Source organism: Lacticaseibacillus daqingensis (genome assembly GCF_003946115.1).
GTDB classification, from domain to species: Bacteria; Bacillota; Bacilli; order Lactobacillales; family Lactobacillaceae; genus Lacticaseibacillus; species Lacticaseibacillus daqingensis.
Map to the genome: position 1 here is coordinate 173,014 of NZ_RHOH01000001.1, position 115,343 is coordinate 288,356.

88 protein-coding genes, 2 pseudogenes and 1 other annotated feature (1 of these 91 running past the window's edge) are annotated in these 115,343 nt (G+C 58.2%); of the genes and pseudogenes, 52 read left to right on the forward strand and 38 right to left on the reverse strand.

Annotated features, from left to right (window positions below; genetic code table 11):
* The 13 genes from EKM88_RS00715 to EKM88_RS00775 all read right to left on the reverse strand — a co-directional run.
* Positions 1 to 689, reverse strand: the 5' portion of a protein-coding gene (locus EKM88_RS00715) for an acetyl-CoA carboxylase biotin carboxylase subunit (protein ID WP_125702262.1). The gene continues 676 nt to the left of window position 1, outside the view; 689 of the gene's 1,365 nt are visible here — the first part of the coding sequence; it begins with the start codon at positions 687 to 689; its stop codon lies off the left edge, out of view.
* Positions 690 to 719: 30 nt separating this feature from the next.
* The gene (fabZ, locus tag EKM88_RS00720) at positions 720 to 1,142 is read right to left on the reverse strand and encodes a 3-hydroxyacyl-ACP dehydratase FabZ (protein WP_125702263.1); all 423 of its coding nucleotides are present in this window, start codon (positions 1,140 to 1,142) and stop codon (positions 720 to 722) included.
* A gap of 18 nt (positions 1,143 to 1,160) precedes the next feature.
* Entirely contained in the window at positions 1,161 to 1,634 is a 474-nt protein-coding gene (accB, locus tag EKM88_RS00725) for an acetyl-CoA carboxylase biotin carboxyl carrier protein (RefSeq protein WP_125702264.1), read from the reverse strand.
* On the reverse strand, positions 1,627 to 2,859 hold the full coding sequence (fabF, locus tag EKM88_RS13380) for a beta-ketoacyl-ACP synthase II (RefSeq protein WP_125702265.1): 1,233 nt from the start codon (positions 2,857 to 2,859) through the stop codon (positions 1,627 to 1,629). Before fabF ends, accB begins: the two co-directional genes overlap by 8 nt.
* A gap of 9 nt (positions 2,860 to 2,868) precedes the next feature.
* Positions 2,869 to 3,600: a 3-oxoacyl-[acyl-carrier-protein] reductase gene (fabG, locus tag EKM88_RS13385; protein ID WP_125702266.1), complete on the reverse strand. Its 732-nt coding sequence runs from the start codon at positions 3,598 to 3,600 to the stop codon at positions 2,869 to 2,871.
* Between the two features lie 4 nt (positions 3,601 to 3,604).
* Positions 3,605 to 4,486, reverse strand: coding sequence for an ACP S-malonyltransferase (locus tag EKM88_RS00740; protein WP_125702267.1), 882 nt, complete (start codon positions 4,484 to 4,486; stop codon positions 3,605 to 3,607).
* Positions 4,486 to 5,463 carry a nitronate monooxygenase gene (locus EKM88_RS00745; protein WP_125702268.1) on the reverse strand — a complete coding sequence of 326 codons (978 nt, stop codon included), beginning with the start codon at positions 5,461 to 5,463 and terminating at the stop codon, positions 4,486 to 4,488. Before EKM88_RS00745 ends, EKM88_RS00740 begins: the two co-directional genes overlap by 1 nt.
* Positions 5,464 to 5,478: 15 nt before the next feature.
* Positions 5,479 to 5,712, reverse strand: a complete 234-nt coding sequence (locus EKM88_RS00750) for an acyl carrier protein (protein ID WP_125702269.1) — start codon at positions 5,710 to 5,712, stop codon at positions 5,479 to 5,481.
* A 43-nt stretch (positions 5,713 to 5,755) separates the two neighbouring features.
* A complete protein-coding gene (locus tag EKM88_RS00755) occupies positions 5,756 to 6,709 on the reverse strand; it encodes a beta-ketoacyl-ACP synthase 3 (protein ID WP_125702270.1) in 954 nt (317 codons plus the stop codon).
* Positions 6,710 to 6,730: 21 nt separating this feature from the next.
* Positions 6,731 to 7,177 carry a MarR family winged helix-turn-helix transcriptional regulator gene (locus tag EKM88_RS00760; protein ID WP_125702271.1) on the reverse strand — a complete coding sequence of 149 codons (447 nt, stop codon included), beginning with the start codon at positions 7,175 to 7,177 and terminating at the stop codon, positions 6,731 to 6,733.
* 47 nt (positions 7,178 to 7,224) lie between these two features.
* Positions 7,225 to 7,665 carry a 3-hydroxyacyl-ACP dehydratase FabZ gene (fabZ, locus tag EKM88_RS00765; protein ID WP_125702272.1) on the reverse strand — a complete coding sequence of 147 codons (441 nt, stop codon included), beginning with the start codon at positions 7,663 to 7,665 and terminating at the stop codon, positions 7,225 to 7,227.
* Positions 7,666 to 8,071: 406 nt separating this feature from the next.
* Complete coding sequence (locus EKM88_RS00770) at positions 8,072 to 8,938, reverse strand: NmrA family NAD(P)-binding protein (protein WP_125702273.1); 867 nt, start codon at positions 8,936 to 8,938, stop codon at positions 8,072 to 8,074.
* Positions 8,931 to 9,347 (reverse strand): MarR family winged helix-turn-helix transcriptional regulator, encoded by a 417-nt coding sequence (locus tag EKM88_RS00775; protein WP_125702274.1) that lies wholly within the window; start codon positions 9,345 to 9,347, stop codon positions 8,931 to 8,933. Before EKM88_RS00775 ends, EKM88_RS00770 begins: the two co-directional genes overlap by 8 nt.
* A gap of 169 nt (positions 9,348 to 9,516) precedes the next feature.
* On the opposite strand from EKM88_RS00775, the gene EKM88_RS00780 reads away from it, so the two are divergent.
* Positions 9,517 to 10,149 (forward strand): hypothetical protein, encoded by a 633-nt coding sequence (locus EKM88_RS00780; protein WP_125702275.1) that lies wholly within the window; start codon positions 9,517 to 9,519, stop codon positions 10,147 to 10,149.
* 173 nt (positions 10,150 to 10,322) lie between these two features.
* On the opposite strand, the gene galU is transcribed toward EKM88_RS00780, so the two are convergent.
* Both galU and EKM88_RS00790 read right to left on the reverse strand, forming a co-directional pair.
* Positions 10,323 to 11,231 (reverse strand): UTP--glucose-1-phosphate uridylyltransferase GalU, encoded by a 909-nt coding sequence (galU, locus tag EKM88_RS00785; protein ID WP_125702276.1) that lies wholly within the window; start codon positions 11,229 to 11,231, stop codon positions 10,323 to 10,325.
* A gap of 157 nt (positions 11,232 to 11,388) precedes the next feature.
* Positions 11,389 to 11,937: a helix-turn-helix domain-containing protein gene (locus EKM88_RS00790; RefSeq protein ID WP_125702277.1), complete on the reverse strand. Its 549-nt coding sequence runs from the start codon at positions 11,935 to 11,937 to the stop codon at positions 11,389 to 11,391.
* A gap of 216 nt (positions 11,938 to 12,153) precedes the next feature.
* On the opposite strand from EKM88_RS00790, the gene EKM88_RS00795 reads away from it, so the two are divergent.
* The 22 genes and pseudogenes from EKM88_RS00795 (at position 12,154) to EKM88_RS00900 (ending at position 33,344) form a co-directional block, all read left to right on the forward strand.
* The gene (locus EKM88_RS00795; RefSeq protein ID WP_125702278.1) at positions 12,154 to 13,008 is read left to right on the forward strand and encodes a hypothetical protein; all 855 of its coding nucleotides are present in this window, start codon (positions 12,154 to 12,156) and stop codon (positions 13,006 to 13,008) included.
* Between the two features lie 59 nt (positions 13,009 to 13,067).
* Positions 13,068 to 13,277 carry a DUF1659 domain-containing protein gene (locus tag EKM88_RS00800; protein WP_125702279.1) on the forward strand — a complete coding sequence of 70 codons (210 nt, stop codon included), beginning with the start codon at positions 13,068 to 13,070 and terminating at the stop codon, positions 13,275 to 13,277.
* A gap of 31 nt (positions 13,278 to 13,308) precedes the next feature.
* Positions 13,309 to 13,542 (forward strand): DUF2922 domain-containing protein, encoded by a 234-nt coding sequence (locus EKM88_RS00805; RefSeq protein WP_125702280.1) that lies wholly within the window; start codon positions 13,309 to 13,311, stop codon positions 13,540 to 13,542.
* Positions 13,543 to 13,594: 52 nt separating this feature from the next.
* Positions 13,595 to 14,131 carry a hypothetical protein gene (locus EKM88_RS00810; RefSeq protein ID WP_125702281.1) on the forward strand — a complete coding sequence of 179 codons (537 nt, stop codon included), beginning with the start codon at positions 13,595 to 13,597 and terminating at the stop codon, positions 14,129 to 14,131.
* Complete coding sequence (locus EKM88_RS00815; protein WP_125702282.1) at positions 14,128 to 14,316, forward strand: hypothetical protein; 189 nt, start codon at positions 14,128 to 14,130, stop codon at positions 14,314 to 14,316. The genes EKM88_RS00810 and EKM88_RS00815 overlap by 4 nt, the downstream gene beginning before the upstream one ends.
* Before the next feature lie 24 nt (positions 14,317 to 14,340).
* The gene (lepB, locus tag EKM88_RS00820; RefSeq protein ID WP_125702283.1) at positions 14,341 to 15,027 is read left to right on the forward strand and encodes a signal peptidase I; all 687 of its coding nucleotides are present in this window, start codon (positions 14,341 to 14,343) and stop codon (positions 15,025 to 15,027) included.
* 97 nt (positions 15,028 to 15,124) lie between these two features.
* Positions 15,125 to 15,365 (forward strand) — a binding site (T-box leader).
* A 79-nt stretch (positions 15,366 to 15,444) separates the two neighbouring features.
* Positions 15,445 to 16,566, forward strand: coding sequence for a trans-sulfuration enzyme family protein (locus tag EKM88_RS00825; RefSeq protein WP_404819949.1), 1,122 nt, complete (start codon positions 15,445 to 15,447; stop codon positions 16,564 to 16,566).
* Between the two features lie 2 nt (positions 16,567 to 16,568).
* Complete coding sequence (locus EKM88_RS00830; protein WP_125702285.1) at positions 16,569 to 17,711, forward strand: trans-sulfuration enzyme family protein; 1,143 nt, start codon at positions 16,569 to 16,571, stop codon at positions 17,709 to 17,711.
* A 393-nt stretch (positions 17,712 to 18,104) separates the two neighbouring features.
* A complete protein-coding gene (locus EKM88_RS00835; RefSeq protein ID WP_125702286.1) occupies positions 18,105 to 19,052 on the forward strand; it encodes a DUF7916 family protein in 948 nt (315 codons plus the stop codon).
* On the forward strand, positions 19,045 to 20,346 hold the full coding sequence (locus EKM88_RS00840; RefSeq protein ID WP_125702287.1) for a PTS sugar transporter subunit IIC: 1,302 nt from the start codon (positions 19,045 to 19,047) through the stop codon (positions 20,344 to 20,346). Before EKM88_RS00835 ends, EKM88_RS00840 begins: the two co-directional genes overlap by 8 nt.
* A gap of 13 nt (positions 20,347 to 20,359) precedes the next feature.
* Positions 20,360 to 20,962, forward strand: a complete 603-nt coding sequence (locus EKM88_RS00845; RefSeq protein ID WP_125702288.1) for a YitT family protein — start codon at positions 20,360 to 20,362, stop codon at positions 20,960 to 20,962.
* Positions 20,963 to 21,106: 144 nt separating this feature from the next.
* A complete protein-coding gene (locus EKM88_RS00850; protein ID WP_125702289.1) occupies positions 21,107 to 21,844 on the forward strand; it encodes a GntR family transcriptional regulator in 738 nt (245 codons plus the stop codon).
* Positions 21,845 to 21,863: 19 nt separating this feature from the next.
* The gene (locus EKM88_RS00855; protein WP_125702290.1) at positions 21,864 to 22,721 is read left to right on the forward strand and encodes an MBL fold metallo-hydrolase; all 858 of its coding nucleotides are present in this window, start codon (positions 21,864 to 21,866) and stop codon (positions 22,719 to 22,721) included.
* A 229-nt stretch (positions 22,722 to 22,950) separates the two neighbouring features.
* Positions 22,951 to 23,556, forward strand: coding sequence for a DUF975 family protein (locus EKM88_RS00860; protein WP_125702291.1), 606 nt, complete (start codon positions 22,951 to 22,953; stop codon positions 23,554 to 23,556).
* Positions 23,557 to 23,717: 161 nt separating this feature from the next.
* A complete protein-coding gene (locus tag EKM88_RS00865) occupies positions 23,718 to 24,632 on the forward strand; it encodes an ABC transporter ATP-binding protein (RefSeq protein ID WP_125702292.1) in 915 nt (304 codons plus the stop codon).
* A gap of 2 nt (positions 24,633 to 24,634) precedes the next feature.
* Positions 24,635 to 25,405: an ABC transporter permease gene (locus tag EKM88_RS00870; protein WP_125702293.1), complete on the forward strand. Its 771-nt coding sequence runs from the start codon at positions 24,635 to 24,637 to the stop codon at positions 25,403 to 25,405.
* A 48-nt stretch (positions 25,406 to 25,453) separates the two neighbouring features.
* A pseudogene (locus EKM88_RS00875) lies at positions 25,454 to 25,744 on the forward strand (heavy metal-binding domain-containing protein).
* 627 nt (positions 25,745 to 26,371) lie between these two features.
* Positions 26,372 to 26,713 carry a helix-turn-helix domain-containing protein gene (locus EKM88_RS00880; protein WP_164511946.1) on the forward strand — a complete coding sequence of 114 codons (342 nt, stop codon included), beginning with the start codon at positions 26,372 to 26,374 and terminating at the stop codon, positions 26,711 to 26,713.
* A gap of 155 nt (positions 26,714 to 26,868) precedes the next feature.
* Positions 26,869 to 28,701, forward strand: a complete 1,833-nt coding sequence (locus EKM88_RS00885; RefSeq protein WP_125702295.1) for a hypothetical protein — start codon at positions 26,869 to 26,871, stop codon at positions 28,699 to 28,701.
* Between the two features lie 245 nt (positions 28,702 to 28,946).
* Positions 28,947 to 29,795 (forward strand): PRD domain-containing protein, encoded by an 849-nt coding sequence (locus tag EKM88_RS00890; protein ID WP_125702296.1) that lies wholly within the window; start codon positions 28,947 to 28,949, stop codon positions 29,793 to 29,795.
* Positions 29,796 to 29,896: 101 nt separating this feature from the next.
* On the forward strand, positions 29,897 to 31,885 hold the full coding sequence (locus tag EKM88_RS00895; protein WP_125702297.1) for a beta-glucoside-specific PTS transporter subunit IIABC: 1,989 nt from the start codon (positions 29,897 to 29,899) through the stop codon (positions 31,883 to 31,885).
* 10 nt (positions 31,886 to 31,895) lie between these two features.
* The gene (locus EKM88_RS00900) at positions 31,896 to 33,344 is read left to right on the forward strand and encodes a glycoside hydrolase family 1 protein (RefSeq protein ID WP_125702298.1); all 1,449 of its coding nucleotides are present in this window, start codon (positions 31,896 to 31,898) and stop codon (positions 33,342 to 33,344) included.
* A 210-nt stretch (positions 33,345 to 33,554) separates the two neighbouring features.
* Here the strand turns inward: EKM88_RS00900 and EKM88_RS00905 are convergent, their stop codons facing one another.
* Genes EKM88_RS00905 through EKM88_RS00920 form a run of 4 tightly spaced genes read right to left on the reverse strand, consistent with a single transcriptional unit; the run spans position 33,555 to position 36,738 of the window.
* Positions 33,555 to 34,580, reverse strand: coding sequence for a fructose-specific PTS transporter subunit EIIC (locus EKM88_RS00905; RefSeq protein ID WP_125702299.1), 1,026 nt, complete (start codon positions 34,578 to 34,580; stop codon positions 33,555 to 33,557).
* A complete protein-coding gene (locus EKM88_RS00910; RefSeq protein WP_125702300.1) occupies positions 34,573 to 34,893 on the reverse strand; it encodes a PTS fructose transporter subunit IIB in 321 nt (106 codons plus the stop codon). Before EKM88_RS00910 ends, EKM88_RS00905 begins: the two co-directional genes overlap by 8 nt.
* A 1-nt stretch (position 34,894) precedes the next feature.
* Positions 34,895 to 35,338, reverse strand: a complete 444-nt coding sequence (locus EKM88_RS00915) for a PTS sugar transporter subunit IIA (RefSeq protein ID WP_125702301.1) — start codon at positions 35,336 to 35,338, stop codon at positions 34,895 to 34,897.
* Positions 35,335 to 36,738 carry a glycoside hydrolase family 1 protein gene (locus tag EKM88_RS00920; RefSeq protein ID WP_125702302.1) on the reverse strand — a complete coding sequence of 468 codons (1,404 nt, stop codon included), beginning with the start codon at positions 36,736 to 36,738 and terminating at the stop codon, positions 35,335 to 35,337. The genes EKM88_RS00915 and EKM88_RS00920 overlap by 4 nt, the downstream gene beginning before the upstream one ends.
* A 134-nt stretch (positions 36,739 to 36,872) precedes the next feature.
* Here EKM88_RS00920 and EKM88_RS00925 point away from each other — a divergent pair, with 134 nt between their 5' ends.
* On the forward strand, positions 36,873 to 37,580 hold the full coding sequence (locus EKM88_RS00925) for a helix-turn-helix domain-containing protein (protein ID WP_225418415.1): 708 nt from the start codon (positions 36,873 to 36,875) through the stop codon (positions 37,578 to 37,580).
* A gap of 172 nt (positions 37,581 to 37,752) precedes the next feature.
* Here EKM88_RS00925 and EKM88_RS00930 read toward each other — a convergent pair whose 3' ends face one another.
* The 6 genes and pseudogenes from EKM88_RS00930 to EKM88_RS00950 form a co-directional block, all read right to left on the reverse strand.
* Positions 37,753 to 38,157: a hypothetical protein gene (locus tag EKM88_RS00930; RefSeq protein ID WP_225418421.1), complete on the reverse strand. Its 405-nt coding sequence runs from the start codon at positions 38,155 to 38,157 to the stop codon at positions 37,753 to 37,755.
* A gap of 24 nt (positions 38,158 to 38,181) precedes the next feature.
* Positions 38,182 to 38,358 (reverse strand): annotated as a pseudogene (locus tag EKM88_RS13425) (helix-turn-helix transcriptional regulator); the annotation flags it as partial.
* 188 nt (positions 38,359 to 38,546) lie between these two features.
* Positions 38,547 to 39,293: a transporter substrate-binding domain-containing protein gene (locus EKM88_RS00935; RefSeq protein WP_125702305.1), complete on the reverse strand. Its 747-nt coding sequence runs from the start codon at positions 39,291 to 39,293 to the stop codon at positions 38,547 to 38,549.
* 11 nt (positions 39,294 to 39,304) lie between these two features.
* A complete protein-coding gene (locus EKM88_RS00940) occupies positions 39,305 to 40,045 on the reverse strand; it encodes an amino acid ABC transporter ATP-binding protein (protein WP_125702306.1) in 741 nt (246 codons plus the stop codon).
* Complete coding sequence (locus tag EKM88_RS00945; RefSeq protein WP_125702307.1) at positions 40,038 to 40,727, reverse strand: amino acid ABC transporter permease; 690 nt, start codon at positions 40,725 to 40,727, stop codon at positions 40,038 to 40,040. Before EKM88_RS00945 ends, EKM88_RS00940 begins: the two co-directional genes overlap by 8 nt.
* Positions 40,708 to 41,367 carry an amino acid ABC transporter permease gene (locus EKM88_RS00950; protein WP_125702308.1) on the reverse strand — a complete coding sequence of 220 codons (660 nt, stop codon included), beginning with the start codon at positions 41,365 to 41,367 and terminating at the stop codon, positions 40,708 to 40,710. The genes EKM88_RS00945 and EKM88_RS00950 overlap by 20 nt, the downstream gene beginning before the upstream one ends.
* A gap of 1,856 nt (positions 41,368 to 43,223) precedes the next feature.
* Here EKM88_RS00950 and EKM88_RS00955 point away from each other — a divergent pair.
* The 3 genes from EKM88_RS00955 (at position 43,224) to EKM88_RS00965 (ending at position 51,462) form a co-directional block, all read left to right on the forward strand.
* Positions 43,224 to 44,681, forward strand: a complete 1,458-nt coding sequence (locus EKM88_RS00955; RefSeq protein ID WP_125702309.1) for an amino acid ABC transporter substrate-binding protein/permease — start codon at positions 43,224 to 43,226, stop codon at positions 44,679 to 44,681.
* Between the two features lie 2 nt (positions 44,682 to 44,683).
* Entirely contained in the window at positions 44,684 to 45,424 is a 741-nt protein-coding gene (locus EKM88_RS00960; protein ID WP_125702310.1) for an amino acid ABC transporter ATP-binding protein, read from the forward strand.
* Positions 45,425 to 46,080: 656 nt separating this feature from the next.
* Positions 46,081 to 51,462 carry a TIM-barrel domain-containing protein gene (locus EKM88_RS00965; protein ID WP_125702311.1) on the forward strand — a complete coding sequence of 1,794 codons (5,382 nt, stop codon included), beginning with the start codon at positions 46,081 to 46,083 and terminating at the stop codon, positions 51,460 to 51,462.
* A 101-nt stretch (positions 51,463 to 51,563) separates the two neighbouring features.
* On the opposite strand, the gene EKM88_RS00970 is transcribed toward EKM88_RS00965, so the two are convergent.
* On the reverse strand, positions 51,564 to 52,100 hold the full coding sequence (locus tag EKM88_RS00970; protein WP_125702312.1) for a TetR/AcrR family transcriptional regulator: 537 nt from the start codon (positions 52,098 to 52,100) through the stop codon (positions 51,564 to 51,566).
* A 399-nt stretch (positions 52,101 to 52,499) separates the two neighbouring features.
* On the opposite strand from EKM88_RS00970, the gene EKM88_RS00975 reads away from it, so the two are divergent.
* The 12 genes from EKM88_RS00975 (at position 52,500) to EKM88_RS01030 (ending at position 85,477) form a co-directional block, all read left to right on the forward strand.
* Positions 52,500 to 58,163, forward strand: coding sequence for a Cna B-type domain-containing protein (locus EKM88_RS00975; RefSeq protein ID WP_125702313.1), 5,664 nt, complete (start codon positions 52,500 to 52,502; stop codon positions 58,161 to 58,163).
* A 606-nt stretch (positions 58,164 to 58,769) separates the two neighbouring features.
* Positions 58,770 to 63,485, forward strand: coding sequence for a mucin-binding protein (locus tag EKM88_RS00980; RefSeq protein ID WP_164511947.1), 4,716 nt, complete (start codon positions 58,770 to 58,772; stop codon positions 63,483 to 63,485).
* A 1,375-nt stretch (positions 63,486 to 64,860) separates the two neighbouring features.
* Entirely contained in the window at positions 64,861 to 67,677 is a 2,817-nt protein-coding gene (locus tag EKM88_RS00985; protein ID WP_125702315.1) for a SpaA isopeptide-forming pilin-related protein, read from the forward strand.
* Positions 67,670 to 69,160, forward strand: a complete 1,491-nt coding sequence (locus tag EKM88_RS00990) for a SpaH/EbpB family LPXTG-anchored major pilin (RefSeq protein ID WP_125702316.1) — start codon at positions 67,670 to 67,672, stop codon at positions 69,158 to 69,160. Before EKM88_RS00985 ends, EKM88_RS00990 begins: the two co-directional genes overlap by 8 nt.
* Positions 69,161 to 69,183: 23 nt before the next feature.
* Complete coding sequence (locus tag EKM88_RS00995; protein ID WP_164511948.1) at positions 69,184 to 70,314, forward strand: pilin N-terminal domain-containing protein; 1,131 nt, start codon at positions 69,184 to 69,186, stop codon at positions 70,312 to 70,314.
* Positions 70,315 to 70,377: 63 nt separating this feature from the next.
* Entirely contained in the window at positions 70,378 to 71,457 is a 1,080-nt protein-coding gene (locus tag EKM88_RS01000; protein ID WP_125702318.1) for a class C sortase, read from the forward strand.
* 321 nt (positions 71,458 to 71,778) lie between these two features.
* A complete protein-coding gene (locus EKM88_RS01005; protein ID WP_125702319.1) occupies positions 71,779 to 72,717 on the forward strand; it encodes a hypothetical protein in 939 nt (312 codons plus the stop codon).
* 469 nt (positions 72,718 to 73,186) lie between these two features.
* Positions 73,187 to 75,205 (forward strand): AAA family ATPase, encoded by a 2,019-nt coding sequence (locus EKM88_RS01010; RefSeq protein WP_125702320.1) that lies wholly within the window; start codon positions 73,187 to 73,189, stop codon positions 75,203 to 75,205.
* A gap of 682 nt (positions 75,206 to 75,887) precedes the next feature.
* A complete protein-coding gene (locus EKM88_RS01015; RefSeq protein WP_125702321.1) occupies positions 75,888 to 76,271 on the forward strand; it encodes a KxYKxGKxW signal peptide domain-containing protein in 384 nt (127 codons plus the stop codon).
* Between the two features lie 38 nt (positions 76,272 to 76,309).
* On the forward strand, positions 76,310 to 80,224 hold the full coding sequence (locus EKM88_RS01020) for a mucin-binding protein (RefSeq protein WP_125702322.1): 3,915 nt from the start codon (positions 76,310 to 76,312) through the stop codon (positions 80,222 to 80,224).
* Positions 80,225 to 80,469: 245 nt separating this feature from the next.
* A complete protein-coding gene (locus tag EKM88_RS01025) occupies positions 80,470 to 80,982 on the forward strand; it encodes a KxYKxGKxW signal peptide domain-containing protein (RefSeq protein ID WP_164511949.1) in 513 nt (170 codons plus the stop codon).
* Positions 80,912 to 85,477: a S8 family serine peptidase gene (locus EKM88_RS01030; RefSeq protein WP_125702324.1), complete on the forward strand. Its 4,566-nt coding sequence runs from the start codon at positions 80,912 to 80,914 to the stop codon at positions 85,475 to 85,477. Before EKM88_RS01025 ends, EKM88_RS01030 begins: the two co-directional genes overlap by 71 nt.
* Positions 85,478 to 86,004: 527 nt before the next feature.
* Here the strand turns inward: EKM88_RS01030 and EKM88_RS13650 are convergent.
* Positions 86,005 to 86,109: a putative holin-like toxin gene (locus tag EKM88_RS13650; protein ID WP_225418398.1), complete on the reverse strand. Its 105-nt coding sequence runs from the start codon at positions 86,107 to 86,109 to the stop codon at positions 86,005 to 86,007.
* Between the two features lie 821 nt (positions 86,110 to 86,930).
* Between EKM88_RS13650 and EKM88_RS01035 the strand changes: the two genes are divergently transcribed.
* The 3 genes from EKM88_RS01035 (at position 86,931) to EKM88_RS01045 (ending at position 93,395) form a co-directional block, all read left to right on the forward strand.
* Positions 86,931 to 90,083: a BspA family leucine-rich repeat surface protein gene (locus EKM88_RS01035; RefSeq protein ID WP_125702325.1), complete on the forward strand. Its 3,153-nt coding sequence runs from the start codon at positions 86,931 to 86,933 to the stop codon at positions 90,081 to 90,083.
* Between the two features lie 482 nt (positions 90,084 to 90,565).
* Positions 90,566 to 92,221 (forward strand): EndoS/ChiA family endoglycosidase, encoded by a 1,656-nt coding sequence (locus EKM88_RS01040; protein WP_125702326.1) that lies wholly within the window; start codon positions 90,566 to 90,568, stop codon positions 92,219 to 92,221.
* Between the two features lie 178 nt (positions 92,222 to 92,399).
* The gene (locus EKM88_RS01045; RefSeq protein ID WP_164511950.1) at positions 92,400 to 93,395 is read left to right on the forward strand and encodes an LPXTG cell wall anchor domain-containing protein; all 996 of its coding nucleotides are present in this window, start codon (positions 92,400 to 92,402) and stop codon (positions 93,393 to 93,395) included.
* 82 nt (positions 93,396 to 93,477) lie between these two features.
* Here EKM88_RS01045 and EKM88_RS01050 read toward each other — a convergent pair whose 3' ends face one another.
* The 4 genes from EKM88_RS01050 to EKM88_RS01065 form a co-directional block, all read right to left on the reverse strand.
* On the reverse strand, positions 93,478 to 94,821 hold the full coding sequence (locus EKM88_RS01050; RefSeq protein ID WP_125702328.1) for a threonine/serine exporter family protein: 1,344 nt from the start codon (positions 94,819 to 94,821) through the stop codon (positions 93,478 to 93,480).
* Between the two features lie 210 nt (positions 94,822 to 95,031).
* Positions 95,032 to 95,826, reverse strand: a complete 795-nt coding sequence (locus tag EKM88_RS01055; protein ID WP_125702329.1) for a carbohydrate deacetylase — start codon at positions 95,824 to 95,826, stop codon at positions 95,032 to 95,034.
* Positions 95,826 to 97,100 carry a PTS sugar transporter subunit IIC gene (locus tag EKM88_RS01060; RefSeq protein WP_125702330.1) on the reverse strand — a complete coding sequence of 425 codons (1,275 nt, stop codon included), beginning with the start codon at positions 97,098 to 97,100 and terminating at the stop codon, positions 95,826 to 95,828. The genes EKM88_RS01055 and EKM88_RS01060 overlap by 1 nt, the downstream gene beginning before the upstream one ends.
* Positions 97,101 to 97,112: 12 nt before the next feature.
* Complete coding sequence (locus EKM88_RS01065) at positions 97,113 to 98,813, reverse strand: alpha,alpha-phosphotrehalase (RefSeq protein ID WP_125702331.1); 1,701 nt, start codon at positions 98,811 to 98,813, stop codon at positions 97,113 to 97,115.
* 107 nt (positions 98,814 to 98,920) lie between these two features.
* On the opposite strand from EKM88_RS01065, the gene treR reads away from it, so the two are divergent.
* Positions 98,921 to 99,634 (forward strand): trehalose operon repressor, encoded by a 714-nt coding sequence (gene treR, locus EKM88_RS01070; protein ID WP_125702332.1) that lies wholly within the window; start codon positions 98,921 to 98,923, stop codon positions 99,632 to 99,634.
* A gap of 429 nt (positions 99,635 to 100,063) precedes the next feature.
* Here the strand turns inward: treR and EKM88_RS01075 are convergent, their stop codons facing one another.
* Together EKM88_RS01075 and EKM88_RS01080 are read right to left on the reverse strand one after the other, a co-directional pair.
* A complete protein-coding gene (locus EKM88_RS01075; RefSeq protein WP_125702333.1) occupies positions 100,064 to 100,591 on the reverse strand; it encodes a GNAT family N-acetyltransferase in 528 nt (175 codons plus the stop codon).
* Positions 100,592 to 100,608: 17 nt separating this feature from the next.
* Positions 100,609 to 101,247 carry a carbonic anhydrase family protein gene (locus EKM88_RS01080; RefSeq protein ID WP_125702334.1) on the reverse strand — a complete coding sequence of 213 codons (639 nt, stop codon included), beginning with the start codon at positions 101,245 to 101,247 and terminating at the stop codon, positions 100,609 to 100,611.
* Positions 101,248 to 101,396: 149 nt separating this feature from the next.
* On the opposite strand from EKM88_RS01080, the gene EKM88_RS01085 reads away from it, so the two are divergent.
* Genes EKM88_RS01085 through EKM88_RS01100 form a run of 4 tightly spaced genes read left to right on the forward strand, consistent with a single transcriptional unit; the run spans position 101,397 to position 104,259 of the window.
* Complete coding sequence (locus EKM88_RS01085) at positions 101,397 to 101,765, forward strand: GntR family transcriptional regulator (protein ID WP_125702335.1); 369 nt, start codon at positions 101,397 to 101,399, stop codon at positions 101,763 to 101,765.
* Positions 101,762 to 102,631 carry an ATP-binding cassette domain-containing protein gene (locus EKM88_RS01090; RefSeq protein ID WP_125702336.1) on the forward strand — a complete coding sequence of 290 codons (870 nt, stop codon included), beginning with the start codon at positions 101,762 to 101,764 and terminating at the stop codon, positions 102,629 to 102,631. Before EKM88_RS01085 ends, EKM88_RS01090 begins: the two co-directional genes overlap by 4 nt.
* On the forward strand, positions 102,621 to 103,337 hold the full coding sequence (locus EKM88_RS01095; RefSeq protein WP_125702337.1) for a hypothetical protein: 717 nt from the start codon (positions 102,621 to 102,623) through the stop codon (positions 103,335 to 103,337). The genes EKM88_RS01090 and EKM88_RS01095 overlap by 11 nt, the downstream gene beginning before the upstream one ends.
* A 19-nt stretch (positions 103,338 to 103,356) precedes the next feature.
* Positions 103,357 to 104,259 (forward strand): hypothetical protein, encoded by a 903-nt coding sequence (locus tag EKM88_RS01100; RefSeq protein WP_164511951.1) that lies wholly within the window; start codon positions 103,357 to 103,359, stop codon positions 104,257 to 104,259.
* 74 nt (positions 104,260 to 104,333) lie between these two features.
* Here the strand turns inward: EKM88_RS01100 and EKM88_RS13185 are convergent, their stop codons facing one another.
* A complete protein-coding gene (locus EKM88_RS13185; RefSeq protein WP_164511952.1) occupies positions 104,334 to 104,480 on the reverse strand; it encodes a hypothetical protein in 147 nt (48 codons plus the stop codon).
* 38 nt (positions 104,481 to 104,518) lie between these two features.
* Positions 104,519 to 104,674 carry a hypothetical protein gene (locus tag EKM88_RS13190; RefSeq protein ID WP_164511953.1) on the reverse strand — a complete coding sequence of 52 codons (156 nt, stop codon included), beginning with the start codon at positions 104,672 to 104,674 and terminating at the stop codon, positions 104,519 to 104,521.
* A 161-nt stretch (positions 104,675 to 104,835) separates the two neighbouring features.
* Here EKM88_RS13190 and EKM88_RS01105 point away from each other — a divergent pair, with 161 nt between their 5' ends.
* The 3 genes from EKM88_RS01105 to EKM88_RS01115 all read left to right on the forward strand — a co-directional run bounded on the left by EKM88_RS01105 (position 104,836) and on the right by EKM88_RS01115 (position 109,299).
* Positions 104,836 to 105,039, forward strand: a complete 204-nt coding sequence (locus EKM88_RS01105) for a hypothetical protein (protein ID WP_125702339.1) — start codon at positions 104,836 to 104,838, stop codon at positions 105,037 to 105,039.
* Between the two features lie 130 nt (positions 105,040 to 105,169).
* Complete coding sequence (locus EKM88_RS01110) at positions 105,170 to 106,177, forward strand: DUF4767 domain-containing protein (protein ID WP_125702340.1); 1,008 nt, start codon at positions 105,170 to 105,172, stop codon at positions 106,175 to 106,177.
* 869 nt (positions 106,178 to 107,046) lie between these two features.
* A complete protein-coding gene (locus EKM88_RS01115; RefSeq protein WP_164511954.1) occupies positions 107,047 to 109,299 on the forward strand; it encodes a lectin-like domain-containing protein in 2,253 nt (750 codons plus the stop codon).
* 128 nt (positions 109,300 to 109,427) lie between these two features.
* Here the strand turns inward: EKM88_RS01115 and EKM88_RS01120 are convergent, their stop codons facing one another.
* Positions 109,428 to 110,549, reverse strand: coding sequence for an NAD(P)-dependent alcohol dehydrogenase (locus EKM88_RS01120; protein WP_125702342.1), 1,122 nt, complete (start codon positions 110,547 to 110,549; stop codon positions 109,428 to 109,430).
* A gap of 411 nt (positions 110,550 to 110,960) precedes the next feature.
* Here EKM88_RS01120 and EKM88_RS01125 point away from each other — a divergent pair, with 411 nt between their 5' ends.
* Complete coding sequence (locus tag EKM88_RS01125; RefSeq protein WP_125702343.1) at positions 110,961 to 111,677, forward strand: WxL domain-containing protein; 717 nt, start codon at positions 110,961 to 110,963, stop codon at positions 111,675 to 111,677.
* Positions 111,678 to 111,763: 86 nt separating this feature from the next.
* Positions 111,764 to 112,762 (forward strand): DUF916 and DUF3324 domain-containing protein, encoded by a 999-nt coding sequence (locus EKM88_RS01130; protein WP_125702344.1) that lies wholly within the window; start codon positions 111,764 to 111,766, stop codon positions 112,760 to 112,762.
* A gap of 79 nt (positions 112,763 to 112,841) precedes the next feature.
* On the opposite strand, the gene EKM88_RS01135 is transcribed toward EKM88_RS01130, so the two are convergent.
* Together EKM88_RS01135 and EKM88_RS01140 are read right to left on the reverse strand one after the other, a co-directional pair.
* Positions 112,842 to 114,308 (reverse strand): PH domain-containing protein, encoded by a 1,467-nt coding sequence (locus EKM88_RS01135; RefSeq protein ID WP_125702345.1) that lies wholly within the window; start codon positions 114,306 to 114,308, stop codon positions 112,842 to 112,844.
* On the reverse strand, positions 114,295 to 114,762 hold the full coding sequence (locus EKM88_RS01140; RefSeq protein ID WP_125702346.1) for a PH domain-containing protein: 468 nt from the start codon (positions 114,760 to 114,762) through the stop codon (positions 114,295 to 114,297). The genes EKM88_RS01135 and EKM88_RS01140 overlap by 14 nt, the downstream gene beginning before the upstream one ends.
* Positions 114,763 to 115,343 lie beyond the last annotated feature (581 nt).

Consider the following 115,343-nt stretch of genomic DNA (forward strand, 5'->3'; position numbering starts at 1 on the left):
AGGGAGCAGTCGCGCTCGGGAAACGTCCACACGTGACCGGCGCCGTCCGCCAGCACCTGCACCTCGATGTGCTGCGCCGGGGTGATGATTTTCTCCAGGTACATGGCGGTGTCGTCAAAAGCGGCCGCGGCTTCGGCCTGGGCCTGCGCGAACACTTGCGTTAAGGCGGCTTCGGTCGCAACGCGGCGAATGCCTTTGCCGCCGCCGCCGGCCGCCGCCTTCAGCATCACCGGGTAGCCGAGCTTGGCCGCCGCGGTAGTGGCAGCGGCCACGTCGGTCACCACGCCGGAGCCGGGGATCACCGGCACGCCCAGCGCGGCTACGGCCGTTCGGGCCGCCGCCTTGTCGCCCATCGCGCGGATCGTCGCCGGCTGGGGGCCGATGAAGGTCACGTGCGCGGCCGCGCAGAGCTCGGCGAAGTCGGCGTTTTCGGCAAGAAAGCCGAAGCCCGGATGGATCGCCTCGGCGCCGGTGAGGACCGCCGCCGAGATAATGTTTTTCATATTCAGATAGGAGTCGCTGACCTTGGCGGGGCCGATGCAGATCGCTTCATCGGCCAGCCGCACGTGCAAGGCGTGCCGGTCGGCCACGGCGTACACGGCGACGGAGGCGATGCCCAGCTCACGCAGGACCTGAACCAGCCGCACCGCGATTTCGCCGCGGTTGGCGATCAGTACTTTCTTAAACATGGCACACACTTCCTTGCTTTGGGGGTCGCGTCACTGAATGGCGAAGGTCAGCGTGGCGCTGCAGGCTAGGTCATCCCCGACGTAGGCCTTGGCGTCGCCGCTGCCGGCATTGGCCAGGCGCTTGGTCAGCGCGACCTCCAGCCGCAGCGTGTCGCCGGGGCGCACCATTTTGCGAAACTTCGCCTTGCTGATGCCGCCCAGGTAGACGGTCTTGCCCTTGAATTCGGGCAGCGTCAACAGCGCAATGGCCCCTGCTTGGGCCAGCGCCTCAAGCTCAAACACGCCAGGGAAGGTCGGGTTGCCCGGGAAATGCCCCTGGAAAATCGCCTCGTTCATCGACACGTTTTTGATCGCCACCACGCGTTCGCCGGGCGTCAGGGCGAGCACCCGATCCACCATCAGCATCGGGTAGCGGTGCGGTAAAATCGTCATAATTTCTTCTGCTTCTAACATATTGTGTCCTCCTTGTGGCTAAGCGTCAGCATCCGGGGTGAGCGAAAACAGCGCCTGGTCGTACTCCACCAGACTTTCGTCCTGAACCAGCACGGCGCTGATCGTGCCCGCGGTTTCCGCCTTGATCTCGTTCATCATCTTCATGGATTCGATGATGCAGACCACGTCGCCAGCCGCAACCGGCTGGCCGACCTGGACGAACGGTTTGGCCCCGGGCTTGGGCGCCAGGTAGACGATGCCCACCAGTGGCGCTTTGAGCGTGGGGCCGGCTGGTTCGGCCGGCGCCGTGGGCGGTACCGCGGGGGCCGGGACTGTGCCGGAGGCTGGGGGCGTGCCAGGGGCCGCAGGGGCGGGCGCTGGCGTAGCCGCAGTGGGCGCCGGCAGGCCACCCTTGCGCAGCACGAGTTGGTCCGGGCCTTGCGTGAGTTGCAGTTCGCTCAGGTCGCTGGCGGCCAGCTTAGCCATCAGGCGCTCGATCAATCCCTCATCCAAGGGCGTCGCCTCCTCGCAGCGCCAGCACGGCGTTATGCCCGCCAAAGCCAAACGAGTTGCTCAAGGCGGCGGTGGTCGTCGTGGCCACATGCGTGGCATCGACGAGGTCGATCGTGCAGGTCGGATCCTGCGTATCCTGCGTCCAGTTTTGCGGTAAGCGGTGGGCGTTCAGGGCCCCAAGTGTGAGGATGGCCTCAACGCTGCCGGCCGCGCCCAGCAGGTGCCCGACCAGCGCCTTGGTGGAGCTGACGCGCACGCCATGCGGGCCGAAAACCTGGTCGATCGCGCGGCTTTCCATCGCGTCGTTAGCGGCTGTGGCCGTGCCGTGCGCGTTGACGTAGCCGATCGCCGCCGGGGTCAACCCGGCATCTGCGATCGCGAGCTGCATGGCGCGCGCCGCTTCGGCCCCGCTGGGGTCTGGCGCGGTCATGTGATACGCGTCACTGGTGCTGCCGTAGCCGGCGATTTCCCCTAAAATAGTGGCGCCACGGCGCACCGCGTGGTCGTAGTCTTCTAGCACCAGCGTCCCAGCGCCTTCGCCCATCACAAACCCACTGCGGTGGCTGCCGAAGGGGAGGCTGGCCTGCGCCGGGTCACTGGCAGGGCTCAGCGCGGTCAGCGCGGCGAACCCGGCGATGCCGATTTCGTTCACTGAGGCCTCCGCGCCGCCGGTGATGACGACATCGGCCAGCCCGGCGCGAATGTGCTGCATGGCCTGGCCGATGGCACTGGTACCCGAAGCACAGGCGGTGACCACGGCGTAGCTGGCCCCGTGCGCGCCGAACTGCTGGGCGATGAGGCCCGGCGCCATGTTGATGATGGCCATCGGCACGAACATCGGGGAGACCCGCTTGGGGCCCTTGTCGTGCATTTTGATCACCTGCTCCTGCGTGGTGGTCAGCCCACCGATGCCGGAGCCGTAGATCACCGCGAGGCGCTCTGGCGCAACATGTCCCACCACATCGGCTTGGGCCATGGCCTCGATCGCAGACGTCAGGGCCAACTGCGTGTAGCGGTCCATTCGCTTGGTTTGCTTGCGATCCAGCCGCATGGTCGGGTCAAAGTCTTTCACCTCGCCAGCGACATGGATGCCGGTGGCGCTGGCATCGAACAACGTGATCGGGGCGATGCCCAGCGTGCCCGCCTGCATCGCGGCCAAGGTGCTGGCCACATCGTGCTCGATGGCGTTAATGGTACCCATTCCAGTCACAACTACTCGTTTCATAGGAACCTCCTAGCTCGTTAAGCCGCCGTCAACCGTCAGCACTTGCCCGGTGACATAGGCATTTTCAATCAAAAAGCGCACCGCACTGGCGACTTCTTCAGGCTGACCAAATCGCTTCAGCGGAATGGCCTGCGTCAGATCGGCCTGCACGCTGGCGCTGAGGCCGGCAGTCATCTGCGTGGCGATCATGCCAGGCGCTACCGCGTTCACGCGCACGCCGCGCATCGCGCCTTCCTTGGCCAGGCTCTTGGTCAGCCCGATGACCCCGGCCTTGCTGGCGGCATAGTTGGCCTGGCCGATGTTGCCGGTCAACCCCACCACGCTGCTCAGGTTGACGATGACGCCTTGCTTGGCTTTCATCATCGCCTTGAACGCCGGCTGGGTGACGTTGAAGGTGCCGTTCAGGTTCACGGCGATGACGTCATTGAACTGCGCGGGCGTCATGCGCATGGCCAGGCCATCTTTCGTGATCCCCGCGTTGTTGACCAAAATATCCAAGCGGCCAAAGTGCGCCAGGGTGGCCTGAACCAAGGTGGCCGCAGCGTCGGCATCATCGATGCGCGCCGGCAGCGCCAGGACCTCGTGCCCCAGCGCCTGCAGCTCGGTGACCAACGCCGCCGGCACGGCCGTGGTGCCGTTCAGCACCACATGCGCGCCGGCCTGCGCCAGGTCGCGGGCGATGGCGGCGCCGATCCCGCGCGTACTGCCGGTGACCAGCGCCACTTTATCTGTGAGTAACATGTTTTCAAACCTCCTTGACTGCGCCGGCGAGCTGGGTGGTGGCCGCCGGCACGCTTTGACGCACCAGCTTGGTGAGCACCGGCGTTTCGGCAACCTCAACGAAGCGGGTGACGCCAGGCGCCACCTGGGTCACGGCCCGGGCAAAATCCGTCGGGGTGGCCATCTGCGCGACCAGCGTGGCCGCCACCGTGCTTGGGGCGAACGGCGCAAACGTGGTGGTGCTCAGCGTTTGCAGCCGGGCCGCCCGCACGGGGGTCAGCGCAAACGCGGCTTGCAGCGCCGGGGCGGCCGGGGCCATCAGCGGGGTGTGAAACGCCCCGGCCACGGGCAGGCGCATGGCCCGCTGACCGTGCGCCGCCAAAATGGCCTGCGCCTGGGCCAGCCCCGCCTCACGCCCGCCGAGGATCACCTGCTTGGGGCTGTTGCGGTTGGCCAGCCACACCTCGGGCACGGCCAGCACAGCGGCCAAGACCGCCGGGTCCGGGGCCCGCAGTGCCAGCATACCGCCGGGGTTTTGCGCGGCGGCGGCCCGCATCGCGGTCCCGCGAGCGGCCACCAGCTTCAGTCCCGCCGATAGAGTCAGCATCCCCGCGGCGATCAGCGCGCTGTACTCGCCGAGGCTCAGCCCCATCACCACATCCGCGGGTTGAGGTGTGGGGGTGGTCATCCGGAACAAGGCGACTTGGTAGGCCACCAGCGCCGGCTGAAGCCAATCGGGGTGGTCGACCAGCGGCGCCGCGCCAAAGAGGTAATCAGGCAGGGAGAAGGGTAGCACGGCATCCGCGGCGGCGATAGTTTCTTTGAATATCAAACTATTAGTGTTAAAAGCGCGCCCCATGCCCGCGCGCTCACTGCCTTGGCCGGGAAATAAATAGGCGGTGGCCATCAACTCACCACCTTGGTCGGGTGGAGGTTGGCGGCCAGCGGACTGCCTGCCAAGAGCTTGGCGGCACCGGCTGCGACCTCGGCCAAAATTTCTGCGGCGGGCTGCTCCTTGGTGACCATGCCGGCGACTTCGCCGGCCATGAACGACCCGCGTTCGCGGTCGCCGTCTTGCACCCCGCGCCGCAGACTCCCGTTACCCAGCTCCTCGATGGCGGTGAAGTCGTCCGTGCCAGATAGGGCGATCTGCTTTTCCAGGGTGACAAAATTGCGGCTCATCGGCGTTTTCAGCACGCGCGCGGCGTGCCCGACGTACTGACCGGTCACCAGCGTGCCGACATCCTTGGCCGCGAGCACCGCGGCCTTGTAGTTCGGGTGGATGTGCGTCTCAGTGGCCACCAAAAAGCGCGTGCCCATCTGAACGCCCACGGCGCCAAGCGCCAGGGCCGCGGCCATGCCGCGCCCATCGGCGATCCCGCCGGCCGCGATCACCGGCACGTCCACCGCATCCACCACCTGCGGCACCAAGGCCATGGTCGTCAGGCTGCCGATGTGGCCGCCGCTTTCCATGCCTTCTGCCACCACGCCATCGACGCCGGCGCGCACCATGCGCTTGGCGAGGCCAACCGAAGGCACGACCGGTAACACCTTGGTGCCGGCGGCCTGCAGCTGAGGCAAATACTTGGCCGGGTCGCCGGCACCGGTCGTCACGACCGCCACGTGTTCTTCAGCGACCATCGCGACGATTTCATCCACGTACGGCGACAGCAACATAATGTTGACCCCGAACGGCCGCGTAGTGCGGGCTTTGACCGCGCGAATCTGCGCGCGCACGTAATCTGCTGGGGCATGGCCGGCGCCGATGATGCCCAGCCCGCCGGCTTCGGACACCGCCAGGGCCAAATGGGCATCCGCCACCCAGGCCATTCCGCCTTGGAAAATCGGGTAGCGGGTGCCCAGTGCTTCGAATAATGGGCTCATTGCGCCACTTCCTTCCTACGCGGTTTTGCCGATGTAATCGACGAGGTCCGCCACCGTGTTGATCGGGTCATCGGCTTCAATGGTCACGTCAAACTCGTCTTCGATTTCGTTGATGATCTCAAACACGTCGAGGCTGTCTGCGGCCAGGTCGTTCTTCAGGTCCGTGGTCAGTTGCACGGCTGCTGGTTCCTTGTCCAGCTGGTCTGCGATGATGGCTTGTACTTTGGTGAAAATAGCGTCGTTTGTCATAAAGAATTGCTCCTTTTGAATGGTTGGGTGAAAAAAGCGTCAGTTAGGGTTGCGTCAGCAGCATCGTGCCGACGTTCAGGCCGCCCCCGAAGCCGCCCAGCACCAGGTGGTGCCACGTGGGCAGCGCGCCGGTTTGGGCGAGCTCGTGCAGCAGGATCGGGATGCTGGCGGCGCTGGTGTTCGCCACGGTGGCGATATTGCTCGGGAACCGCTCGGCCGGTACCGCCAGCCGCTTGGCCAGGCTCGAGAGGATCCGGGCGTTGGCCTGATGCATCACGAACTGGTCGATGGCTTGCGGGGCCAGCCCGGCACCATCGAGCAGCGCCTGCACCTCGCTAGCCACGGTTTGGGTGGCGAAGTGGAACACCGCCCGGCCGTCCATGGCAAACATTGGGGCCGGGGTGGGGCCGGTGGCGAACGGGCTGTGGTTGGCGGCGCCGCCAGCGGTCAGCCGCGCCCAATCTTCGCCAAAGCTCCGCAGGCGACTGACCGGCGCGGGGCCGGCGGCGGTCACCAGGACCCCACCGGCCCCATCGCCGAACAGCACCGCGGTGCGGCGGTCATGCCAGTCCACCAGTCGGGACAGCACCTCACTGCCGATGACGAGGCCCTGGGTGGCGCCGCGCGCCAGCAGGCCCGCGGCCGTGTCCAAGGCGTAGACGAACCCGGCACACGCCGCGCTCACATCGAACGCCGCGGCGTTCGTGGCGCCCAGCGCCCCTTGGACCTGGTTGGCGACTGACGGGGTCTGGTAATCCGGACTCATGGTCGCCACGATGATAAAGTCCAAGGCCTGGGGGTCGCAGCCCGCCTGGGTCACCAGCCGCTGGGCCACCGCCAGCGCGAGGTCGGCGTTGGTTTCGCGGGTGACCACGTGGCGGGTGGCGATGCCGGTACGGGTGCGGATCCACTCGTCCGAGGTGTCAAAAAACGGGGTGAGTGCCGCATTGGGCACCGTTTTAGGCGGCAAAAATGCCGCAGTTTGGCTAATTCTCACGAGGACTCACTTTCTGTTGGGTCAGCGCTGGGTCGCCAGGAAGCTCAGGAGGTTGTCCAAGGCGCTTTCGATCAGCCCGACTTCATGGTCATTGAAGCCGGTCACGAATGACGCCACCATCTTCTGGTGGTAGGCGGCATGGGCGCGGTACATTAGCCGGCCCTTCCGCGTCAAGGCCAGGTTGACCACCCGGCCATCGCCTTGTTCATGGCGTCGCTCGACGTAGCCCTTGCGCACCAGGTTTTTCACCGCCACGGTCAGCGTGCCGGCCGTCACATGCAAGCGCCGGGCCACCGTCGCGGACGACGGCTCAGCGTGCAGGCCGATCGCGTCGATCGTGTGCATCTCCTTGATGCTCAGGTCCTTGAAGCGACTCTTCTTGAGCTCCGCCTCTTCCAGCCACAGAATGTCCTTGTAGACGGCCTCCAATTTACCGTTGATGCGTTTCTCTGCTTCCTGCGATGTCATACTGATCCTCCGAATGATTTGATATTCAAAGTATCAGGCCAAAACCGTCACGCGTCAACCCCCTGCACGATGAAGTGTAATTCCGCTTCGGCGACCAACTCACCGTTGACCGTGGCGGTCGTGTGCACGGCGCCGGTGTTGCGGCGCACTTTGGTCAGGGTGACCTGCAGCTTCAGCACACTGCCGCACGGCACTGGCCGCGGGAAACGCGCATCTTGCACGCTGGCCAGGTACGCGGTGCGGTGGGCGAACTGCGGGGATTTGAGGATCAAGATCGACGCGGTTTGCGCCAGCGTTTCGATGATCAAGCTCGGCGGCATGATCAGCTCGGCCGGCAGGTACCCGACCAAGTGGTCCTCCGCAATGCTCACATACTTCTCCGCCTCGATGGCGACATCCGGCGTCAGGGCCGTCACTTGATCGATGTAAAAAAGCGGGAAGCGGTTCGGGATCGTTTCACGAATCGCCACCGTATCCATAACGGTCATGGGCTTTCCTCCTTTGCGTCACCGACCAGCCATTGCCGGTCGGGCCAATCAACTGATTGGATGTTCAAAGGATACGTGCATCTGGTTTGATTGTCAAATTACAATTTCTGAAGGGCTTAAAATACCGCGCTTTTTATGCCGGGGTGACAGCGCGCGATGACGTGCCAGCAAGGCTTTTGACGGTGGGGTTGGCGATCGATACGGCTCACCGTTACGAGATGGTGGAATGGCGCCGGTGGCCAATAAAATAACTGGCGATGCCTGCAAAGTCGGTGCCGATCGCGCACCCGCGCCCGAGCAGCGGCGACGCAAACGGCGAAACCCAGCGCAGGCAGAGGCCTGGGGCTAAGTTTCGCCGGTTGCGTGAAGCAGCTGGTCAGTTAAGCGTGGGTGCGCGCCGGCACCCCTAGTGCGGCGCGTTGAAGAACGGCACCACGCTGGTCTGGACAAACTCGGCAAAGCTGTGGGGCGGGCGGTGCAGCAGGCGTGGCAGGGTATCCGTGGTCGTTTTGGCGTTGCCCAGCCGGGTGATGACGTAAAGCATCACCATCACGTTGACAAAGTCCTTGGGCAGTCCACGCTTGCGCATCGTCTGCCGGAAACGCCAGAGCCCCGGCTTGGAGTAGGTGATCGGGGTGCCGAGCCCCGCGGTCATGAGGGTGGCGACTTGCGCGTAGGACAGCGCCTCTGCGCCGGTCAGCGTCAGCGCCTGGCCCAAGTACTGCGGCTCTTTTAGGACGACCTGCGCGGCCGCGGCGATGTCATCGCAGTCGATGAAGCTGGTTTTGGCGTTGCCTGCGGGAATGAACAGGTCGTGGCGTTCCCGCAGGTCGGTGCCGTGCGAGGTGATCAGGTTTTGCATAAAGAAGCTGGGGCGCAAAAAGGTGTGCGGTAACGCCAGGTCCAGGATCATCTGCTCGATTTTTCGGTGCGGGACCATCGGATTTTTCTCGACCCCTTGCAGCGACACAAAGACCACCTGCTGAAGCGCGTGCGCCTGCACCGCCGTCAGAAACGGCAGCATGTCGTGCACGGGGTCGGCTAGCTGGGGCGGGCGCACGAAGAACAGTTTGTCCACGCCGGCCAGAGCCGCGTCAAACGTGGTGGGGTCCAGGAAATTAAATGGCACGGTGGCGACGCCGAGTGCCTGCATCGCTTCGGGAACGTGCGCGTGCACCCCGGCGACCACGTCAACCACGCGGTCTGCTTGCAGCCGCTGAACCAGCGGCCAGCCGATGTTGCCGGTGCTGCCAAGAACGAGAACCTTAGTCATTGCGGTGGCCTTCTTCCAGTTGGGTGAGGAGTGTTAGGAGCGTCTGCTGTTGCGCGGCAGTCAGCGGGGCGAGGTAGGCGGCGCTGGTTTGATCGGCCAGCTGAGCGCACTGCGCAAACGTGGCGGTGCCGGCTGCCGTCATTGTCAGCAGGCGTGCGCGCCGGTCACCGGCGACCGGCGTCTCAACGAGCAGGTCTTTGGCCACCAGCCGGCCCACGATGCCAGACACCGTGGGCCGGTCCATGTCTAACGCGGTGGCCAGCTCAGCCGCCGTGGCCGCGCCGGCGCGCGATAACGCAGCCAGTAGTGCCCACTGGCTGACGGTGATGTGACTGACGCCCAGCGCGCGCTGCTGGGCGGCTTTGAGGCGCTTGGCTTGGTTGAGTAGTAAGTAACCGAGGTCGGGCATGGCAAACTCCTTTGCATAGATAGTTAGTACGCTAACTATAACGTTTGAGTAAGATTTGTCAACCACGCGGAAAACGGCTTCTGGTCCGCTTTCAGCTCGCTATGTCACCCGAAAGTTGCCAAAAAGCGCCCATGGCCGGATAATAGCGCCCCTAAGGAGGTGTTTGATTATGGGCAAGCAGATTTTCGTTGAAGGCCAGATCCTCGAACCGCAAACGCTGGCGTTCGTGAACTTCGCCGGGCATTCACGCATCATGCGCGCCACCGTGATCCGCCCCAGCCGGGTGGCCGTGACCGGTGGCGCAAAGCTACGCACGCCCCAGCTGGTGCTCCTACCGGCATGGGTGCAAGGCAAATGGCAAGTCGGCGAGCGCTGGCGCTTTGCCGGCCGACTGGCGCAAAACGTGGCGGTGGCCACACCTGAAACCGCGGGGGACATTGCGGCGAACACGCGTGAGCGGCGTGAAACGCTGGCGCACTACGCCAATGAGTGGATCAACACGCATCAGGAGCGCCACGCGATGAAGCTGATGGCACCGAGCACCGCGCGCTTCGTGGCCGGCCACACCACGGCCCAAACGTGGTACACCCGGCTGAAACTGCTGACGGGGGAAGAATCGCCTTTGGTCATCCCAGCTCACTATCTCAGCGACGGCCTGATCATCTTGGCCCGGGTGCGCAATTTTACGACCGAGCCGGGCACGCTGTTGACCGTGGTGACGCACGCGACCAAGCTCAGCCCCGAATCGCTCATGGGGGAGACGGCCGACCCGGCGCACTTTCAGTTGGGCGAGGGGCGGTGACGGGATCGCCGCGAACGGTTAATCGCGGCGATCAGACGTGACGGCATTTAGCGTGCAGCGCTGCAGTTTGACGGCCTCGATCTGCGAGACTAAGAGCCGACTGATATTAATCGCTCTGTTAAATAAAAACGTCTCGCACCGTTCAGTCGGTTGCGAGACGTTTTTGCGTGGCGCTATTTACTTGCTTTGCCCTTGGCGTCTTCGGCCTTCAGCTTGGCCGCCAGGTTCAGGATGTAAGGCCGCAGCTCATCCTTGACTTCAGGGTGGGTGAGACCGTACTCGATGGTGGTTTGGACGAAGCCGAACTTGTTGCCGACGTCGTAGCGGTCACCGGTGAATTCGTGGGCGAACACGCGCTGGGTGCGGTTCAGCGTGTCGATGGCATCGGTCAGCTGGATCTCGTTGCCCTTGCCTGGCTTTTGCTCATCGAGGATGTCGAAGATCTCCGGGGTCAGCAGGTAGCGACCGATGATGGCGAGGTCGGACGGGGCGTCTTCCACGGCCGGCTTTTCGACGAACTTGCGCACGTTGTAGAGGCCCTTGCGCACTTCGCTTTCGGGATCGATCACGCCGTACGCAGAGACTTCCTGGTGCGGCACCTTCTTGACGGCGAGGATCGACGCGTGAGTCGCTTCGTACTCGTTGATCAGCTGCTGGGTCAGCGGCACCTTGTCCTGCATGAGGTCGTCGCCGAGCATCACCACAAAGGGCTCGCCGGCGATGAAGGACTTGGCCAGCCGTACGGCATCACCGAGGCCGTTGGGGTAAGGCTGGCGCACGTAGAACAGGTTAACGCCGATGTCGGTGGTGTCGTGCACCATTTTGAGCAGCGCGGTTTTGCCCTTGGCTTCGAGGTTCTGTTCGAGCTCCGGCGCGGAGTCAAAATGGTCCTCGATGGAGCGCTTCTGCTTGCCCTCGACGATCAGGATGTCCTCGATGCCACTGGCCTTGGCTTCCTCAACGATGAACTGAATGGTCGGCTTGTCGACGATCGGCAGCATTTCCTTGGCCAGCGCCTTGGTGGCCGGCAGGAACCGGGTGCCGAGGCCGGCAGCGGGAATCACGGCTTTTCTAACTTTCATGGTGTGCCTCCAGAGTCAATTTGATACCTTCACCATACCGTATTGGCGGCCAAAAAGGTAGCGCTGGCCCTGAATTCTCACGCACGCGCCGGCATTCTTAAGCTTTCTTGAGCATTCCGTTAGGTGCGGGCGCGGCTGGGGGCGTACGCTTGGCCCATCACCCGAGCAAGGCGGTGTAGCGTTCGGCCAAGTGCTGGCGAATCCGACCCACCGACCGCGGGGTCAGGTGCAGGGTGCGGGCGATGGCGCGGTCGTTGGCGCCACTGGCCCGCAAGGCGAGCACGCGCCGTTCGCGTGGGGTGGCGGTTGCCCACAGGGTGGTGAGGGCGATGGTTCGGTTGAGCTGGTCGATGCGGGTGTTGTCGGCGAGGGCCGCAGCGGCGACCGTCTGCGCGCGTAGGGTCTGGTCCAGGTCGCGACGGTAGGTGGCGAGCCCCTGCTCATGGGTGCGCGCCCGGCTGCGTTTTTGCATCAGGCGCAGGTAGATGAAGAAGCCGGCGAGCCGGTTGAACTTGATCAGGGCCGCGTGGGTGCGCGGTGGGGCATCGTAGGTGACGTAGTACTCGGCGTAGATGATGTGGGCGTCTTGCAGGTAGTCGGGGTAATCGGGATCGGATCGGCGCAGGCCTACCCGGGCGAGGGCCGTGTGCAGCACCCCACGGTGTTTGAGGCTGAGCGCGAATCCGGCTGCGAGGGTCGCAGTCATGGTCATCATGTCCTTTGGCGCCGGTGGGCCCACCGGCTGGGGTTTTCGCTTCTCGAGAACCGATGGTCACAGTGTAAGGGGTGAGCGCCTCACCGTAAAACGCCCCTTCATGGGGAGGCACCGGCGTGGGGCCGGGCTGGGCGGATCGGCGTAACGGATTGACGGGTATGCGGGTGCCGCGGGACACGGCAGGCGCCCGGGGGAGGGGGCAAAGGCATGAGTGAGCAAATTTGGCCAACGCAGGTGCAGGTGGTGCACGCGCGGCGGCAGCCAGGGGATGGCACCGCGTTGCTGGCGCGGGTGGATGAGCTGCCGGAGACAACGCTTGAGGCGCTGGGGGCGGACTTGGTGTGCGCCGTACCGATCGCGCACGCCGTGTACGGGTCGCTGGTGTTGGATGGCCGCGGCCGCGCGTTTGTGCTCAAGATCCGCCCGCATACGCTGTGGCGCCGCTTGAATCAGGTGCCGCCAACGGTTGCCGCTTATCTGGCGACCGTGGCCACGCAGGTGTATGAGACGCAGTTTCGCGCGCGCCCCTGGCGGCGCCAGCCCCCGATGATCGCGCACCTGTCGCAGTACTATTTTTCCCTGGGCGGCACGGGCCAGCGCCACAGTCCGGCCATCATTGCCGGCCACGCGCTCCTGACGTGTGATGCGCTGGCGCCGGGGCGGTTCCGCTTCGTGGTGGGCCGCGGCGCGCACCGGTGGACGCTAGACTTGGCGTTTGGCACAATGGCGCCGGCGTACTTCCGCCCGCTGAAGGACTACTACCGGGCGGTGATGGCCACCGCGTTCGCCACGCTGGCCCCGGTGTATAGCCAGTTCCTGTACGACAGCCAGCCGGTGCGCAGCACGTTTGGGGTGACCAAAAACCAGCGTGCGCTGGGTACCGTGGCGCCGGCGCCAGACTTTGCGGGGGTGTTGCAGCTGGCCGTGGCCGCCCACGGGTTGGAGCTGGTGCGGCTCGTGTTTGACCTGACGACCGTGCAGGTGGAAGAGCGCGTGCTGACGGCCCGCTTGGCCCAAGCGCTGAGCACCACGCAGGGATTGGACGCGTTGGGGCCGTTGTGAGTCACTTTTGCCGCCAAGTGGTGCTTCTTATAGTATCCCGAGGCAAAGGAGGTGAGCACATGAAGGCAACGGTGAGTCAGGCGGTCACGTACCGCTATGCGGATGCAACGGACAGCAGCAAGACGTTCACGCGGCGATTGACCAACGTTTTGCCCAATGCGGATGACACAGCGGTCGTTGCGCTGGGCGAGGCACTGGCCAAGGTGACCCAAAACAGCGTGTTGCAGTCGGCGGTGCTGTCGATCACAGCGACGGTCGAAAAGGGTTAGCCTAGGCGCTTAGGGAAAGGAGGTGAGCACGATGGACACAACGGCAACGGAATTGCGGCTGAGTTTTCGCGGCAACGATGGGGTCCAGCGCACCATTCGGCTGGGTCAGTACGACAGCGATCTCAACGCCGATGAGGTGGAGGCGCTGATGAACGCCGTGATCGGCGCGCAGATCATCGGGACCGGGGACGTCTTGTACTACGCCGCGGCGGTGGCAGCCACCAAGGTCGCCACGACCACCACGGTGTTGCGCAGTTATAACTAACGCTTGCGTCGAGGCCAACGCCTCGGCGTACATACTCAGGGGGGTGAGGCAGATGCGCTTGGCCATGTTAGGATTCGCGTTCGTCAGTGTAAATCTGGAATTCTTGTTCGTCTGGTTGTACCTGCTGGCGCGCTACACCCCGTGGCGCGTGGCGCTGGGCCAGGCCGGCGTGACGGTGGGGCTGGTGCTGATCGCATGGGCCGCCAGCCTTGGCCTGCAGCTGGCGGTGCCCACGTGGCTGGTCGGTGGGGCCGGCCTGGTGCCGCTCGTCTGGGCGCTACACGCACCCACGCCGCCTGCGGTGATGCTCACGGTCGTGGTGTTGACGGCGCGGTGCCAGCTGGCCCTGTACCTGCCCGTGCTGGTGGGCGCGACCTGGCAGACGGTGGCGCTGGGGGTGGGCCTGATCCTCGGCCTCACCCCGCTGCTCAGCTTTGGACTGGCCAGCGTGGCGCGCCACCCCGCCTGGGCGGACACCATTGCAACCCGGGCCAAAACCAGCACCACGACCTGTTACGTGGCGGCCGGCGTGTTTGTGGCGCTGGACACGGGCCTGGTGGAGGTTTTGCTGAAGGGGGTGCGCGCATGAAACGCTGGCGGCGGCAAGGGTGGTTGCTTGTGATGCTCGTTGTACAGTTCGGCCTGCTGGTGTGGCCGCGCGGCGCCCTGGTAGACGCAGGGCCCGCCGTGGCCGTTGCTGTGGGGCCAGGGTCAGGCCATAAGTTTTCGCCAAGCCAAGGGGTGGGGCCGACGAAGCCAGGAGGATTGTGGTAAGCTAGGCTTCCTAGGGGGTGCGCCATGTCTCATCGTCGTCAAATCTGGATTAGTGTGACCACCACGCTGTTGCTCCTCGTGATGGGCTTCAACGTGTTCTTCCAAATCGACCACACCCAGGGCCGCTCAATGGCGCCATCGCTTGCGGACGGGCAGTGGCTGGTGGTCGCGCGCCCGCGCACACTCCGCTGGTTCAATCAGCCTTACCGCTACCGCGACATTGTGATCGTTGCTAACGCGGCCGAGAATCTGAATGTGCCCAAGGATCGGTTGCTGGTCAAGCGGCTGGTGGGCAAACCGGGGGACCTGATCGGCGTCAGCCAAACCACGGTTTACCGCAACGCCAAGCCGATCAGTGAGCCCTACGTGACCTACGCCATGGACAACAGCCAGTACGATTACGGCGGCGTGGCCGGTGGGGGCGTGATGTTTCGCAACGCGAGCTACGTCACCTCAACGCTTTTGAAAAAAAATCAGTACTTCATCCTGGGCGATAACCGCCCAGTTTCCGCCGATTCGCGCTGGTTCGGGCCCATCAAGGCCAGCCAGCTGCGCGGCAAAGTCGTTGCCCGCCTGGGCCTCAACGACACCATCGGCTGGCAGCACCTGCTGGGTCAGGCCCTGCGCTTCGTCCCGCTGACGCTCGTCCTGCTGTGGGTCGCCGGGGTCTACTGGCCGGATTGGCAGCAGTGGCGGCAGCGACGAAAGTAGTTTCACGTGAAACAGCAGACGGCCAACACCGTATAATGAGATATTAATGAAAAAATCATTGACTAACTCTCATCGAAACACTAGTATGGGTCTAATCATTCAGACAGTGACAAGATGAGTACCCGCAGGTGAGCGTCCAGAGAGCCGGTGGCAGGTGTGAGCCGGCCGTGAAGCAGCAGGGAAAATGGTCTTCGAGTCTTGTTCGTGCAAGCGATCGTGAGTGCGAACCGGAAACGCCCGTTAACGCGTCCTTGTTTCGCGCCATGCGCCGAACAAGTAGTGACGATTGGTGACAACCGTCAAAAATCCGGGTGGTACCGCGCACACGCGCCCCGTGGTCTAGATGACTGCGGGGCTTTTTGGGTTCTGCGGGGGGCTGCAACCGGACTATCGCCGATCTTTGAAAGGAGCTTTATGATGACAAAACTCGTCACGCAACTGATTCAGGGCACCAACGGCACTGATGATCGCAATACCGGTGCGGTGGTGCCACCGTTATATTTTGCCACCGCGTTTCGCCACCCCGGCCTGGGTGCGTCCACCGGCTACGATTACGCGCGGCTCGAAACGCCAACGCGCGCGTTGCTCGAAAAGCAACTCAATTTGCTGGAGGGCGGGGCCGCGGCGTTGGCCGTCAGCTCGGGGATGGCAGCGATTGACCTTGTGTTCAGCACCTTTACCCAGACCGGGGATCACTTTATCGCCAGCGATGACCTGTATGGCGGCTCCTTTCGCTACTTCGACCGGCGTCAGGCGCAGTATCACGTGAACTACGACACGTGGGATGGCCGTGACATTGCGCAGCTCATTCAAGCCCTGCGGCCTGAAACCAAGCTGATCTGGCTGGAGTCGCCGTCGAACCCAACGATGAAGCTGATCGACCTTGAAGCCGTTGCGACCGCCGTGCATGCGGTACGGCCGAACATTCTCGTGGCCGTGGATAACACTTTTTTGACCCCGATCTACCAGCGGCCGCTCACCCTTGGCGCGGATCTGGTCGTGCATTCGGCTACGAAATACCTCGGCGGGCACAACGACATCCTTGCGGGGGCCGTTGTGGCGCGCACCGCCGCGCTGGCCGAAGCGCTTCAGGCCCAGCTGACCACGACCGGCCAGACCCTCGATCCTTTTTCCGCTTGGCTTTTGCTGCGGTCGCTGAAAACGCTTAAGGTGCGCATGGCGGCGCACACCGAAAACGCACAGTTCTTGGTGGCGCACTTGCCACACCTGACGGCCATCACCAAACTTTTATACGCTGGGGTCGGTGGGATGATCAGCTTTTACCTGGCGCCTGAGGTTGCGGTCGACGCCTTTTTGCGCGGCCTGAAGGTCTGTTCGTTTGCGGAAAGTCTCGGGAGCGTGGAGACCCTGGTGACCGTGCCGGATGTTCAGACCCACCACGACATGCCTGAGGCCCAACGCCGCGCGTTGGGGATCACGCCGCAGCTGATCCGTGTTTCGGTCGGGTTGGAAGACGCAGAAGACTTGCTGGCCGACCTGACGCAGGCCATCGCCGGTGCCCAGCCCAAGGAGGATTAGCCATGCACGATTGGACCAAAATCATCAAGGCCACCACGGTCAAAGACCCCGCCAGCGGGGCCGTCAACACGCCGATCCATCTGAGTTCCACCTTTTATCAGGCGGATTTTGACCACTTTGGCGAATTCGACTACGCGCGCAGCGGCAACCCGACGCGCCAAGTCGGCGAACAGGCCATCGCAACGCTTGAAGGGGGCCGCTCCGGCTTTCTGTACAGTACGGGAATGGCAGCCATCACGGGCGTCCTGACTATTTTCAGCCAAGGCGACCACCTGCTGGTTTCCAAGTTCGTCTACGGAGGGACCTTTCGCTTGCTGACCCAGGTGCTCAACCGCTTTGGGATCACGCACACGTTCGTTGACCCCACTGACCTGACCGCGCTTGAAGCGGCCATTCAGCCGAACACCCGGGGCCTGTACCTTGAGACGCCCTCTAACCCCGTGCTGGCGGTGACCGACCTCGCTGCCTGCGCCGCCATTGCCAAAGCGCACGGGTTGGTGACCATTGTCGACAACACCTTCATGTCGCCGATCTTGCAAAAACCGCTGGCATTAGGCGCTGACATCGTGGTGCATTCGGCGACCAAGTTTCTTTCCGGCCACTCGGATATCCTCGCCGGGGCCGCCGTCACCGATGCCCCCGCCTTGGCGGAACGGCTCTATTTTATCCAGAATGCCTGTGGCGCGACCCTAGGCGTGACGGATACTTTCTTACTGCTGCGCGGTATTAAGACCCTCGGCGTACGCATGGCGCAGTCTAGCCACGCGGCGCAACGCATCGCCACGTGGTTGGCCCACCAGCCTCAGGTCTCGCGCGTCTGTTACCCCGGGCTCGCCAGCCATCCCGGGTATGCGATTCAGCAGCGGCAAGCGGTCAACGGCGGGGCGGTGTTGAGTTTTGACGTCGGTTCCGCAGCCCACGCCCGCGTTTTGGCCGAGCACCTGCGCATCCCCGAGTTTTCCGTCAGCCTCGGAGGCGCCGAGTCCATCCTGTCGTACCCGCCTAAAATGAGTCACGCTGAAATGACTCCGGCCGAACAAGTCGCCTGTGGCATCACGCCGGGGCTGCTGCGCTTTTCCGTTGGCCTGGAGGACCCGGATGACCTCATCGATGACCTACGCCAAGGGTTGGCGCGGCTGGATTAGTTTCACAGGGTGGTAGTTTCACGTGAAACAAAGTAATTGAAAAGATTTCAAGTATCGGGAATCAGCGCTGAAACTCCTCGAATTATGAGGAATTGCAGCGCTTTTTTGCACGATTCAGGTTCACGGCACTGATCGATTTCGGTATGCGCAGACCGTGAGATCTGGATGGTTGGCTTTATGCGGTGCGATAAACACAAGACACGATTCTCGGCCAATTCGTCAAGCGATGAGTTAAATCGCTCGTTGCGCATACCTGCGTTTGTGCGCGATTTAAGACAAAAATCAAAAATTTAGGTTGACCCGCGCTTGTGATAGCGCTATCATTCACATTGGTTACAACCAATATTGGTTGTAACCAATGTCGCTAGGCCAATACTGGTAGGAGGTATTTGAATGAAGAGATTGTTGGATATGGCAGGGAAGGATTTTTTAAACTTAACTGCTAACGAATTAAAGCAAGCGATTGTTGCATCAGAAGGGCGTGTCATTTGTGCAGAAAATGTCGCCACAGCGCAACCGTATTTGGGTGATAGTGTCTCTAATGCTGAAGTTGAAAAGGCTGCTGGCGCTGACTTATTAATGCTCAATGCATTTGACATCTTCAATCCTCGAATCCAGGGTCTACCGGACACGCCAGAGGCCCATGAGTATCCGATTCAATGGTTAAAGAAAGCGGTGAGTCGGCCAATTGGGATTAATCTTGAACCGGTGGATGAGGACGTTGATCTGGTTGAAAATCGGTTCGATATTGTTTTAGGTCGTCGCGCTTCGCCTGAAACCTTACACAAAGCGGAAGAGCTTGGCTTTGACTTTATCTGCCTAACAGGGAATCCGGCGACCGGTGTATCAAACGATTCTATTCTGGCGACCGTCGCGATGGCACGGCAACACTACAAAGGCTTGATTTTTGCCGGGAAGATGCACGGTGCTGGTATACCGGGCGTCATTATGGATCTGGAGATTGCAAAACGGTACGTGGCGGCGGGGGTTGATGTACTCTTGGTCCCCGCACCCTATACAGTTCCTGGGTTCATGCCACAGGATTTGCGTGAAATATCTCAGTATGTTCGGGCTTACAACGAAGATAAAGAAATTAAAGATCGTGTTCTGATTATGACTGCGAATGGGACGAGTCAAGACTCGTCAGATAAAGCAACCATTCGGCAGATTGCACTGGCATCCAAAGCCGGGGGTGCCGACATTCAACACATTGGCGACTCAATGACGGGAATGGCACTACCGGAGAATATTTATGCATTAGGTGTCGCCATTCGAGGGATTCGTCACCAGATCACGATGTTATCTCGCTCTGACTATAGAGGAGGGCAAGCACATGAGTAAGCAGAGCTTTACCGACACACTCAACAACAAAATTCTGCCAAAAGTAATGAAGATTGGTGAACTCAAGGCTGTCGGCGCAATTCGAGACGGGTTTGCAGTAATTTTGCCCTTGATTATGGCAGGATCATTTTTCTTAATTTGTATCAACTTGCCGACTTTGTTGCATTTTGACGGTGCAATTAACGCGATTCTTGGCAATGGGTGGGGCGATAAGCTGGCCTATGCTGTTAATGCAACGTTTAACATTATGGGCCTGGCCGCCTCCGCATCAATTGCATACTTTTATGCTCGTGAGCATAAAATCGAGCCATTTTCTCCGGCTATTGCTAACATGGCTGCGTATATGTTGACCATTCCGCTGACTAAGGCCGGCGATGTGCCACTTGGCCAGCTGGGAAGCCTGGGACTGTTTGTCGCGATCGTGCTCTCATTTCTCACGGTGCATGTCTTTAAGTTCATGCAGGAGAAACATATCGAGATTCACTTGCCAGAGAGCGTGCCGCCTAATGTTGCGCATTCCTTTTCAGCCATGTTTCCAACGATCGCCGTCGTTGTCATCGTGTTGCTGGTTCGCCTGTTGGTTGAAGGCGTTGGGATGGAAAGTATCAACAGCGTGATCACGATTGTTCTTGGGGCGCCCTTAAAGAAAGTTGGGGGTGGCTATCTCGGCGGATTGGCTTACGTATTGGTAGTGCACCTTTTATGGGCCGTTGGGATTCACGGGGGCAACATTGCCAACTCAATTATGAGTCCAATTTTCCTACAACAGCTTGATGAAAATCGTAAGGCGGTCGCTGCTGGTTTGCCAATCCCAAATATTATCAGCGACAGCTTCTGGGTCTTTGTTCACATTGGTGGCTCAGGTGTAGTTCTGGCACTTGCCTTACTCATTGTCTTTCGGTCAAAGAGTGCGCAGAACAAGCAGCTGGGTAAACTGGGCATTGGTCCGACGTTATTTTCTATTAATGAGCCAATCATGTTTGGACTTCCGGTCATCTTTAACCCGATTATCCTGATTCCGTATGTTGTATCTGTCGTTGTTGTGTTCACAATCAGCTATTATGCGATGTATTCAGGTCTCGTACCACGAACTAATGGCATCATGGTGCACTGGACGACACCGGTGTTTGTGAGCGGCTATTTGGTCACAGGGAGTATTCGAGGGGTCCTGCTACAACTGGTGAACATGGTGGTTGCAACGCTGATCTATCTGCCGTTCTTCACAAAATACGACCAGCGAATCTACGATAAGGAAATGAAGGAAGCTGAAAAGATCAGCGCCAAGGAAGCATAGATCGGAGAAATTAATGAAGGCCGTTTTAAAGATTATCTTGGGTAATATTTTGATGGGATTCGCGTATGCCCAATGGATGGCACCTGATGGTATCATCAATGGTGGGGTAACTAGTGTATCCATGATTGCCAACCGATTATCCGGAATCCCAATGCTCTATCTGACGAACGGCATTACACTAATGCTCCTTGTGGTTTGTTGGATATTTCTCGGCAGGGGAAACTTCCTGCGCTCCTTATTGAGCAGCGTTGCGTATAACCTGTTCTTTAGCCTGTTCTACTTAATGCCTAATCTATTTCACGTCAACCTGGTTGTGGATGTTGGCCTGTCGTGTATTCTAATTGCACTAGGCTATTACTTCTGCATCGATAATGATGCCTCCACAGTCGGGATGGACGTGATTGCGTTAATTATCCACAAGCGGACTGGGCGCAACTTGGCTGTGATGCTACGAATGATCAACTATGCTGTATTACTGGTTGGTTTACTGGTTTATGGCGTTCAGTCAGTGGTAATTGGCTTAATATTCAGCTTCTTCCATACGAGGCTGTTGCAATGGTTACTTAAACGGGCAGATAATCGGCGTGTGGAACTAGTCCAACAAAAGGTAAGCTAGCTAGTAGAACAACTGCGAGCGGCTGTATCTGAGCGAATCATCGCGGATTCGCGACCGTTTGCAGGAGTTCGCTCGATGCTGATAGATGGGCTATAATAACTCCGTAATAGCGCTATCATTAACTTGTAAAGGATAGACGATTTCATGGTCAAATACGTTGGTGAGAACGGAACTGAATCACTATCAGATCAGTTAGTCGATCAATTAAAGAAGTGGATCAACACTCAGATGCAAGTCGGCGATATGCTGCCGACAGAGCGTGACTTATCCGTTCAGTATGGTGTGAGCAGAACAACAGTAAGAATCGCGCTACAAAAATTAGAACAGATTGGTTACGTCAATCGCCAACAAGGTCGGGGAACCTTTATTTCAAGCCGAAAAGATTCGCCAGCAAGCGAATATGTGGAAGATCAATTTCGGGCACTGATTGAGCAGAGTGGGCGCCACGCCCGAACGCGAGTGCTGGGTGTTGAGTACCCAGATGCTACGGCGCAGATGGCCAAACTGCTGGAGTTGAACGAAGGCACAAAACTACTTGAAATAAGATTGCTACGAATTGCGGATACCTTGCCGGTAATATATGAACGCGTCTATCTTGGGTATGAGCGCTATCAGGAGATTCTCCCCTATGAGTTTGAGCATAAGTCGCCGCAGCGGATCCTGATCGATGAATTTGGCGCGCGCGCCCTTCACATGGATGACGTGATTCAAGTGGTACCCGCTTCGGCTGAAGTGCTAGAGAATTTAGAAATTGGGTCGCCTGTATCTGTGATGCAGACGCAACGCGTTATTTATACCAGTAACAACGAGCCACTCGCGGTTGTGTTGGATGACGCCCGCGCAGAAGAGTTCGTCTACCATGCCTCCAGGAGAGTGGAATAACCAGAAATGAGGCTCAGAGATGAAAATCAAATATTTGGGGACGGCAGCCGCCGAGAGAATTCCAGCGATGTTTTGTAGTTGTTCCGTATGCACGAATGCTCGAGAAAAAGGCGGACGTGAGCTCCGGACACAGACTCAGACATTGATTGATGACGGAAGGCTGATGATTGACTTCCCCGGTGATAGCTATTTGCATCAGATGAAATATGGCATCAACTTTAATGGCATTCGAAATTTGCTGATTACACATTGGCACTCCGATCACCTCTATGCAGAGGATCTCGCGTATCGAATGAAGGGCTATTCACAGGGCATTGAACAGCGATTAGAGGTCTACGTTAACGCCTATACGATGAAGTTTATTGAACGCGCTTTTGAACTCGAGGGTCGTTGGGATACGGAAATGTTTAATTTTCACATTGTTCGACCATACGAGTCGTTTATGATTGACCAGTATGAGGTGTTCACCTTACCTGCACAACACGGAAACTTCAAAGCAGATTGCTTTATTTATGTCATTAGAGAAAAGTCGGGCCCAACGATACTATGGACGCATGACACAGGGTATTTAACAGATAGTATGTTTGAATTTCTGACGCAACAGGGCTTCCATTTTGACTTTGTTTCGTTAGATTGCACGAGTCAAACGTTACCCGGTAAGATTTCAGCACATATGAACTGGCGTCAAAATCTGGCGTTAATTGAGGCGCTTAAAGAAAAACATCTCGCATCTGCTAAAACCCAATTTGTGATCAATCACTTTTCGCATAACGGCGGACAGACTTATGCGCAGATGCGTGAAATTGCGCAGCGTGAGGGTGTCATGGTCGCGTATGATGGCGCCGAATACGAGATCACGGCGCCGCAGCGCAACTAGAGGCAAAATGTAGACTGGAAAATCCAGTAGTTAGCGATCACCTTTGACTGCGGTGATCGCTGTTTTTGTGTCGCGGTCAATGCTTGAGGCTGGCACGTTAGCCGATCGCAGTAAAAGATTCGTTCAGGCCAAAAGAGTTGGATGTGGGCGGTCCCTACTCGAGGGTTCTCGCCCCCGTTGCGTCACTCAGTGTGATAAGATAGGGACACTTTAGAGAGGAGCTGAGCGAATGAATCGTGCCGCAATTAAAACGCAAGCCAAGGACCGGTTGCGCGGTCGCTGGGGGTGGGCCATTGCGCTGGCCCTAGTTGGCGATATCATGACGGTTCTGGTGGCTGGGGTGACGTTGGGCATCTTGGGGATGATCGTGTCGGCGGGGGTCGTGTTCACGTTCCTTGAGTTTGTGGATGGAACGGCGCCTGAATCCCTCTTCAACGGCATTTTTAGCGGGTTCACGGGTAAGCGGTTCATGCCCACCTTCCTGACGAATCTGCTAGTGGTGATCTTCGTTTATCTGTGGACCCTGTTGCTGATCGTGCCGGGGATCGTGAAGGCCTTGGCCTATTCGCAGGCCAACTACATTGTCAAAGACATGACGGATGCCGGTCGCGAAATCGGCGCCGTGGATGCGATCAACGCAAGCCGTGAGCTGATGGTTGGCCACAAGGCGGAGCTCTTCGTGTTGCAGCTCAGCTTCATCGGGTGGGGCCTATTAACGGTGCTAACGCTGGGGATCGGGCTGTTATGGCTGGTGCCGTACATGCAGACAACTTACGCCTGCTACTACCGGCAGCTGGCCGGGGACCGCTTCCGCGTGAGCGGCGAAAACAACTAGCGACAACTGGGCGTCACGCAATGCGCGGGGCGCTTTTTTTGTGCAGCGGGTCGGCAAAATGATATTGCCCGGGCAATAATCGGCCGCAGGGCGGAGGCAACGGTGCGCGTTTATGGTATTCTTTTCACATGAATGCGCATTGGCGCTGGAGGAGGGGCAGAATGACGAGCACGATTCTAACGGTCGACCACCTGGACAAGGCGTTCGGCGGCAAACAAGTGCTGCACGGCGTGGACTTTTTCGTCGAGGAAGGGCACGTGGTCGGCCTGGTCGGGCCGAACGGGGCAGGTAAAAGTACCATCATGAAGGCGATCCTGGGGTTGATCCCCATCAACGCTGGCGGGGTCGAAATTGGCGGCGAGCCGGTTTCCATCACGAGCCACCGCGCACTGCGCAAGGTCGGCGCACTGATCGAATACCCAGGGATCTATCCGTTTTTGACCGGTCGGCAGCACCTGGAGCTGTTCGCGGCCAAGCACCACCAGGCGACCAACATCAAGCAGATCGTGACGGCGCTGGGTATGGACACGTACATTGACCGTAAGGCGAAGCTGTACAGCCTCGGGATGAAGCAGAAGCTCGGGATCGCTCAAGCGCTGGTCAACCAGCCGAAGCTCGTGATCCTCGACGAGCCGATGAACGGGCTGGACCCGCAGGCGGTCAAGGATCTGCGTGACATTATCCGCAACATGGCCGCCAACGGCACGAGCTTCCTGATCTCCAGCCACATTTTGTCGGAATTGGAAAAAGTCGCCGATGACGTCCTGATCCTGAACCACGGCCACATTGTGCGCGAGGCGCCGATGGCCGACCTCGCCAAGGTCGGGGGGCTGACCTACGTGATCACGCCGGCCAACCTGAGCCAGGCCACGACCGCGCTGACGCTGGCGAAGGTCGCCTACACGATCGAAGGGGCCACCGTGGTGCTGCATGAGGACACCGACACGGACCTGCTGAACGCGGCGCTGTACGCCCTGGTGCAAAACGGGGTCGCGATCAAGGCGATCGACCGCAAGGCCCGCGATCTGGAAGCCGCCTTTTTGGCCATGGTGCATGAAGACAAGGGGGAGGCGTGAGCATGGGGACATTAATTCAGCAAGAATGGTACAAACTGACGCACAAACTCGGCACGTGGCTGGCCATCGGCTTCATGGTGCTGGTGCAGGTCGCGATGGCGGTACTGGCCGCCGTTTACCCGGACTCCCCGTTGTTTAATGCTAGTACCTTGGTTGAGAACAGCTACATCGGCGGCGATCTGGTGATGTTCATCGCGATCGCCAGTGTCGCCAGCATCGTATCCATGGAATTTCAGTACGGCACGATGAAGCAGCTGCTGTACCGCCAGTACTACCGCAGCCAAGTGTTCCTCAGCAAAGTCGTGGTCGCCGTCCTGCAATTCCTGATACTTCAGGTGATCGCCGCGGCGATGACGGTGGTGCTGAGCCTGATCGGGGGCAAGTACGACTGGTTCGCCACCGCCAAGAACGTGCCGCACTGGCAGACCTACGCGCTGGGTCAGGCCGGGACGCTTTTGATGGGGCTGTTGCTCCTGTCGGTGGTGCTGATGCTGTCGACGCTGTTCAAAACCAACGCGGCCGCGATCGCCAGTGGGTTTATCGGCTACTTCGTGATCACCATCGCGGCCGGCATCCTGATCGCGCTGATCGCCAAGTGGGAATGGCTCAAGTGGAACCCGTTCACCTTCCTGATGACCGGCAACCAGCTGGTCACGCCGGCCCTGGCCAACATGACGCACCTTACCACCCCGGTGATGGTGGTGGGGAGCCTCGTTTACACGGTGCTCTTTGGTCTGATTGCCTACGCAAGCTTCCGCAAGCGGAGCATCTAAAAGGAAGAATTGAGAATGGCAGAGATGGTCGTGACCACGACAGAATAGATCCCGGGCCGTACTTATGAGATCATTGGGGAAGTCTTCGGTGTCACCACGTAGTCCCGCAACATGGTCTCGGATCTCGGTGCCGGGCTCAAAAGCATCGTTGGCGGCGAAATCTAGGGTTACACCAAGATGCTGCACGAGTCGCGCGACCGGGCCATCGCCCGCCTGCACGAAGACGCCCAGGCCGCGGGCGCCAATGCCGTGGTGATGATGCGATTTGACTCCGGCTCGATCGCCGGCGATATGCAATCCGTCGTCGCTTATGGGACGGCGGTTAAGTTCACGAATTGATCGGCGCGCGTGAAAAGTAGCCAAAAAGGGTTCCGTCTGGTATATTGAAGATACAAAAAGTGTCTCGGCTGCAACCGAGACACTTCCCACACGGCTGAATCGGTCGGTGGCCTTACTTACAGCAAACTAATGTAGTCGCGCAAGAATCGGCGAAGATTGACGAGCGCGGCTATTAGTTTGCTCTTTTTCAGTGCATCTGCACATTCGTACTCCAGCCAAAGCAGCAATTTCACTGCGGCAACTAACACTGGAACGGTTCTCACAATTCCAGTCGCTAGAAGCCTTAGGCCATAGACGAACACTGTCAATAACACAAGGAAATGTGTTACGTCAGCGAGCAACAAGTTGCCCCTCCTTTCGTTTGTGTTCGATCCGGATCACTCCATTTCGCATCACTCCCTTCGGTTCGGGCCACCGCGTCGATTCAGTTGTGTGTTTCGTTAGTATAACAGGAAAGCAAAAAAGCCGAAACGATTTTCACTGTTGCTAGGTAAAAGTAGTGCCGATATGATTATTCGATATATTTTTCCGGTGATTAGAATAATTTTGAGCCAACTCAGTCAACGCGTGTCTCGTCCGCGTGAATGCGCTACAATAGTAGTAGAATCACGCGAGGGGGCGATGGCGATGACCACGGCGAAGCGCTATGTGGTAATGAACGAATTTGGTGAGTTTTTACAGGACGATAATCTCTTGCTGTTACCTGCATGGACGGTGGAGCTGCGCAAAGCTTGGATGAGCCTGGGGCAGGTCGAAGCCGAGCGCGTGGCGCATCAGGCCAACGGGCAGGCGTTCGAGCTGGCGCCGCAGCCGGTGGTCTCCGATGGCACCGCGGTGACGCACCGCGGCCTGCCGGTTTCGGTGCAGCAGCAGGTGATCACGTTGCGTCAGCAAGGGCTGTCGTACCGCAAAATCGCCAAGTTGCTGAATATCTCGAAGTCTACGGTGGGCAATATTATGAGTCGTTGACTTGAAGCGGCCAGCTTTTTCCGTTCGGTGAAGGGTGACCGCTTTTTCTGTGGCGTCGACAACTCCGCCTTTCGCCCGATGTGACGACAGGAGAAATTTGGGATACTCTTTGCAGATAACTTGGGCTTAGGTCCGGTGATAATGGAGGATTAACGATGTTGGGATTATTCCTGGGGATCACCCTGCGCTTCACGGCGCTGGGCGTGCTGGTGGGGCTGCTAGGCGTGGCGGCGCTGGCCACGGCGAAGCGATCGGGCCGGGCCCTGCGGCTACTGGGGCTTTTGGCCGGTCTGTTCGTGCTGGCCGCTGCGGCGGTGTACTTCACGTTGCCGGAGCCGAGCCTCGCGACCACGGTGCAGCTGAACCTGTGGAGCCTGGTCGTGATGGCGCTGGTGGTGGCGACCGTGGCCGGCGCGCCGGCCGTGGACTGGCGCCAGTTTGCGACAATGGGCAAGCACCGGAAAAAGGCCGCGCGCGACGCGGAACCGGCCAAGCCGACGAAGTTTGGCCGGCAGTTTGCCAAGTTGGCCGCGGCGGGTGCAGGCCTGGCGATCGTGGCCTGGATCGCGTTCACGGGGATGGGGCTGATCGATGCCAAGCAGATCGCCACGCAGGCGCCGGTGGTGAGCTACGATTCCACCACCAAGGCCCCGCTGCCAGTGGTGGGGGCCAAGTCGACGCAGGCGCCAGTGGTCAACGCCCCATCCACGGTGCTGACACAGGTGAACAACTCACTGAGCAACATCCCGAACGCCAACGTCTACGCGGTCGACCACGTGCGTGCGCAGATCAACGATGGCAAGCTGGTGTACGTCGCGCCGCTGGATTTTGACGGGAGCTTCTTCCGCTACCTGCGCTACAAGCAGGTGGACGGCTACTTCAAGGTGTCGGCGACCAGTAAGTCTGCCACGCCGAAGTTTGTCAAAAAGGCGATGCGCTACACCCCGGCGGCGTACTTTGGCCAGGACACCAAGCGTCTGATGTACGCGGCGACCGCGAACACCGGCTATGTGCTGATGCAAAACGCGCCGCAGCTGGAGATCGCCAACGATGGCACGCCGTACTATGTGGCCACGCTGGTGCGGCGCTACGGCGTCACCAACCGGCAGGATTTTCGCCACAAGGCCGTTGTGACGCTGAACGCCGAGACGGGCAAGCTGCGTTTTTACCGCGACCTGAGCCAAAAACCGGCCTGGCTGGACGTCGCGATCGACCCGACCACTGCCAGCGACCAGGTGGCGGCGTGGGGCAGTGAGCGCAACGGCTGGTGGAACGCCAACGGCTTCGGCGGCGCGCGCACCGGCGTGATGGTGGCCGTGAGCGGTGCCGGCACCGAGGGGCACGACAACGAGGTGACGCCGGTGATGTATGATGGGCAGATCTTCTACCAGCAGGCGCTCACCTCGGCCAAGTCGACTCAGACCTCGGTGATGGGCTACACCTTCACGGACGCTGCAATCGGCAAAACGTATTACTACCGCGAGCACCACGACGCGATGACGCCGGATCGGGCGCAGAAGCTGGCCAAGGACATGATGAAGCAAACCGGCTGGAAGCCGAAGATGCCGATGCTGTACCGGATCGACGGGCGCCCGACCTGGGTGGTGTCCATGCTGGATTCCTCTAATGCCTTCCGCAGCTACGTCTACCTGCTCGCCAGCGGCAACGGGACGCAAAGCACCGTGGCGACCGGCGAGGACGCAAACACCGCGCTGGCCAAGTACCGCGCGCTGTTCGGCGATGATCCCACCGCCGCAGCTACGACCGGCAAAAAAGTGACCGCCACCGGCACCGTTGCCCGCATCAGCCTCAGCAGTGATGCGATGAGCTTTTTGCTGCAAGGCCAAACAGTGGTGTACACCGTCAGCGTGAAGACAGATCCGCTGGCCCGCTTCATTCAGCCGGGCGATGCGCTGACCTTCACCGCGCGCGTGGCGGATGACCAAGGGAGCGTCACCGGCAAGGTCACCAATGCAGCGCTGAAGTAAGTCGATCATTGCCCGGGCAATAATGCGCGTGAAGCGCCAACCCCGTCAGGCCACCGCGGTCTGACGGGGTTTTTGGTGTCACGAGGCGTAAAACTTGACGATTCTTGAATGTAACCGGTATCATGCAGGAGTAAAAATAGTGTGTTACTGATTCGATCAGGCATAACCTACATTACACCGCGGACACGTGTGGCATTGTAGGCTTTTTTTGTGACAAGCGATTCATCTCGGTGGGGGGCGGTGACGTGAAGTACGTCAAAAACTTTAATAACAACGCCGCGCTTGTGGTGGATGGTCACCAGACGGAGTGGATCGTGCTGGGCAACGGGGTCGGCTTCGGCCATCGCCCGGGCGATGAGATCGAACCGGCGCATGTGACGCGCTACTTCAAGGCGGATGAGGCCGAACGCGCGCAACTCGATGCGCTGGGCGGCTTCTCCGCTGCCATCACGGATGCGACGCTGAAGGTGGTCGCGGCGGTTGAGGCGCAGCTGAAGGTGCACTTTACGGATTATCAGTACCTGATCCTGGCCGACCACATTGACTTCGCGGTGCGGCGCGCCCGCGCCGGCATCGCGCTGTCGGACCCGGCGAGCAAGTGGGAGCTGCGCAAGCTGTTTCCCGCGGCGTATGCGGCCGCGCAAACGGCGCTGGGGCTACTCACCGGGGAGCTCGGGTGTGACTTTGCCGATGATGAGGCCACGTTTTTGACCTATCATTTCGTCAATGTGGAAAGCGAGCGCGAGCGGCTGCAGGACACGATCGCCATCGCGCAGCTGATGACCAGCGTGATCCGGATCGTGCAGCTACAGTATTCGATGACGTTGGATGCGGAGTCGTTCAACTACAGCCGCTTCGTCTCGCACCTGCGCTACTTTTTGATCCGCAAGCTCAAGGCCGAGGCGGAGCCCAGCCAGCCGCTGGACCCGAGCTTCCTGCAGCTGATGGCGCGGAAGTATCCCCGGGAAGTGGCGGCGGTCGACACGATCGTCAAGTATTTGCACAAGGCGCGCGGCTGGGAGGTTTCGGCCAATGACCGCGTGTACCTGACCCTCCATATCTGGCGGGTCACGCACCGCGACCAAGTTGAATAACCGGGTGTGTTACTGGCAACAGGCATTGACCCAAGGCGACGCTGATTTGGCGTGGCTTTGGGTCTTCTTTTTCGCTTAAGGGTTGAAAGGAGTGTTTTTTGATGGCTTACGAAGAACTGGCCGACGCCATTATGAAGGATGTCGGCGGCAAGGACAATGTCAACAGCGTGGTCCACTGTACCACGCGGTTGCGCTTCAAGTTAAAGGACGAAAGTATCGCCAAGGAGGCCGACTTGAAGGCCTTGGATGGGGTTGTGACGGTGGTGAAAAGCGGGGGCCAATTCCAGGTCGTCATCGGCAATCAGGTGGCCGAGGTGTACAACACGATGGTCAAGCGGGCCGGCTTGCCGGACGCCGGCGAGGTGCCCGACGAAAACAACGCAACCAGCGCGGCAGCGGCCCAGATGAGCCTGCTGGACCGGTTCATTGACCTGATTTCCAGCATTTTCACCCCGGCCTTGGGGCTCTTGGCCTCCACGGGGATGATCAAAGGCTTCACTGCGATGTTCGTGGCGCTGGGCTGGCTGGTACCGACTGCCGGCACGTATGTCATCCTGAACGCGATCGGCGATGCGTTCTTCTACTTCCTGCCGGTGCTCCTGGGGTACTCGGCGGCGCGCAAGTTTGCCCTCGATCCGTTCATCGGCATGGCCATCGGGGCGGTGCTGGTGTACCCGAGCCTCGTGGCGCTGGCGCCGATCAACGTAGCCAGCGGTACGCCGCCGCTGATGACGGTGTTTGCCGGCACGTTTTTGGCCACGCCGGTGTACGCGACTTTCCTCGGCATTCCGGTGTTGATGATGAACTACACCGCCTCGGTGGTGCCGGTGATCATCTCAGTGTGGCTGGCGAGCCGGCTCAAAGGCTGGCTGGACCGGCGGATCCCCACGGTGGTGCGCACGTTTTTGGTGCCGTTTTTCACGCTGCTGATCATCGCGCCCTTGACGCTGTTGCTGGTGGGCCCGGTGGTCAGCTGGCTCAGTGAGGCCGTGTCGGCGGCGGTCATCGGGCTGTACAGCCTGGCGCCGGTACTGGCCGGGGCCGCGCTTGGGGCCGTCTGGCAGGTGCTCGTGATCTTTGGCCTGCACTGGGGCCTGGTGCCGGTTGGCGTGATGAACGTGGCCAACCACGGCGCAGATCCGGTGCTGGCGCTGATCGGTAGCGCATCGTTCGCTCAGATCGGGGTCGTGCTGGCGGTGATTTTGCGCACGAAGAACCAGAAGCTCAAAGGCTTGGGCTGGTCGGCGTTCATTTCGGGGATCTTCGGTGTCACGGAGCCGGCGATCTACGGGGTGACGCTGCCGCGCAAGCGCACCTTCGTCCTCAGCTGTATCGCCGCCGGTGCCGGCGGCGGGGTGATGGGGCTGATGGGCAGTCAGTTTTATATGATGGGTGGACTGGGCGTCTTCCAGTTCCCGTCCATGGTCAACCCCAAGGGCGTTGATGCTGGTTTCACCGGCGCGCTGTTGGCCTGTGCCCTGTCGTTTGTGCTGGGGTTCGCGCTGACGATGTTTTTGGCCAAGAAAACCGACATTGATCCGGTCGCGGCCCCGGCGGATGCGCAAACGTTGGCTGCGGCGACCACCGGCACGGCGTCAGCTGAGGCCAAGGCCGATGCGTCAGCGACTGCGGTGGCCAGCGAGCTGCTCAAGGCGCCGCTGGACGGCACCGCGGTGGCGCTCAGCACGGTCAAAGACGAGGTGTTCGCCTCGGAATCGATGGGTCAAGGGATCGCGATCGAGCCCACCGGTCACGAAATTTTCGCCCCGGCCGATGCCACGGTGGTGCTGGTGTTTCCCACCAAGCACGCCATCGGGCTGCACACGGACCGCGGGGCGGACATTCTGATCCACATCGGTATGGACACGGTGGCGCTTGAAGGCAAGTACTTTGAAACGCTGGTGCAGCAGGGCGACCACGTCACAGCGGGGCAGCTGCTGACGACCTTTGACCCCGCGGCCATTAAGGCAGCCGGGTACGCGGTCACCACGCCGATCATCATCACCAACACCGGCAGCTACACCAACGTGACGGGGCTGCAGGCGGGGCCGGTCACGCATGGGGATGCGCTTTTGGCGCTGGACAAATAAGGAGGCAACCATGGCAACTCATTTTCCGAAGGGCTTCCTGTGGGGCGGTGCCACTGCGGCCAACCAGTACGAAGGTGCGTGGCAGGCGGATGGTAAGGGCGACAGCACCGCGGACCACCTGCTAGGTGGCAGCGTGACGCAACCGCGGCGCTTTGCCGAAGACGCGGAGCAACCCGGCTATTTTCCGGCGCATGTGGCCAGTGATGGCTACCACCACACCGAAGCGGATATTAAGCTGATGGCGGACATGGGCTTTTCCGTGTATCGCCTGTCCATCGCTTGGACACGCCTGTTTCCCAAGGGGGACGAGCGCGAGCCGAACCAGGCGGGCCTGGATTATTACCGCCGCGTGTTTGAACTGTGCCGCCAAAACGGGATCGAGCCGCTGGTGACGCTGTCGCACTTCGAGCTTCCGTACCACCTGACCGCGGCGTATGGCGGGTGGGGCGACCGCCGGCTGATCGACTTTTACGTCCATTACGCGACCACGGTCCTGCGGGAGTACGCGGGGCTGGTGCGCTATTGGATCACTTTCAACGAGATCAACATCGGCTTTCTGCTGGGCAGCTATCTGTCGCTCGGTTTGCCGGTGCCGGATGGGGCGGTGCCGATCAGCACCACGCAAACGGACGCAGCGCTGCAAGCCAGCCTGACCGCGCTGCATCACCAGCTGGTGGCCAGCGCTAAGGTGGTGCAGATCGCCCATGCGCTGGATCCTGCCAACCAGGTGGGCTGCATGATCGCCGGCATGGTGGCGTACCCGCTGACCGCCGCCCCGGCGGATGTGCTGTTGGCGCAGCGCGCCAACGAGCTGAACAATTTTTACTGCGGGGACGTGCAGGTGCGCGGCCACTACCCCGCCATGGCCAAGCGTTACTGGCAGGAACACGACATTCAACTGACGGTGACCGACGCGGATGCGGCAGTGTTGGCCGCCGGTACCGTTGATTTTTACAGCTTCAGTTATTACAGCTCGGGCACCGAAACCGCCGATGCGGACAAGCGTGAGCTGACCGGGAACATGAGCGTCGGGGTCAAGAACCCTTACCTGACGTACAGCGAATGGGGCTGGTCAACGGACCCGACCGGCCTGCGCTGGTACCTGAACACGCTGACCAGTCGCTACGAGCTGCCGCTGATGGTGGTGGAAAACGGCTTGGGGGCCGTGGATACGCTGACCGCGGCGGGCACCATTGAGGACGATTACCGAATTGCCTACCTGCGCGAACACATTCAAGCGATGTCAGACGCCATTGCGGATGGCGTGAATCTGATCGGTTACACGATTTGGGGGTGGGTCGACCTTGTGTCGGCTGGTACCGGTCAGATGGCCAAGCGCTACGGGGTCGTGTATGTGGACCGCGATGACACGGGGCAGGGCACGTTCCGCCGCCTGCCCAAGAAGAGCTATGCCTGGTACAAGCGCGTGATCGCCAGCAACGGGGCGGACCTCGCGTGATCGGCTGACGGCAGGCGCTACCCAGTCAAAACAAGTGCCGGTGAGCGTTGAGGTATTTGCCTCAGCACTTACCGGCACTTGTTTGTGTGGGAAACGACAATTGGGTCAAAAGTCATGCCGGGTCTCGACAACGACTCGTGGGGCCCCCGGAACTGGATGGTTGCCGCCCCTTATTCTTGTGTTTCCGATGTACAGGCGTCCCCCCGCTTGCTAGTTCACGTCAAGGCTTCCCGTTGAAACGCGGTGGCGCCGCCGGACGGTAATGACCAGTGCGGTCAGGATAACCACGAGGACGAATGCACCGACCCCGATGAGCGGATTGTTTGTGTAGGCCGCGGAGAACAGCGGGCCAAGCGCAACCGTTGAGTCGATTTTGAACACCGCGTAGATTGCACACAAGGTTCCACAACTCAGCATGTTGATGGGGATCATGGCCTTCGGATCCTCCAGCATGAACGGAATGGCGGGTTCGCTCATCATCAGGAAGCCCATCACAAAAGCAGTTTTGCTGGCGATTTGATCGTCTTCATCGAACAGGCGGTGGCGATCGAGGATCGCCGCCAGCCCGATCGCAAGCGATGGCACGCCGAATGCTGCAGTTGCCATCGTGATCGGCCAGTGAACGCCTTCGTTCAACATCGTCAAGGCGAACAGTCCGGCCACCTTATTCACGGGCCCGCCGAGGTCAAATCCAATCATTGCGCCCAGTAGAAGCCCCAGTAAAATTGCATTGGTCCCATAGAGATCCGTCAAAAATTGTTTCAACCACTCATTAACGAATTGAAGCGGTGCCTGCAAAACAAACACGGTCACAAGGCTCAGGACCAGCGTGACAACGGTGGGCGTGACTACTAACGAAAAGAGTGCCTTTTTAGACCCACTCATTTTGATAGTCGCCAACCACTTCGTCATGTAGCCGACCAATAACCCTAAGATGATGGAGCCGAAGATGCCCAAGCCTTGCTGGTTCGCGTAAACGGCGAAAATGAAGGCGGGCGCTAGCGCAAGCTTGTTCGCCACCGAATAAGCAATGAACATCGTGCAGAAAATATCGAAACGTTGTAGGCCAGTGTCCGCAATGAATTTGAAAAGGTCATACAGCGGGAACGCTTTAGGCATGAAGGTGATGATCGCTTTGAACAGCGCGCCGATAATAATGACGGGTAGCATGTAGTTGACCCCGGCAACGAGGTGACGTTTGACTTCGCCCCAAGAGAAGCCTGTCGATTTAGCCATTCGCCTGCGCCCCCATTTCTGTCAATTGCGCGATGACGCCCTTGGCATTCGCTAACACATCGTTGGTGCCGATCGTCAGCGTTGGTTTGCCGGCGAAGCGCTCGATGCCTTCAATGTTCACATCAATGGCCAAAACAACTGCATCGGCTTCGCTGATCTGCGCGGCCGTCAGCTGGTCCTCGATGCCAGAAGCGGATTGTGTCTCAACGTGCATTGTGGCGCCCGCTTTTTTGGCGGCTTTTTTCAAGCCACTAGCCGCCATAAACGTGTGCATTAAACCTGCCGGGCAAGCAGCAACTGCAACAAATTTCATCTTATTCATCCTCCTCTAAAACCTGAATGATCTCAGCTGGCGTTTGGGCTGCCTTGAGTGCCGTGATCACTGCTTCGTCTGCCAATTGTCCCGCGATCATCGCAAGGAGCTTCAAGTGGGTGTCGGCCACTGCGGCCGGCGTCAAGATCATGATGACCGTGTCGACCGCGGAACCGTCGAGTGTGGTCCAAGCCACTGGCTGGGCCAGCCGGCCGATCACGATTGCTGGGTGTTGAACCGCCGCCGTTTTCGCGTGGGGGATCGCGATCCCCTGAACGAACCCGGTCGGCACGTCTGCTTCGCGCGCCAGGACTGCCGCAATTGCCTCGTCGGGTGCGCTTACGGCCTCGGTTTGCTCATGGCGAACGAGCTGGTCGATCACCGCTGCCATACTGGTCGCGGTGAGGCCTAACTGGACATTATTCGGAGTCAAAAGTGGCGTCATGCCAATTCGCCTCCTCGACTTGCGATCACCCGTTGGAACCAGCCGAAGCTCTTCTTGCGGTAGCGGGTCAGTGGGGTGATGTGCTGATCATCGCGATCCACGAAAATGAAGCCGTAGCGCTTACGCATTTCACCGCGGGAACTCAGAATGTCGATGGGCCCCCAAGTGAGATAGCCCATGCAGTCGACCCCGTCATCTTGAACTGCCATCTTCAGGGCTTGCAAGTGTTGCCGCAGGTAATCGATCCGGTAATCATCCGCAACGGTCCCTTCGGCATTCAGCTGCTCCTCAACGCCCAGGCCGTTTTCCATCACGAATACCGGCAGTGCGTAACGATTTGCGATGGCGTTCAGTCCCTGGCGCAGGCCAGTCGGGTCAATGCTCCAATCCCACTGCGTGCGTTTCAGGTAAGGGTTGTCCGGCAACCCGGATTTCTGCCCGATAAAGGTGCGGTACAGTAGCCGGCCGATCGCTTCGTCAGCGAACTGGCGACTCGTCACCAGCGACGAGTAGTAGCTCAGCCCGATGAAGTTGGCCGTCCCTGCGGCAAAGATCGCCGCGTCTTCAGGCTGGGTCTGGACGGTGACGCCCAAGCGGGCCCAACGCTTCTTCGCCCGATTCGGGTAGTGGCCGCGCACCAGCACATCCAGTGTTTCGAAGTTGTAATCTTCGGTCATGGCTTGTGCGGCGAGCGTATCCGCAGGGTGACTCGTTTCAGGATAGATCGGGCTGTAGTTGATCATGCCGCCAACATGCGCGTTGGGGTCATGCTGCTTGACCGCGCCGATGAATCCTGCGGCCGCAAGATTCAGGTGGTATCCGATCTGTTCACCGACTTGGTCAAAATCGGCGTCTGTCGGTTGGTGTCCACCCAGTACCAGCGAGGCCATCTTGCACCCGTTTTGTTCGTTCATCGGGAGCCAGTAGTGTACCTTGTCCCCGTACTCCCGAATCAAAAGCGCGGTGTACTGCGCGAATGCCTCAACAACCGCGCGATTTTCCCAGCCACCGTAGCGCTTGATCAGCGCGGCTGGGAGATCGAAATGATAGGCACAGATGATCGGTTCGATGCCCCGCGCTAGCAGTGCATCGATGAAATCGTGATAAAACTGGATCCCTATCGGATTCTCAGCACCTTCGCCAGCTGGCAGTACGCGTGACCACGCAACGGAGAACCGGTAGCTGTTGAAGCCCAGTTCTTTGAATAGATCAAAATCCGCCTCATAGCGATGATATGTGTCGATCCCTGTCCCTAGGCTAATCGGTGAAAACCCGAGTTTGGCGCCGACCAGATCGTATAGCGAGCCGCCTTTACCGTATTCGGGGGCCGTTGCGCCTTCCGTCTGCTGGGCGGAGACCGAGCCACCCCATAAGAATGATGGTGCGAGTTGTTCTGTCATTGTCTGACCTCCTTTATGGAACAAGAATAAGGCGGGAAATCAAGTCACAATGTTAACCTTCGAACAAAAATGATATGATTGGCACATGAAGTGTAACCGGTATCATTTGATGAGGGGGGAAGACCGTGGCCAACATGACTTTAGACGAGACCGCGCGTGAGCAATTCGCCAGTGGGTATCGCCACCACTCGTACGGCATCGAAAAGGCCACGATGCGTGCATTTTTGGAAGGTAAAACGTCTGGCCTGTTCAAAGATCTTAACCTAGATACCTACATCGATATGTTGGCACCACAGCCGCTTCGTTCGATGAAAAATGGCCTGATCAGTTTTCTGACCATTTACTGCCGGCTGGCGATCGACCTTGGGCTCAATGCCGAGAAAAGTTTTGCGGTATCCGATCAGTTCATGAACAAGATTGAACTAACTGCCGATCGCCAGCAGATGGATGCCTTATTGCACGAAATCATGACGACCTACAAGCAGCTTGTCTTACGCGAAGAATATCGGGATTATTCATTGCATGTCGTGCGTGCGATTCGCTTCATTGCCGCTAAATTGTATGGCCCATTGACCGTTCAGGACGTGGCTGAAGAAGTGGGCATCAACGCGCATTACCTCGCCCGACTGTTTGCAGTCGAGCTTGGCTGTTCTCCCGCACAGTACATTCGCAACAAAAAAATGGCGGAGGCCAAGGAACTCCTCCGTCAAAGCACCTATTCGGTTGGTGAGATTGCCAGTATCTTGGGCTACTGTAACGCTGCGTACTTCATCAAAGTCTTCAGGCAGACAGCGGGGCAAACGCCGCACCGGTTTAAACAGATGGCGCATCAAGAAAGCTGAGTGTTATCGCATCAGGCCGTTGGGAGAACTTAAAACGGGCGCCTCGAGATCGATCTTGAGGCGCCCACCTAATACGCATTGTTTTGCTTGGTAAATTGCAACACAACTAGCCTTGGCGTGCTGAATAACATTGGTGCACCTGAATCAATGTCGACTGGTATCACGACATCGATTAGCGATCACTCCGATTTTTCGACGTGCGCCAAAGCAGGATCACTGCGCCGCAGATCAGTAAGCCCAACAGCCACGGATTCAGCGTGTGCCGCGGGTCCAGCGCTGCGACCACCGCCACCGCGATCAGCACCAAGCCAATGCGCACTTGGCGTTTCTGATTATTACGGCGTAGCGGCTTGACCAGCGCCTGAAACTGCGGGGCGTTGAGCCCAATGACGATCAGGTTGATCCATAGGAGTGCGATCAACCCATACTGCGTGGTCGTGCCCATGGTCATGCCGGCTACCCCCAGCGCTTGACCGGCGAATAAGGCGATGATGCCGGCGTCGACCGCCAGCGCGGTGTATTGCGTCCATGCGGCACGCCTGCGGGCCTGTTCCTTCTGCTTCAAATCATCCATCATCCGATAGTCCTCCTTAATGAGTGTATCTAAGGAAAGCTGATAGAGATTGCTAAGCGCGAGCAGACTTGAAATGTCAGGGTAGCTTCTGCTGTTTTCCCAATTAGAGATCGTCGTCCGCGTGACATGGACCGCCAAAGCCACCTGCGCTTGCGTCATTTTCGACATTGCGCGGGCTTTTTTCAACCGCTCACCAATTTCCATTCATCTTTCCTCCGATACCCTCACTATGGCCCCACCCCTTTGATCATACTAGTCAAGTGCGGGCACATCTAGGGATTTAGGGGTCAAGATGCTTGACCTGCTAAAAAGGGGCGAGGTTGGCGCGTGTCAGAGACAGATGGGCAGGCAGAATCTAGTGGGGGTTGGTTATTTCCCGGGCAATATTGCCCTCATTCCCCCATAATGATGTCTTGCGCCTGAATGTCTTGCCCGAAGTACGGCGCCAGGGTCTGCTGGTAGTCTTGCTTGAAGAAGCCGTCACCGTTGAGCGTCTTGATGCCAACGGTGTAGGTCGGATTGTTCTTGACCCAGGCGTAAAGGTAGGAGTTGTCGTCGGCCAAGGCTGCGGCGCGGTCACTCTTCAGCGCGCTGAACTGCTGCGTCTTGGAATCGTACTTTTGCAGCGTGACGCCCTTTTGCTTCTCGGTGAAATATTGCTCAGCCGTGGTTCCCTTGGTGACGATAACGGCCTTGCCTTGGAGTTGGCTGACCTTGGTGATCGGCGCGGTTTTCTTGGAAACCACGCCAACGGAGACCTTCATGTACGGCTCGGCGAAGTCCACGACCTGCTTGCGCTCCGGCGTGACGGTAAAGTTAGCGAGGACGAGGTCGACTTTGCCAGCCTTGAGCGCATCGACGCGCCCATCGGCATTGACCTGCACGAACTGCGCCTTGACACCGAGGTCCTTGGCGATGCGCCGGGCCAGGGTGAGATCATAGCCGACGCGCTTGCCACTTTGATCGATCCAACCGTACGGGCGCAGGTCGCCGAACACCGCGATCTTGATGACACCGGCCTTCTTGATCTGGGCAACAGTATCGGTGCTGGTGCTGGCGGACTTGCCGCAGCCGGCGGCCACCAACAGCAGGGCGGCGAGAACGGCGAGGAAGCTGAGGCGCTGCATCATTTTTTTCATTTATTTTCTCCTTAGCGGTCAGTCATGCTGGCCAAAAAATTGCGGGCGGATTCAGTCGGTGGCGCGGTGAAAAAGGCTTCTGCGGGCATGTCGGCGGTAATGCGCCCGTCGTCCAAAAAGAGGATGCGGTCGGCCACCTTGCGCGCAAAGCCCATTTCGTGGGTGACCACGATCATCGTCATGTCGGCCCGGGCGAGGTCGGTCATCAGCGCCAAAACGCCGTGCACCATCTCGGGATCAAGGCTGGCAGTGACCTCATCGAACAGCATCAGCGCCGGCTTCATGAGCAGCGCCCGCGCGATGGCGATGCGCTGTTTTTGCCCGCCGGACAAGGCGCTGGGGTAGCGGTCGGCGAACTCGGCGAGACCGAAGCGCGTCAAAAGGGTGCGCGCCGCGGTTTCGGCCTGGGCCTTGGGCTGATGCGCCACCTGCACCGGTGCCAGCATCAGGTTCGCGAGCACTGTCAGGTTGGGAAACAGGTCATAGCTCTGGAATACCATGCCGATGCGGCGACGCAGGGCTAACCACGTAGCTGGGGTCGGGTCAATGGCTTGGCCGGCGAACGTCAGCGTCCCGCCCTGAAAGGGCTCCAGGCCGTTCAGGGTGCGGATCAGCGTGCTTTTCCCCGAGCCGGAGCGGCCCAGCAGCGCAACCACCTCACCCTTGTTCACGGTGAAATTGATGTCTTCAAGCACCGGGGTTTGGCCGTAAGCCTTCGCCAAGTGATTCACAATCAGTAATGGTTCAGTCATTCGTGACCGCCTTTCGTTGTCGTGCGATGTGCTTGGCCCACCATGACAGCGGGGCGCACAGGAGGTAGTAGCCGATAAACAGGGCACCGTACAGCCAAAAGGCAAACGTCGGGTGTAGGTGCGAATTGGCCTCGACCAGTGTCTGGCCGACGTTGACCAGGTCCATAACGCTGATCATCAGCAACAGGCTCGTGGTTTTGATCACGCGGGTCGCCAGGTTGATGGTGCCCGGTAGCGCCAGCGGCACGGCCTGCGGGAACAAGATGAAGCGTAGCTGCTGGGCGCGGGTCAGGCCCAGCGCGGCACCGGCCTCAACTTGGTGGCGCGGCACGGCCACCAGCGCCCCGCGAACGATGTCAGACATTTCCGCGGCCGTCCACAGCGTGAACGTGACCACCGCCACCGCCTCACCACTCAGGTTCAAGCCGCCGAGCTGCGGCAGCAGGTAGTAGGCGACGAACAGCAGCACCACCGTGGGCACGATGCGAAAAATCTCCAAGTAGCCGCGCAGCACCACTTGTAAGCCGCGGTTCGGTAGCGTGCGCAGCGCCCCGAGCAGGGCGCCGAGGCTCAGCCCCAGCGCCAGCACCACCGCCGCCACGCGCAGCGTCACGCCAAAACCCGCCAGCAGGCGCGGCAGATTTTGCCCCTGAAAGAGTAACTCAAGCCCCGATTGTGACATGGCGCACCTTCCTCTCCAATTGTGTCAGGCCCCACGAAAGCGGCACGAGGATGATGGCGTAAGCGACCACCAGCATCAGGAGCGACTCGTTGCTGCGGTAGTACAGGCCGATCAGGTCCAGCGCGGTGTTCGTCAGCTCGGGGATCGCGATGACGGTGAAAATCGACGTCTCCTTGACCAGAAAAATCACGTTGGCCGCTAGCCCCGGGACCGCGGCGGTCAGACCTTGCGGTAGCACGATGAAGCGCGCCAACTGCCGTGGACTCAGCCCCAGCGCGGCGCCGGATTCCAGCTGACTTTTGGGAATGGCGTTATACCCACCGGTGAACGCCTCAGCCATGTAGCTACCGCCGAGAAAAATGAGTCCGAGCACGCCGCTGACCGGCGCGCTGAGTTTCAGCCCCAACCCCGGCAGGCCGTAGTAGATAAAGAATAACTGCACGAGCAGGGGCGTGTTGCGCGCCACGTCGACATAAACGCTGGCGACTTGATGCAGTCCGGGTACCCGGAAGTACTGCACAAGGCTGACCCCTGCGCCGATGCCGAGCGCACCGGCGATGCCGAGCGCCGCAAGCTCAAGTGTGAGCCAGAACGCGGCGCCAAACGCCGGCAGGCTGGCTTGAATAACAGACCAAGACATACGATTTCCTTTCAGAGCGGCGAAGCGTCGGATGATTCACCGCGACCTTTTGCGTTGAGTGGCACTGAGGTGAGTTGATTCAGTTGACAGGGACGACACATGCGACCACCTCCTTAGGTGTCGAGTCGGGTGAAGAGTTTGGTTTCTGGGTGTGAGTATCGTCGAGCTACGTGGCGCATGAGGGTGCGGTCTAAGCTATCCTGCCACTCGCGCCTAAGTGCGGGCGCAAGCTTTTTCCGGGGTCTTCTAACTGTGTTATCTTGGCCACAGACTTTCTGCCTCGCCTACTTCTTTCCGGTCTTCGTCGAGCGTCGCAAAGCAACGCGGAGGCGTCTAGCTGCACCCGAGCACTCGGGGCCAAGTGCGCCCCAAGCGCTCAGGCGCAGTTACCCGTTCCGCTAAGTGCGCTTTGCTCTGCTCTGGTTTTTGCGCCAGAACACAAAAAGGCGGTGTATCCAGGATTGCTCCTAGACACACCGCCCATTTAGTCGGGGTTCACGGGTGACGCAGATCGGTCGTCAGCAAGGTGAACCCACGTGTTGGGCATGTGTAAAAGAGCCGCTATGCGATGCATACCAGTTACACAGTGCCATACACGAGTTCATCTTGGTCTGGGCCATGAATTGCGTCCTCCTTTGTGAAATTAGAGTCATAGTACACCCGCCACGAACAGGTGTCAACGGGTCAATTTTAATTAATTGCGCACATGTTGTGCAAGAATAGAATGATGTGATTCGAGATAAATATAATTATTTTAGACGGAAAAGCAGTTATTTAGTATAATGACGAAACACACAACTGAATCGACGCGGTGGCCCGAACCGAAGGGAGTGATGCGAAATGGAGTGATCCAGCTCACAACACAAACGAAAGGAGGGGCAACTTGTTGCTTACCGAAATGACGCAGTTTCTTCAGTCATTGACGGGAGTCGTCTTATGCCTGCATGGGTTAGCCTTTATGATCGTTATAACCGGTCCTTGGCTTATCCTGGCAGTGGAAACACTGTTTGGGCTATGGCGATACAGTGTAGATACACTGAAAAAGAGCAAACTAATAGCCGCGCTTGTCCATCTTGGCAGATTCTTGCGCGACTACATTAGTTTGCGGTAAGTAAGGCCACCGACCGATTCAGTCGTGTGGGAAGTGTCTCGGTGACAGCCGAGGCACTTTTTGTATCTTTAATATAGCAGATAGAATCTCCTTTGGCTACTTTTCGATGTTTGTAAAAGAAAGGTGCACTGAAAAAGAGCAAACTAATAGCCGCGCTCGTCAATCTTGGCGGATTCTTGCGCGACTACATTAGGTTGCTCAGGTAAATTCGGCCACCGACCGATTTAGTCGTGTGGGAAGTGTCTCGGTGGCAGCCGAGACACTTTTTGTATCTTCAATATAGCAGATAAAATGATTTTCAGCCACTTAACGCCATTGCTTTAAGCGGGATTAGCTGACGACTGATAAGCATGCAAGGTTCTGCTTTTTAAATAATGCGAGAAATACAACTGGTTTTGAAGCAGATCACCAGCTAGTCATTTCGCGGAACGGGCAGAATTGCTTTGCTCGCAATAAAGGCAGACGAGTCATGCGCCTGGCGTAGCACTGCATGGCAATCGTTAACGCGGGGACGGGGCTGACGCTTAGAAGTAATCTTTTTTCTGAAACGCTCGCACCCTAACTTCTGGCTATCTACCCTGCACGCACCGTTTGGCTGGGGGAGCGGCAGTCATTTAACAACGGCTGCAAAACTTTCTCGCCGCCATGTCAGCTAACCTAACACAACCGCTCGACACCCTTTGCGAAAATCGCTATGGTAGAACCTGTAAGTTTTCAAATCCCAAATGAAAGTGGTGTGAGTAGTATGAAGCGCAAGTGGTTATTGACCACGCTATTGGCTGGCTTGTTATCGATTCTGACTTGGGGGATGCCCCGAGAACAGGTGCAGGCGGCCGAAACCTACACCATCGGAACGGACGTGACGTTCGCGCCGTTCGAGTTCGCGGACAAGAACAATCAGTACGTCGGCATCGACATTGACCTGCTCAATGCGATCGCCAAGGAGGAAGGGTTCAGCGTTCAGTGGAAAACGGTTGGCTTCAACGCCGCCGTTCAGGCGCTGGAGGCGGGCCAGATCGATGGCGTCATGGCGGGGATGAGCATCACCCCGGAGCGCCAGCAGAAGTTCGCGATGTCCGACCCCTACTACAAGTCAGGGATCGCCATGGCGGTGGCTAAGAATTCCAGCATTCAGTCGATGAAGGACCTGAAGGGGAAGCGCGTGGCAGTCAAAACCGGGACGGCCTCGGCCGATTTTGCCAACGCGAACAAAAATAAGTATGGCTTCACCACCGTCACGTTCGATGACTCGAACAACGTCTACCAGGACGTGACCACCGGCAACTCGCAGGCCTGTTTCGAGGACTTTCCGGTCATGCAGTATGGTATCGCGACCGGTGTCGGCCTCAAGGTGACGAACAAGACCCCGTACGAGGCGAACAACTACGGCATTGCCGTGCTCAAGTCGCATCAAGCGGACCTGCTTGTGAAAATCAACGCAGGGCTGAAGAAGCTCAAGCAAAACGGCCAGTATGACAAGATCGTCGCCAAGTACCTCGGCGATGGCTCGCAGGCCTCCCAAGCCAAGAAGACCAAGGCCACACAGGAAACGGACCGCAGCTTCTTGGGCCTGCTCAAGAGCAACAAGGACACGCTGCTTGCCGGGCTGCTTGAAACGATGGAACTGACCGTGGTCGGCATCCTGTGCGCCACCGTCATCGGGGTGCTGATCGGCCTGCTGGGCGTCGTGCCCAACGCCATTGCCCAAGGCGCGGCCACGACCTTCATCTACATTTTCCGCGGCCTGCCGATGATCGTGCTCGCACTGTTCATCTACACCGGGATCCCGAGCCTCACCGGCGCCCACATTCCGGCCTTCATCGCCGGGATCATCACCCTGACGCTGAACGAAGGCGCGTACACCGCGGCCTTTGTCAAAGGCGGCATCAAGGCCGTCGACCGGGGGCAGATGGAGGCGGCGCGCAGCCTCGGCCTGCCATGGGGCAAGGCCATGCGGCGCGTGATTTTGCCGCAGGGGATCAAGATCATGATCCCAAGCTTCATCAACCAGTTCATCATCACCCTGAAGGACACGTCGATCCTCTCCGTCCTCGGACTGCTTGAGCTGACCCAAACCGGGAAGATCATCATTGCCCGCAACATGGAAGGCTTCAAGATCTGGACCATGGTCGCCTTGATCTACCTCGTCCTCATCACGCTGTTGACCTGGCTGTCGAACTACATTCAAAAGAAGGTGCACTGATCATGACGAAGACCCGCATTGAGATGAAAAACGTCCACAAACGTTACGGCCACAACGAGGTCGTCCAAGGCGTGGACCTCAAAGTCGAAGATAACGAAGTCGTGGTGCTGATCGGCCCATCCGGCGCCGGTAAGAGTACCGTTTTGCGCATGATGAACGGGCTGGAAACCACGACCTCCGGCGAGATCCTGATCGACGGCACGGACATCGCCAAAGCCCACGTCGACATCGACAAGGTGCGCCAGAAAATTGGCATGGTGTTCCAGCACTTCAACCTGTTTCCGAACCTGACCGTGCTGGGCAACATCACCATGGCGCCGGTTGAGCTCGGCCTGATGACCAAGGCGGAAGCCGACAAGGAAGGCCGCCGCCTGCTCGATGTGGTCGGCCTGGCGGACAAGGTGGACGCGCGCCCCGCGAAGCTCTCCGGGGGCCAAAAGCAGCGCGTTGCCATCGCCCGTGCGCTGGCCATGCACCCCGACATCATGCTGTTCGACGAGCCGACCAGTGCGCTTGATCCGGAAATGGTCGGCGATGTGCTGGCCGTCATGCGGCGGCTGGCGGACGACGGCATGACCATGGTGATCGTGACCCACGAAATGGGCTTCGCCAAGGAAGTGGCCGATCGCGTCGTCTTCTTCGGGGATGGCAAGATCCTCGAACAAGGCAGCCCGGCCCAGATGTTCGACCACCCGCAACACGAGCGGTTGCAGGGCTTTTTGCAGAAGGTGCTGGAAGCTTAATGCTAAAAGATCGTGCTCTCATCATCCTTGGATGGTGGGGGCATGTTTTTGTACTGGGCCAACCGTGTGGGTGCGTGTTTTCACTTCGGTTAAAGGGCCACATTTTCAAGCAAAATCGGCTGAAAAACGCTCTGAGCAAGCCGTTCGCGGTAACGGATCGGCCCAACCAACCAAAAACAGAAATTACTAGCGGCGAATATTGCGTAAAATCAATCTGCTCGATTGGTGCCGACCAATGTGGTCGCACCTTTTCCGCCTAATTTGCGCCCGGTCGGCGGGGTGGTGAAAACGATAAGAAGAAAAGAAATCGCTTCCCCAGACCGATAAATCAGCGTTTCAAGCCGATTTGACGGGCCGTGATCACGGTGAAAGCCATGAGAATAAAACACTTTTGCGAGACTGTATTTTGCGCCCACGTGGCTCGATTGCGCCGCGCTGTGAAAAGAAAACCCACGCCCAAAGCCGCGTCCTGACTGAATAGGTGCCTAATTCGTCCCCCTGTCAGTGAGGGTGTGGCCCAAAATGAGAAGCCGCGCCAAAGTGGGCCAAAATGCGCGGCGACCCCCTATCAGGGCCCGTCGCTCGCTATACTGAACGTGTCGTGAAAGCCTTATCAAAGCCACGGCACACTCAGACATTATTCAGGAGGGTTCGCAATGGGGAAGCAACGTATCGCGCGGCGACGGGTCAAGGGGCTGCTTTATAGTGCCATCGTTTTGACCGCCGTTTCTGCAGCAGGCAACCAAATTTTGTCGGTTCACGCAACGGATACCAAGGGGCAAGCGGCAACGGCCAAGGGGACGGCCCAAGCCAAAACGGTGGCGGCGGTGGGGATCACCGCCGTGACCAAAGAAGGGACCTATTTTGAGGTCACCTACACCAACGGGCTCAAGGCGCGGCTGTCCGTGCTGACGGCCAACATGTTCCGCTACTACGCGGACCCTACTGGCCAGTACGCCGATCCGGAGCAGTCTGAAAAGGGCCTGAACGCCCGCATTCTTGCGACGGAAAAGGGTTTCGACGCGTTTGACAACAAGGCGTTCTTAGCCACAACGCTGAGCGAAAAAGGCGACCAGACCACGCTGGATACCGGCAAGGTCACCGTCACTTTTGACAAGACGGCCGGCACCATGACGGTCAAGAAGGGCGACAAGGTCGTGATGGCCGAAACCAAGGCCATCGATGTGGCCAAGGGCAGCACCACGCAGACGCTCAAGGACCTCGGCGGCAGCAACTACTTTGGCGGTGGGACCCAAAACGGGCGCTTCAACCTGTCGGGGACGGACACCAAGATCGTGAACACCACCAACTGGGTCGACCAGGGCGTGGCCTCACCATCGCCGTTCTACTGGTCCACGTCCGGTTATGGCGTGGTGCGCAACACCTTCAAGCCGGGGATGTACCACTTCAACGCGGATGCATCCGGCACCGTGACTACGACACACGATGAAAACCGCTTTGATGCGGTTTACTTCTTCGATGACACGCCGTACCAGCTGATCAAAGACTACCAAGAGCTGACCGGCATGCCAGCTATGATGCCGCGTTACGGCTTCTACGAGGCGCACCTGAACGCCTACAACCGGGACTACTGGGTGAAGGTCGATAAGGGCACCAGTGGCGCGATTTTGTACCCGGACGGCAACTACTACAAGGAGTACCAGCCGGCGGACTTGGCGGATAAAACTGGCGCGACGCTTGAAACGCTGAACGGCGCGGGCCAGTTCACTGCCGAAACCATGCTGAACCGCTACCTCGACAACGATATGCCGATCGGCTGGTTCCTGCCCAACGATGGGTACGGCGCGGGTTACGGGCAAACCGACAGCTTGGCCGGCAACATCGCCAACCTCAAGCAGTTCGTTGACACCGCCAACAGCAAGGGTGTCGAGGTCGGGCTGTGGACGCAACAGAACCTGAAGCCCGTCGACCCGGCGCACCCGACCAACAAGGACCGCGACTTTGAAGCCGAGCTGCAAGCCGGTGTCAAGGCCCTGAAAACCGACGTGGCCTGGGTCGGCAACGGCTACTCCTTCGGGCTCAACGGGACCCAAACCGCGGCGGACATGATCCAAAAGATCAAGGGCGACTCCCTGCGGCCGATGATCGTCACCCTGGCCGGCTGGGCCGGCACCCAGCGCACGGCCGGCATCTGGGACGGGGACCAGACTGGCGGCGAATGGGAGTACATTCGTTTCCACATCCCAACGTACATCGGCGAGGGCCTGTCCGGCCAGCCGAACGTCGGCTCCGACATGGACGGGATCTTTGGCGGCAAGAACAAGACGATCAACACCCGCGACTACCAGTGGAAGACGTTCACGCCGATCGAGCTGAACATGGACGGCTGGGGCTCGACTCAGAAGAACCCGTTCGCGTTTGACAAGGGCACCACAGACATCAACCGCGCCTACCTGAAGCAAAAAACCGCGATGATGCCGTACATCTACACCATTGCCCACGAGTCTTCCACGGAAGGCAAACCGATGGTGCGCGCGATGTTCCTCGACTACCCGAACGAAGCCGCGGCGTACGGCAACACCAGCAAGTACCAGTACATGTGGGGCGACAACTTCCTGGTGGCGCCGATCTATCAGGACACCGCCGCAGATGCGGATGGTAACGACATCCGCAACGGCATTTACCTGCCGGACAAGGACCAGATCTGGGTCGATTACTACACCGGCAAGGAATACCAAGGCGGCCAGGTGCTGAACAACTACGACGCCCCGATCTGGAAGCTGCCGCTGTTCGTCAAAAAAGGCGCCATCACCGCCAAGACCCCGGCGCACAACACGCCAAAGGACTACGACCAGACCCAGCGTCAGTTTGAGGTTTACCCGGGTGGCGACACGTCGACCACGGTTTACGAAGACGACGGCATCTCGGCCAAGTACCTGAAGGGCGAAAGCGCCACGACCGCGATTTCAAGCAAGCTGGTCAAAGACGACCTGACACTGACAGCGGGCAAGCTCACCGGCAGTTTTGCCGGCCTGAACACCAAGCGGACCACCGAGTTTGCCGCGCACACCAACCAGGCACCCAAGACCGTGACCGCAACGGTGGGCGGCAAGGCCGTGCAACTCAAGGCCGTTGACAGCCTCGACGCCTATAACAAGGGCACCGACGTCTACTACTTCGACAAGGCCTACACGACCAACGACTACCTCCAAGACATTGACGCCGCTAAGGATCAGATCAATCAGTCCTTCCTGCGGGTCAAAGTCGGCGCCACCGACGTTTCGGCTAATGAAGTGGTCGTTCACGCCACCGGCATCGACGCCACCAGCCAGCCAGTGAACGCACCAGGCGAGATCAATGAGAGCCTGAGCGCCCCGACCGGGTTGACGAAGGATGACGATGTGACCACCGCGACAGTGCTGGGCCTCAAGTGGGACAAGGCGGATGACGCGACGAGCTACAACATCAAGTTCGACGGTGAGTTGTACACGGGCCAAAAGACCCCAGACTTCAGCGTCAGCGAGCTGACCGCGGCTTCCAAGCACACCGCTCAGGTGCAGAAGGTGACCGCGGACGGTGACTCCCCGTGGACGGAAGAACAAACCTTCACCACCGCCGAGGATCCGCTGAAAAACACCGTGAAAGTGACCCCGCTGAAGACGGAATCTGCCATCACCGGCGTGGCTATCTGGCAGGACAGCCAGCCACTCGAGTACCTGTTTGACCGCGACCTGGCCACGACGGCGCACTCCAACTGGTTTACCAGCTCCCCGAAGCAGAGCGCCACACCGATGACCATCACGACCAAGCTCGACAAGATCACGACCTTGGATAAAATCATCTACGCGCCGCGGGAAGACGGCGGCAACGGGACGATGAGCGGCATGACTATTGCCGCCAGCCTGGACGGCATCCACTGGAAGGACATCGCCACCAAGACTTGGGCCAAGGATGGCACCCAAAAGACCATCGAATTCGCCGAGAAGACGAAGGCCTACTACCTGAAGTTCAGCATTCCAAAGGGCTCCACGGTCGGCGATTTCGTTTCCGGTGAAGACATCCTGGTGTACGAAAAGCCTGGCGAAGGCGGCTCCTTGCCAGGGGACATCACCAATGACGGCAAGATCGACGGCAACGACGAGAAGTCCCTCAAGGAGTACACGGGCGACACGGCGGGCAAGGATAACGACTTTGCCGGCTACGTCGAAACCGGTGACCTGAACCAAAACGGCACCATCGATGCCTTTGACATCAACTACGTGCTCAAGCAGCTCGGCGACGCGCCGCTCGCCGCCGATGCCGGGGATGCTACTGTACCAACCGGCAGCCTCAGCATAAGCGCCGACAAGGCCGTTTACGCCCCTGGCGATGACGTGACCCTGACCATTAAGGGCAAGGATCTGGCCGGCGTTAACGCGCTGTCCACCCGCATTGCCTTCAACAGCAACGAAATGGCGCTAGAAACCGCCGGGATCGCAGCCGGCGATCTGACCCGCGACATGGTCAACTTCTCCAAAGTCCGCAAGCACTCCGATGGCAGCGAAGACGCCTACGTGGTTTACGCCAACCGGGGGCAAGCGACCGCCGTGTCCGGCAGTGGCGTGGTGGCGACCCTGAAGTTCAAGTCCCTCGCGCCGCTGAACGGCAAAAACATCGCCCTGACGCTGGCCGACCAGATGCTGGTCAACCAAAACAGCAAGGAGCTCGAACCGGATGACAGCAGCGCCCTGATCCTTGAGGCCAACCTCGTCAACCTGTCCGGCCTCAAGCAGGGCCTGGCGGTCGCCGAAGCCCTGAACGCCAGCCAGTTCACGCCGGCAAGCTTCGCCCCTGTGACGGAAGCGATCGCCGCGACCAAGGCAGCGCTGGTGAACCCGAACCTGACCCAGGCGCAAGCCGATGCCCTGCAGCAGCAGCTGGTGGCCGCCATCAGCGCCCTTCAGCCAGCCACCGCGGCGAACACCGACGCGCTGAGCGCCATGATCGATACCTTTGACGCGTTGGACGCCAGCCACTATCAAAAAGCGGCGTACGAAGGCGTCAAGGCGCAAGTCGTTGACGCCAAGCAACAGCTGGCCGCAGGGCTGGATGCAACGACCGCCGCCACGCTGACCAAACAGCTGGGCAGCGCCCTGGCGGACCTGTTGAACAACGCCTTGAAGCCTGACCTGACCACCCTGACCCACGCGATCAATGCCGCCAAGGCCCTGAAGGCTGACGCGTACACCGTCGACTCCTTTGCCGCGCTGCAAAAGGCGCTGACCGCCGCGCAAGCCGTGGTCAAGGACGACACCGCCACGGCTAAGGCCGTGAACCAAGCGGCTGCTGATCTGATCGACGCCCTGGCGCAACTGCAGGCGAAGGCGCCAACGACCGTTGACCGCACTGCACTGGCGGCTGCCGTCAAGGACTTGGCCAAGCTCAACGCGGCGGACTACACCGCCGCCACCTTTGCCCCATTCACGACGGCGTTGACAGACGCCCAAGCCGTGCTGGCGGATGATGCCGCCACCCAGGCTCAAGTGGACGCGGCCCTGACCGCGCTGAACACCGCCGCGGCCGGGTTGCAGAAGCCAACCCCAACGGTCGATAAGACCAAGCTCAACGACCTGATCAAGGCTGCCCAGGCGCTGAAGCCAGAAGATTACACTGCCAACACTTACAAGGCCGTTGCAGAGGCGCTGGCCGCCGCTGTGGAGGTCGCAGCAGATGACCAAGCCACCGCCAGCCAAGTGGCCAAGGCCGGCAGCGACCTCGAACTCGCCCTGGCGAAGCTCGAAAAAGCGCCGAGTGCGGGCAAGGATGACACCACCGGCAACGGGGATGACACCAAGCCAGGCACCGGCACCAAGCCTGGCGATGGCACCAAACCGGGCACCGGTGACAGCAGCACCCCAGGGACCGGCAGTGGCAGTGCCACAAGCGCTGGCAGTCACACCACCGGCACCACCGCTGGCAACCACGCCACTGGGTCGATCCCACAAACCGGGAATCAGACCAACGGCGTGCTCGCCGCGATCGGGACCGCCCTCGTGGCTGGCCTCGGCTGGCTCGGGTTCCGCAAGTTTAAGCACTAAGATCAGCTGAATCACACACGAACGGCCCGTGGCCGCCTTCACTGAGAAGGTGGGCACGGGCCGTTTTTGGCGTGCGTTGTTTCACGTGGAACAGGGGGTGGTCAGGCCTGTGTCGTCAGGTGGACCAGCTCCTGCAACCCCGCCAGTAGCACCGCCTGATCCGTTGCGGTGCTGTCGGCGAGGTAGGTGGTCAGGATGGCGATCGCCGCGGCGGCCAGGTAGCGGGCCACCGTGGCCGGGTGTTGGAGTGCCGGTGTCTGTGCGACCAGGCGAGTTTGGTAATAATGGGCGGTGCGCCATCGGCTAATGGTCTCGAAGTCTGCCTCGGGCGCATGGATGGTTGCCAGTAGCCGCAGCTGATGGAGCAGATCAGTAGGTAGCGGGGTCACCGGGTGCGGGGTCGGCTGCACGGCCTGGCCCAGCATGGGGCGCAGCGCGTCCACCGCTTTTTCGATCAGTGCGGTGGCGAGCTGATACTTATCAATGTAGTGATTGTAGAATGTGGCCTTGCCGATCAGCGCGCGCCGCGTCAGGCTGGTGACGGTGATCTGATCGAACGGCGTGATGGCCAGCTCCGCGAAAAAAGCGGCGGAAATGGCCTGTTGGGTTTTAACAACGCGCAGATCGGCTGAGTTCATCTCAAAATCTCCTTATTCGTCAGATCCCGGCGGATGGCCAGGAGGACAAAATGGTTACTGACGTAAACTAATGGACGGATTAGTTTCACCTGTCCAGAAACTGTCTCGCAAAACTCATTATACTGTATTCTGTGTATTAAAATATAAAAATATTTAGAGCAAGGTGTGTCTTTTTGACCCGCGACTGGGCCGGCACACCATGGCGCAATGGCGCTCAGTGCGCGCGGTGGGGGAACCCAGCCGCGCGAAAACCGGGGCGTATCGGGCCCCGGCTTTAAGGAGTGGAGTGATTCAACGCGGCCTTGGTCGCGATTCGACGAAACGATTGTGTGAGCCTGGCACGGGGATTGGCCGCGTGCCTTAGATTACTTTCTTGGTATTTTTTGGGGGGAACTTAATATGAAACAACTCAATAAGTGGCTCAACCGCGTCATGCTGTTGGTCATTTTATTTCCGTTTGTCCAGTATCTGACCAGTGGCATTCAGACGGTTCAGGCGCAGGCGCAAACGACGATTTTAACGAGCGATGCCGCCGATGCAACGGCGCGCTATACCGTTCAGGGCGACACGGTGCAGTGGCAAGTCAACGTGACCCGCAAGACCGCAACGGCGTCGAAGTTGGCGCTGTTGGCCACGGATGGTAACGGCCAGCAGCTGACGCTTCAGAGCGATCAGCTTGCGAGCCAGGCCGTTGGCGGCACGACCTACCAGGCGGAAACCGCGCTGTCTAGTAGCGTTTCAACCATTAGTTTCACGACGCCGCGCGCGGACCGGATCACGTTGGCGACCACGCTCCTTGATCAAGCGGGCAACCCCTTGGTCCAGGATCGGCAGCAGGCCACGTTTGACCTGACCAGCGGCGGGAAGACCCGAGTGCGCGTCGATGCCACCACCGCTGCCAAGGACATCACGTCACTGTTGCCGGACGGGACGATTTTTACGGATGTTAAGCTGACGGATGGGGAGGGGAATGAAAATCCTCTAACCGCGATGGAAGGCGCCACTGCGGTGCTAAACTACACGTGGGCAATACCCGACAACGTGGGGAGTCAGATTAATAAAGGCGACTTCTTTAACTTTAAGTTGCCAAATAACTTTAAATTAGAGCACGCAATTACCGGTGAGTTGATTGATGCGAACGGTGCAGTTTGTGGCGAATTTGTTTTCAATACAGATAAGACTGCTAAAATCACCTTTACTGATTACGTTCATGACAATTCTAAAGTTCATGGGGGACTCAACGTTGCCGGAACACTCACAGCGACAGATAGTCCTGAGGATCAAGATAAGACGATTCCGTTTACAGACACAGCGAACGTTGTCGTTAAACCGAAAGTGGACCAAAAGAGCGCATCCATCGATAAGGCGGTTGTATCGCAAACCGAATCCCAAAACATTAAAAATAATCAAGCAGAGGTTACGTGGCACGTCACCATTACCCCTGGCTCCTCTCCTTTTGGTGATGGGACAAAGATTGTCGATACCTTGCCAGCAGGCGTAACTTTTGAAAAGCTTGTGACCCAGAGCGCCATCAGTCCGGATGGCACATCTACGGAAGGGGCTTACTTTGATGAACCATCAGTTAACGATAAGGGTACTGAGGTGACGTTCCAACTTAACGATGCTGCGGATAAACAGACGGAGTATGAGTTAGAGTACGTCACCAAGGTCGATTTGGCCGAAGCGAGCGAAACTATTACGAATACGGCGAACCTACGGGATAATAATGGGACAGATCTCCAGAGTAAGGCCGAAACGAGTTTTGGTAATTCAGTTAACGTCAAGAAAACAGGCGCTATAGACGAGCAGGGGGTAATTAAATGGACGGTTACCATTACCCCAAAGGGAATGTTTGTTCCGAAGGGCACTGTCTGGACAGACACGATGGATAACAGTCAACAGTTGACTGACAAATCAGGGACGCCTCTAACTGAACCTGAAGCTTTGAAGGATGCTTTGGGAAGCGACTTTTCGGTTACGCAGGATCCAAAGGACAAAACAAAATATTATTTCACACAGACAAAAGATATCAATAAAGAATATACGATAACGTACTATACGAAGTCTTTGAATAAAGACGCTGTCTCGCTTGATTCTAATAACGAGATTGAGTGGCACGGTCACAGTAGCAACGGTAAAATAACCCGAGAAGGAAGCGGAATTGTTAAATCTCTCGACGGGTCTGGTGACAAGTCTGCGGTTAACACGACCGATAAAACAATTCGTTACAAAATTGAAGTGAACTCGAATCATCAGCAGATCACCACAGCTCAAATTGTTGATCAGGGCTCAGACGGGATTATTCTCGATGAAGCGTTATTGAACGCTGGCTTAAAAGTGACACGCGTCTCACAAAAAGGCGATTCTTCCAAAGAAACAGACGTTACGGGCGAAGTAAAGCCAATCGTAGATGCCAAGAACAATAAGTTTACCCTCGATTTTACCTCCCTTATTTCGCAGGAAAAGGGGACAACGGATTCATTTGTTGTGACCTACACTGCAAAGTACACGGTAACACCCGGTCAAGATGGTCACGATGAGAAAAATGCCGTCGACTACGATTACACGATGGATGGTAATAAGTATCACGGGCATGCTGAAGTTCCGTATAACCCCGGACAACTTGAAACCGTTCAGGGAAGTAAGTCAGGTAAGATCATTGATGCCAAGACGGGTGCGATTGATTGGACCATTGACCTGAACAAGGATAAGAATGTTGAATTGGATCAGAATGGGGCACTGGTTGATCGGTTGCCAGAAACACTGGAACCAACTGGCCTTGCCGACCTTGTGGACGCGAACTTGACTGACGCACAATTCGAGGTCATGAAGAATGGCTTGCCGGATTCGAACGTCACGGCTACTTATGACGCGAACAGCAATCAGATCGCTTTTAAGGGCTTTACGCCTGGGGAAGCTGCGGCGTATACCATTACGGTACACACGACGATCAAAGACTTTAGTACAAAAGCAACATCTGACGAAGGCCTTAAAGATTCAACTTTCACAAACACAGCCAAGTACACCGATAATACGCATAAAACCGGCGACCTTAATGCGCAGGTTTCATACGATTATCAGAGCAATTTAATTGACAAAACAGCAAAACAAGATGGTAATTCACAGGATGTTACTTATACCGTTACGGTTAAGCCGAATGAGGATTCGAAAGCTGACAAGTTGATCATCAGCAAAGGCACGACGGTTGTCGATAAAGTTGCCGACGGCGCTACACTTGCGATTCTGACGAACAGTTTTAAGGTGACGGATAAAGACGGAAAAGCTATTCCTGAAGAAGCGTATAAATTGAGTCCAACGACGCAAGGCTTCGAACTGATATTTTTGCAAGATATTGACTACCAAGTAAACATGACGTACGACGCCAAAATCCTAGTCTCGAGCAACCAAAAAATTGGGGATAAGGTTTCGCCGGAGAACACGGCAACAATTACAGGTTCTTATTGGAACGCATCCAAGACAGACAATACCACGGTATTTAACGTCGAAGGTGGATACGGGACCGTCGAAAGTGTCAACGGAACGCTGGAAATTACGAAGGTCGATGCAACACGTGATCAAGGCGATACAGGCTATTTGTTATCCGGGGCACATTTCTTATTGTATGAAGCTGACAAAGACGGAAAAGCGGATAAAACTAAGCCTATTGTTGCCAATGGTGTGACGGATTCTGAAGGTCAGCTATCGATCAGTGGCCTGAGGCTGGGTAAATACGTTTTAGTTGAAACGCAAGCACCAAGCGGTTATTCACTAGCCAAGGATCAGCTGATAACAGTTGCTGAAGAAGCGGGTGAGTCGAACCCAGTGGTGACGACAACAGTCAAAGACCAGCCAGTGATCAGCTTATCCGGTACCAAGCACTGGTCCGATAGCAAGAACCAGGACGGCAAGCGGCCAACTGAGATCACGGTGAACCTGCTGGCGGATGGCAAGCAGGTTGCGACCAAGACAGTAACCAAAGATGACAAATGGCAGTACAGCTTTACCAATCTGCCGAAGTATACCGATCAGGGTGAGGAAATCACCTACACGGTTGCAGAAGACGCGGTTGACGGGTATACCGCAACTTACACCGGCAACGATATCACCAACACCCACCAACCTGAAGTAGTCACCCTCAAAGGCACGAAGACGTGGCAAGACTTCGACAACCGCGATAACAGCCGCCCGGCGGCGATCACGGTACACCTGTGGGCCAACGATGTTGAAGTCGCGAAGCAGCAGGTCACCGCGGCCGACAAGTGGACCTATCAATTCGCGAACCAGCCGAAGTACGCCAACGGTCAGCCGATCACGTACACCGTCACCGAAGACGCGGTCACGGGGTACACTAGTACGATCGTTGACCCGACCAACACCGAGGATGCGGTGACCGATGCGACCATCACCAACACGGAAGAAACCATCGATCTGACCGGCCAAAAGCACTGGCAGGACGCCGGCAAGGCCGCGATCCGGCCGGCTTACTTGGTCATTCGGCTGTACAAGAACGGGGCCAAGACGGCGCTAACTGCCAAGGCCACCGCAGCCAATCACTGGCAGTATGCGTTCAACGACCTCCAGAAGGTGGACAAGGACGGCAAGGCCATCCAGTACACCGTTCAGGAAGAGGCGGATGACACCACCAGCGCGGCGCTCAGCCACTACGCGCTGACAGCCAACACCGCAACGGCGGCCAAAAATGGCGACGTGGCCACCAGTCTGACCAACAAGGCCATCATTTCGGTGGCTGGGCAGAAGCACTGGGATGATTTTGATAACATCGATAACGCGCGCGCCCACGAGATCCAGGTCGGCTTGTTCCAAAACGGGACGCAGATCGCGACCCAAACCGTGAACGCAACGACCAACTGGCAGTACCAGTTCACGAACCTGGATCGCGATGATGCAGATGGCAACGCCTACGCCTACACGGTTCAGGAGCTCAGCACCGTGCCGGGTTACGCGGCGAAGGTTGCCCCGGGCCGCACGATGGACGCTTATGGCGACCGGGTCGGGGTGGACATCACTAACCAGTACGTCCCAACCATTGAGCTGATCGGTCGCAAAACTTGGCTGGATGCCAGCGATGCGGCGGGCATTCGTCCGGCGAGTGTGCAAATTGCCGTTTACATGGACGACAGCACCCAGCCACTTGAAGTGCAAACCGTCTCGGCCGCGACCCAGTGGACCTACCACTTCACGGCGCTACCGAAGTACAAGGCGACCGGCACGGCCCACACCTTCCGCGTGGCCGAGCTGAACGTCGATGCGCATTACCGCGCCACCGTGACCGCCCCGACCGCGGAAGGCGGCACCGGCGCGCTGGGCCATGCGGACGTCACCAACACGGCGATCGTTGCGGTCAGCGGCACCAAGCATTGGGCGGACTTTAACGACCGCTACGGCGCACGGCCGCAGTCGATCTCGGTCGATTTGTATCAAAACGGCACCAAAGTCGCCAGCCAAACCATCAGCGCGGCCGACAACTGGCAGTACCGCTTCAGCAACCTGGACCGCTACGATGCGCAGGGTCAAGCCTACGTCTACAGCGTGAAGGAAGCGGCCACGCCAACGGATTACACGAGCACCGTTGCGCCGGCCACGCAGGTGGACAACGAGATCACGAGTGATCTGACGAACACCTACCAGCCGACCACCGCGCTGAGCGGCACCAAGTACTGGCGCGACAACAACGATGCGGCCCACCTGCGGCCAACCAGCATTACCGTGCAGCTCTGGCGGCAAAGCCTGAGCGGTGCCAAGACGCTGGTCGCCACCAAGGCGGTCAGTGCGACCACCAACTGGCAGTATCAGTTCACGGGTCTGGCCAAGCTGGACGCCGCCGGGAACGTCTACCAGTACAGCGTGACGGAAGCCAACGTGCCAACCGGCTACACGGCCACCGTCAGCGGAACCGATCTGATCAACACCCTGATTCCGCACACCCCAAAGCCGCGCCTCCCACAAACCGGGGATGCGGTGAACCAGATCGTGGCCCTGATGGGGCTGTTACTGGTCAGCACCACCACGGCTGCTTGGCAGTTTAGCAAGCGCCGGGGCTAACACGAGCTCAAAAACGCATGACTACCACTGACGGCAGTCATGCGTTTTTTTGCGTGATGCCAGTAATCGCGCCGAATTGACTTGCGGTGATTGTGATGAGAAGCGGATGAAGCCGGCACTAGCGCAACGTTTGAATCTGCTTTGACCAACGCTGCAGTCAAAAAGGAATTGGGCTTTTTTGCGGTGTGATTCCTAGGTTTGTGCTGGAATGGGTGCTCAAACCCTGTAATACCGACGTTTCTTGTACGGAACATGTTACGTGATAAGCGTTCTATTTCAGGTCAACACGGAATAATTGGATGGCGTGGCGCTGATGGTATAGGCGGATCTGCATAAAAGAATAACAAATTTGTTCACACGTATTTTTAGGGTCATCACGAAGAAACTATCTTGTGATTATTTGAATTAAATTGATAATCGCAGAAATCACGGCATAAGCGTCTTTTTTTATAAAAAAATTATCCAAATTGGTGATCTAGAAAGCTGTGATACTACTTATATGATGTTTTTATCACATGGATATAATGGTTTTCCCCGCGTATGATACGGTGTGAGATTGTGTCTGCTACAGCACACTCAATATTCCATGGGGGAAGGAAAATTGTTATGCAAAAAAAGCGAGCTAAGTTAGATCAAGCACTGGCGAAATCTTCGCAGCGTGCGCACTATCGGTTGTACAAGCGAGGCAAGCAGTGGGTGAACCAGATGCTGGTCGTGGGGGTCACGCTGGTCGGCTTTGGCGCGGTGCCGCTTCAGGGGGTTGCGGCGGCGGCACAGGGGCAATCAGATCCTGCGGCGACTGTGGGGACATCGGCTGAAGTGGCACCGGCAACTGAGGCAACCGCACCGACCGACACCGACAATGACGGCCAACGCGTTCAGCCACTGACCGGTCAGCAACCGGCCGCCATCGTGGCCAAAGCGCCGGCGACCGATGTGACTGAGACGCCTGCAACACCCGCCGCGGCAGTCCCGGCGGCAACATCGGTCGCGCGCTCGACTGAGAGTGCGGTGGCACCGGCGGTAATACAGGTGCCGGTGAAGGCGGCGCCAGCGGTTGAAATCAAGACCCCGCAAGACTTTGTGGCGGCCGCGGCCCAGTTTGCCGACCCTCAGGTCATCGCCCAATATACGGCGGATTATGGGGTTGCCGCAACCGTAGCGTGGATGAAGCAATGGATGGACACCTACGATTACGTTTCACTGGCGGGGATAGTCACCAGTGATGCCGTGCCGATCAACGGGTCAATGGCCGTGATTTCGGGTGGCGCCCAGGTCACCACTAAAGGTGAAACCGCGGCGGGGAACAAGATCACTGACGGGTTCATTAACGGCGAGCAGATCAACAACGGCGACACGCACGCGTTTGATACCGATGCCGGCGTGCTTGTGAATGCGGTGGCCGCGGACCCGTGGACTTTCAAGCAGGCCTACGAGAATATCTCCAGCACCCTCGGAAAAATATCCGCAGGGGACGCTTTTTTTGCGAATCAAACGAACACGAATATTGGGCGCGATCAGTTAGTGCAGCTGGCGCAGGACCCTGCAGCCAGCGGCGTGCGGATGATCCCGAGCGCAGACGGCCAATCGGCGATTTTTGTCGTCCGGATGAATGGCGAAAAGATCCCTGCTCAGATGCAGATCAACGGGCTCGGCAACGACATCGTGATCTACAACGTGGAATCCGCGCCGGGGCAAACCGTTACCCTGGATGGTGGCAAGAGCTCTGAGGACTCGAAGCACGCCATCGTCTGGAACGTGCAAGGGGCCACGACCGTCAAGCTCGGCACCCAAGTCAGCGGTAAAATTCTTGCCGCTGACGCGGGCGTTCAGGCGCCGGACAAGATTTCCGATGGGGTGATCGGCATCGGGATCAGTGGCGGTCACATCACGCCCCCGGTCTTGGCAGATACTATGGCCAAAGTGACAGTGGTTGATGACGATGCGCCAGATGCCGCGGGGCACCCAACCGCTTTAGGGGCCTTGACGCTGACCGGGAAGGAAAAAGACACCAAGACTTACGATGCCAGCAAGCTTTTTGACGGGGACAAGTACATCCTGAGCGAAGGTAGCGCGCCGCTGACCGGGACAACGACATTGACCACAGATGATCAGGACAACGTGGTCATCCATGTGCGTCACAAAATCGTGGATGTGACCGACCCAGCCCAGCTGACCGACAACGTCACGCGCACGATCACGTACGTGGTGGACGGCCCAGCCAAGGCGCCAGCTACGCAGACGGAGACGACGAACTTTACTCGAACAGGTAAGACCGACCTGGTCACCGGGGAAAGTACATTCACCGACTGGACCCCAGCCAGCCATAAGTTTGGTGCGGTCGACAGTCCAGAGGTAGTTGGCTACACCCCCGACAGGAAGCAAGTGGCCGAAACCACCGTGAAGGCCGGCGACCAGGACCTGAATGAAACCGTCACCTACCACGCAAACGAAGCCAAAGTGGTGATCGACTATCTCGACACGGTGACCGGTGAAATTCTTGAGACGCAAACCATCAAGTCCCACACCGATGCGAAGCTCGCCGATCCAACGGCCGAAAAGACGGCCGACTGGGTCGCCAAGCACTACACCTACCTCGGGGATGATGTGCCGGATCAATTTACGGTTTCGGCCAAAGGCAACCATTACACGGTCAAGTTCGGGCACAAGATTGCGGATGTGACCGATCCGGCCGAGCTGACCGACACCGTCACGCGCACGATTACGTACGTGGTGGACGGCCCGGCCAAAGCCCCAGCGGCGAAGACGGAAACCGCGACCTTCAGCCGCGCGGGCCAGACTGACCTGGTCACCGGTGAGAGCACGTTCACCGACTGGACCCCAGCCAGCCACATATTTGGCGCGGTCGACAGTCCAGACGTAGTAGGCTACACCCCCGATAAGAAACAAGTGGCAGAAACCATGGTGAAGGCCGGCGACAAGGATCTGAAGGAAACGGTCACCTACCACGCGAACGAGGCCAAAGTGGTGATCGACTATCTCGACACGGTGACCGGTGAAATCCTTGAGACGCAGACCATCAAGTCCCACACCGATGCGAAGCTCGCCGATCCAACGGCCAAAAAGACGGCCGACTGGGTTGCCAAGCACTACACCTACCTCGGGGATGATGTGCCGGATCAGATCGTCGTCTCAGCTGACGGGAACCATTACACTGTCAAATTCGGGCACAAGATCGTGGACGTGACCGACCCAGCCCAGCTGACTGACACCGTCACGCGCACCATTACGTATGTGGTGGACGGTCCGGCTAAGGCCCCAGCGGCGAAGACGGAAACCGCGACCTTCAACCGCACGGGTCAGACTGACCTGGTCACCGGTGAGAGCACGTTCACTGACTGGACACCAGCTAGCCACACATTTGGTGTGGTCGACAGTCCAGTCGTAGTAGGTTACACCCCCGACAAGAAACAAGTGGCCGAAACCACCGTGAAGGCCGGCGACAAGGATCTCAAGGAAACCGTCACCTACCACGCGAACGAAGCCAAAGTGGTGATCGACTATATCGACACGGTGACCGGTGAAACCCTTGAGACGCAAACCATCAAGTCCCACACCGATGCGAAACTCGCCGATCCAACGGCTGAAAAAACGGCCGACTGGATTGCCAAGCACTACACCTACCTCAGCGATGATGTGCCGAATCAGATCGTCGTCTCAGCGGACGTGAATCACTATACCGTCAAATTCGGGCACAAGATCGTGGATGTGACCGACCCAGCCCAGCTGACCGATACTGTCACGCGCACGATCACGTACGTGGTGGATGGCTCGGCAAAAGCGCCAGCGGCGAAGACGGAAACCACCCAGTTTACTCGCACGGGCCAGACTGACCTGGTCACCGGAGAGAGCACGTTCACCGACTGGACACCAGCTAGCCACACGTTTGGCACGGTCGACAGTCCAGAAGTAGTTGGCTACATCCCCGATAAGAAGCAAGTGGCCGAAACCACCGTGAAGGCCGGCGACAAGGACCTCAAGGAAACGGTCACCTACCACGCAAATGAAGCCAAAGTGGTGATCGACTATATCGATACGGTGACCGGTGAAACCTTAGAGACGCAAACCATCAAGTCCCACACCGACGCGAAGCTCGCCGATCCAACGGCCGAAAAGACGGCCGGCTGGGTCGCCAAGCACTACACCTACCTCGGGGATGATGTACCGGACCAGATCGTCGTCTCAGCGGATGGCAACCATTACATCGTCAAGTTCGGGCACAAGATTGTGGACGTGACCGACCCAGCCCAGCTGACCGACACCGTCACGCGCACGATTACGTACGTGGTGGACGGTTCAGCCAAAGCGCCAGCGGCGAAGACGGAAACCACTCAGTTTACTCGAACAGGTAAGACTGACCTGGTCACCGGGGAAAGCACGTTCACTGACTGGACGCCAGCCAGCCACACGTTTGGCGTGGTCGATAGTCCAGACGTGGTAGGCTACACCCCCGATAAGAAACAAGTGGCCGAAACCACCGTGAAGGCCGGCGACAAGGACCTGAAGGAAACGGTCACCTACCATGCGAACGAAGCGACCATCACCATCATCTATCACGATGTCACAACGGGTACGGACCTGACGAGCCAGAAACTCATCGGTCACGTTGATCAGGACGTGGCGGATCCAACGGCCGTGACGATCAAGGCGCTCGAGCAAAAAGGGTTTGAGCTTGTGGACTCGAATGTGCCGACCACGATTCATTTTGGCGCAAAAGGCATGACCTTCGTTGTGAATTTCAAGCACGGCACCAAAACCATCACGCCGGACCAACCGGGCACGCCTGGACAGCCGGTCGATCCGGATAACCCGGATGGCCCGAAGTGGCCAGATCAGTCTGCTAAAGACGACCTGATTCGTGAAATCACGGAGACTATCCACTACGTTTACGCAGATGGTTCGACCGCCGCGCAGGACGTGACAGACATCATCCGCTTTACCCGAACTGGGGTCGTGGACCTCGTCACTGGTGTGGTCACGTACGGCGACTGGCACGCGGTGGCCAACGACACCACGTTTGCGGCCAAAAACAGCCCGATCATTGCGGGCTTCACCGCCGATCCTGAGCGTATCCAGCAGCTGACCGGCATCACGCCGGACACCCATGCGAAGGCATTCACGGTTGTTTACACGGCCACCCCGAAGCCCATCGCGCCTAAACCCGTCACGCCAACCGCACCGACCCAACACTTGCCGCAGACAGGGGATGACGTCAACTCGGCACTGACTTTGCTGGGCTTGCTGGCCGCGTCAACGAGTGCCCTATTCCTTTACTACGGCAAGCGCAAGCATGAGCACTAAACGAGTATTCGTCGTGTAACCCCCTAACCCCCCAAGTAAGCCTAAGTTGCGCGATCTAGTCCAGACACAGACCGTTATCGGTAAATTCCGATGAGGGTCTGTTTTTGTTGTCCGTCAGATCAAGATTGGCGCGTATGAGAATATCCTGGCAAGACATACTATGCGAGTTGTGCTGTAGTGGGGATGGGGTGGTTTGGCTATACCAATTTAGATTAATTCTCATTAATCGGTGGATGAAGCTGAAAGAAAATCTAACGCAAAAATAATCAGGCGGAAATAATGAATTTATGTTTGATTAAACGTTACATTTGGTTTGTTTTTAAAAGTGGCAATTTGAGTTTATTCTGGGTGTAATTTATCACTAAGAAAGCGCATCACTAAACGGTTACGCGCGTGTTGGTAATTGCTTAAGGGCCGGCAAAAGGAAGCCTGGGTGACATAATCCTTCTATGTAGGAACTTGGTGGTACGAAATCGTTGGTGCGTAAACTGACCAAAATATTTTTAATCAACAGATATGGTTTACTCAGTAAATTGTGCGTCTCATTTAACTCGTGACAGTGCCGTGTTAGTCTCTTGGAGAGGTTGATGCGCGAACTGGAATGGGAATGATTGGACACAGTCAAAGTAGCTTCAGTCGGGCTGAAACCTGATGGATCAGCGGAGGTGATAAATGGCACAGGCGAGTGTAGACAGTGCGACGCGCAATGATTGACAGAGTGGTATCGCTAAGTCAAATCCAAAGAAAGCGCGTAATAGAAGCAAAAAGTCGCGTTAACATTAATGGAATTTGTTTTTTTTGTCATTTTATGGGCACGAATATGGTGATTAGCGACCGTAGAAGAATACGTATTTTTGGCCAAATTGTCATTCAATATAAAATTATTTTTATCCTTTGAATGCTGATTGAGTTCTATTGTTTGTTGGGTCAAACGATTGTGAGCGATTTAATCTTGCTATCACACGTGACAAGTCGGGGGGCGGAACGAATTCAGTTATCAATCGGTAAGTTTGTGTTGTCGAATGCGTTTTGTGTATAAATATATAAATTTTAATTCGATAATTGAAATTGTGCACCATTGCTTAAAATGATATATTGAGCACGTTATGGAGCCTTTGGGGGAAGGCTTTGGGACGCGTTAAGACTGCGAGCATAAGGCCGCATTATGTATTGCGACCGGAAGCGCTGTAGCTTAGTTTGGCTTTCCCCCGTTGTGGGGAAAGCCTTTTTTGGTTTCATGACTGGATTATTGAGGAGGCAGTTGACTGTCATTGTTGATTCAGTTTGCTAGTTGTAAGACTGCTGAAGGGCTCGATCAGGCCCGAAAGGTGACGATAAAGATAGCCAAGAGAATTAAGAGGAGGAGGTGTTGTTTATGAAAACGTTAATGCAGAGTAATGCGACTCGAACGGCACGCCGCCGAAGAGGAAAGCTGCGTCAACGTTTGACATCGTTGATGATGATGTTGGTCATTCTGGTGCCATTTGCGCAAGCGTTCGTTGCACCTGCCCAGAAGACCAATGCGGGCACTGTGGGCAGTCGGTTACCAGTTTCTTACGAGCAAAAAGAGGATGGGACGTACCCAACATACTATTGGACTACAGGCTCAGGCGACAGCACGGTGCGCAACCATACTGGGGGGCAAGAGAAGCCGAACCCCGTTTTGAACGAAGGCGCGCAGGCTTACACCGAGGCTGCGGATGAAACATTTCTGAAGTTTGGTGCAGATTCGTCTAACCCGGATTACAAGATTCGTAAGTTTGCAACGCCAGTCGAAGGAACTAACGGGCTTTATAACGTCAATCTCGATGTTTACGGGAACCAGGTCGAAAATAAAACATCCGTTGCAATCGAACTTGTGGTTGATATGTCTGGGAGTATGAAGGACGGAATGGACGACAGTGGTGTCACTCGAAGGGATGCAGTCGTTCAGGGTATTACAAGTTTCATTAATGCCGTACAAGATCAGTACAAAGGTAAACTTGATCGGATTCAACTTGGCGCAATTGCATACTCCAGTGATGGAAGAAAATATACAAATTTCTCTGTTCCAATGAGAGCACTGTCTGAGAGCGCAACGGCATCAATGACCGAGCAAGTTCAGGCCACCGACCGGCGGGGGAACCCTGAAACAGACTGGCGGGGGAACCCAGTCTATGAGACCGTGTCCGTAGAAAAAGAGGCAAGCCAAGGCGACATAATCATTAATCAATTTGAAAACGCATCGGCCAATGGGGGGACTTTCACCCAGAAGGCGCTTCGTAATGCCAAAAATGCACTGGATAACAGTAACTCAGCAAACAAGATGATGGTGCTGCTCACAGATGGTGTGCCTACGTACGCTTATGGCAATGATGGAGGCACCATAGGTAGTGGTAGCTCGGATGGGACCAAGGGCGGTAAACACGCTGAGAAAACTTGGCCAGGTACAATCGCTGAAGCTACTAGTATCAAAAATGGTGGCGTCGAGATTCACGCCTTAGGAATTCAGCTGGAAGGTCCGTCAGATCAGACGGACTTATCTACTTTGCAAATTGCAGACAAGATGCGGCAAATAGCTAGCCCAGATCAGTATGCGCCTGCCAACACAGCGGATGAGGTTGAAGACTATCTTCTGAAACAGGCGTCGATAATCTCGGCATTTTTCGACACGGTCAGCGGCGGAACCATCACCGATCCAATCGGCGATGCCTTCACGTTCGATCAGACGGCTAATCCAACTGTCACATGGCTGACGCCTGATAATCATCCGGATGCGTTACCAACTGTTTTTGAGGATAACGGTCAGGTTTCCGTTTCGGGTTTGACCTTGGGCAAGGATCAAGGGGTCCGGATCAGCTATCAGGTTCGACTTGACACCGAAAAAGATGGCGTTACGCCGGGCGTTTGGTATCAAATGAACGGGCGGACGACACTGACGCCTAATACAACGGATCCGGTGGTTGATTTCGGGGTTCCTTCCGCGAAGGCACCCGCTACGACCATCAAGGTTCATAAAAACTGGCAGTCCCTGGGTTTGAAGGATACAGAGGCACCAACACAAGTGACGGTGACCGTTCGGCGCACTTCAACGGCAGGTACCACCAAGGACGAGTCACTAACCTTAACCAAGGACAGTGAATGGGCCGGTTCGCTCACTGAACCGTTGTATGATCGGATGGGGAACGCCTTCACGTATGAGGTTCTCCAAGATGAAACAGCGGACGTGTCGCTGGACACATACATCCAGCAGGCGCCTGACATTGCTCCCGGTGAAATTGAGATCACCAACCGGCAGTATGGCGTTGAGATGCAGAAGTGGTCCACGGATCCAGACCAGCAGCTATCTGGTGATGATTTGAGCGGGCTTGAGTTTACACTGCATCACTACACGGATGGTAACTTTAGTACTGAAGCAGAGGCGCCAAGCGTGACAGACGGGGCCCTCCAAGCACTTCAACCTGGTTTTTACGGGATTCAGGAAACTGGTGCACCGCAAGGCTATCAACTTGATACTAAGACGTACCTGTTCCAACTGACGGATCAGGGGCAGTGGCTGAGCTTTGGTGAGCGTGGAAAGCGGACCGATGGCACGCCAGTTAACGCAGACGGTACGGACCTCGGTCAGGTTGGTGATCAACAGGATCGTCAGGATCAACTGATTGTCTCCGATAAGCATCCCAATATCTTGCAGCTAAAGAAGTACGATGAGCCGCTCCCGAGCCTGACGCTTCGGATTGCGAAAACTGATGAGCTGGGTCAGTACCTGAAAGGCGCTGACTTCATGCTAACACCGCCAGGAGGCAAAGCCGGAAAGGTGACGTCGAACGATCAGCCCAAGGGGGTTGCGTTTGAGGCCAAATTGCAGGCGGGCGAGACTTACACGGTCAAGGAAACTAAGGCGCCGTTCGGTTACCGTCCTAATGCAACGGAAGTAACGATTGAGGTGGCTGACGATGGCACGTCTGCGACAGTCAAGGTTGGCGGTAAACCTATCGCAACTGATGGTGTGGCGGTGAGTGATTACCAACTGAGCCAAGACGGTCGGACGTTGACCTTGAAGGTGAAGAACCACCCAATCGTGGTGTTGCCGCATACCGGTGGCTCCGGCTGGCAGTCACATCTTGGCCTCGCACTAGTGCTCTTGGCGTTTGCCGCGGTGATGGCCGCAGTGGTGTCCGTTGAACGGCGGGAGGTGCGCAATCATGACTAAACTCATCAAGCACCTGTTTAGTGCCGCACTTGGCTTGCTGGTCCTGATTGGCCTATCAGGTACGACACAGCCAACCACGGTCAATGCTGCCTCGAAGTTGCCAGATAACGTGGAGATCGTGCTTCACAAGCTGTTGTTCACCGAGCTGCCGAGCAACGTGATCAATGACGGGACTCACCGGGACCTAGCGCTAGAAGCCGGCAAGCCGCTCAACGGCGTGACCTTCACGGCCTACGATGTGACGGATGACTTTTGGCAGCGGGTTGACGCTGACGCAACGCATGACGTTGAAGCCGTGCAGCAAATCATCGCCCAAGACAGCTATGACGCTGATGCGGCAGTCAAAAAGGCCGCTGCCAAGACCTGGTCGGTGACAACGGCCGGTAAAGGTGAGGCCGCCTTTGCCAACTTGCCGCTACGGGAGCACGGGCACTACGCGGTGTACCTGTTCAAGGAAACGAATCAGCCGGAGGGCATCACCGCCAGCCAGAACCTCGTGGTAGTTTTACCCGGGAATCTGGCGGACGAGACGCCTGGGCGCATCGACTTGTTCCCGAAGAACAAGATGGACCACGGTTACTCCGAGATCGAAAAAACGATCACGAATAACCGCACCAACTTCGGTTACGGTGAACCGATCCCGTACCAGATCGCCGTGAAAGTCCCGGCGAACATCGGCGCGTTGACCAGCTTCAAGTTGACCGATACCGCCGATCGTCACTTGGAACGGATCGGTGGGCTTACGGTCAAGGTGGATGGGCAATCTGCCAAAGGCCTGTACAGCACGACGCGGTCTGACAGCAACAGCTTTTCGCTGGCGTTCGATGTGGCCAAGCTGATCCCGTTTGCCAACAAGACCATCACGGTCACGTACCAGATGCGTATCAAGGCCGGCACCACGCCGGATGTGCCGCTGGTCAACAACACCGTGATCTATCCCGGGGATGACGATCCGGAAACCGATACGGCGGTAGTCATCACCGGTGGCAAGCGATTCATCAAGGTGGACGCCAAGGCCCACAGTGCCAAGTTGCAAGGCGCGGTTTTCGTCGTCCGCAACGCGGCCGGCGCGTACCTGACGGCTGGTCAGGACGGCTGGAATTGGCAAACCGTCCGCGGTGACGTGGCGCGAAACTACGCTGGGCTCCACACTTTGGTTTCGGCCAAGGACGGGCGCTTTGCGATCACCGGGCTGAAAGCCGGCGCGTACCAGCTGGTCGAAGTCAAGGCCCCGGCCGGCTACGACCGCAGCACCAAGGCGATCCCATTCGCCGTGGTCGCCGGTGAGTACACCCGCGGGCAGGCGAGCCCGTACACCGTGGTGAACGTCAAGACGCCGACACCACCGCACGAACCGAACGAACCAGGCATTATCGGCCACCTGCCGCAAACCGGTGGGGAATGGGCGGCCTGGCTCTCAATCATGGGCCTCATCCTGATCGGGCTGGTTGCCGCGATCAGAGTAAAAACCAAAAAAGCATAGGGGAAAGTAAGGGAGAAACTATTATGACGAAATCATTTCTGAAAAAAGCACTGGTCTTCGCTGGTGCCGCACTGTTGGCACTGCCACTGGCACTCAATGCGAATGTCGTTAATGCGGCGGATGAGAACGCAACGCAAGATGTTATTATCACAAAGTACGGTTTCAAGAGCGCAGAAGAAGAGCAGGCATCAGGTGAAGTGGGTCTGGATAAGGACAACACGACACATAGCGACGCTGCAAAATTAGCTGGTGCTGAATTCACTGTTTATGATGTGACGGATGCTTACTGGAAATACGTCAACGATCCAGCAAACAAGATCGGAAGCCTTGAGATCGGCGATATTAAGGACCAGACCGTTCTGTCCGAAGCAATCAACCAGGTTGCTTCCCAGTTGCGTGACGGTGTTACCGCACAAGGCGCCCAGACAACGGATGAGAACGGGCAGGCAACATTTACGGCTTTGAAGCAATACTCTAGCGGCAAGCCAGCCGTTTATGTCTTCTCCGAAACCAAGACACCTGAAGGTTTTACCGCTGACAAAGACTTTGTGGTTTCCCTTCCGTATGGGAACGGTACTGATGCCGTGAAAATTTTCCCTAAGAACATCTTTGATGAAGAAAAAGGGAAATTGTCGCTTAAGTTCAAGAAGGTCGATGCGACTGCGACGAGCACCGCACTTGAAGGCGCTATCTTCAAGATTGTTCGCACTGCTGCTGATGGTTCTAAGCTTTATGCTAAGGTAGATAATGCAGCTGATCTGACCACGCTTCAAAATGTTCAGTGGGTTCAGGAAGCTGATGCGACAGAGTTTACGAGTAATAACGAAGGTCTCTTTGGTTTCACGTCTTACACAGAGTCCAAGCAGGGTAACGACACATTTGGCTTGACTGCGGATGCGACGAAGGCAACTTATGCGGTAAAAGAAGTCAAGGCGCCTGCTGGTTACCTTAAGGACGCGAAGATCAAAGATGCAGATGCTGAGAAGGCTACGGAGTCTGCAACCAATGATGCAAAGGAAACCACCATTACCGATACCCCAGAAGGCATCCTCCCCCACACCGGTGGTGCCGGCATCGTGCTCTTCGTTGCCCTGGGTGCTGCGCTGATCGTGCTTGGCGGGGTCGCCTACAACAAGCGCCGCGCAAGTTTCTAATCTAAGCACTGTCTGATTGGATAGAGGCGTCCTGGACGTCTCTATTTTTGATACGAGGGACTTATGGCGAAAAAACAAAAAAAGCCGCTTGGCATCATCGATCTTGTCATTATGCTGCTGATCATCGCGGGCCTTGGCGTGCTGGCGTATCCATTCGTCAGCGACGCCTACGTGTCCTACAAGAATCAGCAGGTGATCGACAGTTATCAGGTGCGCGAGACCAAGAAGAACCAGACTGCGCTGAAGAAGGAGTACCAGTCTTACCAAGCCAAAAACAAGGCGCTGGCCGCGGCCGATACTGCCCCTGGCGTCAACAGCTTCAACGCCGCGGTCAACGCGCAGGGCACGGCCAAAACCGATGCTAAGCGCGACCAGAAGAAGTTGGCCGGCGACACGGTGGCGCAGCTGACGATCCCCAAGATCGGCGTCAGCCTGCCCGTGTTCGACCACACCTCCGACTGGCTGCTGCAGTTCGGCGCCTGCCTGCTCGATGGCACCAGCTACCCGACCGGCGGCAAGTCGACCCACGCTGTCATCTCTGGCCACCGCGGCGTGCCGAACGCCGAGCTTTTTACCCGCTTGCCCGAGCTGAAAACCGGCAATAAGTTCTTCATCAAAATCGGCAACAAGACCCTCGCGTACCAGGTGTTTCGCCGCGAAGTAATCGAGCCCTCCGATGTTTCTAAGCTCACCATTGAGCCAGGTCAGGACCTTGTGACGTTGATGACATGCACTCCGTACATGATCAACTCCCAGCGCCTGCTGATCACGGGCCGCCGCGTGCCATATACCAAGGCGGACGCGCAGGCCTCCGAGCGGGCCACCCTGTGGAACAAGCTCAAACTCTACGTCTGGGCGCTGGCGATCCTCGTACTGCTGGTCTTGATGGCCTGGCTGATCCGCGGCCTGATCATCGGCCGCACGCGCTATGCGTTGATCGTCCCAACTGGCGCGACCCAGGTCGTCGTCAGCCGAGGCCGCCGCACCCGGACGTTCACGCCGGATGAAACCGGCGTGTTCCACGTGGAACTCCCCGGGAACCGCTACAAGGTCGTGATAACCGCACCGGCTGGCACCACCCGTTACAAAGCGTTCATTAAGCGACTGCGCGATAAGCAGTTCACGCTCAAAGCGCGCGCATAAGGATCGAAGCCCTCGTGGCGGCCACTATCCAGTGGGCGGTGCGAGGGCTTTTTGAATGCAGTTGATTCGTTTTTTGAAGCGGTTGGGTGCGAGGACAGTAAGGAATATTTATTTACCCCCTTATCGATAACGATTGAGAAAACTTAAAACCTAGTTAGTCAAAAGGACTACCGGTGCAAGTTGCCGGCGGTGCTTTTTTGAGTGGCGGCGTAGGTGTTGGGTGGATTGGCCCTCTGAGCGTTATGACGTGAATCTGTGCAGATAGTGCATAGAGACGGTGTTAAATTGAAGTGGGGGAAAAAACACGAAGGAGAGGGATCAATGATGAGAATGAAGCAGATTCAGGTGTCGAAAGCAGAGTGGACAGCATGGAAGGATTATACTAGCGCCGGTATCGAATCGGTGAACGATTCCTTTGAGAAACGTCGGAAGGAGTACCCGGCGTTTAAAAACAAGTCGCTTGAGCTTCCGAAGGATGGTATCAACGAACCGCTCGGATGGCTTTCGACTGATTTTCAGAGCGCATTTCGACGTCTTCATCCACGCAAGGCAATCACGAACGCGGCCATTACGCAGATCCCCGATGGTCTGAGTGGTGATTGGATGAATGCGGACTTTTTCTTGTGTCTGGCGAACCCGCGCGCGTCAGTTGGTGAGGATCAGATGCCATATGATGAAGAGACATGGCATCTGATTAAGTCAAATGGGGCTGCCAACCCTCTGGCGGCGGAATCTGGGCAACCGAAGCCAGGCTATTACACGACACATTATCTAAAGAAGATTCATGAAAAGGTACAGCAGATGGGCACACCAAAGGTGCTTGATCGATTACCACTATGCAAAATAGACCTTGTACCATACCGCAGTGCAACATTTGGGGAAGTCCAGCTAACGCCTGAGGCAATGGCGACGCTTCCGGAAGTGACCTACGGATTGAACGTCATACTTGAGCGAATCTTTCGACATTTGGCACTGGGTGGGACGGCACCAATCTTTGCGATGCGCAGTCTCCCAACCTGGCGGGCAACGTTATCGAGTTATCTCACGTTATTGAGTGGAAAAGAGGAAGCGCCACTACCGGCGTCAGTTCGCCAACTTCTAATCAATGACAATGCAGCCGTGGCTGTTAAATCGCTGCTGGATCCGTATGTTTGGCGATTCAGTAATAATCGGAGTGCGTATGTTTCCTCGAGGAACACCAAGCCACTGATTGGTGAGGCCAGCTTTGAGACGCTCCTTCAATGTGCTGTTGGGAACTAGGCGAACGCTTGACCGCTTTCTATGATATCTCGCAACCTTTAGACCTAGTGACAATCGCTTCGGCGTGAATCACTGGGTTTTTGGTTTGAATCAAGACGAGTTAATCGGCATAACTTAGAAAAATTATTTATTCCGCGCCCTGTAAACCAAAAAAATAGTTTTTACTGTTATTTAATCCCGCCCTCATAATCGCCTGAAAACCGCACCAGCAATAGACTTGCCGCATTATTTGCCGCGCAAGCGCCACTTTTGACTCGAAAAAATCGCTAGATATTCAAATCGGGATCCGTAGTATAACTAGACTACCCCCCAGCGAGAAACGGCCAATGCCGCTGTGGGCGATCCTGTTGTCTGCCGATTCTGAAGTGGCCACGAATCGGGACCTGCGCCGGGCGCCGGCGCGTTTGTTAGCGATTTTACCCAGGGCTTGCGCGTGCGCGGGGCCCGTCATGAGCGGAGGAGGTCCATTATGTTCTATTACAACATCACCGCAACCGTCGCACCCGGTACTCTGCCGGCAGCCAGCGACATCGACTTCGAGAACATGCACAGCAAGACCCAGTTCCGGAAGCAGGCAGCCAAAATCGAGCTGGAAATGGCGGCCGCGTCACCGGCAAACTGGGCGCTGGCGATCATCGACAACGATGAGGCGACGGGTACCGTGGCGTTTGTGAGCGCTGAAGCGGTGGACTGGCAGGCGCTAGTGCGCGAGTTCTTCACCCGGTTGGGCAGTCCCGTGGTCGCGCTGAAGGGTGCCGAGGTGACCATGAACGAAATGCGGCGCCTGCTGGACAACCAGGACTCCGGGTGGGACTTCCGGCTGTCGATGCACAATCGCTGGCAGCTGTTTGGCCTCACGAACCTGTCGCACGCGCTGGCCTTCCACACCTTCGAGACGATTGTTTCCTCGGAGGCCATCGTCCCTGCGCTGACGGCAACCGAGGTCGCGCAAAAAGCTACGTCGCTGAATCTGCGGGCACTGGATGACGAGCTGGCGCGGATCGCGCAGACGCCGGTCGTGCCCGGCAGCGCGCAGCCGGCCGACTACCTGATCGAGGTGGCGGATCTGACCATGCTCAAAGCGGTGCTCGAACCACTGCTGGCGGCCAAATACGCGCAGGGCTGGCTTCAGTCGCGGCGTTACCTGCTGCTGGAAGGGGTCAGCCTGACGAGTTTTACCGCCACGGATTGGCGCGAGCGGTTCATGGCCGCCAGCGGGGGGACGCTGGTGATCGAACTCAGTCAACCGCTGGTGGCGGTCACGCCGGCGCTTGAACAGCTCGCGCAGCTGGTGGCGGAGTACCAGGCACGCGTGCTGGTGGTTTTCAAAGTGCCGATGAACAGCCGCAGCACGCTAAGCGTGTTGCGCCAGGCGATGCCGGGTGTGGTGTTCGCGGGCATCACGAATCCACCGCTGACTTCGGCCGAGGCCACGGCCTACGTCGCCAAGCAGGCCCACCTGGACGGGCTGACGCCTGATGCTGAGCTGACGGAAGCGCTGGCGGGCCTGCAGTATCCGGTGGGGCACGCGGCGCTGATGCGCGCGTACGCGCAGTGGCGGATGCATACCCAGCTGGCGCAGCAGTACCCGGCGTACGCGCCACTGCTGGCACCAGCCGCCCCAAACGCCGAGTCGGCGGGGCAGGCCACGGGGGATGCCGGCGTCGAACTGGACGCGCTGATCGGGCTGACGCCGGTCAAGGACATGGTGCACCGCATCATCGCCAACTTTGCCATCAATCGGCTACGGCACGAGCGGCACCTGGTTGAGCGCCAGTCAAGCATGCACATGGTGTTCACCGGCAATCCGGGAACGGCGAAAACCACCGTGGCTCGCCTGATCGCGCGGATCCTCCGGGATAACCAGATCCTGCGGGTCGGGGAGCTGATCGAGGTGGGGGCCAGCGACGTGATCGGCATGTATGTCGGGCAAACGGCGCCGAAGGTCAAGCAGCTGTTCGCCCGCGCCGCCGGGTCTGTGCTGTTCATCGATGAGGCCTACGCCATCGCCGAGTCGCAGGGCTACGGGGAAGAGGCCATCGCCACCATTGTGCAGGAGATGGAGAATCACCGCGCGGACGTGCTGGTGATTTTTGCCGGCTACCCAGCCGAGATGACGAAGTTTCTGGACACCAACCCAGGACTGCGTAGCCGCATCGCCGCGCACGTCGAGTTCCCCGATTACGCGATCGCGGACCTCATGCGCATCGCCGATCGCCAGCTGGCCGAGAGGCACCTGCAGCTGGCCCCCGCCGCCCGGCCCCTGTTGCAAACCCAGCTGACGGCCTTGAAGCAGGCCGACCCGCGTAGCTTCGGCAACGGGCGAACGGTGCGCAATGTGCTGGAGCAGGCGCTGTTTCGTCAGAGTCAGCGCTTGGCCGCACTTCCAACCGCGCCGACAGATGCCGAGCTGCAGCAGCTGACGGCTGCGGACTTTGCGACCGCCGCGCCGAAGCGCCAGACGGTGCCACGCATCGGGTTCAACTGAGCCGGGGCGGCGGTAGTTTGACGGATCTGATGAGAGAAACGAAGCCTGTGGTCGCTCACGGAGGTGCGTGCTCGCAGGCTTTTGAATTGGCTTCGGCGCGTAGCTGACCTGCGGACCGAATGCCTCTCGTTGTCTCAGTGTCGGATTGCAGTTGACGTTTTCTCCCTGTGGCATGCTCGGGGCAAACAGCAAGGCGATGAGATCGTGCGATGGTTTAGCGGGTGTCATAAAAGATGGTGGCTATCGCAGACGTGCGACCTTGTGCTCGGGCGAATTGTTCTTCAACCAGGCGAAGCACTTGAGAGGCCGGAGTGGTCGTCAATTGACTGACGTTTTTTGGATTAAGGCACTGCCGGGTGTGACTAAACATGCGCTGTTTGTTATGTTTCTTTGCCGGACATGAAGCGGGGTAGATGGCTGATGTCCCCGTCAAAAAATGCAAGCGCTTTATACCGACTGGGAATAGGCTGAGTCGATTGAAATTATCGCGACTTCATCGTATAGACGCGTGGGTTTTCTAAACGGACGGGCAATCTAAAATTGGGGTTGACAATTATTGTAATAAGATTAGATTGTAATTAGTTTCGTTATATTGCCTGAATACTTATGTTATTCCATTAACAATTTTGGGCGAACGGCGTGAACGAACAATATGTTGATGAGGAAATCGGGGGGATTTCAAATGCAACAAACGAGCAAAGTGCACTATAAAATGTATAAAGCTGGTAAGCAATGGCTAGTTGCGGGTATTGCTGCGCTGGGCTTAGGTGCCGGCGTTGCAACGCTTAATGGGCAAAATGTCGCTGCAGCTTCGGCGCAAGTGACTAACACGGTTGCGCCAAGCACTCAGGTCGACCCAGGTGCTGATGACGATACACTAGCGGCTGAACCAACAACTATTGAGGCGGATCAGCAGACCAACGAAGAAGCATCACAGACGCAGGGCGAGGCAACTACTGAAGAATCGCTGACGCCGACCAGCAATGACAATGATTCTGGCGAGTCAACACCGCTACCAGAGCAGTCTGGGAGCGTTGCATCAGCCACAGCGCAGGCTGATGGGTAGCCCCAGCCGCGTCTCAGTCATATGATGATCAGAGTACCGTGGTCACATTGACCGGGGATGACGTTGCGAATAACTTCCAGTACAACACTAATGATCAAGGCTCCGGTGGGGGAATCAACTCAACGACGGGTGACGTGGTGCTGACCCCAGACAAGAAGAATCAGTCTGGGAACTTGACGCTCAACACGCAGATTGACTTGAGCTACGATTTTGACATGACGGCGACCATTGCAATCGGAGATGGGGACGGTGTGTCCGTCGGCTTCCACACTGGGAACACGGATCAGGTGGGCCGCGATGGCGGTTCGCTTGGGTTTGCTCAGTTGCCGAACTCGTTTGGTTGGAAAGCCGACACGTATGTGAACGCTAATGGTGGTGAGAACGCCAATGACACCACCATGGTTGGCAAGGAAAAGGTCCAGTACTTCGGTAGCGACCCAACCGGCAAAGGCGATAAGTTCGGGGCGTTTGTGAACACGGGCGCTAATGGCATTACGATTGAGACGGACGAAAACTCGGCACAGGAAATTGATTCAAGTTACACCCAGCTTCACGTGCACTATGACGCCGCAACTCATATGCTGACGGTGACGTTGACCAAACCGGCACAGAAGGATATTTGGCACTTATATGATACGCCGGCGGATACTAAGACCTGGCAAGAGGATATCAAAGACTACATTCCGGCGGATAACCTGGTGTCCTTCTTTGTCGCGGGCTCAACGGGGGAAGCACACTCCAAACAGGGCTTTTCGTTAGAGCAGTTTACTTATAATGCGGTGGGCACCGTCCATGTGGCGTACAAGGACATTGATGATCAAGATGCCGCACCGCTGGCTGAACGCGATATCCGCGGGAAGTTGGGGGATACCATTACTGTTCGGCAGACCGACGATTATACGGCGACAATCGCGGATTTGGCCCAGCGTGGCTACGTCCCGGAGGATCCTAATGGCAACGAGCAACAGCTCGTCAGCAACCAGAACCAGGATCCTTTGGTTATCTGGATGAAAAAGGCCTACTCCGCGACGGTCAAGTTTGTCGATGACGATGCCAACGGTGCGGAAATCGGGACATCCAAGAGTATTACCTGGCGACAAGGTGAAGCGGTTGAGCATCTGGACGAAGTCGACCAAGAGAAGGCGAATTTGGAGAACTCCGGCTATGAGTTTGTCTCACAGGATTTTGACCAAAAGACTAGCTTTTCTCCAGATAAGCAGTACGTTGTGCACTTCAAGCACAAAACAACGGCAATTCCAAGCAACGATGACGAGTTGACCCAAACGGTTACCCGCACCATCACCTACGTTGTGGATGGTCCAGCTGAGGCACCGGCAACGAAGACGCAGACTGTGACGTTCACACGTACCGGGGTTACCGATGATGTGACGCAACGCCCGTCGTACACCGATTGGACGCCTGCCGCTGACACCTTTAAACCGGTGGACAGCCCTGAAGTGACGGGCTACACGCCAGACACGAAGAAGGTTGACAGTGCAACGGTGACGCCAGACACCGAGGATTCAGCGGTGACCATCACCTACACGGCCAACGAGGCCCAGGCGACCATCGTGTACCACGACGTCACCACGGGCAAGGACTTGACGATTCAAAAGCTGATCGGGCATGTCGATCAGACCGTGGCGGACCCAACGGCGACCACCGTTGCCGCCTTTGTGGCGAACGGCTTTGTTGAGGAAGACGAGAACGTCCCGGGCACCATTACGTTTAGTCCTAAGGCGCAGACGTTTACAGTTAACTTCAGTCATGGTAGCGACGCAATCCCGAGCGACGATGACGAGCTGACTCAAACAGTCACCCGCACCATTGACTATGTTGTGGATGGTTCAGCTAAGGCACCGGAAGGGAAGAAGCAGGTTGTCACCTTCAAGCGCACCGGCAATACCGACCGCGTGACCGGCGACCGGACGTACACCGACTGGACGCCTGCCTCCGACACCTTTAAATCGGTGGACAGCCCTGAAGTGACGGGCTACACGCCGGATCAGGCAACCATTGGCGATGAACCGGTAACGCCCGAAACCGAGGATTCAAAGGTTACCGTCACCTACACGGCCAACGAGGCCCAGGTGACCATCGTGTACCACGATGTCACCACGGGCGAGGACTTGACGACTCAGAAGTTGATCGGGCATGTCGATCAGAACGTGGCGGACCCAACAGCGATAACCGTTGCCGCCCTTGTGGCAAACGGTTTTGTTGAGGAAGACGAGAACGTCCCGGGCACCATTACGTTTAGTCCTAAGGCGCAGACGTTTACAGTTAACTTCAGTCATGGCAGCGATTCAATCCCAAGCAATGATGACGAGCTGACCCGCACGGTTACCCGCACCATCACCTATGTTGTGGATGGTCCAGCTAAGGCACCGGAAGGGGAGAACCAGGTTGTCCCCTTCAAGCGCACCGGCAATACCGACCGCGTGACCGGCGACCGGACGTACACCGATTGGACGCCTGCTTCCGATACCTTTGTACCGGTGGACAGCCCTGAAGTGACGGGTTACACGCCAGACACGAAGAAGGTTGAAGGTGTGACAGTGACGCCAGAGACCAAGGATTCAAAGGTGACCGTCACCTATACAGCCAATGATGACAGTGCGCAAATCATCTTTGTCGATGATGATCAGGATGGTGCACAAGTTGGTCAGCCCGTCAGCGTACCGGGCAAGGTTGATCGCGCGGTGGACTACGATGTGACCGGTCAGATCCCGGTTAAATACGAGCTGATCAACGCCGATCAGCCGGTCAAGGGCACCATCACCATCGCAGTTGACGACTCAGATAACGTGATTATTCACCTGAAGCACAAAACAACGGAAATTCCAAGCAACGATGACAAGCTGACCCAAACGGTCACCCGCACCATCACCTACGTTGTGGATGGTCCAGCTGAGGCACCGGAAACCGAGACGCAGCACGTGACGTTCACGCGCACCGGGGTTACCGATGATGTGACCGAAAGTCGGACATACACCGACTGGACGCCTGCCTCCGACACCTTCAAGGCAGTGGACAGTCCTGAAGTGACGGGCTACACGCCAGACACGGCGAAGGTTGACAGTGCAACTGTGACGCCAGAAACCGAGGATTCAACGGTGACCGTCACCTATACGGCCAACGAGGCTCAAGTGACCATCGTGTACCGCGATGTCACCACGGGCAAGGACTTGACGACTCAGAAGCTGATCGGCCATGTCGATCAGACCGTGGCAGACCCAACGGCGACCACCGTTGCCGCCCTTGTGGCGAACGGTTTTGTTGAGGAAGACGAGAACGTCCCGGACAACATTACGTTTGGCGCTAAGGCGCAGACGTTTACAGTTAACCTCAGTCATGGCACCAAGACTGTGACGCCATCCGATCCAGGTTTGCCAGGGGAACCGGTTGATCCAGATGATACGGATGGGCCAAAGTGGCCGGACCAGTCGGGCAAGGATTATCTAACGCGAACCATCACGGAAGTTATCCACTATGTCTACGCGGACGGCACCCCAGCTGCCCCGGACGCGACCGCATCGCTGACCTTTACGCGCCCAGGTACGGTTGACCTTACGACTGGCGTGGTCACGTACGGCGACTGGACGCCGGCTGTCGATGGGTTTGAGGCAGTGAAGAGCCCTGTGATCAAAGGGTTTACACCTAACACGGAAGAGGTCGCAGCGCTGGATGGCCTGACGGCAACATCCCACGTGAAGGCCTTCACTGTGATTTATACAGCCGACCCAAAGCCTGCTACGGTGTCGACTCAGCCCACTACGCCTGCAGTGGCCACCGGTAACTCGACAACGACGGATAAGTCTCAGACGCCGGGCAAGGCGCAACTGCCACAGACCGGCGATGCGGCTAACGAAGCCCTGACGGCGCTGGGCTTATTGACCGCATCAATGAGTGCGCTGTTCATGGTTGGGAAGAAGCGCAAGCGTGAAGCATAACAAGTCCTGAGATTACGAGTGATCATTCGTTCAAAGGTGCTGGCACAGACGTGAAAAATACGGCTGGGTCAGCGCCTTTTTGAGTGGCGCTTGAACCCGGCGTTGAAACCGTGACAAGACATTTCTGGCTAATATTAAAATTATTGTTGAAAGATTAAGAAATTATCGCTATATTATGTGTAATTGGTGTGATTAGTTCACATCAAAAACTAATATTAAGTGGTGATAAAATGAGGAAACGGGCAATGGGTGCAACAACAGAGTCAAAATTACACTACAAGATGTTTAAGGCGGGCAAACACTGGGCCTTCATGGGGATCGCGACATTTGGGCTTGCGGCCGGCATCGCGGCTGGCCCGCAGGCAACCGTTTCTGCAGCCGAGACGGCTTCGGCAGATGTCACCGCAACGACCGCGGTGACTCCGGCATCGGGCGCAACGACAGCCACGTCAACAGACACCAGCGAAGCACCGGCAGCGACTGAAGCGACCCCGGCCGAAACACCAGCGCCGGCTGAGACGCCGGCGACTGAGGTAGATGACGCGACGGCCCCGACTGAAGTGCCAAACGCGGATGCGGCGACTGACACTGACACCGATCCAGACGCAGACGCTGAGACAGACACAGACGCCGATTCAGGCACCGCTACCCCGGTAGACGACGCGGCAGCCACCACCCCTGAGACCGATGGGACGGACCCAAGCGGGCGGGACAACGACGCCGGCCACCCCGTCGCCAGTGGTGAACCACCTGTATGACTACCTGACGCAGCTGCTGGTTTATCGCGGGATCGATCCGACCACTGAGACGCTGGACGCGATCGTGACGGACTACTACGCGCAGCAGGAAGACTATGTAAAGAGCGGCGACTTCAAGTACGGCGAGTTCTCCATTCTCATTGCGAACCACGCCATCGATCAGTGGCAAACTGATCAGGTTTTCAGCGGGCTCGGCACGATGCTTGACAGCGATTACTACAATGGCGCCGAGCCGCCGGTCGACGCCGATTCCCTGTTTGACGGCGGGGCACTGCAGGCGTTCCAGGCTGGACTCAACGGTGAAGGTATTGTGGTCGCGGTCATCGATGGTGGGTTGGAGCCGCAAAAGGATCTGCGGCTGACGGATCCCGACAGCGCAGCGGCGCAGGAAAACGTTCAAGCCGCCCAGGACTTTATTGCCGAAAACGGGTACGGCACGTACGTGAACGAGAAGATTCCGTTCGCCTACAACTACGCCAGCAATTCGGACGAAAACTACTACAGCTCGGGTGAGGACCACGGGATGCATGTGGCCGGGATCATCGCGGCCAACGGGGAACCAACCGGGAAGGCGCAGCCGGACATCGCCAGCCTGACGGGGTTGAGCAATGACGAGGTCGCGGCCATTCTGGCGGAATCCGAGTCTGGCGCCAACCGCTACACGGTCGGGGTCGCCCCGGAAGCGCAGATCCTCGCCATGCGCGTCATCGATGACGCCGCTTCGCAGCAAAACGACACGATTGCCCGGGCGATCTATGACGCGGTCGCGCTTGGGGCCGATGTCATCAACATGTCGATCGGCAGCACCTACATCAACCAAAACGACAACAACCCGACAGAACAGGCGATCGCCTACGCGGTCGCGCACGGGGTGTTCGTCGCGGTGGCGGCCTCGAACTCGGACAGTCGCGCCAATGTCGGCAGCGCCGGCGGCAAGGACTACGCACCGGAGAACTACACGACGATCTCGAACCCGGCCACGGCCCCGGACGCCATGACGGTCGCGGCGGAAGATACGTTTGACCTGATGACGTACCTGCAGAGCTTCAACCGCGCGATGGCGCAGTTCAGCTCGGTGGGCCCACTGTCAGACTTTACCCTGAAGCCGGATATCACGGCGCCAGGGAGCAACATCAAGTCCACCCAGTATGAGGACAAGTACCAGATCATGCAGGGGACCTCAATGGCCACGCCTTACACGGCCGGGGCGGCCGCACTGTTGATGCAGTACATGCACGAGAAGTACCCGGACGTGACTGGCGGCGACCTAGTGCGCACCGTCAAGCTGCTCTTGATGAACAGCACGATGCTCAACGAGGAGCCGACCGCGCCAGGGACGCCGCTGTCACCACGGCGGCAAGGCGCCGGCTCGCTGCAGGTGCAAAACGCGATGACCCACACCGTGACGGCACAGGGCACGCAGGACGGCGAACCGAACGGCACTGGCTCACTGTCGTTGTACAACATCACCGATGGCGCGCAGATGACCGTTCACTTGGAAAACTTCGGGACGACGGATGTCACCTACACGGTGGACCCAGGGGCCGTGCTCACCAACGTCTTTGACAAAGACGCGGACGGGCGCCTGGTCGGTTCCGGGACCAGCCACGAAGAAGCCGTGGCCGGTGCGACCATCGATGGGCCGCAGTCTGTGACGGTCAAGGCCGGCGAAAGCCAGGATGTGACCTTCACCCTGCACTTTGACGCCACGGTGGCCGCGGATCAGGCGGTGGAAGGGTTCCTGACCTTCACCGATGACGCGGACGCAAACGGCGTGGTCGGCACGATCCATGTGCCGTACCTCGGCTTCTACGGCGACCTGACGCATGAGCAGGTCTTCGACAACAGCGGCCGCGGGCTGACCAACTACCTGCAGGCCAACAACCAGTTGCCGCTCGGGATCGGGAGCGCCAGCGATGCGCTCGCCATTTTGGCTCAAAACGGGAACACGAACTTTGCCAACGGGGATGACGATGCCGCGGCCGTTCAAGGGGTGGTTGCCGCCGTGGACGCCACGAAGGCCGCCATTTCACCGAACGGCGACAGCGAAAACGACAGCGCCGCACCGGTAGTTTACACAACGCAAAACCTGGCGGCGATCACCGCCACGATCCTGGACGCCGATGGTAACGCGGTGCGGGTCCTGGACCAGGAAACCAACATCGAAGGCGGCGGCCTCAGCGCCTACGGGGAGAACAACGACCCATCAGACCTCCGCGTCAGCGCCAGCATCATGGGCCACAAAGACGCGCTGACTTGGGACGGGACGCTTTACGACCCTGCCACCGGCACGTTCGTCACGGCCCCGGACGGCCAGTACTACTACCAGCTGACCGGCGTGCTGAACTACGCGGGGGAAAACAAGACGCAAACGCTCACCCTGCCGATCACCGTGGACACGGTGGCGCCAACGGTGACCAACGTGGCCTTTGACGCCGCGAGTGGCGCGCTCAGTTTCGACTTTGCGGACGACGGGATCGGCTTTACCGCCAACACGCAGGTCACGCTGACTACTGCCAGTGGCGACACCGGCGTCAACCTGGGTGCCACGGCGGCAACGGGGCACTTCACCACCACGCTGACCAGCGCACAACAGGCGGCGCTGACTACTGGCGACGGCACCTTGACGCTCACGCTGCATGATGCGGTGGGCAACGCCGCGACCGCGCAGGTGGCAACGGGGCTGGGGCAAGGCGGGACAGTCACCCCAGACGCCACCGCCACCCCAACCTTCCACTTCTACACCAACGCAGGCAGCCCGGCCGAGATGCAGGCGGCTTCGCTGGACGGCATGGGCCTGACCACCGATGCCTTCGGGGCCATTGTGACCTTCACGGATGACTCCGGCACCGCGGTGCTCAAGGCCAAGGTCTCCGGACCGGCGGGCACGCAGTACTTTGTGCGTGATATCCTGACCGGCGCGGTGTTCCAAGGGACGCCGGACGCCAATGGCGATTACCTGTTCACCGTGGACGATGTCAACGATGCCGCCGCGGCAAGCTTTAGTTTTGGCGGCGGGCTCTACCTCGGCTACGGGATTACCCCGACCAGCCAGGCAGGCGTCTACAAGCAATCGCTGACGGATGCGGCCTTCGTGGTGCCTGGTGAAGCAGGGGATGCACTGGCCGATATGACCAACGCGACGACCATTTCGCCAACCACGGACTACCAGGCCCTCAAGGACATCCTCACCGATCCGAACCAGGCCTCCCTCTTCCTGTTCTACAGCGATGCGGGCTACGAAGAGTCCCACTACAAGGGCGAGTGGCTACAAACTCTGGACTACGCGATCGCCAATGATCGCGAAGGCCAAGGCCACCTGATCGACGCCGAGCACGCGCAGGCACTCAGCCAAGGCTACATGGGCAGCGAGTTCACCATGCCGGAGCAAGACGTGCTGACGTTTGATAACGCCGGACTGGGTCAGGAGATCAACCTGGCAGAGGCGGCCAACAACAGTGCCTATGATGCGGATGCTGGGACGTACACCATCACGGGCCACGTCGCCACCAGCGGCACCTCCGCGGTATACGGCGACTACCAAAGTGCGGGGCTGTACATCCTGGGCAACTCCACCAGTGAAGCGGACCCGGCCAACCGCGTGACGCTTGATGCTGATGGCAATTTTGCCTACACCGTCAACGTAGCGCCGAACGACAACCAAGCGTACGGTTACGCGCTGGTCCTTCAACAACTTAACGCGGATGGCACGACCGGTGAAGTGCAAGTTTACCGTAACGCGCTGGTCTTCTCCACGGACACCGAGGCGCCAACGCTGGATGTGCCAAATCTGGTCGTGGGGACCGCGGACGGCACCCTGCCGGCGGCCACTTACGCCGACCACATGCAGGTGGACGCCAACGCCAATGATAACAGTGATGGCTTCACCCTGACCGTGAACGGCGATCTGCTGAAGCGCCAGCAGACCGGCGAAAGCGTCGGTGACACCGGCGTCAACGCGTTTGGCGCCGTCCAAACCACCACGACTGTGCCGCTGCAACTGGGCCAAAACGTCATCACCGTGACCGTGGTGGATCAGTTGGGCAACGAAACGACCAAGACCTACACCATCGAGCGCTTGGCCACCCCTGCACCGATCAGCGCGGACACGCCGACCTTTGCGAGCCGCGCGTCCGTCCTGGCCGCCTACACGGCCGGCCAGAAAGCTGGCCAGCGCTACGGGGAAACCGGGGCGAAGCTGCCGTCCCTGGCGGGTGAACCCGATGCGTACCTGAACGGCTTCACAGCCGGTTACACCGCGGGTCAGGCCAAGCGCAATCAGGTGCTGGCAACCCAGCTCCTGGCGCAAAAGCAAGCCCAGACCCCGGCGGAAACGACGCCGGCAACCACCGAACAGCACGCTGCAGCCGCCACCGCGCAGGGCACGCTGCCGCAAACCGGCGCGCAAGCCAACACTGGCTTGGCCGCATTCGGGCTGCTGCTGACCGGGCTGATGGGTGGCCTGATCCACCAGCGGCGCCGGCGTGAGGACTGATCGTCTCTAAGTAACGCAAATGTTTGATTGCACCTAGGCCGAGACTGGTCTAGGTGTTTTTTACTGGCGGGAGTTTGGCCTGCGGGGGTAATCGAAGCATATTCGCAGGTCTGGGGGTGGGCCGTCTGAATTTGCGTGCGACTGGCGAAGTGGACCCCACGGCACGCGACTTGCCAAGTTTCAGGGAAAAAGGCACACGACATATTTTTGCATCGGACGCGGGTCAAAATTCGCGCCGCGTGCAGCAAACTGTGTGGGTGAGCGCTTTGGGGCATCCGTCGCGCCAATTTTTGCATTGGCCGTGTACCGGTTTCCTTGAAAATCGGTTCGCCACGCGATTTGGCTCGGGCCGCGCAGCTTTGAGGAAAATTCGCGGGTCTCATCATATGGGGAACTGAAGTTGGCGAATCACGGCACGCATGCTATACTTTGGAGGAATTAAAAAAGCCGATGACGCAATGCGCCACCGGCAAGGCAAGGCCGGATTTTCACCCGGTAGCTAGCTTACAACGTTACGATAACCGTCATCAGCTTGCGAGGCCTGGACGGTTATTTTTTTGGTCGTTTTTCATGATCTCGACAATGAGACTGCCGAAAGCAATCATCAACATCAAGGTGTCAGCGACACGCATGAAGTGCGCCTTTCAGACAAGAGCGAAGTGGCGCGGTTATGAGGGTTGGGCTTTCTACGCATGTCAGGTTGTAACTCACTGCGTTCGAACAACCTGATCAAATCCAGCCTGATGCTTGCGCCCGCACTTAGGCGCGAGTAGCAGGATGGCTTAGACCGCGCCCTCATGCGCCACGCAGCTCGATGAGCGACGACCTAAAAATAAACCATAGGCATCACCCCAATCTATTGATTGAAGCTAGCCACCGTCCGGCCATTCCTTGCCAACCATCATCATACCGGAAAAGGCAAAAATACGCGAAAAACGGTATATTTGTTTCTCATAATTCGAGTGGCGGGATTCGGCTGATCGTCGCGGTCGTTATCGATTGCGAGACGGACTGGAAAGCGATGACACAATACGCTTTGAACGCGAGAACCAGTGGGGGGATCATGACTCACTGCGCCGGATGACTGCTCGTTTTTCAACCGAGGAAGATAATATATAAAGAGATCTGGCCGTCAATCGAGCATTGGCGGCTTTTTAAGTCGTGGCTAGTGAGGCTGACTGCGAAGTCGTGACAAGCTGGTTCTGGCCAATGTTAAGACGCGATGGGGTACAGAGATTCCGAAATCATACCACGGATGTCTGGGGTGGCTCACGAATTGGGGTGGTCAACTGGTCGTTGGTTTTTGGGGGGGACATCGGTGTTTATGGCAAATTGGTTAAAAATTGGTCTACATGTAATCCGGCCGGCCGTTCCCAGTGGACGAGGGGTGTCATGACTTGGATATAATTTTAATTGTAACGGAAGAAGGCATGAACAGATAAAGGAGGAACCCATGACTGATCGAAGCACGCGAAAAGGCCGTCTGAGCACCAAATTGGCGCTGACGGTTCTGATCAGCACTGTGACCCTGAGTGGTGCGCTACCCGCGGTGACCCTGGCCGAGACTACGCCAGATCAGACGACACAGCCGGCAAAGACACCGGCGTTGACCATTGAGGATGCGACCTCAGGGAGCCTGACCGAGGTGGCGCCGACTCAACCGGAGGCCCAGCCAGAAACGGATGCGGCGCCAGAGACAGAAGCCCAGCCGGATGAGGCCACGCCGGAAGAAGCGGTCACAACACCTGAAGGTGAGAACGAGACTGAAGCGGAAGATTCAACGCTTACGGAGACCCCGAGCACTACCCCTACAGATCAGGCGACCCCTGATGCGACCGTAGCGGATGAGGCTGCCTCAGCTGAGGATGACACGACCACGGCCCCAATTTCAGACACTTGGGGCACCGTTGACTGGACGATTGCAGATGGGACGCTAACGCTGAATAGCGGTGAGGGCGCATCCGTTGGGGGGCAATCGCCTTGGCAAGACTATGCTGCAGAAATCCAACGGGTGGTCATCCAAGGAACCGTTCAATTGCCGTCGTCGAGTTATGAGTTGTTCAAGGGGCTTAACAAAGTCACGGCCTATACCGGCTTGGAAAAATTTGACCTCAGTCAAGTTTGGGATATGGATAGTATGTTTGCAGAAAATACCCAACTCACCACACTGGATCTCTCCAGCTGGGATGTGAGCGGGGTGGGCGACATGCAGCGGATGTTCAACGGCGCTGGCCTTAGTCAACTGGATCTATCTGATTGGCAGACTGGGCCGTTGAGCTACGTTCAGTCAGCGTTTGCCAATATGCCTAACCTAACGCATCTCGACATCCGTGGCTGGAATACGCGGGAGGCATATAGCCGTAGCGAATTCACCGCGGGCAGCAATCAACTAGCGGAAATTGTGCTCGGCGATGATACCATCGTTTTCGGGGTTACAACACCAGGAGGAAAAGTCTGGCAAGGGGAAAATCCCGACAACCAGTTCAAAGATTCGTATGAAGGCGGTGCTGGCGACCGTTATACCCTCATTAGAGAAGCTGTATCTGAGAACGGTCAGTGGGGCACCGTTGATTGGACGCTGGAAGACGGGGTGTTGACGCTGAACAGCGGTAAGGGTGAAGACGCTTACGGGACTTCACCGTGGGACAAGTTTGCCGGAGCAATCGATCAGGTTGTGATTCAAGGTACGGTCCAATTACCGGAGTCGTGTTACGGTCTGTTTAAAGGATTTACCGATGTGACAATCTATATTGGCTTATCAAACCTCGATACCAGTCACGTAACGGATATGGACGGCATGTTCGCTGGCAATGCCAAGGTGACATCGCTGGATCTTGCAAACTGGGATGTGAGTCAAGTGACTTGGTTAGCTAATATGTTTGCAGGTTGTAAGGCGCTGACTTCGGCCACGGTTGAAAACTGGACGCCCAAGCGCTTAGAGTACGCCAACAATATGTTTGATGGGGCTGGCCTTAGTCGACTGGACTTGTCCAACTGGAAGGTAGGGGCGCTAAGTGAGGTTCAGTATGCGTTTGCCAATATGCCCAACTTGACCTACCTCGACATCAGCGGCTGGGACACGCGCTACGCTACATTCAGTACTGGCATCGTTGCCAGCAGTGATCAACTGACGGAACTGGTTTTAGGTGACAACACGTTTTTGAGTGATATTGCGACTCCCGACGGCAAGGCATGGACAGGGGCGCAGACAGGACACCAGTTTGTCGGGCTTTATCGTGGTGGCAACCCAGATCACTACACGCTGGCACCGGTCCAAGATCAGGAAGGTAAGTGGGGCACCGTCTCGTGGGACATCGATGATGACGGTGTGCTGACACTGCAAGCTGGGGTGGGCGTGAACACGTTTCACGATGCGCCGTGGGCCAAATTTGCAGCTGACATTACCAAGGTTGTGTTTGCCGGAAAGGTGACGTTACCGAAGTGTATTAATGGGTTGTTTGCTAACTTATCTCGTGTGACCAGCTACGATGTTGCCAATGTAGACGCGAGTCGAGTGACCCATATGTCCGAGACGTTCTCTGGCAACCATGCGGTGACGAGCCTAGACCTTTCAGCGTGGCAGACAGGCAAAGTAGTTTACGCTATGGACACGTTTGAAAACATGGCAAACTTGACGGATTTGAACATCGCTGGACTTGACACCACGCATACAATTTCTCCCACAATGGTTTATAACGTGCCGAAGCTAGAATCCCTCACGCTTGGGGATAAGACACGACTGATCATCTACTCAGACACGAACTGGAAAGGCCAGAAGACAGGATACCTCTTCGATACGTCATACGGTGGTGGCTACGCAGATACGTATACCCGGACAGACGAGGAGACGATGTCAGTAGAAGTGAGCTTCCACGATACCACGCATGATCGCGTGTACGAACACTACTACGCATTCGTTAACATCAAACCGGGTCAGACAACTGTTGATGTGAATCCGGCCCAGCTCCCGGATGGCTACGAGGCAGTGGATAGTTTGACGCTGAATGCTGACGACCTGCTGGCGGACAGGGGTAGCGTTGGCGACGTGCCGGCCAATATGCTTAAGATCAAGCAGATCCCAAAGACAACGACCCGTACGATCACCTTTGAAGGCCTGCCGGCAAACCTGGCTTTGAAGGATGAAGTGCAAACCGTGGAATGGCACTGGGACTGGGTCTTCAACGAAGACGATGAAGAGGAACTTGTTCCTGTGATGGGGAGTCGTGCGCAGGAGGTGCCGCGAAACCCACTGCTGTACACGCCGGCAGCGACTAACGCAGCCTATGCGGCCTATGAAGTGAAGGAAATCCCGGGCTACACCGCCAGCGTGACCACAGTGGCCGCACACAGCCTGTCAGATGCGCATGAGCTCACCAGTCTGCCGGAGAACCTGACTTACACCGTTACCTACACGAAGAATGATGCTTCAACTGACGGAAGTGGGAGCCAAGGTGGCGCGACCGGTAGCACCACTGGTCAAACGGGCACCACAACCGATGGTAAGAACCTGCCACAGACGGGTGGTGCGATGATGAGCAGCCTGACCATGCTGGGGCTTGGCTTACTCGGCCTGCTCGGGTTCAAGACCCGCAAGCGCCAGGATTAGAATTATCGTTGCAGGTGAGTGTTTAACCGTGATCGCACCGTGTCCGGTTGCGTGACAGGTGAATCCATTTCTCAAGTTAACGCTTGCCCCTAAGCGGCCTCATGCCAGAACTCATCTGGGTGAGGCCGCTTCTTTGTGCTGATGGGTGGTTGAGCCACCCGCGGCGGTGCCGGGACTGCGGGTGATAGAGGCTCAGCGAATGCTTCGCTAAGTGGTGTTAAGTATCGTTTGATCACGCACCTAGACTGAGACCGGTCTGGGTGTTTCTTGATGTGGCGACTTGTTTTGATCCCATTTCCCCCCCAACCGTCCCTAACCCCAGTCCCCCCTTGGCTTGATATGGCGCGATAGACCAAAAACCGAAAAAATAACGCTCACGGTCGCCCCAAAATAACGGCTAGCCCTTACAATCAAGCCGAGGGAATCGTACCGTGGGTGGCGGCAACGCATCGAACAAGACAGTTGGGAAAGGTTGGGATAACATGACAAAAGTTGGCACGTTGATTCGGCAAGGTCTTCTGGCGGCAGTCGTGGGGGGATGCGTCTGCCTGGGGCTAGCGCTGACCAACGCGGTGCCTGTGCACGCGGGCACCGCGCCGAACGGCAAGACGTTTATGGTGTATTACCGGGCTTGGCGGGACAAGACGATGAAGGGCGTCAACACAACGCTGCCGGACCCGAACCGCCAGTCCATGCTGGATCTGCCTGAGGGCATCGACATTGTGAATGTGTTCAGCTACGTGCCCAGCGGTGAGGAAGCCGCGGCGGCACCATTTTATGACGCGCTCAAGACGGTGTACGCGCCTGCGCTGCACCGGCGCGGGGTCAAGCTGGTGCGCGCGTTAGCGTATGACGGGATGCTTGCGGACTTCAAGCGGTATGCGGCGACGCTTGGCGGCCCGGCGCCTTTGACGGCGGCCCAGCAGCTGGCGGCCGCGGACGCCTGGGCGCAGCAGGAAATCGCGCAGCTGGCCGGCCAGTATGGCCTTGATGGGCTGGATATCGACATGGAGCAGCATCCGGATGCGGCGACTGCGGCCCTGTCGGATGTGTTGATCCAGGCGCTGGCCAAGTATCTTGGACCAAAAGCGCACAACGGCACACTGTTGATTTATGACACGAACGCGTCAGACATGATGCCGTTCAAAAATGTTGCCGGGAACTTCAGCTATGTCGGCTATCAGCAGTACGGCAGCGGCACTGATCGCACCGCGAAGGCTGCGGCTGATTACGTGGCCGCGGGGCTGGCGCCAGGGCGCTTTCTGGCCGGGCTGACCTTCCCCGAAGAAGGCGATGAGAACAATCGCTGGGAGGACACGAATCCTGCCGATTTTCTCGCCAGCCATACGCACCAGCAGGCCGCGTTTCAAGCGACGCACAATTTAGGGGGGATGTTCCTGTATGCCGTTGATCGCGACGGGCGCACCTACAGCGAGACGGATCTCGGTCATGTGATGCCAACCAGCTATCGGTGGACCAAAACGGCGATCGCGGAGACCAAGGGTTACACCTTGGCGCAAGTGAAGCAGGCCGGGCGCCAACACCTCGCGCGGGTGGCGGCCCACAAGGGGTGGGCTGCGGCCACGGTCCGCAAGACGCAGGCGGCCCTCGATGCGGCGGACACGGTTTTTGCCGTCTACTCAGCGTTCATGTCTGATGATTATGCGCGCTCGCTGGACCCCAGCTTCGATGCGGTGAAGGAGCTGGCCCACCCGCTTGCGGACAAAACGGCACTGAGCGCCGCGCTAGCGACCGCAAAGGCCCAGCGTCAGCCGCAGGCGGGGTTGACTGCAGCCATCACGGCAGCGGCCGCCGTGCTCGCGGATGACTGGGCCGACCAAGCCGCCGTCGATGCCGCGACCGCCAGGTTGACAGCCGCCACCGCCGCCAGTCAGGCCACGCAACCGGCCACTGAGTCCCCAGCTAAGGCGCGCACAGCGCCAACTGGCCACGCACCACTGACGTCGCGGCAGCCGACACCTGCCCGTTACCCCAAGCGGCGGCAACCGGTGCGCGTGAGCCACGCGAAGCACCTGCCGCAAACCGGCGAGACGCGCAGCCCGCTGGCCGCGATGGGGGCGGCCGTGATCGCGTTGGTCGCGGGGCTGGGGGTGATGCGGTGCCGCCCGCAGGACTGAGGGCTGGTGCACACGGGGTGAAACGGCTTGTAATAAATTTATGCTTCTAGTGAGTATAATCGTTTTTGTAAAATTGTATTGACCACCATCAGTCGGCTCCGCTATGATGAATGAAAGGTCAGCCGGTGAACGGATGACCAGCTCATTGGCGGGAATGGCCAGTCATAAGGAGGACGAGATGGTGAGTAGACAAGTTTCAGCCGGGCGCTGGCATCACCGCCTGCGCCTGCTTTTGATCAGCGTGGTCGGTCTGCTTGGCCTGACGCGTGGGCAGGGCCAAGTGGCGGGCGCAAGCACCGCACCGGCGGCCCTTGTCGGCGAGGCAGTCGGGCCTGCCACAGCGGCGGATGAGCCAGAGACGAAGACGATCCACGTCAACTTGGTGGACCGCGTCACCGGTGTGCTGATGGTGCCCCTGACCTACACGGTGCCCGTTGACAGCGGCGTCCCACTTGAGGCAGTCGCGCAGGCCGTGCCGGCAGGGTACGAAATGGTCCTAGAGGAAGTGACGTACGATGAGGCGACGCAAACCTACACGGTGCCGCTGGCTCAGATCCCCGGGGCAACGAAGACGATCCACGTCAACCTAGTGGACCGGGCCACCGGTGTGCTGATGGTGCCCCTGACCTACACGGTACCCATTGACAGTGGGGTGCCGCTTGAGGCAGTCGCGCAGGCCGTGCCGGCCGGGTATGAAATGGTCCTAGAGGAAGTGACCTACGATGAGGCGACGCAGACCTATACGGTGCCGCTAGTCCGGGTGCCAGAGCCCACTAAAACGGTGACCGTCAACCTGGTGGACCGCACAACGCAGGCGCTGATCAAGCGCCTGACGGAGACCGTGCCGGCCGATACCGGTGTGAGCCTCGCCACGATCGAGGCCGCGGTGCCCAGCGACTATGTGCTTCACGCCGATGAGATCACCTACGATGAGGCCACGTTAACCTACACGGTACCCATCAGCCGGCGCGAAACTTCGACTCAGCCACAGCCCAGCACACCGCCAGCACCGGCCATCCCACAACCGACGCAATCGGCTGAACCGGCACCTACGCCCACCGCGGCGCGCACCCTGCCGCAAACCGGCGACCGGCAGACAATCTGGCTCAGCGCTTTGGGGCTGATGATACTTGCGGTGCTGGGTGGCTACTGGTACCGCTCAGGCAGGCACTAAACCGACAATGACCCCCGCATCAATCCACTGAATGGGATTGGCGCGGGGGTCATTTTAGCGAAAAGTCGGGTGTTTGTAGGCGTCAGTCCACGTGCCGCCAAGCCGAATCCGTCAAGATCCGCGCCGCGGCCAGCCCCAGAGGTAGGGCCACCACGATCAAAAGTGCCTTGACGAGCCAGGCGGCGCCGACGTCGAAGTGGTTGCCGCCGAGGTTGAACATCGCGCGGTACATGTAGAGCCCGGGCACCATGATGACGATGGCCGGGACGGTCAGCGAGATGCGCGGGAAACCGGTGTCGCGGTTGACGGCGCTGGCGAGCAGGCCGGCGACCAGCGCACCGAGGAAGGCCGCGGCGGCGGCCGGCATGGCAAAGTCAACGAGCGTCAGGCGCAGGGTGTTGGCCACGGCGCCGAGCAGGCCGGCGAAGGCTGCGAGCTTGCGTGGCGAGTTGAACATGATGGAGAAGCCGTACACGCCGCAGAAGCTGGCCAGCAGGCGCAGGCCGAGCTGAACGCCGAAGCTGAGGTTCAGCGGGATGAAGTTTTGCGGCTCAAAATGGACGAGCAGCGCGACCAGCCAGCCGGTGATGGTGGCCACGGTGATGACCATGATGGCGAAGGTCCCGCGCTCCAGCCCCGAGCGCATGTCGAGCTTGGCCATGTCCAGGCCGCTGGTGATGAAGGGAAAGCCGGGGATCACGAACAGCATCGCGCCGATGTAGCCAGCCTCGTGGGCCTGCGAGATGCCAAGCGTCAGCTCCAGCACCTTGAACAGCAGCAGGTAGGCCAGGCAGCTGATGGCGACGGACACCGCGGTGCTGGCAGTGACGGTGATGCGCCGCGCGCCCATCAGGCGGCGCGAATAGTTGCCGGCACCGGCGCCGACAAACGCGCAGACCATCTCGATCGGCCCGCCGCCCAGCAGGAAGGTGAAGGCCGCACAGGCCAGCGCGCTGGCGAGGCCGGCGGTCGCGGCGGAGAAGTTGCCCGGCTTTTTTTGGATCTGGTCGAGCCGGTCGTGCACCTCCTTGGGCGTCAATAGCAGGCACGTGGCGGAAAACTGGTTGACGAAGCGCTCCATGTCCGTCAGTTTGTCCGTGTTGACCCCGCTGGTTGGCAGCGACAGCGCCTGCGAGTAGTGGCGCCCGTTGTCAAAGCAGGTGTACTCAATGGTGATCAGCCCCACATCGGCCGCACACGTCAGCCGCAGCGCCCGCGCGATCGTGTTCATCGCCTCGCGCACGCGCCACGCCCCCGTGCCACATGACAGCATGATGATGCCGACGCGCCCGACAATGGTGGCGCGCTCGGTCAGGCTGGCCTTGGTCACCGGCCGATTTTCGTCGCGCACAAAACTGTGCCACGGGATCGCCATGTGGTGGTTGGCGGAGAGATGAACGTGTGGGGTGGGTTCGGTGGTGGACATAAGGGGCCTCCTGGTGTTGGTTACCTTCTAATGTACCACTTCTCATACCGGCTGTGGGTGAAATGAAAGCACGCATTGGCGCAGGGGCAGGGGTGACGGGACAATATCGGGAGCTGACAGCGCTGATAATTGGCCGTTTTTCAACAGCAAAAGGGGATGAGACTTCTGCCTCACCCTCTTTTGCTATACGAGGTTCTATCGCTGCGCGGCTCAGAGGTCGCGATAGTTGATTAATTTAATTTTTCGCTGTGCGAGGCCAGCGCGTACTGTAGCGGATGTGAAGAAGGCGTAGTCACTTGCGCGCCGATCCGTCAGCGAAGAGCGCTGTTCCAATAGATGATCCACACGCCCGGCATGCCCAATTAATTCGCCAACCGTATAGTCGGATAGGGCATCAATGAACGCGAACGCGTCATGGGGTTGATCCTGGTTGGCATCCAGTGCGTAGGTTACCGCAGGCTGTTTCGGCGCGATTGTCTGGGGCGCTTCGACCCACGAACGATCGGGCGCTAGGGAAAATAGACTGCGTTCATTGCGCATCGGGACGTGAATCAGATTCGCGAGATCGGCAATCATCTGGTGCCACTTTGGCCCGAGCAGCGTCAACCCGTGATGCGTGGTAATGTGGTCGATTTGTATTCCCAGACGTTGCGCCCGTTGAATCTGCGCGACTAGCTCTAGCCGCACCTCTGCGAAGCGAACTAAGCCAGCCTTAGCACGCGTTTCAAGTTGCTCAAACTGCCAGAATTGGTCTGTGGCAGGGTCAATCAGGGACGGGATCTCAGAAGTGGGCGTGATGGCGTGATGCCGATCTAGAATCAGATGGATCCCCATATGGGTCACGCCGGCAGCACGGGCTGAGGCCACAGCGGTGGATGCTTCCGGCATGCCGACCATCAGATTGGTACTGGTAATCGCTCGGCTGGCCAACAGTTCTAGAATTGCCGTTGAAACCGCGGGGGTGATCCCAAAGTCATCGCTTTCGAGAATTAGTCGGGTCGGCATTAGACCGCCTTCTGTTCAGCGCGTAAGGCATTGCCATCCGCGATCTTAAAGAATGGGTAGTAAGCCAGCGTGTCGAGTAACGCCAGGACCAACTGGAAGACGCCCAACTTCCAACTTCCTTCCATCAATCCAGTGAAGAAAATTGGGATCGGCATACCCAGAATAGTGGCACCACTCGCGGCTGGCAGGATTCCAATTTTGACCAACAGGAAGCCTAAACCTAGGTTGAGGATTGGCAAGAAGACATAGGGAAGGAAGAAGATCGCATTAAACACGAGCGGAATCCCGTAGACCAAGGGTTCATTGATACCGAAGATCCCGGCTGGCAAAGCGAGACGACCCATCACTTTGAACTGCTCGCTCTTGGCGCGAAAGGCCATCATAAAGTTCAACCCTAAGGTCGCGCCACCACCCCCAATGGAGCAACAGATAATCCAGAAGGCAATGGTCGTGATGTAAGGAAGTGGCTTGCCCGCATTAAAGGCCGCCAAGTTTGCGAGGTCCATGGGGAGATAGACAGTGAGCAGAATTGGCATCACGACAAGCATCCCATGAATCCCGATGAACCAGAATAACGATGAAATAAGTGTCAGTGCGAGCATCGCCCAGATCGACGACCCCATGTGCGTGAGGGGTTGTTGAATGAGCGTGTAGATGACGTTGTGGATGGTCTTGAAAGACGTAAAGCTGAAGGCAAAGCGGATCAACAGCGCACAGCCAGTAATCAGAACTGCTGGGACGACACTACTGAGTGATTTAGAAACCATTGGCGGGACGGCATCCGGGAGCTTGATGACCCAGTGATGTGCAAGCATAAAGACAAAAGCGTTCCCGACCGATAACCCGACAATGATTGCCATGAAGAAACCTGCCGCCCCTAACCAGTCAAAGGAGAGGTAGCTGACGGTCTTGACGACAGTCAGTGGCGTAATGATCAAGAACGTCACTAATGAGATGAGCAGCGGAATCAGCCCATCAATGTGCGCACGTTGGACGCGCACATAGGTCAGTGACAAACAGGCGATGATGGCAACGATGTTCGTGGTAAACTGGCTCGCCAGTGCGAGGGTCTCTTTAAGCTGAACATGAACTAAAAAATCTTGATACCCCTGAATTGGTAAATTGGTGATCAGGCCAAAAATTGCGCCTACGATAATTAAGGGCAGAACATTTAGTAAGCCACTCGTAATATCTTGCAATACTTGAATGCGATTCAGACGTTCGTTGATTTTCTCAAGGCCAAGCATGAATTTGTTTCTCGGTTCCTCTTGCATGATAGCGCCTCCTTATTTTGATGTCCTGAGAATCAGGGCTTCGTACGGTTGCAGTGTGAGAACGTCACCGGTGAGTGACGTTTTTTTATAGTTTGCAATAATTGTGTGATAAGTACCCTTTGGCAGGCGCCGCGACAGCACCTGCTGAGTAAAATTGGCGACAACAAGCAAAATCTCTGAGTCAGACTCGCGACGATAAGCAAAGACCTCACCGTCTGCTGGGTCCAATAGTTCAAAGCGACCGGATTTAAGTGTGTCGTTGCTGTGCCGTAAGTGGATAAGTTCCTGGTAAAAAGCCAGAGTGCTTGCAGGACACGCTGAAGCGCGCGCCACCGTGTGCTGATCATCGTGCTCTGGGATTAGCCAAGGGGTGTGACTAGAGAAGCCATGGTTGGCGGTGTCATCCCATTGCATGGGAAGGCGGGCGTTCTCTCTAGATTTTTGCTGAAGAATGGCTAGTGCCTCGGCCGCGCTTTTTCCATCCTGAAGTAGGCCGGCATACGCGTTTCGTGATTCTGCGTCTTGATAGCGGTCAATACTGGTGAAGTAGGCGTCTTTCATGGCGATTTCCTCACCTTGATAAACAAACGGAACGCCGCGTAAGCCGAACTCAATGATTGCTAAGGCCTGTGCGGACTGATCCCGATAGACGTCATCATTCATGAACCGTGCAAGCGCGCGGGGTTGATCGTGATTGGTCCAGAAAAGGGCGAGGTGGCCGCCGCCGTTCATTGTGCCAACTTGCCAGTTACTGATAATGCGTTTCAGCGTAGGCAAATCATTCATACCCAGCGCCCACTTTTGGCCGTTGGGATAATCAACCTTCATATGGTGAAAGGTGAAGCCCATACTGAGCTCTTGGCGCGCGGGGTTGGTATATAAATTGGTGTTCTCAATTGTTGTTGAGGAAAGCTCACCAACCGAGATCAGCCCATAAGGGGCAAGGACTTCACGGTTGATCTCGCGAAGGAATTCATGGATTCGTGGGCCGTCTGTATAGAAGTTACGCCCATCGTCCTGCGGCGTTGCGAAAGTATCGTTAGGGAACCGCTGATCCTTGGACAGATTGTTAATGACGTCAAGCCGAAAGCCTGCGATCCCTTTATCCGCCCAGAATCGCATTACTTGGAAGAGCGCGGTTCGAACCTTTGGGTTTTCCCAGTTCAAATCTGGCATCGCGCGGCCATAGAGATGCAGATAGTACTCATCAAGATCGGGGACGTATTCCCAGACGCTTCCGCCGAATTTGGATTGCCAATTATTCGGCAACTGACCTTTAGGCGCGGTTTTCCAGATATAGTAATCATGGTACGGGTTATCCTTGCCCTTCAGCGCTTCTTGAAACCAGTGGTGTTGACTTGAAGTGTGATTAAGCACCATATCCATCATGATGCCAATGCCACGCGCCTTGGCTTGGCTGACGAGCCGATCGAAATCGTTCATCGTGCCAAAGACAGGATCGATTGCGTAATAGTCCGAGATATCATAGCCGTTGTCGCAACCGGGTGAACGGTACATTGGTGTAATCCATAGCAGGTTAATGCCGAGTTCTTTTAGATAATCCAGCCGGCGAGTGATTCCGGGGATGTCACCAATCCCATCACCGTTTGAGTCTTGAAAGCTGCGGGGGTAAATTTGATAAGCGACAATGTCTTGAAGTTTAATAATGCTCACCTCACAAATATTTGTTGATAGCGCTTCAACAAAGTGCATGTTAAACCTGTACGTACTAGTTGTCAATTATATTTGAAAGGTTGATAAAAACGGCTATTTTGATGTATGATTCATATACGTACAAGATGACTAACGGAGGCGCAATGATGACGGTCAAACATGTCGCGATTTACTCAGATCTCTTACGCAAAATATCCCGCCACGTTTATGCGGCGGGAAGCTACTTACCGAGCGAGCAAGACCTAATGGCCTTGTATGGCACCTCGCGTGATACGGTGAGAAAAGCACTCAGCGCGCTGCTCGAGGATGGTTATATCCACAAGATCAAGGGTAAAGGGTCGCTGGTCCTAGAAACTGATCGCTACTCTTTTCCAATTGCATCGCTGACGAGTTATCAAGAACTTGATGACATCTTTGACATGAAATCGCATACCCAAGTGCTCGCTTTGGAATCCGCAGTGGTGCCAACGCGTGAATTCAACCTGGCGGACAAGGTGTGTTTAGCGGCGACCAAAGTTGAGCGGCTTCGGTACGTTGAAGGCGTGCCACTGATTATTGATCGTGACTATGTCTTGAAGGATATTGTACCGACCGTTCCGCGCGCTGCTGCTGAAAACTCGCTTTTTGCCTACTTTGAGGATGAGTTGGGGCTTAGTGTCAGCTACGCGAATAAGGAACTGACGGTTGCGAAAGCAAATCAGGATGAAGCTGATGCCTTGGAGATGAAGCTGGGGGATCCGATTGTAATTATTCGCAGCATCACGCATCTGCAGTCCAATCAGGTGGTGAGCTACACGACTTCCGTTCATCGTGGCGATAAGTTCAGATTCACGGAGCACGCGATGCGACGAAAAGTATAGATGCATACGGTATTTACGCTGTTGTTTGGAGTGGCCTTTCTCCAGGTGGTACGGGCAACGCCTAACTTAGCAGTCATGGGTCTCACGAAGCGCAACGTGACAAAAAGAGCGGAATTATTAAAATGGCCACCAACCGAGTCGGTTAAGCGGCGGGGCCTCAGCGATTGCTGGAGCCTTTTTTAGTGGTTGGAAAATTGGCCTTAGATTAAAAAAGTCCGCCCCAAAAGGCGGACAATCGGCACTCATCGGCGCCACAGAACCTGAACTAGCGGGCCAAATGCACAATTCCAATGGTCGGCGCACCAAGGGTGGTCACGGTGCATCAAGCAGCACCAGCGTTTGGCATCAGGAGCCGCCCAGCTGTTTCATGTGGAACGGTTGGGCCAGTATCGCATGAAAGTGTCAGCTTGCGCGAGCGGCGGGGGAGCGTTACAGCCCAAACGCCGCGTCGTACTGCAGCACGCCACTGACGCCACTCAGTCCGTCTGGGATGAGCTCGCGGAGCATGAAGTTTTCCTCGGGCACGTCAAACGGCGCCTGAACGCCGAAGTCGATGGCGGGGCGGTAGCCGAAGCGGCCGTAGTAGGCGGGGTCACCGAGGATCGAGATGGCGCGGCGGGCGTCTTCCCCGGCCTGGGCTTCCAGGTAGGTGATCAGCGCGCCACCGACCCCTTGGCGCTGCCAGTCTGGGGCCACGGCCAAGGGGGCAAGCACGAACACGGGCCAGCGCCCGTGGGGGCCAACGATGGCAGCTTCGGATAGCAGGGCGTGGCCGACCAGCACGCCTTGGTCGCTGAAGGCGACCGCGTCGTAGGCCGGGTGGTAGGTGGGGCTTTGCCGCAGCTTGGCAACCAGCGCGGCTTCGTTGCCGTCGGCGTGTGGCGCGGTGGCAAAGGCTGCAGTGATGAGGGTGAGGCTGGCGGCCCACTGCTGCGGGGTAATTGGCGTGATGCGCATGTGGTTTCCTCCTTTGGCTAAAGGGTTGACTGCAAATCGAGTTGGGCGCACAGCACCGGCCGCGCATTCAGCGGCTGGATAGCCCGGGCGTTGGCACCAAAATGGGCCGTGCACCACGTAACTTGGGCAGCGCTGACGGTGTGCTCGGTTTGCGCCAGCACGCACCAGGTGACGCCTTCGGTCAGCGGTGGCGTCGTCAGCGAGCCGCGGTAGCGATACATGGTGGCGGTGTGCGGGAAAAACGGGGTCAGATCCAGCGATAGCGGCGTGGCTGCGCCAGGTCGCCAAGTGGCCATGGCCGCCGCAAGCGCCGGGTCGGCGGGCCCGACTGGCAACAAGATGGCCACGACGCAAGGCTGCCCCAGCGCGTCTTCATGGACGAGGTGCAGCTCCAGGTCAAATGCCGCGTCGAGTTGATGCTCAACTGGGGCGTGCACATGGGCCTGGACGAACTGAAAGGCGCGCCCGTCCAGGCGCATCGCACCGGTGCCAAAAAGGCGCAGGGTGGTGTCATCTGCGGCGACCTGCGTGATGCGGTAAGGCGCCGTCAGTGTCAGCGCGGTGGTGCCTGCCGGGGTCCCGGTCAGGTGAACGGGGGATTGCGCCTGGCCGAAGTTGTTGGCCCAGTGGCCTTGGTCGTGGTAGTCAAGGGTCATGGTGTGCGGGTCCTTTCGCGAAGTTTACCCGATTGTAGCGCCGAACGGCGAAACCTGCAATCGTGCTTGACAGGGACCGTTCCCCGGCGTATTCTACAGTCATCGGTTAGTTACTTAACCAACTAACCAAATAACTGGGAGGTGGGCGGATGCATTTTGACGCGAGTAGTATTGTGCCGCTGTATCAGCAGATCACGACGCAGTTCACGGCGGGGATCCTCTCCGGGGCCTTTCCCGAGGGGGAGCAGGTGCCGTCGACGACCGAAGTGGCGCGCGCGTACGCGCTGAATCCGGCGACGGTGCTGCGCGGCATGAACGCGCTGGTTGATGCGGGACTGCTGGAAAAACGGCGTGGCATCGGGATGTTCGTCGTTGCCGGCGCCCAGGCGCAGCTGCGGCAGGCGGCGCAGGCCGACTTTTTTGACCAGCGCGTCGGGGCCGTGGTGGCCGAGGCAAAGACGCTGGCGATTCCGAAGGCGGCGCTGGTGGCCGCCATTGAGCGGGGGTACGAAGAATGAGCGAACTGAAATTCAAGCACGTGACCAAGCAATACGGGGACCAGGCCGTCCTCAAAGGGGTCGATATGACCTGGGCGGCCGGGCACCTCTACGGCCTGCTGGGGCGCAACGGCGTGGGCAAAAGCACGCTGATGCGCATCGTCAACAATCGCACCTTCGCCACGCACGGTTCGGTACTGCTGGACGGGACATCGGTGGTGGAAAACGAAGCCGCGCAAAACCGCATCTTCCTGATGTCAGACGCCATGCTGTACCCAGCTGACCGGACTGTGGCCTGGGTTTTCCAGATCACCAAGGCGCTGTACGGCGACTTCGATGACACCCGCGCCGCGCACCTGACGCGAGTGTTCAAGCTGGACCCGAACCAGCGCCTCGGCCGGCTATCCACCGGCTACAAGACGATCGCCAAGCTGATCGTGGCGCTGTGCGTGCCGTGTGACTTCGTGCTGCTGGATGAGCCGGTGTTGGGGCTGGATGCGCCGTTTCGCGAACAGTTTTACCAGGAGCTGCTCGCGACCTACACCGAGCGGCCGCGGACTTTTGTCATCGCGACCCACCTGATCGAGGAGATCGCGACCCTGATCGACCACGTTTTCGTGCTGGCGGACGGGCGCATCACCCTGGATGAGGACACCGAGAGCCTGATGGCCAAGGGCCGGGTGGTCAGTGGCCCGGCCGGGTTGGTGCGCGATTACCTGAGTGGCGTCAACGTGCTGCGCACCCGTAGCATGGGCGGCATGCTGACGGCGTATACGCTGGACGCGCCACTGGAAACACCGTTGCCGGCCGGCGTGACGCTTGAGGGAATGGACCTGCAGCGGCTGTTCATCGAGCTGACGGCGGAGGTGGGCACGGATGAAGACTAGTGCAACGAACCGTGTCATGCTCGGCTTCTTCGCCCGGTTCACCGGCGCCACATTGGTGGGGGCCCTGGTGGGGATCCTGATCTCCGCCTTTCTGTTTCCCACGATGCTCGGTGTTGGCCGGTACAGCCTGACGGACTGGCTGATTGGCGTCATGGGCCTGATCATCGGCGCCGTGTCGCTGAGCGTGACCGGCTTTGGCTTTCAAAACGGCATCAGCCGCCGCAGCATGACCCGCAGCCTGCTCCTCGTGTTTGCCGGCAGTAGCGCCTTGTGCGCGGTGGGTGTGCAGTTGGCGTACCTGATCGCCCGGCTGAGCGGCGCCCGCGTGAACGGCTTGCTGAACGCTTATGCGGCCGGCCTGCACGGGGTGGCCAGCGTGATCGGCCTGTTGATCTGGCTGGTGCTCCTGTTTGGCCTGATGGTGGCAGGCGGCATCGCCACGTTGATCATGAACAAAAAAACCAAGCGCGCCGCGTTCTGGTGGGGCCTGCTCACCTATGTCGGCATCGGGGTGACCATCGCGGTTTGGTCATTCGTCAACGACCTTGCCTTTCAGCAGGGCCCAGTCGTGATGATTCGCGCCGTGGTCGGACTCGGCGGCGGACAGCCGCAACCGTTATTGTTATTGCTGTGGGTCAGCCTGCTGACGGCATTGGTGACGTACGCCTTTACGCGCATGATGGCGCGCATGGAAATTTTGGGGTGATGAGATGAAACTTCACGCGATGTTAAAACTGGAGGCCAAAAGCCTCCTTCGGCCGTTTCTGATTTTTTTCGTGGTGCTGGCGAGCCTGGCCCTTTTGATGCTGAGCCTCAATGCCGCGCTGACGGGGAGCTGGACTAGCGGCCTCTCGATCGGCAACCCGTTCATCGTGCCGTCTGTGATCATGATCGGGGCGATCAGCGCCTTGCGCACCCCGACCTGGCTGCGGCTGGGCACGCAGATGGGCGTCACGCGGCGGCAACTCAGCGCCAGCTTCGTTATCATCTGGAGCGGCATCACCGTGCTCATGATGGCCGTGATGGTGCTGTATTCCCAGACGGGTGGGCACCCGATGACCTTTTTGGCCGAGCTCGGGTATCCAGGCGCCATCACGCCGGTGGTGTGGGGCGCCAACTGCCTGTTTCTGGTGCTCATCCTCTTGGCCAGCGGGCTGCTGGGGTGGCTGTTCAACGCGTTTTACTACAACGCGAATCAGTACCTCTTCCTCGGCATTGTGGCGGTGGTGGCCGTGGTCACCGTGGCAAGCTGGAACAACTTTGTGACTGGCATTGCCCCGTCAGATAGCGATGCCGCCAAGTTGACGCGCCGCTTGGCCAGCGGCTCGCTGACCCGCACCCTGCCGGCGGGCGAAGCCAACCCGTGGCTTTTGGTCGGCCTCGCGCTGGCCGTGGTGCTGGTGCTGGCCCTGATGCTCGGGTTGCTGATGCGGCACCTCGACATGAAGCCGAGCAGCGACCTGTCCGGCCTGTCCGGGCTGGTGGGCCGCCACGTCGTCTTGATCCGCGTGGCCCTCGCTGCTGCCGCGCTGCTCCTGTTGTTCAGCGGCGCCGCATTCCCCACCAAGTCCATCGGGCTGGTGGTGCTGGGCGTTGTGTTCTTCGCGCCGATGCTCGCGGGTAAATAATTGCCCGGGCAATAATCGCGTTGAAGAAGCCCGCACACCGGATCGGCGTGTGGGCTTCTGGCGTCGCGTAGGATTCAGTGGCGCTCGCGGTACAGCAGATAGACATAACCGCCGAGCCCCACGAGACCAATGGAGAGACTGATCCAGCGGTTGGCTTCCGTGATGTACAGGACCGCCAGCGTGAGGATAAACAACAGGTAGAAGCGGGTACTTTTTTTCATGAAGCGACCTTCTTTCGAACGGTAAAGAAGCGCGAAATTTAATTGCGCCGCTTGTGCTCCTGGTACATGAAAAAGGCCATACCTGACAGCCCTAATACCCCGATCGGAATCGAGAGCCGGTGCCCCCGGTCCGTGATGTTGATAAGTGTGATCGAACCGATCACCAGTAGCGAACAGATCGTGCTTGCTTTCATGGTGGTCACCTCTTTGACTTGATGTGAGTCGTCGTTTGCTGCCACGGTGAGCCCGTAGCTGCTTCGGACGACTAGATCATATCTAATTCAGTTGATTTCCACAAACAATAAGATGCTGGCAGTTCAATACAGCGCGCTGTCAGCTTGATGGAGGATTTGAAATGACAACTCACCCAGAATGTCCCTGGTGCGGTGGCACCGATTTTGTCGAGGCCAAGCACATGCCGTATCAAAACGTGGCGCCGCTCAGCAGCACCCTGGCGCTGATTGGCCGCGCAGATCTGCGCTACACCATCTGTCGCAACTGCGGGACCGTGGTGCGCACCTACGTGGCCGACGTCGACAAGGTGCGGCGGTGGCGGTGAGCAGGGTCACGTGTTGCCCGGGCAATAATTGTGCGGAGGCGGCGACTTTTTTCGTTTTTGAGCCTGAGCAGACAAAGGTCGTGGCGTCTGCTAAACTGTGGAAGAAAATGAGGAAGCGGAGGAAGCGTCAATGAAGCGAGTTATTGGGTGGAGTCTCGTTGGATTCAGCGCGCTATTGCTGGCGGGGTGTGGGGCAACAACGGGTCAGTCGAAACAGCCGGCCAGCCAATCAAGTGTCAGTAGCCCTTCAGAGGCCAGTCCATCGACGAAGAAAACCGAGGCGCCAGCAGCTGCACCCTGGGGCGCGACTAAGAAGCGACAGTTGAGCGCCTTTATGAAGCAGTGGTCGAGTGAGATGGGGCAACACTGGATCGGGACGTACGACGACCAGCCATTGAACTACTACGGGGTGGATGCCGAAGCACTGACGGCCAATCAGGGAATCACGATGACGTGGGGCCAGCAACCGATACAGATGCAGTGGACGGCTAACGGATTCACCGCGGCCGAATTTCAGCTGCTGGCCGCGGCGTATACGCCGGGCGCTGGGGAGATGGATGAGATCCTGTACCTGTTTTGCCTGCACAATGGGCGGCCGGTGATTTTCACATCGATGACCACGAACGGTGGCGTCTTGTACCTGGCCGACTCGCAGAATGTCGCGCTGTATCAAGGTTTTATCGAAATCGTCACCGGTAAGAAGCCAGCAGCCAAAACTGACGCCGACTTGAATGCGGCCAACGCAGCCACAGTGGCGGCCAAGCCGCAAGTTTGGCCGGCGTCGTATGCAGGCACCTGGTACACGTACAGCGGTGATGCGGTTCAACATTTCACGAACGGTTTTGGTGACAAGCATCTGGCCACCACGGATGCTGCTTCGGCAGACGGTACCGGCATGCGGTTAGATTGGCCATACGGGCGATCGCCGCAGTTCATCAACGCGCGTGGTGTGCAGCAGACCGCGGGGGCCGGCACAGATTACTATGTGCGCTATCGTTACGATGATGGTCAGCAGGTCCCAGTGATGACGCTGGCTAGCGGTGCTGGTATCTGGTTTGATGGCAATGCTTATCGTACATCGGCTCAGGCTGCGCGGATGCAAAATTGGATTTACGGCGATGAGCCGCAGGGTCGCTAGATGTGTTGCTTGTGACGCTCGGTGAGCCGGTGGGCGGCAAATTGCTGTGCTGCCACGTGTGGGGGGCTTGCGGCAAATGCTGACCCAGCGAATTCAGACACTGCAACTCGCCGAGCAAAATCGGGCGGACGCAGCAAGCGATCCATTACTTTGACCGGGTCTTTCGCGCGGCGTGGTTTGGTAAGTGACGCGCAAGTTGATCGCCGTGCAGGCTCGCGACCTGTCAACGTCTGCTGGCAAACCGTCTTGCTCAGCCGATGTGGGCTGGGTGCCGATCGCCGGTCTGCGTAGCCCTGCTTGCGACGGCAGATCCACCCTATCAGTTGAACGATTGATCCTTCTCCCAAAATGGGCGCGCCGGCTGGTGCGCCCATTTTGGTGTGCGCATTTGTTGGTTGGTAGGCACAGTTCGTGGCCGGCCACTGACGTATCGGTGGGGGCCGACCGTACCGAGCAGAAACCAGCGTCGCACCTGCACGTGGGGTGAATTGATTAAACCCCTTAGCCATCAGGCCCGGCTGGCGCGGTGGCTCACGTGGCCGGTGTAACTGTGCCGTGCGTGAATAAGTGGGTTAAGCCGAGACAAAATTCTTGCATTGCTAGTTTGATTTGTGTTAAAAAACATAACGAACCGAGTGCAAAAAGTAATTAATATTAATTATTTAGTTATTAGATAACCTGAAAATGCTGAATAACGGGGATTTGGATGAAATTCGCTTCGGTTTTTCTAAATGTATAAATAATTACAATTATATTTTAAAAAACACTATGAATTCACCAACCGCGCCTGCAACTGAAGCTTACGCACTTGGTCGCGCGGATCGACGGACAAGGCAATGATGGGCAAGCATCCTGAGGAGGAAATGAGCATGAAACAGATCGAGAAATGTCGTTATAAGTTATATAAGGCGGGGAAGTGCTGGGTGGTGGCGGGGCTGGTCATCGCCGGGCTCGGCGTGGCGGCTGGGCAGCTGCCCGGGAGCCCCGTTTTGGCGGACGCAGCACCGGCGGTCGGTCAGGTGGCCGATAACAAGAGCCAAAACCTGGATCTGACCGGGGGGATCGCGGATTTGACCGAGAACTTCACGCTGAACGGGGCTGCCCGGATCAGCAACGGGGCAGTCATGTTGACGCCGGACAGCCAGAATCAGTCGGGGAACCTGACGCTGAACTCCAAGATCGATCTGGGCTACGATTTTGACATGACGGCGAATATCACCATTGGCCAAGGAGACGGCATCGGGATCGGGTTTCACACGGGGAACAGCAACCAGACAGGCCGCAAGGGCGGGTCGCTTGGGTTCGCGACGCTACCCGAGGCGTTCGGCTGGAAGGCGGACACGTACTACAACGCTGGTGCCGCCAAAATCGATATCGATCCGGCGACCGGCCATCCCTACTTCGGGCCCGATCCGGCTGGGATGTTACATCGGTTTGGGGCGTTTGTCAGTACCGCAGCGAACGGTGTGACGATTGACACAGATGCGGCGTCCGCGCAGCCGATCGATGTGAGTTATACGAACCTGCACGTCCACTTTGATGCGGCGAGCCGGACGCTGACGGTGAACCTGACGAAGCCGGCCAGCGGTTCGACCGCGGCAAAGACGCTGACCTGGACTCGTGACATCAAGGCAAATATTCCGGCGGACCGCCTGGTGTCGTTTTTCATCTCGGGGTCAACCGGTGACGCCCATTCGACGCAGCTGTTTGCGCTGAAGTCGTTCAACTATCACGCGGTGGGTACGGTGCACGTGACCTATGTGGATCAAGACACCGGGGCCACGCTGGCGCAGCAGGACAGCACCGGGGCCTTGAACACCTCGGTGGCGCTGAACACCACCACCGAGTATCAGGCTGAGATGGCCAAGTTGGCCGCGCAGGGGTACGTTTTGGCCGAGCAAACGCCGGCCGACCCCATCACCTTCGCCAACGCGAACCAGACCAACGCGGTCACGGTCAAGGTGCACCGACCGGTCAAGCTCAACGTGCAGTTCACCGACGCGGTGACGGGGCAAGCGCTGGGCGCTCCGGTGGCCGTGACGGGCTGGGTCAAAACCGCGGGGGACCGGCAGGCCGTGACCGACCGACTGGCAGCGTTGACGCAGGCCGGCTACGCGGCGAATGCGCTGTCCGCCCTGCCTGAGGCGCTGACACTGGCCATGCAGGGGCAGACGGTGACGATCCCGCTGACGCACCGCATCGATGTGACGCAGGCAACCCTTGAACGTCACATCACATACGTTGGCGCCGGTGCCAAGACGCCCGTCCCGGTGACACAAGCCGTTGCGGTGACGCGCACGACGGACCTTGTCACGCAGGCGACCACAGTGGCGGTTGATCCCCGTGGGTTTGCGGCAGTCGCAACCCCCGAAATCGCCGGCTACACCAGTGACCAGGCCAGCATTCCGGCACTGGTCCCTGCGGACGACACGGCTTTAGCGCCGCTGGTTGTGCACTACACGCCAACGCGCCAGCACATCAAGATCAACTACATTGACGCCAACACAGGGGCATTGCTGGCAGCCGATGACCTCGAGGGCCCGACCGATACCACGGTGGCGTATCATTCCCAAACGCGGTTAGCGGCGCTGATGAAGGAAAACTATGTCCTGATCGATGGCAATTTGCCAGCTACGGAAGAGCTGACGATCGGTGCAACGGATACCACCTATCAGCTACGGCTGGGACGGACGATGCTGCCGGATGACACGGCGGAGTCGTCAAACGTGCACGTGTGGGAGATCGTCCAAGTCGGTGACCCGGTATTCCGAGACGACAGCGGCGCGATGCTGCCGGATGACACGGCAGAGTCGTCAAACGTGCACGTGTGGGAGCTGGTTCAGGTCGCCGGTAACGATAGCATCACCGTTGATGACTTGCACGCACTTGGCTACGGCCCGGACGGTTACCGTGAAACGCCACAGCCACGCGCAACCGAGCTGCTGCAGACGCCTCAAAGCGCCATCACGCCCGCGCGTCACCGGGTGACTCGCACCACGCGGGCAGCGCGGCGGTCCTTGCCGCAGACAGGGGAGCGCGCGACCGGCTGGGCGAGCGTTGGGCTGGCACTATTAGCGCTGACGGGACTGGCGGCGCTAGGCGTGCGCCGGCGCGCGCGATGATCGCCTGCGCGGCGGGTCGTAAGTCTGGTGACCCCGCCGCGGTGATTTTGAAGCAACACTAAAACAGGCCTCAAAGCAGCATGCGTGCCGCTTTGAGGCCTATTTTGCGTGACAAGGATTCAGCTCAGCTACTCACCCGGAACGTAATCCTCGTCGATCACAAGCACCGGCTTGATGGTTTTGCCGGAGCGAGAATCGGCGTTGGCTTCGTTGATCTGGTCGAAATCGTAGAACTTCTCGGTTTTGTCGAAGTCGAAGAGGCCCATCTTGTAGAAGTCGATCAGACGCGGAATATCGACTTGTGGAATGGAATCGCCCATGTTGACGCCGACGATCTTCTTGTCGTCAACACACAGGTCGTTCCAGGTGTCCACGTCGATGTGGTGCGGGGTCACCGCGATGGTGGCGGTGGTGCCGCCTTGCGCGAGCACCTTGATGGAATCTTCCATGACCTGCGTGACGCCGGTCGTGTCGACGGCCCAGTCCACGCCGCGGCCGCCGGTCAAGTCCTTGACCGCCTGAACCACGTCGATGCCCTTGGAGTTGATGGTGTCGGTGGCGCCCAGCTCTTTGGCTAAGGCGAGGCGGCTGTCGATGATATCAATCCCGATGACCTTGACGCAGCCGGAGATGCGCCCGGCCATCATGGCAGCCAGACCCACGGCGCCGGTGCCGAAGACCGCGATCGTGTCGCCTGGGCGTGGCTTGAGGGTGTTCAAAACGGTTCCGGAGCCGGTCACGTAGCCGCATCCCAGCGGGCCGAGCTTGCGCAGGTCGAGAGCCTTGTCCACCTTCACCGCGTTGCGCTCGCGCACGACGGTCGTGGTGGTGAAGGAACTCTGGTCAAACATGTCCGCGACGTGCTGGCCGTTTTCGGTGAAGTGGCTGGAACCGTCCGGCCGCACCCCGGAAAGATTGTTGTGCGCGTAGTTCTCACACTGCGTCGGGATCCCCTTCAGGCAGGACTTGCAGTTCCCACAGGCGAAAAATGACAGGACGACGTGGTCACCGGGAACGAACTGGGTGACTTCCGGGCCGACCTTTTCGACGATGCCGGAGCCTTCATGGCCGAGGACGATCGGGTAGTCGATGATCGCGTCCCCGATGCGCAGGGCTTCATCGGAGTGGCAGATGCCGCTGGCCACCATATGCACTTGGATGTCGTCCGGCCCCATTTCGGCCAGTTCAATGTCATCTTTGATTTCAAAATTGGCGTTTTGTTCCGCCACAACCGCTGCTTTGATTTTCATGCGTGTGCGCTCCTTTGGATTTGTTTGAACAAGTTCATTATTTCACGAATCTCAAGAATTGCAACCGGTTTCACAAAAAACGTCGCGCTTGCTGTGGGCACGCGCCCGGATGGGAGAAAGTACGCTGTCATCTTCGGGTGATCGGTCAGCCGAAGCCGTCACCCGAGGGCATAGGGCCAGCAAGGGGTTGCTCGGCCAACCCGATATAATAACGACAATATAAGCATTAACCCCTGTTATTTTAAGCGAAAATTTGACGAAAAATAACGACTCGTCGTACACTGACGATGAATCTGATGCGTGCTTCTGGGACTTCTGCGGCAGCCACATGATGGTGCCTCGGTCACCTGCCGCGCGCGACTGTTGCGTGCGCAAGGGCCGGGGCGGTCGGCAAAAAGGAGGAACATTGTCATGACACTCAAGACATTGCTGGGCGTTGGGTTGATCAGTGGCCTATTGCTCAGCGCAGGAACGGCCCAGGCGGTGGTTGCCGCCACGGGCAGCGGCCGGGGGGATGCGGCGAATAATATCGCGGCGGCCACGGTCGGGGAGGGATTTATCGCCGAAGGAGACATCGATGCGGAAGCGGATAGCACGGCGACGGCTGAACTGTTGCCGGGGTACCTGACGCTGGATGCGGTGCCGGACTTTCAGTTTGAGTCGACTTCAGTGGCGGATGTGATCCGCGGCGCGGTAACGCTGAACTTAGCGGATGCGGCGCAGACGGCCAGCGTGCCAACTTACGATGGGAACGCGAACGGCGAGCTCATTGTGTCGGATTATCGCGGCAATAATGCGGGTTGGCACTTGATGGCCCGCGTTGGGGCGTTCGAGCGTGAAGGTAGCGATGCGCAGGCGGATGCAGGCGACATCATCTACCTCAGCGCCTTCAACTTCGCGGCCCCGTTCACCGGGGATAACATCGGCGCGGCGACCGCCGGCGGCCAGCTCCTTGGTGGGGCCACCGTGCTGGATGCCCCGGTGGCGCTTGGCACGGGGACCACGCGCGGGCAAGTGGCGAGCGCCTCGGTGGCGCTGATGCAAAACCCAGCGGCCAAGACCGGCGTGTACCACGCCACGCTGAACTGGACCCTTCAGGCCACCCCAACCGCAGCCGCGGCAGAGTAAGACGCGCGACGTTGTAAGTCACGATGAGGGAACTGGGATCGAGGTGACTGGGGGCCCAGTTCTTTTCGGCTGAAAGAAGGGATAGCATGCGACGATGGTGGGGGTGGTTGCTCCTTGTCGGCCTTTGGGTGAGTGGGGCCCCGCGCCCGGTTGCGGCCGCCGGGGCGGGTTTCACGGTCACCCCGCAGTTGCCGGTCACGCAGCTGGGCGGCGACACCGGTTACTTTAATCTGGCGGTGGTGCCTGGCACGGCGCAGACGCTGACGGTGGTGGTCGCGAACCAATCGGACGCCGCCAAAAACATGCGGGTGCAGATGACGGACGCGTTCACCACGGACACGGGGCAGATCAGTTATGACCCAGGCGCTTCAAAGGATGCAAGCGCGAAGGTGCGGCTCAGTGAAATCAGCTCGGCGCCTGTGACGTTCAAGTTGGCTGCCCACGAGGCGCGCCCGGTCAGCCTCACGGTGGTGCCGCCGGCCAGCGGTTTTATCGGGCAAGTGCTCGGCGGCATTTTTGTGCAGGACCGCACGGCGTACGCGGCCGGCAGCCAGAGCAGCACGCCACTTGGCCTCGCGAACCAGTTCGCGCTTGTGGTTGGCGTGCAGCTTCAGGTCAGTCAGACGCTTGTGGCGCCGCGCATGAAGCTGGTGTCCGTCCAACCGGGCACGCAAGCGGGCCAGCCCGCGGTGTTGGCGCGCCTTCAAAACGATCAGCCCCGGCTCTTTGGCGAGATGACCATCCGGGCGACGGTGACGCCTGACCCGGGGACGCGCACCATCGTCACGCGAACGGTGCAAAATTTTGCGATGGCGCCTAATTCACACTTTGACTTTGCCGTCTTTCCGCCAACCACGCTGGCCCCGGGGCGCTACTGGCTCGATCTGACGGCGACCACCGGAAAGTATCGCTGGCAGTTTCGAACGCGGTTCACGGTGGTTGGCGACGAGCGGACGGGCACGACCGGCCCCGCGCTATTCGGGCTCCCGTGGTGGCTGATCGCCCTCATTGTGGTCGGTTTGCTACTGCTGTTGGCCGTGCTCGCCTGGTGGCGGCGACGCCAAACCGAAACAACTGCGGATTAGCGGCGTCTGCCAAGCCGGGATCAAGCCACTCAAAAGGCACTGAGACGCGTCACTTGGCGTCTCAGTGCTTTTCGTGTGCTCAGTGTGAATCGTGCGGCTGAAACCAGGTCATCACCGCCGTCACCGTGGCCGCGTTCAGGTACTTCAGCGTGACCGCCTCATTGCCGTTGCCCTTGCGCAGGTTGAGGGTCAGGTGGGTGAGACCCAGCGGCGCCATCCAGAGGCTTTGCGCCCGGCTGACCGTTTGGACCGTGGCGCGGCGAATGAAGAAGGTCTCTTGGGCAAACCAGTGACCGGATTGCGCCACGATGCGATTGGTGTCCAGTACCGCCACGCCGGTTTGACGCGCGGCATAGGCGCCTTGCGCGGTGCCCAGCACCAGCAGCAGCCCTGCGCCACCGGTCACCCAGAGGCGCCCTGGTGGCCACCACAGCCAGCTGGCCACCAGGGCGAGGCCGGCCACGATGGCGTAACCCATGGCGGCGTTGCGGGCGAAGCGCCAGCGGGTGGTGGCGACCGGCCGCGTCAGTGGCGGCATGGTGGCCGGCAGCCAAGCGATGAAGGGCTGCATCGTGGCCAGCACCTTGGCCGTGGTCACCACCGGCATCAGCACCAGGTCGTCATCACTTTCATCGTCCGCGGCGCGCGAGGCGGTCAGCCCCTGCACGGTGGTCAGGTGGCACCACTGACGCAGGATGCTGGCCTTGGCGCGCACGGCTTGGATGCGCTGGGTGCGCACGCTGACGGTGTTGCGCGCGAGCAGCCCGCGCGTGGTGGTGAGCGTTTCACCGGTCGCCGTCAGGGTGAAGCGGTAGTATTTTTGCCACAGGTTCAAGTACGACAGGCCCATGCCGAGGACGAGGACTAGGACGGCCAGCCCCAGCGTCAATGCGAGCGCTAGGTGGGCGAGCGTCGCCTCGACGCTGGCGACCCAGGCCTTGGGCGCGAGGTCGTCGGCTTTGTTGACTAGCCACAGGAGCCCGGTGATGATGGGGATCACGCCCAGGCTCGTCAGCGCGTACAGGTTCAGCGCGTGCGCGTCGGCCGTGTAGGTGTGGTCCGGTGCGTCGGCCGCGGTTGGCGTCACCGGCTGGTCGGGGTGGCGGTGCGCCTCGATCGCAACGGCCACGCGGGTGGGCACCGCGGCCAGCGTGGCCTCGGCCTTTTTATCCGCCTTGCCCGCCGTTTCGATGCTCAGTCGCTCCAGCCCGAACGGTTGGAGGAAAAACCACTGCTGCCGTTGTAGCGTCTGGATGTTGGCGTAGGGGATGTGGGTCGATTGCTTGCGCCACAGTCCCGATTCGATCGTGATGCCAGAAGTACCCAGCGTGTAGCGGAAGCGCCAGTACCGCACCAGGCTGGCCAGTGCGATGAGGCCTGCGACGATCGCCAGCAGCGCGGCGGTACTCAGCACGTCTTCTTGGTTGAGCGTGCCATGGGCAAAATCGCGCCAGAAGCCGAAAATGAAAACGGGGCTGTACTTGATCAGGCTGCCACCGATCATCAGGACCAGCGCCAGCGGATGCAGGCGGCTAGGCTTCATCATCGCGCGCCTCCTGGGCCAGCGTTAGGATCTGGTCGCGCAGCGCGGCCGCGGTGGCCGTGGTGACCCCGGCGATTTCATCAGCCGTCGAGGCCGTTTGAATCTGCACCGCCTGCAGCCCGTACGCCCGCAAAATTGGGCTGGCCTCAAGCGTCACGTTTTGGATCCGGCTGATCGGGATGGCGGTTTCCTTGCGTGTGATGGCCCCTTCCGTCAGATACACGGCGGTCGGCGTGATCCGGTAGCGCCAGGTGGCGTAGCGGTAGGGGATCAGTGCCAGCTTGATGATGACATGGAGCAACATCGCGCCTAGTCCCAGCCACAGCACCCAGTTCGGCCAGTGCCACACCAGCACCGCGCAGCCCAGCAGGCCGCACAGCACCAGCCACCAGAAAATTGTGATCAGCGTCCCGATGCGCCACGCGGCCTTGATCGACGCGGGTAATTGTTCTGCCATATTTGTCCTCCAAAGTGAGCCCCATTAATTAGGGTAAACATAGCAAACCGGGTGCGGGTTTGCAAGCGGTTGAGCAAGGGGGCGCGCTGTGGGTCCGGTGCGCCGGATTGAGTGCCCTGCGAGAAAGTGGCAAAGCCAGTGGTGGCAACGGTTTGAACGCTGTAATCGCACGTTTTTCGCGTATTTTTTTCGTTCCTGTTATACTTGCGCCAGCAGAATAAGTGAGATGAACGGTGGTACACCCGACGAAGGAAGGTGATGCCGATGGTGGATTAGCCATGGTGTCAGAATCTAACGAAAGGAGTACAGCTATGTCGATGGTCGTTGCACTTTGGACGATCACCGTTGTCATTTCAGCTCTGATTGTGACGGCCGATACGTTAACGTATTCGGTCGAAGCAATCGAACGGCTGCTTCGCGCAACCGTTAAGCTGGTGACATACTTTCGTGAAATAACGAAAAGGTAGCAAAAAAGCCGCATCTCTCCAACCCTGGGATTGCGGCTTGATTGCTAATATCACTCGGCCACCGTTCAACGAACGGTATTCTGCGGAGGGGCGGCGTGTGCAAACGTCGCCCTT

Bases quoted from the DNA above. Each gene is read 5' to 3' on its own strand.
- fabZ (WP_125702263.1), bottom strand. From the start codon at position 1,142: ATGTTAGAAGCAGAAGAAATTATGACGATTTTACCGCACCGCTACCCG.
- fabF (WP_125702265.1), bottom strand. From the start codon at position 2,859: ATGAAACGAGTAGTTGTGACTGGAATGGGTACCATTAACGCCATCGAG.
- fabG (WP_125702266.1), bottom strand. From the start codon at position 3,600: ATGTTACTCACAGATAAAGTGGCGCTGGTCACCGGCAGTACGCGCGGG.
- EKM88_RS00740 (WP_125702267.1), bottom strand. From the start codon at position 4,486: ATGGCCACCGCCTATTTATTTCCCGGCCAAGGCAGTGAGCGCGCGGGC.
- EKM88_RS00745 (WP_125702268.1), bottom strand. From the start codon at position 5,463: ATGAGCCCATTATTCGAAGCACTGGGCACCCGCTACCCGATTTTCCAA.
- EKM88_RS00750 (WP_125702269.1), bottom strand. From the start codon at position 5,712: ATGACAAACGACGCTATTTTCACCAAAGTACAAGCCATCATCGCAGAC.
- EKM88_RS00760 (WP_125702271.1), bottom strand. From the start codon at position 7,177: ATGACATCGCAGGAAGCAGAGAAACGCATCAACGGTAAATTGGAGGCC.
- fabZ (WP_125702272.1), bottom strand. From the start codon at position 7,665: ATGACCGTTATGGATACGGTGGCGATTCGTGAAACGATCCCGAACCGC.
- EKM88_RS00770 (WP_125702273.1), bottom strand. From the start codon at position 8,938: ATGACTAAGGTTCTCGTTCTTGGCAGCACCGGCAACATCGGCTGGCCG.
- EKM88_RS00775 (WP_125702274.1), bottom strand. From the start codon at position 9,347: ATGCCCGACCTCGGTTACTTACTACTCAACCAAGCCAAGCGCCTCAAA.
- EKM88_RS00780 (WP_125702275.1), top strand. From the start codon at position 9,517: ATGGGCAAGCAGATTTTCGTTGAAGGCCAGATCCTCGAACCGCAAACG.
- galU (WP_125702276.1), bottom strand. From the start codon at position 11,231: ATGAAAGTTAGAAAAGCCGTGATTCCCGCTGCCGGCCTCGGCACCCGG.
- EKM88_RS00790 (WP_125702277.1), bottom strand. From the start codon at position 11,937: ATGACTGCGACCCTCGCAGCCGGATTCGCGCTCAGCCTCAAACACCGT.
- EKM88_RS00795 (WP_125702278.1), top strand. From the start codon at position 12,154: ATGAGTGAGCAAATTTGGCCAACGCAGGTGCAGGTGGTGCACGCGCGG.
- EKM88_RS00800 (WP_125702279.1), top strand. From the start codon at position 13,068: ATGAAGGCAACGGTGAGTCAGGCGGTCACGTACCGCTATGCGGATGCA.
- EKM88_RS00805 (WP_125702280.1), top strand. From the start codon at position 13,309: ATGGACACAACGGCAACGGAATTGCGGCTGAGTTTTCGCGGCAACGAT.
- EKM88_RS00810 (WP_125702281.1), top strand. From the start codon at position 13,595: ATGCGCTTGGCCATGTTAGGATTCGCGTTCGTCAGTGTAAATCTGGAA.
- EKM88_RS00815 (WP_125702282.1), top strand. From the start codon at position 14,128: ATGAAACGCTGGCGGCGGCAAGGGTGGTTGCTTGTGATGCTCGTTGTA.
- lepB (WP_125702283.1), top strand. From the start codon at position 14,341: ATGTCTCATCGTCGTCAAATCTGGATTAGTGTGACCACCACGCTGTTG.
- EKM88_RS00825 (WP_404819949.1), top strand. From the start codon at position 15,445: ATGACAAAACTCGTCACGCAACTGATTCAGGGCACCAACGGCACTGAT.
- EKM88_RS00830 (WP_125702285.1), top strand. From the start codon at position 16,569: ATGCACGATTGGACCAAAATCATCAAGGCCACCACGGTCAAAGACCCC.
- EKM88_RS00835 (WP_125702286.1), top strand. From the start codon at position 18,105: ATGAAGAGATTGTTGGATATGGCAGGGAAGGATTTTTTAAACTTAACT.
- EKM88_RS00840 (WP_125702287.1), top strand. From the start codon at position 19,045: ATGAGTAAGCAGAGCTTTACCGACACACTCAACAACAAAATTCTGCCA.
- EKM88_RS00845 (WP_125702288.1), top strand. From the start codon at position 20,360: ATGAAGGCCGTTTTAAAGATTATCTTGGGTAATATTTTGATGGGATTC.
- EKM88_RS00850 (WP_125702289.1), top strand. From the start codon at position 21,107: ATGGTCAAATACGTTGGTGAGAACGGAACTGAATCACTATCAGATCAG.
- EKM88_RS00855 (WP_125702290.1), top strand. From the start codon at position 21,864: ATGAAAATCAAATATTTGGGGACGGCAGCCGCCGAGAGAATTCCAGCG.
- EKM88_RS00860 (WP_125702291.1), top strand. From the start codon at position 22,951: ATGAATCGTGCCGCAATTAAAACGCAAGCCAAGGACCGGTTGCGCGGT.
- EKM88_RS00865 (WP_125702292.1), top strand. From the start codon at position 23,718: ATGACGAGCACGATTCTAACGGTCGACCACCTGGACAAGGCGTTCGGC.
- EKM88_RS00870 (WP_125702293.1), top strand. From the start codon at position 24,635: ATGGGGACATTAATTCAGCAAGAATGGTACAAACTGACGCACAAACTC.
- EKM88_RS00880 (WP_164511946.1), top strand. From the start codon at position 26,372: ATGACCACGGCGAAGCGCTATGTGGTAATGAACGAATTTGGTGAGTTT.
- EKM88_RS00885 (WP_125702295.1), top strand. From the start codon at position 26,869: ATGTTGGGATTATTCCTGGGGATCACCCTGCGCTTCACGGCGCTGGGC.
- EKM88_RS00895 (WP_125702297.1), top strand. From the start codon at position 29,897: ATGGCTTACGAAGAACTGGCCGACGCCATTATGAAGGATGTCGGCGGC.
- EKM88_RS00900 (WP_125702298.1), top strand. From the start codon at position 31,896: ATGGCAACTCATTTTCCGAAGGGCTTCCTGTGGGGCGGTGCCACTGCG.
- EKM88_RS00905 (WP_125702299.1), bottom strand. From the start codon at position 34,580: ATGGCTAAATCGACAGGCTTCTCTTGGGGCGAAGTCAAACGTCACCTC.
- EKM88_RS00910 (WP_125702300.1), bottom strand. From the start codon at position 34,893: ATGAAATTTGTTGCAGTTGCTGCTTGCCCGGCAGGTTTAATGCACACG.
- EKM88_RS00915 (WP_125702301.1), bottom strand. From the start codon at position 35,338: ATGACGCCACTTTTGACTCCGAATAATGTCCAGTTAGGCCTCACCGCG.
- EKM88_RS00920 (WP_125702302.1), bottom strand. From the start codon at position 36,738: ATGACAGAACAACTCGCACCATCATTCTTATGGGGTGGCTCGGTCTCC.
- EKM88_RS00925 (WP_225418415.1), top strand. From the start codon at position 36,873: ATGACTTTAGACGAGACCGCGCGTGAGCAATTCGCCAGTGGGTATCGC.
- EKM88_RS00930 (WP_225418421.1), bottom strand. From the start codon at position 38,157: ATGATGGATGATTTGAAGCAGAAGGAACAGGCCCGCAGGCGTGCCGCA.
- EKM88_RS00935 (WP_125702305.1), bottom strand. From the start codon at position 39,293: ATGAAAAAAATGATGCAGCGCCTCAGCTTCCTCGCCGTTCTCGCCGCC.
- EKM88_RS00940 (WP_125702306.1), bottom strand. From the start codon at position 40,045: ATGACTGAACCATTACTGATTGTGAATCACTTGGCGAAGGCTTACGGC.
- EKM88_RS00945 (WP_125702307.1), bottom strand. From the start codon at position 40,727: ATGTCACAATCGGGGCTTGAGTTACTCTTTCAGGGGCAAAATCTGCCG.
- EKM88_RS00950 (WP_125702308.1), bottom strand. From the start codon at position 41,367: ATGTCTTGGTCTGTTATTCAAGCCAGCCTGCCGGCGTTTGGCGCCGCG.
- EKM88_RS00955 (WP_125702309.1), top strand. From the start codon at position 43,224: ATGAAGCGCAAGTGGTTATTGACCACGCTATTGGCTGGCTTGTTATCG.
- EKM88_RS00960 (WP_125702310.1), top strand. From the start codon at position 44,684: ATGACGAAGACCCGCATTGAGATGAAAAACGTCCACAAACGTTACGGC.
- EKM88_RS00965 (WP_125702311.1), top strand. From the start codon at position 46,081: ATGGGGAAGCAACGTATCGCGCGGCGACGGGTCAAGGGGCTGCTTTAT.
- EKM88_RS00970 (WP_125702312.1), bottom strand. From the start codon at position 52,100: ATGAACTCAGCCGATCTGCGCGTTGTTAAAACCCAACAGGCCATTTCC.
- EKM88_RS00975 (WP_125702313.1), top strand. From the start codon at position 52,500: ATGAAACAACTCAATAAGTGGCTCAACCGCGTCATGCTGTTGGTCATT.
- EKM88_RS00980 (WP_164511947.1), top strand. From the start codon at position 58,770: ATGCAAAAAAAGCGAGCTAAGTTAGATCAAGCACTGGCGAAATCTTCG.
- EKM88_RS00985 (WP_125702315.1), top strand. From the start codon at position 64,861: ATGAAAACGTTAATGCAGAGTAATGCGACTCGAACGGCACGCCGCCGA.
- EKM88_RS00990 (WP_125702316.1), top strand. From the start codon at position 67,670: ATGACTAAACTCATCAAGCACCTGTTTAGTGCCGCACTTGGCTTGCTG.
- EKM88_RS00995 (WP_164511948.1), top strand. From the start codon at position 69,184: ATGACGAAATCATTTCTGAAAAAAGCACTGGTCTTCGCTGGTGCCGCA.
- EKM88_RS01000 (WP_125702318.1), top strand. From the start codon at position 70,378: ATGGCGAAAAAACAAAAAAAGCCGCTTGGCATCATCGATCTTGTCATT.
- EKM88_RS01005 (WP_125702319.1), top strand. From the start codon at position 71,779: ATGATGAGAATGAAGCAGATTCAGGTGTCGAAAGCAGAGTGGACAGCA.
- EKM88_RS01010 (WP_125702320.1), top strand. From the start codon at position 73,187: ATGTTCTATTACAACATCACCGCAACCGTCGCACCCGGTACTCTGCCG.
- EKM88_RS01015 (WP_125702321.1), top strand. From the start codon at position 75,888: ATGCAACAAACGAGCAAAGTGCACTATAAAATGTATAAAGCTGGTAAG.
- EKM88_RS01025 (WP_164511949.1), top strand. From the start codon at position 80,470: ATGGGTGCAACAACAGAGTCAAAATTACACTACAAGATGTTTAAGGCG.
- EKM88_RS01030 (WP_125702324.1), top strand. From the start codon at position 80,912: ATGGGACGGACCCAAGCGGGCGGGACAACGACGCCGGCCACCCCGTCG.
- EKM88_RS13650 (WP_225418398.1), bottom strand. From the start codon at position 86,109: ATGCGTGTCGCTGACACCTTGATGTTGATGATTGCTTTCGGCAGTCTC.
- EKM88_RS01035 (WP_125702325.1), top strand. From the start codon at position 86,931: ATGACTGATCGAAGCACGCGAAAAGGCCGTCTGAGCACCAAATTGGCG.
- EKM88_RS01040 (WP_125702326.1), top strand. From the start codon at position 90,566: ATGACAAAAGTTGGCACGTTGATTCGGCAAGGTCTTCTGGCGGCAGTC.
- EKM88_RS01045 (WP_164511950.1), top strand. From the start codon at position 92,400: ATGGTGAGTAGACAAGTTTCAGCCGGGCGCTGGCATCACCGCCTGCGC.
- EKM88_RS01050 (WP_125702328.1), bottom strand. From the start codon at position 94,821: ATGTCCACCACCGAACCCACCCCACACGTTCATCTCTCCGCCAACCAC.
- EKM88_RS01055 (WP_125702329.1), bottom strand. From the start codon at position 95,826: ATGCCGACCCGACTAATTCTCGAAAGCGATGACTTTGGGATCACCCCC.
- EKM88_RS01060 (WP_125702330.1), bottom strand. From the start codon at position 97,100: ATGCAAGAGGAACCGAGAAACAAATTCATGCTTGGCCTTGAGAAAATC.
- EKM88_RS01065 (WP_125702331.1), bottom strand. From the start codon at position 98,813: ATGCACTTTGTTGAAGCGCTATCAACAAATATTTGTGAGGTGAGCATT.
- treR (WP_125702332.1), top strand. From the start codon at position 98,921: ATGACGGTCAAACATGTCGCGATTTACTCAGATCTCTTACGCAAAATA.
- EKM88_RS01075 (WP_125702333.1), bottom strand. From the start codon at position 100,591: ATGCGCATCACGCCAATTACCCCGCAGCAGTGGGCCGCCAGCCTCACC.
- EKM88_RS01080 (WP_125702334.1), bottom strand. From the start codon at position 101,247: ATGACCCTTGACTACCACGACCAAGGCCACTGGGCCAACAACTTCGGC.
- EKM88_RS01085 (WP_125702335.1), top strand. From the start codon at position 101,397: ATGCATTTTGACGCGAGTAGTATTGTGCCGCTGTATCAGCAGATCACG.
- EKM88_RS01090 (WP_125702336.1), top strand. From the start codon at position 101,762: ATGAGCGAACTGAAATTCAAGCACGTGACCAAGCAATACGGGGACCAG.
- EKM88_RS01095 (WP_125702337.1), top strand. From the start codon at position 102,621: ATGAAGACTAGTGCAACGAACCGTGTCATGCTCGGCTTCTTCGCCCGG.
- EKM88_RS01100 (WP_164511951.1), top strand. From the start codon at position 103,357: ATGTTAAAACTGGAGGCCAAAAGCCTCCTTCGGCCGTTTCTGATTTTT.
- EKM88_RS13185 (WP_164511952.1), bottom strand. From the start codon at position 104,480: ATGAAAAAAAGTACCCGCTTCTACCTGTTGTTTATCCTCACGCTGGCG.
- EKM88_RS13190 (WP_164511953.1), bottom strand. From the start codon at position 104,674: ATGAAAGCAAGCACGATCTGTTCGCTACTGGTGATCGGTTCGATCACA.
- EKM88_RS01105 (WP_125702339.1), top strand. From the start codon at position 104,836: ATGACAACTCACCCAGAATGTCCCTGGTGCGGTGGCACCGATTTTGTC.
- EKM88_RS01110 (WP_125702340.1), top strand. From the start codon at position 105,170: ATGAAGCGAGTTATTGGGTGGAGTCTCGTTGGATTCAGCGCGCTATTG.
- EKM88_RS01115 (WP_164511954.1), top strand. From the start codon at position 107,047: ATGAAACAGATCGAGAAATGTCGTTATAAGTTATATAAGGCGGGGAAG.
- EKM88_RS01120 (WP_125702342.1), bottom strand. From the start codon at position 110,549: ATGAAAATCAAAGCAGCGGTTGTGGCGGAACAAAACGCCAATTTTGAA.
- EKM88_RS01125 (WP_125702343.1), top strand. From the start codon at position 110,961: ATGACACTCAAGACATTGCTGGGCGTTGGGTTGATCAGTGGCCTATTG.
- EKM88_RS01130 (WP_125702344.1), top strand. From the start codon at position 111,764: ATGCGACGATGGTGGGGGTGGTTGCTCCTTGTCGGCCTTTGGGTGAGT.
- EKM88_RS01135 (WP_125702345.1), bottom strand. From the start codon at position 114,308: ATGATGAAGCCTAGCCGCCTGCATCCGCTGGCGCTGGTCCTGATGATC.
- EKM88_RS01140 (WP_125702346.1), bottom strand. From the start codon at position 114,762: ATGGCAGAACAATTACCCGCGTCGATCAAGGCCGCGTGGCGCATCGGG.